The organism is Chryseobacterium oleae (assembly GCF_900115055.1).
Taxonomy (GTDB): domain Bacteria; phylum Bacteroidota; class Bacteroidia; order Flavobacteriales; family Weeksellaceae; genus Chryseobacterium; species Chryseobacterium oleae.
In genome coordinates this window covers 1-115,343 of sequence record NZ_FOVD01000001.1, presented here as the reverse complement: position 1 = coordinate 115,343, position 115,343 = coordinate 1, and the positions used below count along the sequence as shown (strand labels likewise).

Annotated in this window: 114 protein-coding genes and 1 other RNA gene (1 of these 115 running past the window's edge); 93 read left to right on the top strand and 22 right to left on the bottom strand. The window is 37.6% G+C overall.

Translation table 11 applies throughout. The features are described from left to right. A protein-coding gene (locus BM143_RS00575; protein WP_090021818.1) for a chloride channel protein crosses the window boundary here: on the bottom strand, window positions 1–188 show its 5' end (the start). 1,165 nt of this gene lie to the left of the window's left edge; 188 of the gene's 1,353 nt are visible here — the first part of the coding sequence; it begins with the start codon at window positions 186–188; the stop codon falls past the left edge of the window. 193 nt (window positions 189–381) lie between these two features. On the opposite strand from BM143_RS00575, the gene BM143_RS00570 reads away from it, so the two are divergent. After that, complete coding sequence (locus tag BM143_RS00570) at window positions 382–1,212, top strand: NAD(P)H-binding protein (protein ID WP_090021816.1); 831 nt, start codon at window positions 382–384, stop codon at window positions 1,210–1,212. Between the two features lie 213 nt (window positions 1,213–1,425). Next, window positions 1,426–1,794, top strand: a complete 369-nt coding sequence (locus BM143_RS00565; protein WP_090021813.1) for a winged helix-turn-helix transcriptional regulator — start codon at window positions 1,426–1,428, stop codon at window positions 1,792–1,794. A 282-nt stretch (window positions 1,795–2,076) separates the two neighbouring features. Here BM143_RS00565 and BM143_RS00560 read toward each other — a convergent pair whose 3' ends face one another. The 4 genes from BM143_RS00560 to BM143_RS00545 all read right to left on the bottom strand — a co-directional run bounded on the left by BM143_RS00560 (window position 2,077) and on the right by BM143_RS00545 (window position 4,858). Further along, window positions 2,077–2,436 (bottom strand): hypothetical protein, encoded by a 360-nt coding sequence (locus BM143_RS00560; RefSeq protein WP_090021811.1) that lies wholly within the window; start codon window positions 2,434–2,436, stop codon window positions 2,077–2,079. Then, window positions 2,433–2,624, bottom strand: coding sequence for a hypothetical protein (locus tag BM143_RS00555; RefSeq protein ID WP_072923960.1), 192 nt, complete (start codon window positions 2,622–2,624; stop codon window positions 2,433–2,435). Before BM143_RS00555 ends, BM143_RS00560 begins: the two co-directional genes overlap by 4 nt. Before the next feature lie 26 nt (window positions 2,625–2,650). Further along, the gene (locus tag BM143_RS00550; RefSeq protein WP_090021806.1) at window positions 2,651–3,967 is read right to left on the bottom strand and encodes a dihydrolipoamide acetyltransferase family protein; all 1,317 of its coding nucleotides are present in this window, start codon (window positions 3,965–3,967) and stop codon (window positions 2,651–2,653) included. A 63-nt stretch (window positions 3,968–4,030) separates the two neighbouring features. Next, entirely contained in the window at window positions 4,031–4,858 is an 828-nt protein-coding gene (locus tag BM143_RS00545; protein WP_034725363.1) for an SAM hydrolase/SAM-dependent halogenase family protein, read from the bottom strand. Between the two features lie 137 nt (window positions 4,859–4,995). Here BM143_RS00545 and BM143_RS00540 point away from each other — a divergent pair, with 137 nt between their 5' ends. The 5 genes from BM143_RS00540 (at window position 4,996) to BM143_RS00520 (ending at window position 9,272) form a co-directional block, all read left to right on the top strand. Continuing rightward, window positions 4,996–5,952: a PhoH family protein gene (locus tag BM143_RS00540; protein WP_090021803.1), complete on the top strand. Its 957-nt coding sequence runs from the start codon at window positions 4,996–4,998 to the stop codon at window positions 5,950–5,952. A gap of 147 nt (window positions 5,953–6,099) precedes the next feature. Beyond that, entirely contained in the window at window positions 6,100–6,765 is a 666-nt protein-coding gene (locus BM143_RS00535) for a porin family protein (RefSeq protein WP_090021800.1), read from the top strand. A 145-nt stretch (window positions 6,766–6,910) separates the two neighbouring features. Further along, window positions 6,911–7,408, top strand: coding sequence for a hypothetical protein (locus tag BM143_RS00530; RefSeq protein ID WP_090021797.1), 498 nt, complete (start codon window positions 6,911–6,913; stop codon window positions 7,406–7,408). Window positions 7,409–7,865: 457 nt separating this feature from the next. Continuing rightward, window positions 7,866–8,528, top strand: a complete 663-nt coding sequence (locus BM143_RS00525; RefSeq protein ID WP_090021794.1) for an outer membrane beta-barrel protein — start codon at window positions 7,866–7,868, stop codon at window positions 8,526–8,528. Window positions 8,529–8,615: 87 nt separating this feature from the next. Next, a complete protein-coding gene (locus BM143_RS00520; RefSeq protein ID WP_090021791.1) occupies window positions 8,616–9,272 on the top strand; it encodes a porin family protein in 657 nt (218 codons plus the stop codon). A 71-nt stretch (window positions 9,273–9,343) separates the two neighbouring features. Here the strand turns inward: BM143_RS00520 and ffh are convergent, their stop codons facing one another. Continuing rightward, entirely contained in the window at window positions 9,344–10,705 is a 1,362-nt protein-coding gene (gene ffh / locus BM143_RS00515; RefSeq protein ID WP_090021789.1) for a signal recognition particle protein, read from the bottom strand. Between the two features lie 189 nt (window positions 10,706–10,894). Between ffh and BM143_RS00510 the strand changes: the two genes are divergently transcribed. The 23 genes from BM143_RS00510 to BM143_RS00400 all read left to right on the top strand — a co-directional run bounded on the left by BM143_RS00510 (window position 10,895) and on the right by BM143_RS00400 (window position 31,976). Further along, complete coding sequence (locus tag BM143_RS00510; protein WP_034725372.1) at window positions 10,895–11,266, top strand: hypothetical protein; 372 nt, start codon at window positions 10,895–10,897, stop codon at window positions 11,264–11,266. A gap of 59 nt (window positions 11,267–11,325) precedes the next feature. Beyond that, window positions 11,326–12,423, top strand: a complete 1,098-nt coding sequence (atpB, locus tag BM143_RS00505; protein ID WP_090021786.1) for a F0F1 ATP synthase subunit A — start codon at window positions 11,326–11,328, stop codon at window positions 12,421–12,423. Between the two features lie 47 nt (window positions 12,424–12,470). Then, on the top strand, window positions 12,471–12,665 hold the full coding sequence (gene atpE, locus BM143_RS00500) for an ATP synthase F0 subunit C (protein WP_002979108.1): 195 nt from the start codon (window positions 12,471–12,473) through the stop codon (window positions 12,663–12,665). A gap of 85 nt (window positions 12,666–12,750) precedes the next feature. Beyond that, the gene (locus tag BM143_RS00495; RefSeq protein ID WP_034725377.1) at window positions 12,751–13,248 is read left to right on the top strand and encodes a F0F1 ATP synthase subunit B; all 498 of its coding nucleotides are present in this window, start codon (window positions 12,751–12,753) and stop codon (window positions 13,246–13,248) included. Between the two features lie 2 nt (window positions 13,249–13,250). Continuing rightward, window positions 13,251–13,790: an ATP synthase F1 subunit delta gene (gene atpH / locus BM143_RS00490; RefSeq protein ID WP_034725379.1), complete on the top strand. Its 540-nt coding sequence runs from the start codon at window positions 13,251–13,253 to the stop codon at window positions 13,788–13,790. 18 nt (window positions 13,791–13,808) lie between these two features. Continuing rightward, window positions 13,809–15,386: a F0F1 ATP synthase subunit alpha gene (gene atpA, locus BM143_RS00485; RefSeq protein ID WP_034725380.1), complete on the top strand. Its 1,578-nt coding sequence runs from the start codon at window positions 13,809–13,811 to the stop codon at window positions 15,384–15,386. A 66-nt stretch (window positions 15,387–15,452) separates the two neighbouring features. Next, the gene (gene atpG / locus BM143_RS00480; RefSeq protein ID WP_047455479.1) at window positions 15,453–16,322 is read left to right on the top strand and encodes an ATP synthase F1 subunit gamma; all 870 of its coding nucleotides are present in this window, start codon (window positions 15,453–15,455) and stop codon (window positions 16,320–16,322) included. Window positions 16,323–16,649: 327 nt separating this feature from the next. Beyond that, window positions 16,650–18,008, top strand: a complete 1,359-nt coding sequence (locus tag BM143_RS00475; protein WP_090021783.1) for a hemolysin family protein — start codon at window positions 16,650–16,652, stop codon at window positions 18,006–18,008. Between the two features lie 14 nt (window positions 18,009–18,022). After that, window positions 18,023–18,328: an ATP-dependent Clp protease adaptor ClpS gene (locus BM143_RS00470; protein WP_090021781.1), complete on the top strand. Its 306-nt coding sequence runs from the start codon at window positions 18,023–18,025 to the stop codon at window positions 18,326–18,328. Window positions 18,329–18,463: 135 nt separating this feature from the next. Then, entirely contained in the window at window positions 18,464–20,299 is a 1,836-nt protein-coding gene (locus BM143_RS00465) for a T9SS type A sorting domain-containing protein (protein ID WP_090021780.1), read from the top strand. A 138-nt stretch (window positions 20,300–20,437) separates the two neighbouring features. Continuing rightward, window positions 20,438–21,052 (top strand): uridine kinase, encoded by a 615-nt coding sequence (gene udk, locus BM143_RS00460; protein ID WP_034725384.1) that lies wholly within the window; start codon window positions 20,438–20,440, stop codon window positions 21,050–21,052. A gap of 1 nt (window position 21,053) precedes the next feature. Then, the gene (locus BM143_RS00455; protein WP_034725385.1) at window positions 21,054–21,410 is read left to right on the top strand and encodes an FtsB family cell division protein; all 357 of its coding nucleotides are present in this window, start codon (window positions 21,054–21,056) and stop codon (window positions 21,408–21,410) included. 120 nt (window positions 21,411–21,530) lie between these two features. Further along, window positions 21,531–22,694, top strand: a complete 1,164-nt coding sequence (locus BM143_RS00450) for a methylmalonyl-CoA mutase family protein (protein ID WP_090021778.1) — start codon at window positions 21,531–21,533, stop codon at window positions 22,692–22,694. A gap of 103 nt (window positions 22,695–22,797) precedes the next feature. Then, window positions 22,798–23,238 carry a DinB family protein gene (locus BM143_RS00445; protein WP_090021770.1) on the top strand — a complete coding sequence of 147 codons (441 nt, stop codon included), beginning with the start codon at window positions 22,798–22,800 and terminating at the stop codon, window positions 23,236–23,238. Between the two features lie 97 nt (window positions 23,239–23,335). Beyond that, a complete protein-coding gene (locus BM143_RS00440) occupies window positions 23,336–23,722 on the top strand; it encodes a GxxExxY protein (protein ID WP_090021768.1) in 387 nt (128 codons plus the stop codon). 194 nt (window positions 23,723–23,916) lie between these two features. Then, window positions 23,917–25,065: a class I SAM-dependent methyltransferase gene (locus BM143_RS00435; RefSeq protein ID WP_090021767.1), complete on the top strand. Its 1,149-nt coding sequence runs from the start codon at window positions 23,917–23,919 to the stop codon at window positions 25,063–25,065. Between the two features lie 137 nt (window positions 25,066–25,202). After that, on the top strand, window positions 25,203–25,481 hold the full coding sequence (locus BM143_RS00430; protein WP_090021765.1) for a hypothetical protein: 279 nt from the start codon (window positions 25,203–25,205) through the stop codon (window positions 25,479–25,481). A gap of 158 nt (window positions 25,482–25,639) precedes the next feature. After that, window positions 25,640–27,019 (top strand): dipeptidase, encoded by a 1,380-nt coding sequence (locus BM143_RS00425; RefSeq protein WP_034725390.1) that lies wholly within the window; start codon window positions 25,640–25,642, stop codon window positions 27,017–27,019. A 138-nt stretch (window positions 27,020–27,157) separates the two neighbouring features. Continuing rightward, on the top strand, window positions 27,158–28,078 hold the full coding sequence (locus tag BM143_RS00420) for a T9SS type A sorting domain-containing protein (protein ID WP_167375213.1): 921 nt from the start codon (window positions 27,158–27,160) through the stop codon (window positions 28,076–28,078). 207 nt (window positions 28,079–28,285) lie between these two features. Then, window positions 28,286–29,302: a T9SS type A sorting domain-containing protein gene (locus BM143_RS00415; protein ID WP_090021762.1), complete on the top strand. Its 1,017-nt coding sequence runs from the start codon at window positions 28,286–28,288 to the stop codon at window positions 29,300–29,302. Between the two features lie 78 nt (window positions 29,303–29,380). Further along, a complete protein-coding gene (locus tag BM143_RS00410) occupies window positions 29,381–30,085 on the top strand; it encodes an SDR family oxidoreductase (RefSeq protein ID WP_090021760.1) in 705 nt (234 codons plus the stop codon). Window positions 30,086–30,239: 154 nt separating this feature from the next. Then, the gene (locus BM143_RS00405; protein WP_034725666.1) at window positions 30,240–30,986 is read left to right on the top strand and encodes an electron transfer flavoprotein subunit beta/FixA family protein; all 747 of its coding nucleotides are present in this window, start codon (window positions 30,240–30,242) and stop codon (window positions 30,984–30,986) included. A 42-nt stretch (window positions 30,987–31,028) separates the two neighbouring features. Next, the gene (locus BM143_RS00400) at window positions 31,029–31,976 is read left to right on the top strand and encodes an electron transfer flavoprotein subunit alpha/FixB family protein (RefSeq protein WP_090021759.1); all 948 of its coding nucleotides are present in this window, start codon (window positions 31,029–31,031) and stop codon (window positions 31,974–31,976) included. A 142-nt stretch (window positions 31,977–32,118) separates the two neighbouring features. Here the strand turns inward: BM143_RS00400 and BM143_RS00395 are convergent, their stop codons facing one another. Continuing rightward, window positions 32,119–32,667, bottom strand: coding sequence for a hypothetical protein (locus BM143_RS00395; RefSeq protein ID WP_139221955.1), 549 nt, complete (start codon window positions 32,665–32,667; stop codon window positions 32,119–32,121). Window positions 32,668–33,061: 394 nt separating this feature from the next. Here BM143_RS00395 and BM143_RS00390 point away from each other — a divergent pair, with 394 nt between their 5' ends. The 14 genes from BM143_RS00390 (at window position 33,062) to BM143_RS00325 (ending at window position 48,425) form a co-directional block, all read left to right on the top strand. Next, entirely contained in the window at window positions 33,062–33,661 is a 600-nt protein-coding gene (locus tag BM143_RS00390; protein ID WP_034725399.1) for a bifunctional nuclease family protein, read from the top strand. A 22-nt stretch (window positions 33,662–33,683) separates the two neighbouring features. Next, window positions 33,684–35,066, top strand: a complete 1,383-nt coding sequence (locus BM143_RS00385; protein ID WP_090021753.1) for a nucleoside permease — start codon at window positions 33,684–33,686, stop codon at window positions 35,064–35,066. Between the two features lie 117 nt (window positions 35,067–35,183). Further along, on the top strand, window positions 35,184–35,738 hold the full coding sequence (locus BM143_RS00380) for an RNA polymerase sigma factor (protein WP_090021752.1): 555 nt from the start codon (window positions 35,184–35,186) through the stop codon (window positions 35,736–35,738). Further along, window positions 35,704–36,423, top strand: a complete 720-nt coding sequence (locus BM143_RS00375; protein WP_090021749.1) for a hypothetical protein — start codon at window positions 35,704–35,706, stop codon at window positions 36,421–36,423. Before BM143_RS00380 ends, BM143_RS00375 begins: the two co-directional genes overlap by 35 nt. 82 nt (window positions 36,424–36,505) lie before the next feature. Next, on the top strand, window positions 36,506–37,597 hold the full coding sequence (locus tag BM143_RS00370) for an OmpH/Skp family outer membrane protein (RefSeq protein WP_090021746.1): 1,092 nt from the start codon (window positions 36,506–36,508) through the stop codon (window positions 37,595–37,597). Window positions 37,598–37,746: 149 nt separating this feature from the next. Continuing rightward, window positions 37,747–38,151: a hypothetical protein gene (locus BM143_RS00365; RefSeq protein ID WP_090021744.1), complete on the top strand. Its 405-nt coding sequence runs from the start codon at window positions 37,747–37,749 to the stop codon at window positions 38,149–38,151. A gap of 11 nt (window positions 38,152–38,162) precedes the next feature. After that, entirely contained in the window at window positions 38,163–38,579 is a 417-nt protein-coding gene (locus BM143_RS00360; RefSeq protein WP_139221954.1) for a carbohydrate kinase family protein, read from the top strand. A gap of 58 nt (window positions 38,580–38,637) precedes the next feature. Further along, the gene (locus BM143_RS00355; protein ID WP_090021739.1) at window positions 38,638–39,816 is read left to right on the top strand and encodes an acetyl-CoA C-acyltransferase; all 1,179 of its coding nucleotides are present in this window, start codon (window positions 38,638–38,640) and stop codon (window positions 39,814–39,816) included. Between the two features lie 106 nt (window positions 39,817–39,922). Beyond that, window positions 39,923–41,413, top strand: a complete 1,491-nt coding sequence (locus BM143_RS00350; RefSeq protein ID WP_090021737.1) for an MFS transporter — start codon at window positions 39,923–39,925, stop codon at window positions 41,411–41,413. A gap of 204 nt (window positions 41,414–41,617) precedes the next feature. After that, complete coding sequence (locus BM143_RS00345; protein ID WP_090023845.1) at window positions 41,618–43,783, top strand: M12 family metallo-peptidase; 2,166 nt, start codon at window positions 41,618–41,620, stop codon at window positions 43,781–43,783. Between the two features lie 299 nt (window positions 43,784–44,082). Beyond that, window positions 44,083–45,009 (top strand): mevalonate kinase family protein, encoded by a 927-nt coding sequence (locus tag BM143_RS00340; RefSeq protein ID WP_090023844.1) that lies wholly within the window; start codon window positions 44,083–44,085, stop codon window positions 45,007–45,009. 10 nt (window positions 45,010–45,019) lie between these two features. After that, window positions 45,020–45,949: a UbiA family prenyltransferase gene (locus BM143_RS00335; protein WP_090021734.1), complete on the top strand. Its 930-nt coding sequence runs from the start codon at window positions 45,020–45,022 to the stop codon at window positions 45,947–45,949. A gap of 64 nt (window positions 45,950–46,013) precedes the next feature. Next, complete coding sequence (locus BM143_RS00330; protein ID WP_090021732.1) at window positions 46,014–47,180, top strand: proline dehydrogenase family protein; 1,167 nt, start codon at window positions 46,014–46,016, stop codon at window positions 47,178–47,180. 225 nt (window positions 47,181–47,405) lie between these two features. Then, window positions 47,406–48,425 carry a T9SS type A sorting domain-containing protein gene (locus BM143_RS00325; RefSeq protein WP_090021729.1) on the top strand — a complete coding sequence of 340 codons (1,020 nt, stop codon included), beginning with the start codon at window positions 47,406–47,408 and terminating at the stop codon, window positions 48,423–48,425. 59 nt (window positions 48,426–48,484) lie between these two features. Here BM143_RS00325 and BM143_RS00320 read toward each other — a convergent pair whose 3' ends face one another. Then, window positions 48,485–49,021: a helix-turn-helix transcriptional regulator gene (locus BM143_RS00320; RefSeq protein WP_090021726.1), complete on the bottom strand. Its 537-nt coding sequence runs from the start codon at window positions 49,019–49,021 to the stop codon at window positions 48,485–48,487. 842 nt (window positions 49,022–49,863) lie between these two features. Between BM143_RS00320 and BM143_RS00315 the strand changes: the two genes are divergently transcribed. Continuing rightward, window positions 49,864–50,973 carry a M14 family zinc carboxypeptidase gene (locus BM143_RS00315; protein WP_090021722.1) on the top strand — a complete coding sequence of 370 codons (1,110 nt, stop codon included), beginning with the start codon at window positions 49,864–49,866 and terminating at the stop codon, window positions 50,971–50,973. 76 nt (window positions 50,974–51,049) lie between these two features. On the opposite strand, the gene BM143_RS00310 is transcribed toward BM143_RS00315, so the two are convergent. After that, window positions 51,050–51,565, bottom strand: coding sequence for a DUF4920 domain-containing protein (locus BM143_RS00310; RefSeq protein ID WP_090021721.1), 516 nt, complete (start codon window positions 51,563–51,565; stop codon window positions 51,050–51,052). Window positions 51,566–51,708: 143 nt separating this feature from the next. Between BM143_RS00310 and BM143_RS00305 the strand changes: the two genes are divergently transcribed. The 4 genes from BM143_RS00305 (at window position 51,709) to BM143_RS00290 (ending at window position 56,596) form a co-directional block, all read left to right on the top strand. Then, on the top strand, window positions 51,709–53,127 hold the full coding sequence (locus BM143_RS00305) for an APC family permease (RefSeq protein ID WP_090021719.1): 1,419 nt from the start codon (window positions 51,709–51,711) through the stop codon (window positions 53,125–53,127). A gap of 165 nt (window positions 53,128–53,292) precedes the next feature. Continuing rightward, on the top strand, window positions 53,293–53,733 hold the full coding sequence (locus BM143_RS00300) for a GPW/gp25 family protein (protein WP_034725422.1): 441 nt from the start codon (window positions 53,293–53,295) through the stop codon (window positions 53,731–53,733). Between the two features lie 25 nt (window positions 53,734–53,758). Further along, window positions 53,759–55,642 carry a type VI secretion system baseplate subunit TssF gene (locus BM143_RS00295; protein ID WP_090021716.1) on the top strand — a complete coding sequence of 628 codons (1,884 nt, stop codon included), beginning with the start codon at window positions 53,759–53,761 and terminating at the stop codon, window positions 55,640–55,642. A 21-nt stretch (window positions 55,643–55,663) separates the two neighbouring features. After that, a complete protein-coding gene (locus tag BM143_RS00290; RefSeq protein WP_090021714.1) occupies window positions 55,664–56,596 on the top strand; it encodes a YiiG family protein in 933 nt (310 codons plus the stop codon). Between the two features lie 68 nt (window positions 56,597–56,664). On the opposite strand, the gene BM143_RS00285 is transcribed toward BM143_RS00290, so the two are convergent. Further along, the gene (locus BM143_RS00285) at window positions 56,665–58,344 is read right to left on the bottom strand and encodes a helix-turn-helix transcriptional regulator (protein WP_090021711.1); all 1,680 of its coding nucleotides are present in this window, start codon (window positions 58,342–58,344) and stop codon (window positions 56,665–56,667) included. A gap of 507 nt (window positions 58,345–58,851) precedes the next feature. Here BM143_RS00285 and BM143_RS00280 point away from each other — a divergent pair. The 5 genes from BM143_RS00280 (at window position 58,852) to BM143_RS00260 (ending at window position 64,378) form a co-directional block, all read left to right on the top strand. Then, window positions 58,852–59,259, top strand: a complete 408-nt coding sequence (locus BM143_RS00280; protein ID WP_139221952.1) for a hypothetical protein — start codon at window positions 58,852–58,854, stop codon at window positions 59,257–59,259. 24 nt (window positions 59,260–59,283) lie between these two features. Beyond that, complete coding sequence (locus tag BM143_RS00275) at window positions 59,284–59,709, top strand: hypothetical protein (protein WP_139221951.1); 426 nt, start codon at window positions 59,284–59,286, stop codon at window positions 59,707–59,709. Between the two features lie 137 nt (window positions 59,710–59,846). After that, the gene (locus BM143_RS00270) at window positions 59,847–60,446 is read left to right on the top strand and encodes an SMI1/KNR4 family protein (protein ID WP_228430639.1); all 600 of its coding nucleotides are present in this window, start codon (window positions 59,847–59,849) and stop codon (window positions 60,444–60,446) included. Between the two features lie 162 nt (window positions 60,447–60,608). Beyond that, window positions 60,609–63,440 carry an excinuclease ABC subunit UvrA gene (gene uvrA / locus BM143_RS00265; RefSeq protein ID WP_090021701.1) on the top strand — a complete coding sequence of 944 codons (2,832 nt, stop codon included), beginning with the start codon at window positions 60,609–60,611 and terminating at the stop codon, window positions 63,438–63,440. Between the two features lie 185 nt (window positions 63,441–63,625). Further along, complete coding sequence (locus tag BM143_RS00260; protein WP_090021698.1) at window positions 63,626–64,378, top strand: hypothetical protein; 753 nt, start codon at window positions 63,626–63,628, stop codon at window positions 64,376–64,378. 40 nt (window positions 64,379–64,418) lie between these two features. Here BM143_RS00260 and BM143_RS00255 read toward each other — a convergent pair whose 3' ends face one another. Continuing rightward, window positions 64,419–64,799 (bottom strand): DUF7079 family protein, encoded by a 381-nt coding sequence (locus BM143_RS00255; RefSeq protein ID WP_090021696.1) that lies wholly within the window; start codon window positions 64,797–64,799, stop codon window positions 64,419–64,421. Between the two features lie 44 nt (window positions 64,800–64,843). Next, on the bottom strand, window positions 64,844–65,329 hold the full coding sequence (locus BM143_RS00250; protein WP_090021694.1) for a hypothetical protein: 486 nt from the start codon (window positions 65,327–65,329) through the stop codon (window positions 64,844–64,846). Window positions 65,330–65,518: 189 nt separating this feature from the next. Here BM143_RS00250 and BM143_RS00245 point away from each other — a divergent pair, with 189 nt between their 5' ends. Together BM143_RS00245 and BM143_RS00240 are read left to right on the top strand one after the other, a co-directional pair. Then, window positions 65,519–65,653: a bacteriocin-like protein gene (locus BM143_RS00245; protein WP_034725432.1), complete on the top strand. Its 135-nt coding sequence runs from the start codon at window positions 65,519–65,521 to the stop codon at window positions 65,651–65,653. Window positions 65,654–66,074: 421 nt separating this feature from the next. Next, window positions 66,075–66,209 (top strand): bacteriocin-like protein, encoded by a 135-nt coding sequence (locus BM143_RS00240; protein WP_034725432.1) that lies wholly within the window; start codon window positions 66,075–66,077, stop codon window positions 66,207–66,209. A gap of 45 nt (window positions 66,210–66,254) precedes the next feature. Here BM143_RS00240 and BM143_RS00235 read toward each other — a convergent pair whose 3' ends face one another. Further along, window positions 66,255–66,809, bottom strand: a complete 555-nt coding sequence (locus tag BM143_RS00235) for a DUF3828 domain-containing protein (RefSeq protein ID WP_090021691.1) — start codon at window positions 66,807–66,809, stop codon at window positions 66,255–66,257. A gap of 351 nt (window positions 66,810–67,160) precedes the next feature. Here BM143_RS00235 and BM143_RS00230 point away from each other — a divergent pair, with 351 nt between their 5' ends. The 3 genes from BM143_RS00230 to BM143_RS00220 all read left to right on the top strand — a co-directional run bounded on the left by BM143_RS00230 (window position 67,161) and on the right by BM143_RS00220 (window position 68,556). Then, on the top strand, window positions 67,161–67,673 hold the full coding sequence (locus BM143_RS00230) for a DUF421 domain-containing protein (protein WP_090021689.1): 513 nt from the start codon (window positions 67,161–67,163) through the stop codon (window positions 67,671–67,673). Between the two features lie 5 nt (window positions 67,674–67,678). Beyond that, a complete protein-coding gene (locus tag BM143_RS00225) occupies window positions 67,679–68,173 on the top strand; it encodes a GNAT family N-acetyltransferase (RefSeq protein ID WP_090021686.1) in 495 nt (164 codons plus the stop codon). A gap of 149 nt (window positions 68,174–68,322) precedes the next feature. Next, complete coding sequence (locus BM143_RS00220; protein WP_090021685.1) at window positions 68,323–68,556, top strand: hypothetical protein; 234 nt, start codon at window positions 68,323–68,325, stop codon at window positions 68,554–68,556. 45 nt (window positions 68,557–68,601) lie between these two features. Here BM143_RS00220 and BM143_RS00215 read toward each other — a convergent pair whose 3' ends face one another. Beyond that, entirely contained in the window at window positions 68,602–68,916 is a 315-nt protein-coding gene (locus BM143_RS00215) for a DUF4286 family protein (protein WP_034725437.1), read from the bottom strand. Between the two features lie 148 nt (window positions 68,917–69,064). On the opposite strand from BM143_RS00215, the gene gyrA reads away from it, so the two are divergent. From gyrA to BM143_RS00185, 6 genes are all read left to right on the top strand, one after another. After that, the gene (gyrA, locus tag BM143_RS00210) at window positions 69,065–71,647 is read left to right on the top strand and encodes a DNA gyrase subunit A (RefSeq protein ID WP_090021682.1); all 2,583 of its coding nucleotides are present in this window, start codon (window positions 69,065–69,067) and stop codon (window positions 71,645–71,647) included. 28 nt (window positions 71,648–71,675) lie between these two features. Next, window positions 71,676–72,701 carry a tetratricopeptide repeat protein gene (locus BM143_RS00205; protein ID WP_090021680.1) on the top strand — a complete coding sequence of 342 codons (1,026 nt, stop codon included), beginning with the start codon at window positions 71,676–71,678 and terminating at the stop codon, window positions 72,699–72,701. A gap of 160 nt (window positions 72,702–72,861) precedes the next feature. Next, window positions 72,862–73,698, top strand: coding sequence for a 1,4-dihydroxy-2-naphthoyl-CoA synthase (locus BM143_RS00200; protein WP_034725441.1), 837 nt, complete (start codon window positions 72,862–72,864; stop codon window positions 73,696–73,698). A gap of 92 nt (window positions 73,699–73,790) precedes the next feature. Next, on the top strand, window positions 73,791–74,720 hold the full coding sequence (gene menA / locus BM143_RS00195; protein WP_072923904.1) for a 1,4-dihydroxy-2-naphthoate octaprenyltransferase: 930 nt from the start codon (window positions 73,791–73,793) through the stop codon (window positions 74,718–74,720). Between the two features lie 12 nt (window positions 74,721–74,732). After that, a complete protein-coding gene (locus tag BM143_RS00190; protein ID WP_090021677.1) occupies window positions 74,733–75,179 on the top strand; it encodes an SRPBCC family protein in 447 nt (148 codons plus the stop codon). 335 nt (window positions 75,180–75,514) lie between these two features. Beyond that, window positions 75,515–76,201, top strand: a complete 687-nt coding sequence (locus BM143_RS00185) for a metal-dependent hydrolase (protein ID WP_090021674.1) — start codon at window positions 75,515–75,517, stop codon at window positions 76,199–76,201. A 105-nt stretch (window positions 76,202–76,306) separates the two neighbouring features. On the opposite strand, the gene ffs is transcribed toward BM143_RS00185, so the two are convergent. After that, window positions 76,307–76,404, bottom strand: an RNA gene (ffs, locus tag BM143_RS00180) — signal recognition particle sRNA small type. A gap of 130 nt (window positions 76,405–76,534) precedes the next feature. On the opposite strand from ffs, the gene BM143_RS00175 reads away from it, so the two are divergent. From BM143_RS00175 to BM143_RS00120, 12 genes are all read left to right on the top strand, one after another. Then, entirely contained in the window at window positions 76,535–77,134 is a 600-nt protein-coding gene (locus BM143_RS00175) for a DUF4199 domain-containing protein (RefSeq protein ID WP_072923900.1), read from the top strand. 16 nt (window positions 77,135–77,150) lie between these two features. Next, on the top strand, window positions 77,151–78,101 hold the full coding sequence (locus tag BM143_RS00170) for a glycosyltransferase family 2 protein (RefSeq protein WP_090021671.1): 951 nt from the start codon (window positions 77,151–77,153) through the stop codon (window positions 78,099–78,101). A gap of 599 nt (window positions 78,102–78,700) precedes the next feature. Then, window positions 78,701–78,952 (top strand): hypothetical protein, encoded by a 252-nt coding sequence (locus tag BM143_RS00165; RefSeq protein WP_167375212.1) that lies wholly within the window; start codon window positions 78,701–78,703, stop codon window positions 78,950–78,952. An 18-nt stretch (window positions 78,953–78,970) separates the two neighbouring features. Next, window positions 78,971–79,699 carry a DUF3667 domain-containing protein gene (locus tag BM143_RS00160; protein WP_090021664.1) on the top strand — a complete coding sequence of 243 codons (729 nt, stop codon included), beginning with the start codon at window positions 78,971–78,973 and terminating at the stop codon, window positions 79,697–79,699. 7 nt (window positions 79,700–79,706) lie between these two features. After that, window positions 79,707–80,408, top strand: coding sequence for a GIN domain-containing protein (locus BM143_RS00155; RefSeq protein WP_090021662.1), 702 nt, complete (start codon window positions 79,707–79,709; stop codon window positions 80,406–80,408). Window positions 80,409–80,514: 106 nt separating this feature from the next. After that, window positions 80,515–82,230: a phospho-sugar mutase gene (locus BM143_RS00150; RefSeq protein WP_090021659.1), complete on the top strand. Its 1,716-nt coding sequence runs from the start codon at window positions 80,515–80,517 to the stop codon at window positions 82,228–82,230. 16 nt (window positions 82,231–82,246) lie between these two features. Further along, a complete protein-coding gene (locus BM143_RS00145; RefSeq protein WP_090021655.1) occupies window positions 82,247–83,149 on the top strand; it encodes a hypothetical protein in 903 nt (300 codons plus the stop codon). 26 nt (window positions 83,150–83,175) lie between these two features. Then, the gene (locus tag BM143_RS00140) at window positions 83,176–84,429 is read left to right on the top strand and encodes a pyridoxal phosphate-dependent aminotransferase (protein ID WP_047455388.1); all 1,254 of its coding nucleotides are present in this window, start codon (window positions 83,176–83,178) and stop codon (window positions 84,427–84,429) included. Window positions 84,430–84,683: 254 nt separating this feature from the next. Further along, window positions 84,684–85,406: a 3-deoxy-manno-octulosonate cytidylyltransferase gene (gene kdsB, locus BM143_RS00135; RefSeq protein WP_090021654.1), complete on the top strand. Its 723-nt coding sequence runs from the start codon at window positions 84,684–84,686 to the stop codon at window positions 85,404–85,406. A 151-nt stretch (window positions 85,407–85,557) separates the two neighbouring features. Beyond that, window positions 85,558–85,896, top strand: a complete 339-nt coding sequence (locus tag BM143_RS00130; RefSeq protein WP_090021653.1) for a hypothetical protein — start codon at window positions 85,558–85,560, stop codon at window positions 85,894–85,896. Next, on the top strand, window positions 85,893–86,555 hold the full coding sequence (locus BM143_RS00125; protein ID WP_090021650.1) for a histidine kinase: 663 nt from the start codon (window positions 85,893–85,895) through the stop codon (window positions 86,553–86,555). Before BM143_RS00130 ends, BM143_RS00125 begins: the two co-directional genes overlap by 4 nt. An 85-nt stretch (window positions 86,556–86,640) precedes the next feature. Continuing rightward, on the top strand, window positions 86,641–87,216 hold the full coding sequence (locus BM143_RS00120) for a glutathione peroxidase (protein ID WP_090021647.1): 576 nt from the start codon (window positions 86,641–86,643) through the stop codon (window positions 87,214–87,216). A gap of 114 nt (window positions 87,217–87,330) precedes the next feature. On the opposite strand, the gene BM143_RS00115 is transcribed toward BM143_RS00120, so the two are convergent. After that, window positions 87,331–87,816, bottom strand: coding sequence for a hypothetical protein (locus tag BM143_RS00115; RefSeq protein ID WP_139221950.1), 486 nt, complete (start codon window positions 87,814–87,816; stop codon window positions 87,331–87,333). Between the two features lie 168 nt (window positions 87,817–87,984). Then, window positions 87,985–88,644 carry an NAD(P)H-binding protein gene (locus tag BM143_RS00110; RefSeq protein ID WP_090021642.1) on the bottom strand — a complete coding sequence of 220 codons (660 nt, stop codon included), beginning with the start codon at window positions 88,642–88,644 and terminating at the stop codon, window positions 87,985–87,987. Between the two features lie 177 nt (window positions 88,645–88,821). On the opposite strand from BM143_RS00110, the gene BM143_RS00105 reads away from it, so the two are divergent. Both BM143_RS00105 and BM143_RS00100 read left to right on the top strand, forming a co-directional pair. Then, window positions 88,822–89,175: an MmcQ/YjbR family DNA-binding protein gene (locus tag BM143_RS00105; protein ID WP_090021639.1), complete on the top strand. Its 354-nt coding sequence runs from the start codon at window positions 88,822–88,824 to the stop codon at window positions 89,173–89,175. Window positions 89,176–89,283: 108 nt separating this feature from the next. Further along, entirely contained in the window at window positions 89,284–89,748 is a 465-nt protein-coding gene (locus BM143_RS00100) for a hypothetical protein (RefSeq protein ID WP_090021635.1), read from the top strand. 48 nt (window positions 89,749–89,796) lie between these two features. On the opposite strand, the gene BM143_RS00095 is transcribed toward BM143_RS00100, so the two are convergent. After that, window positions 89,797–90,717: a bifunctional riboflavin kinase/FAD synthetase gene (locus BM143_RS00095; protein ID WP_090021633.1), complete on the bottom strand. Its 921-nt coding sequence runs from the start codon at window positions 90,715–90,717 to the stop codon at window positions 89,797–89,799. A gap of 321 nt (window positions 90,718–91,038) precedes the next feature. Between BM143_RS00095 and atpD the strand changes: the two genes are divergently transcribed. The 3 genes from atpD (at window position 91,039) to BM143_RS00080 (ending at window position 93,825) form a co-directional block, all read left to right on the top strand. Then, the gene (gene atpD, locus BM143_RS00090) at window positions 91,039–92,547 is read left to right on the top strand and encodes a F0F1 ATP synthase subunit beta (protein WP_034725477.1); all 1,509 of its coding nucleotides are present in this window, start codon (window positions 91,039–91,041) and stop codon (window positions 92,545–92,547) included. A gap of 96 nt (window positions 92,548–92,643) precedes the next feature. Then, window positions 92,644–92,925 carry a FoF1 ATP synthase subunit delta/epsilon gene (locus BM143_RS00085; RefSeq protein WP_090021631.1) on the top strand — a complete coding sequence of 94 codons (282 nt, stop codon included), beginning with the start codon at window positions 92,644–92,646 and terminating at the stop codon, window positions 92,923–92,925. 78 nt (window positions 92,926–93,003) lie between these two features. Continuing rightward, window positions 93,004–93,825, top strand: coding sequence for a hypothetical protein (locus BM143_RS00080; RefSeq protein WP_090021628.1), 822 nt, complete (start codon window positions 93,004–93,006; stop codon window positions 93,823–93,825). Window positions 93,826–94,018: 193 nt separating this feature from the next. Here the strand turns inward: BM143_RS00080 and BM143_RS00075 are convergent, their stop codons facing one another. Then, entirely contained in the window at window positions 94,019–96,208 is a 2,190-nt protein-coding gene (locus BM143_RS00075) for a B12-binding domain-containing radical SAM protein (RefSeq protein WP_090023843.1), read from the bottom strand. A gap of 238 nt (window positions 96,209–96,446) precedes the next feature. On the opposite strand from BM143_RS00075, the gene BM143_RS00070 reads away from it, so the two are divergent. The 3 genes from BM143_RS00070 to BM143_RS00060 all read left to right on the top strand — a co-directional run bounded on the left by BM143_RS00070 (window position 96,447) and on the right by BM143_RS00060 (window position 98,318). Next, window positions 96,447–97,034: a Crp/Fnr family transcriptional regulator gene (locus BM143_RS00070; protein ID WP_047455361.1), complete on the top strand. Its 588-nt coding sequence runs from the start codon at window positions 96,447–96,449 to the stop codon at window positions 97,032–97,034. Between the two features lie 130 nt (window positions 97,035–97,164). Next, window positions 97,165–97,815, top strand: coding sequence for an NADPH-dependent F420 reductase (locus BM143_RS00065; protein WP_090021626.1), 651 nt, complete (start codon window positions 97,165–97,167; stop codon window positions 97,813–97,815). Then, window positions 97,815–98,318: a YybH family protein gene (locus BM143_RS00060; RefSeq protein ID WP_090021624.1), complete on the top strand. Its 504-nt coding sequence runs from the start codon at window positions 97,815–97,817 to the stop codon at window positions 98,316–98,318. The genes BM143_RS00065 and BM143_RS00060 overlap by 1 nt, the downstream gene beginning before the upstream one ends. A gap of 19 nt (window positions 98,319–98,337) precedes the next feature. Here BM143_RS00060 and BM143_RS00055 read toward each other — a convergent pair whose 3' ends face one another. The 3 genes from BM143_RS00055 to BM143_RS00045 form a co-directional block, all read right to left on the bottom strand. Then, a complete protein-coding gene (locus BM143_RS00055) occupies window positions 98,338–99,240 on the bottom strand; it encodes a DMT family transporter (RefSeq protein WP_090021621.1) in 903 nt (300 codons plus the stop codon). Window positions 99,241–99,312: 72 nt separating this feature from the next. Further along, a complete protein-coding gene (locus BM143_RS00050) occupies window positions 99,313–100,575 on the bottom strand; it encodes an aminotransferase class I/II-fold pyridoxal phosphate-dependent enzyme (protein ID WP_034725487.1) in 1,263 nt (420 codons plus the stop codon). Between the two features lie 81 nt (window positions 100,576–100,656). Continuing rightward, window positions 100,657–101,694: a PLP-dependent cysteine synthase family protein gene (locus BM143_RS00045; RefSeq protein WP_034725489.1), complete on the bottom strand. Its 1,038-nt coding sequence runs from the start codon at window positions 101,692–101,694 to the stop codon at window positions 100,657–100,659. 222 nt (window positions 101,695–101,916) lie between these two features. Here BM143_RS00045 and BM143_RS00040 point away from each other — a divergent pair, with 222 nt between their 5' ends. The 8 genes from BM143_RS00040 (at window position 101,917) to BM143_RS00005 (ending at window position 115,006) form a co-directional block, all read left to right on the top strand. Beyond that, the gene (locus tag BM143_RS00040; protein ID WP_090021618.1) at window positions 101,917–105,402 is read left to right on the top strand and encodes a glycosyltransferase family 117 protein; all 3,486 of its coding nucleotides are present in this window, start codon (window positions 101,917–101,919) and stop codon (window positions 105,400–105,402) included. A gap of 91 nt (window positions 105,403–105,493) precedes the next feature. Further along, a complete protein-coding gene (locus tag BM143_RS00035; protein WP_090021615.1) occupies window positions 105,494–106,981 on the top strand; it encodes a hypothetical protein in 1,488 nt (495 codons plus the stop codon). A 92-nt stretch (window positions 106,982–107,073) separates the two neighbouring features. Beyond that, on the top strand, window positions 107,074–107,601 hold the full coding sequence (locus tag BM143_RS00030; protein WP_090021613.1) for a DUF1697 domain-containing protein: 528 nt from the start codon (window positions 107,074–107,076) through the stop codon (window positions 107,599–107,601). Window positions 107,602–107,933: 332 nt separating this feature from the next. After that, window positions 107,934–108,743, top strand: a complete 810-nt coding sequence (gene kdsA / locus BM143_RS00025; protein WP_034725494.1) for a 3-deoxy-8-phosphooctulonate synthase — start codon at window positions 107,934–107,936, stop codon at window positions 108,741–108,743. Between the two features lie 44 nt (window positions 108,744–108,787). Then, window positions 108,788–110,992 (top strand): TonB-dependent receptor plug domain-containing protein, encoded by a 2,205-nt coding sequence (locus BM143_RS00020; protein ID WP_090021610.1) that lies wholly within the window; start codon window positions 108,788–108,790, stop codon window positions 110,990–110,992. A 194-nt stretch (window positions 110,993–111,186) separates the two neighbouring features. After that, window positions 111,187–111,567, top strand: a complete 381-nt coding sequence (locus tag BM143_RS00015) for an HYC_CC_PP family protein (protein ID WP_228384014.1) — start codon at window positions 111,187–111,189, stop codon at window positions 111,565–111,567. Window positions 111,568–111,683: 116 nt separating this feature from the next. After that, the gene (locus tag BM143_RS00010) at window positions 111,684–112,157 is read left to right on the top strand and encodes a DUF3347 domain-containing protein (protein WP_090021608.1); all 474 of its coding nucleotides are present in this window, start codon (window positions 111,684–111,686) and stop codon (window positions 112,155–112,157) included. A gap of 89 nt (window positions 112,158–112,246) precedes the next feature. Then, entirely contained in the window at window positions 112,247–115,006 is a 2,760-nt protein-coding gene (locus BM143_RS00005) for a multicopper oxidase domain-containing protein (RefSeq protein ID WP_185116528.1), read from the top strand. Window positions 115,007–115,343: the final 337 nt, after the last annotated feature.

Below are 115,343 nucleotides of genomic sequence, written 5' to 3'. Positions count from 1 at the left end.
ATGATGAAATTCAGCAGATGCTCTCCCCATGCGAATATCTTAGCGTACATCACCGCAAAAAAACCGGTGATCACTGAACCGATCCAGAAAGGAATTGCCTGAAGCAGATTGTTCTTCAGTTGTTCGTTTCTTATGTTGTCAAAAGACTTTTTAAGGCCTTTCTGTAAGAGGGAGAAAATTTTCAGCATTTGTGGACCGGGACATTTTATTGAACTGAAAAATAGGAAAATTAGATGGTATCTGAAAATATCTGCTGTAAAAAATAAGCTGATTAATAAGGACTGATTGAAAAGAACAGAATTAAAAGAGCGCTATACTCTATGATAGTTAAGCATAAAGCAGCATTCAATAGACATAGATTTGTATTCTAAATTAAAGAATATGAAAACAATAAATGGAAATATCCTGGTGATTGGTGGCGGTGGAAAAAACGGCCGCCGTGTGGTAAAGAAATTGAAAGCTCTCGGATATACCGTCTTTTCTACAGTTCGTGTAAAGGATGAAGTGAATGAAGATACCCGTTTTTTCGACTGGAATGATACCGCCTCCTATGGTCAGGCTTTGAAAAATATTGAAAGCGTATACATTGTACATCCGGATACCTCTATTCCGGGTGCGAAGGAACAGATAACGGAACTGGTCAACAGCATGGTTGAAAATTCCGTATCGAAAGCAGTTTTACTTTCAGGGCGTGGCCAGGAATCGGTGGAAGATTGTGAACGTATTTTGATCAGTTCACCGTTGAAATGGGCTATTGTACGGTCGGCATGGTTTAATCAGAATTTTAGTGAAGGACATTTTTTGCATGGCGTACAGTCCGGAGAGGTTACTTTCATGGCTGGCTCTGTAAAAGAACCGTTTGTGGACCTGGAGGACCTGTCTGATGCTGTGGTTGAATGTCTGACGAATGACAAACACGATGGTCAGATCTATGAAATAACGGGAAGTGAGTTATTGACTTTTGAAGAAGCTGTTAAAATGATTGGTGCAAAATTGAACCATACCATTCAATACAATTTTCTGGAAAAAGATGAATACAGAGAACTACTCATACAGGTTGGCCTTCCTCCATTTGTAGCCGGACATATGGCTGTTGCATTTGATGAAATTTTAGACGGGCGTAATGAAAGCACAGGCGATGGAGTTCAAAAAATCTTAGGCCGGAATCCCAAAAAATTCAATGAGTTTGTTCAGGCAAACGAGTTTAAGTAAAAGGTTAGAAGATGGGAGAGGGAGGATGGATGTTACTATTGGCTTTTAATTTCGAAGTAGTCTGAAAATAGTAAAAAGGATTTCAATAGTTTCTTTCACGTATTTAAGTTCCTTCTTCCAGCTTCAAACTTCCTTACTCATTAACTTTTCTCAGTCGGTTAAGTTTCTTACTTTTACTGTACATTGTAAATCTAAAACTTAAAAGACAAGCTTATGAAGGAAGAAGAACCGGGAAACTCCCAATGTCCATTAAACTCATCAAAAGTATTACTTTCTATCGGTGATGCGCTGGAAGCGGTCAATGGGAAATGGAGAATGAAAATCATTGCCGTTCTTCTGGATGAGCCTAAAAGATTCAGGGAAATATCAGTATTGATCGGTCAGATCACAGATCGGATGCTTTCTATTGAGCTTAAAAAGTTAGAAACAAACCTGCTGATCAGAAGAACGTCAATCTATTCAGCTCAGGCAGAATACGAGCTTACAGAGCACGGAAAATCATTAAAACCGTTAATTATGGAGCTGATGAATTGGGGTGAAACGCATAGAGGAAAAGTGATTGGCAGTTTGAAAGGAGAATAATAAGGCGTTTATTTATTTAACGCAAAGTTTGATTCAGATACTGCATACTTTAAGAAATACAAAGAAGGGAATCAATTGCATTGATTCGACTAAGCGGATGTTATATCAGGCAGCTTCATCAACAGCTGTGCGGCCATCTTTGCTTTGCCCGAACACATCAATCTTTGTGTGAAACAAAACATTTTCACAAATGCTTTAAGATTTAAAATTGAAAGATAGCAACATGATCATTAAAATAAAAAAGCTTCCTGGAGGAAGCTTTTTACTTTGTATGTGTGAGTATCAGGCGAATCCGAAAAGGAAAATACCTCCGATACCATAAATTAATAATAGAATAAGAATAAAAATAAGATTAATATTCCTGAGCATAAACTTCTTTTTGCTCTGCAGAATCACTGCTTCAATAATGATATAAAGAAGCCAGATGGCGTGGAAAATGGCCATAAATATTAGCAAAGCCACTACTTCCCACCCCTGTGATTCATTGATATTGATTAGAAAAACAAAACCAAGTGTTCCGATGATAACAACAGCAAGACGTATTAAAATGTGATTTTTAACATTTTGATCAGTGGGTTGACTGACCTTTTTTTCTTTGTCTTCCTGTTTGATTTCAAACAGCTCTCTCAGTTCCGGACTCATTCCTTTTGCTTATTGTAAAGTTTCACAAAGAACTGCAATACCCCGACAAAAGCAATCAGGTTTAAGATTCCGAATAATCTAAATAAGCCCATGGAGTAGAACTCAAAAAAACTGGATATAATTTGAACAAGATCAATAAGGATAATGACTCCTACTGAAATCATGGCAATTAATGTTGCGTTTTTCATGCTCTTATTTAGATTATAGGTTTGTTTTATATTTCTGTGTTCAGATCCCAGTTCTGAAGGTAGTCATGAACATGCTTAAGCATCATTCCACCTAAAGATCCATCTACTACTCTGTGGTCATAAGAGTGAGACATGAACATCAACTGACGGATCGCAATCACGTCACCATCTTTGGTTTCAAGAACTGCAGGCTTTTTCACGATAGCACCAATAGCTAAAATCGCTACCTGAGGCTGAGGAATAATAGGCGTACCCATAAGGTTTCCGAAACTTCCTACATTAGAAATCGTGTAAGTAGCCCCTTGTGTATCTTCAGGTCTTAATTTCTTGTTTCTCGCTCTGTACGCTAAGTCGTTGATCGCTTTAGCCAAACCTGAAAGAGATAACTGATCAGCATTTTTAATAACCGGAACGATAAGGTTTCCGTCTGGTAAAGCAGTCGCCATACCGATGTTGATATTTTTCTTCTTAATGATGTTTTCACCACTGATAGAAACATTGATCATAGGGAAATCCTGAATAGCTTTTACAATAGCTTTCACGAAAATCGGCATGAACGTCAGTTTTTCACCTTCACGTTTCTCGAAAATATCTTTATGCTTGTTTCTCCATTTTACAACGTTGGTAACGTCTGTTTCAATGAAAGAAGTAACGTGCGGAGCAATTTGTTTTGCTTTTACCATGTTCTCAGCAATGATCTTTCTCATTCTGTCCATTGGAATGATTTCATCGCCTGCGGCTGTAGAGATCGTAGAAACCGGTGCTGAAGCAGGAGCTTTTGGTGCTGCAGGAGCAGAAGCCTGTTGTGCAGGAGCTGCTTGCTGAGCCGGCTGGTTTCCTCTGTTGGAAACGTATGCTAATATATCTTCTTTTGTAATTCTTCCCTCTAAACCGCTTCCTTTGATAGTTTTCAGTTCAGCTTCAGAGATATTTTCCTGCTGTGCGATAGATTTTACTAACGGCGACAGGTAAAGATCTCCTGAGAATTCTACATTGGCTGCAGCCTGTAACGGCTCTTCAATGGTTTTTAACGTTTCAGTATCCGGAGCAGCTGCAGGAGCTTCTGTTTTCACTTCTTCTGATGCTGTATTTCCTCCTTCTCCTTCAATTTCTAAAATGGCAATGGCCTCACCAACTTTAGCAACCTCGTCCTTCTGTTTCAGGATTTTTACAATTTTCCCCGAAACTGGTGTCGGAACGTCTGAATCTACCTTATCTGTTGCAATTTCAACTACGGAATCATCCTCTTTTACATTATCACCTTCATTGAATAACCAAGTGATAATCGTCGCTTCCATAACACCTTCTCCCATGGAAGGAAGCAATAATTTGTATTCTGCCATTTTTAATTTTTAGATTTTGACAAATATATAAAAAAAATCGGTTTTTTTATGAAATATATAATCTTAGACAAATTCAACATAAATATTCTCGCCTACATTGAGTCCAAACAGGCTTTTAGCCCCGTTTTTCTTACTGCCTTTATAGATCGTAAGCTCCAATAGCTGACTGTCATTGAAGATCGCTGCCGACTGTCCGTGGAATTCCGTTTCCCTTTCCCAGTCCGAAACCACTTCCGTGTGACTTGAAAAGACCCGCGAAAGTGTTAAATTTCTGAATTTTATAGTGAAACCTTCATTGCCTTTGCCGGTGCTTTCAAAAAAGTCTTTACTGATATTTGAGATTATATTTCCGAAATTATCAATATAGGTGACTTCCCCAATGATCATCTTTTCAGATTCATTGAAAACGGGTTTCGGGAAAAGAAGTTCTTTGGCTGAATCTATCTTCCGTCCGATCACTTCAGGAAGGCCACCATTGGCCAAATGGACTGCCACCGGGACAAAAACATCCGTTGAAGTGAAATTCACAATATCATCAAAACGGGTGTTCAGCGTGATTTCATAGATCGCTTCCGGTTTAATGTCGAAAAATATCAGACCTAAAAGTCCGTTATCTGCCGCCAGAAAATAGGAGCCATCTGCTTTATAGAGTATATTTTTTCTTGATTTATGGTAAAAACTGTCTACAGACAGGATATGAATAGTGCCTTTAGGAAAATATTTATAAGCATTGCGTACGATATACGACGTCTGTATAAGGTTGAATGCCTGGATATCGTGAGATATATCAATAATATTCACCTTAGGGTTTAGAGACAGAACCTTGCCTTTCACAGCGGCGACTCTGTAATCTAAATGTCCGAAATCCGAAGTAAGGGTAATAATTGACATGAATTGGTAGTAGAATAAATAGTGTTTACTGCAAAGTTATCTAAAATAAAAAGAAAGCCCGAAAGATTGTCGAAAAGAATTGACAGAAATTTGAAAAAAAGCTTTAATTTTAAAATCTAATAAAAATAAAATACTGCATGTTTGAATTAACATATGATTTGGAAGATGTCGATGTAAAGACCTTCTATGGCGTTAATAATCAATATTTCAATTTGTTAAAATCAAGCTTTCCGACGCTTAAGATCACTGGAAGAGATCATTTCATCTTCGCGATGGGGAACCAGGAGGCTTTAGACATACTTAAACTAAAACTGGATGATCTCATAAAATTTATTTCCAAAAACAATTCTATTGCTCTGAAAGACGTTGAAAATGTCCTGAATATCAAAGATGAGAACGAAAAGCATTTGGTTTTCGATCAGGATATCATTGTAAAGGGAGTCAACGGAAAGATTATTAAAGCTAAAACCACCAATCTTAAAAGGCTGGTTAAAGAAACCGAGAAAAAGGATATGGTTTTTGCCATTGGTCCTGCAGGAACGGGGAAAACATACACCAGTGTGGCATTGGCGGCGAGAGCTTTGAGAGATAAGGAAGTGAAAAGAATCGTTTTGACAAGACCAGCTGTGGAAGCAGGAGAGAGCCTTGGATTCCTTCCCGGAGACCTGAAAGAAAAGTTGGATCCGTATTTACAGCCTTTGTATGATGCGCTTAGAGATATGATCCCTCACGAAAAACTGGAAGGTTTTATGGAGAAAAAGGTGATTGAAGTAGCTCCGTTGGCGTTTATGAGAGGTCGTACGCTTGACGATGCCTTTGTGATTCTTGATGAAGCACAGAATACCACTCATGCCCAAATGAAAATGTTTCTGACCAGAATGGGGATGAATGCCAAGTTCATCATCACCGGAGATCCAACCCAGATCGACTTACCACCGAAACAACAATCGGGGCTGAAGGAAGCGATGAGAATTCTGAAAGACGTTAAAGAAATAGGCTTTGTACACCTTACGGAAGAGGATGTGGTAAGACATCCGGTCGTGAAGAAAATTATTTTAGCGTATAACGAGGAAGATAAAAGGCTTAAAGATTAAAGCAGAAGAGAATATAAGTGTGTTTTGGGATGTTTTTTTCCTGTGAATTTTATAATTAGAACTGTTTGTTTGTGAGAATATTTTTAGCCACTATTTGGTGTTTTGAAAAAAAAAGCTAGTTTTACAGCCGAATACTAAAAATAACTCATGAAAAAAATTCTACTTATTGCAGCTGTGGCTGTACTAGGCGCCAACTTAAGCGCTCAGGAATTAAGATTCGGTCCTAAAGCCGGCTATTCTTTATCTACCCTTAAATTTAAAAGCAGCGGAGAATCAGAAAGCACAGATCCATTACATACTTTCTATGTGGGAGGTATGGTTGAATATAAAATCAGTGATAAATTTGGTCTGCAAGGGGAAGTTTTATATTCTCAATTAGGAGGAAAAGTGTCTAAAAGTGTTGAGGATGAAGACAATGAATTGATCAAAGTTCAAAACAAAATGACTTTCGGTACTTTATTGGTTCCTGTTTCTGCCAAATATTTCATCACTGAAGGTTTATCAGTTTCTGCAGGTGCGAGTTTCGGATATATCCTTACTGCAAAATCCAAAACGGTTACCGACATAAATTTTGGAGGACTAATCCCAGGATTAGAGCTTGGTGCTGATGATGAAACGGATATCAAAGACCAGACGAATACGTTTAATATTGCTCCTTTCTTAGGTGCAGAGTATGCGTTGGAAAACGGATTATTCTTTGATGCCAGATATAATATGGGAGTATCCAACTTAGCTAAAAATCCTGTGAATGGTGAGAAAACCACTAACAGCTTTTTACAGGTGGGTATCGGTTTCAAATTCGGAGGGAACTAATTCTTCAGAAGCTTAACGAAAAGATACAGAGCGGGACAAATTTTTGTCCCGCTTTTTTATTATTACGATAAATGTAATTTGTTAATTTTATGTTAATGAAGAAAATAATTATTAATTTTGTGGTATCAATCAAACTATTTAAATAATGAAAAAACTATTTTTACTAGGTGCTTTTGCACTGTTAGGAACTGTTGCACACGCGCAGGAAGGTTTTAAACTGGGAGGGCATATTGGTATTCCTGTAGGAGATGCCGGCGATGTATCTTCATTTACATTAGGCGTGGATGCTGCCTATATGTGGAACATTACAAAAGGTCTTGACCTTGGGGTTACCACAGGATATTCTCATTTCTTCGGAAAGGATAATTTTGATGATTTCGGGTTTATTCCTGTAGCGGTTTCCGGAAAATACAAATTCTCGGGAGCACCTATCTTTGTAGGACTGGATCTTGGATATGGGATTTCTGTAAAAGATGGGGTAGACGGAGGTTTCTATGCACAGCCTAAATTTGGTTACCAGATGAAAAAAGGTGAACTGTATTTAGGTTATCAGACGATCAGCAACAGACGTGACTATGGTTGGTATACTGCCAGCTGGAACGTAGGTGCTATTAATCTTGGATACAATTTCTTCCTTAAATAAGAAATATTAAGAATAATACATCAAACTCCGGCTTTTTAGCTGGAGTTTTTTTATTTGAATACCAATGAATATCTGATATGATTGGGTATTCCGGATGAATTTATGTCTTTAGCAGATTTTGGGAATGAATTTATCTCAAATAATAAACAATTGTTTAATTTTAAGACTAATCTATTAAATATTAACGTTTTAGAGCATTATCATTTACGATAATCAAAAATAAACATGAATTTAAAAGAAAATGGAAAATCCAAAAAGTTAAGTATATTTCACTCCTGTTGATAAATTGTAGATTTTTTATTCTAAATATTGTGAAAAAAACAATGCCTTATAATTAGTACGTTTTATTTTCGGAAAACACCAATGTTCATCAATGATATTAATCACGTTAACAAATTTTAATATTAGCCGGACCCACTGTAAATTTGCCGTCAGAAAGTATTAAAATTATTATAAAATGAAAAAATTAGTATTAGCTGGTGCAATTGCACTTTTCGGTTTATCTAATGCACAGATTGCAAAAGGTACTGCATATATTTCAGGACAAGTAGGTTATTCTCAAGAAGAGAACAACAATACTGACAAGAAAATTGAAAGCTTCAAAGTTATCCCTACTGCAGGTTATTTCGTAGGAACTAACTTAGCTGTTGGTTTAGGAGTAGGTTACAAAAATGACAAAACTACAACTAGCGTAACTAACTCTTTTGGAAACACTACAGTAGTTACTGAAAACGAAGGTACAACTTCTGCATTTGTTGTAGCTCCTTTCGTAAGAAAATACTGGACTATTGCTGACAAATTATACATCTTCGGTCAATTAGAAGTTCCTATGGAATTCGGTACTGAGAAAAACGAAGTTAACGCAACTGCAACTACAGGGTCTACTACAACTAGTACATCTACATCTACTAAAGCTAACTACACTTCAATCGGAGTTAACATTAAGCCAGGTTTAGATTATTTCTTGAACAAAAACTGGAGCATTGAAGCTACTTTTGGTGAATTCGGATACAACACTTCTAAATTTGATGTTGATGGTGCTAAAAGCGTAAACAACTACAAGTTCGGATTGAATTTATCAGCTGTAACTTTCGGAGTTAAATATGTATTTGCTAAGTAATTAACAAAGCATTTATCAAAATAGAAAGCCCTAAGATTTATTTTAGGGCTTTTTTTACCACTAAAAATAAAATTTTTAATAATAATCATGAAAAAAATCTTATTGGCATCAGCACTTGCTTTCTTTGCAGGTATGAATGCGCAGACAAAATTTGGTGTAAAAGCAGGTTATGCTTCTTCTAAACTGAATTCTAACGAAAACAGTATTGAATTTGGAGGAATTTCAGGGGATTTGAAATCAAAATCCGGATTCTATGTAGGGGCTTTGGTTGAGCACAAACTGAATAGTAAATTTGCTCTTCAGGGAGAAGTGGAATATGCTAATTTAGGAGGAACAGCAAAAGTATCACTGCCAGGAGGAGTTTCTGTAACTGAAAAATTAAACTTCAACAGAATTGTAATTCCTGTATCCGCAAGGTATTATGCAACTCCGGAATTGGGTATTTATGCAGGTCCATATGTGAGTTTTAAAACCAATACAACGGCAAAAATCGAAGTGAGTGGGGTAATGTCTAATCCACAAGGGATCAGTGCAGGAGAGGAATATCTTGAAAAAGCGTTCAATGATAATTTAAAATCTACAGATTTCGGACTTTTCTTTGGAGCTGATTATAACGTATACAAAGGATTATTCGTAGATGCACGTTACAGTTTCGGACTGACGAACATGATCAAAGATCCTGTAAACGACGAAAAATTGAAAATGAATTTCTTCCAGATCGGATTGGGATACAAATTCAAATAAGATAAAATAAAACAAAAAACTCTCAGAATTTCTGAGAGTTTTTTTATGTCTTGTTGTGGCTGAAAGCTTTATTATTTGCCCATCATTCCGCCCATTCCAGGCATATTTGGCATCTTGCTCATCATCTGCATCATCTGTTTTCCCTGAGGTCCCTGCATCATCTTCATCATTTTCCCCATTTGCTCAAACTGCTTCATCAGCTGATTCACATCTTCGATTTTTCTTCCTGCTCCTTTTGCAATTCTCTGTTTTCTCTGGGTATTGATGATAGAAGGTCTTCTTCTTTCGTCAGGTGTCATAGAATAAATAATCGCTTCAATGTGTTTGAATGCATCATCGCTGATCTCAACATCTTTGATGGCTTTTCCAACCCCCGGAATCATTCCCATCAGGTCTTTCATATTACCCATCTTCTTGATCTGGTTGATCTGCTTAAGGAAATCATCAAAACCAAATTCGTTTTTAGCGATTTTCTTGTGTAGTTTCTTAGCTTCTTCTTCATCAAACTGCTCCTGAGCTCTTTCTACTAAGGAAACTACGTCTCCCATTCCTAAGATTCTGTCTGCCATTCTTTCCGGGTAGAAAAGATCTAAAGCTTCCATTTTCTCACCGGTAGAGATAAATTTGATCGGTTTTTCAACTACAGAACGAATCGTCAAAGCAGCACCCCCTCTTGTATCACCGTCTAATTTCGTCAGAACAACCCCGTCAAAGTTCAGCGCATCGTTGAATGCTTTCGCTGTGTTTACAGCATCCTGACCGGTCATGGAGTCTACTACGAATAAAGTTTCCTGAGGTTTGATGAAGTAATGTACAGATTTGATCTCGTTCATCATCTGCTCGTCAATTGCAAGACGCCCTGCGGTATCCACGATTACTACATCATGACCGTTTGCCTTTGCGAAAGCAATCGCGTTTTCAGCAATGGTAGAAGGATTGGTAGAACCTTCCTCTGTAAATACGGGAACTCCGATCTGGCCTCCCAATACTTTAAGCTGGTCAATAGCAGCCGGACGGTAAACGTCACAGGCAACCAACAAAGGCTTCTTGGTTCTTTTTGTCTTTAAATAATGAGCCAGTTTTCCGGAGAAAGTCGTCTTACCAGAACCCTGAAGACCGGCAATAAGGATTACGGATGGTTTTCCTGAAAGATTGATTCCTTCCTGAGAACCTCCCATCAGATCCACTAATTCGTCGTGAACGATTTTCGTCATCAGCTGTCCCGGTGTAAGGGAAGTAAGAACGTTTTGTCCTAAAGCTTTATCCTGAACTCTTTTGGTAAGATCTTTTGCAACTTTATAGTTAACGTCGGCATCTACCAGCGCTCTACGGATTTCCTTTACGGTTTCCGCTACGTTGATCTCTGTGATTTTTCCGCGTCCGGAAATATTATGTAGAGCCTTGTCTAATTTATCCTGTAAACTATTAAACATATTTATTGTAAATTATAGGTTTGCAAAAATAAGGAATTTTTAGCATATGCAAAGTGTTCGGACACGTAATATTATATATATAGAAAAAATGATAAAAATCAAATCGTATGAAAATACGATAGAAAAAGTCTATTTTTGCGATCAGTTAAAATAAACCTCATAGAAACCGAGGTTGAAAATAAGTTTATAATGAAATTAAATCCTAATATCTTAGTTACGGTATTATTCTTTTTAACATTTCTGATCCATTTTTCCCTCTGGAAATTTGTTTTTCACTTAGATGAGATTATTATTGTTAAATTTTATCTTTTTTTAAGTGTAATGTTTATGCTGATGATTACAATGATTGTTTTAATTAATAGAGTAGTGCCGGAATTTTTAGGGCTGTCTGTGATTGGTTTGATCCTTTTAAAATTCGGTTTAATGTACTTAATCAGGAAGAAATTGAACTTTGAAGTGATTCCAGGCTATAAATTTCATTTCATTATCCCTTATTTCGTCCTGACCACGCTGCTTACCTACTATGCGATTAAGCTGATTAATCATGACAAAAAACAGTAAAATTATTTATTGAAAATAGAAAAAATATTATATTTTTGCACAACGAAAAAAACCTATCAATGTTTAAGAAATTCGCAGTTTTATTCTACAGTATTTTTGTATTAAACTTAGTGTCTGCACAGCACGGTGAGGCTGCTGCCGGAACAGCTCCAGCACAAGAGCTTTCAGAAAAAGACAAAACAAGTAAAGAAAACAAAGAGTTCATCGATCATCACTTGTTGGATGCTCACGACTTTACATTGATGGTGGATAAAGATGGTCACCACATCGGATTCCCTCTTCCTGTTATTTTTTATGACAATGGTATTCACTCTTTCATGAGTAACAAAGAAGGTTTCATGCACGGTGAGCCAACAGAAGTAGATGGTTCTTTCTATACATTACACCACGAAAAAATTTATAAGACAGATGCAGCAGGAACTTTAACGCTTGGAGAAGATGGTCATCCAACCAACGAAAAGCCTTTAGATCTTTCTATCACGAAGAGTGTACTTATTCTTTTATTAGTATCTGTTTTCATGCTGGTATTATTTGCAGGAATGGCTAAGTCTTACAAGAAATCAGTAGTTCCTACAGGAGCAGCAAGATTCCTGGAGCCGTTAATCATTTTCGTAAGAGATGAAGTAGCGATCCCGAACATTGGACATAAGTATAAAAGATTTATGGGTTACCTGTTAACGGTATTCTTCTTTATCTTATTCCTTAACGTGTTAGGATTAATGCCTTTCGGAATCAATGTTACAGGTAATATTACCATGACATTCTTCCTTGCAATCCTTACGTATTTAATCACGACGTTCTCTGCTAACAAAGATTACTGGAAGCACATCTTCTGGATGCCGGGAGTACCTGTGCCAATGAAGCTGATCATGTTACCAATCGAATTGTTAGGAACGATTACTAAGCCTTTCGCTTTGATGATCCGTCTTTTTGCCAACATGACGGCAGGACACATCGTAGTAATGAGTTTGATCGGACTGATCTATGTGTTTAAGAACTTCGCAGCTGGTGTTGCATTCCCGTTCTTAACGTTAGTAATCTATTTATTGGAAGTACTGGTTGCATTCCTACAGGCTTATATCTTTACAATGTTATCAGCTTTGTTCATCGGAATGGCAGTACAGGAGCACGAGCACGAACATCATGCAGCTCACTAATTGAAAGTGTAAATTAAAGTAAAACAAATTTTTTAAAATTATATATTATGGAAATCCCTAAAATTGTAGGTGCTGGTATCGTAGTACTAGGTGTAGGTATCGGTCTTGGTAAAATCGGAGCTGCTGCTCTTGAAGCTATCGCTAGACAACCTGAGCAATCTGGAAAAATCCAAACAGCTATGCTTATCGCTGCTGCACTTGTTGAAGGTGTTGCGTTTGCTGCTCTATTCGCAGTAAACTAATTAAAATCAAACCATTACCCGTAACGGTTGGTTACAGGTAATGGTTTTTAAGAAAAAAAGTAATAATTATTTATACATTTATATAATGGAATTAATTCACCAGTTTTCATCAGGATTATTTATTATCCAGTCTGTTATTTTTCTAGCATTATTATTTTTGTTAGGCAAATTTGCCTGGAAACCTATTTTAAAATCGATCAATGACAGAGAAACTTCTATTGTTGATGCTCTTAATCAGGCTAAATTGGCAAGAAAAGAAATGGAGACTTTAAAAGAGGATAACGAAAGAATTATTCGTGAAGCTAAAATCGAAAGAGATGCTATCCTTAAAGAAGCGAGAGAAATTAAAGATAGAATCGTAGGTGAGGCTAAAGATGCAGCTAAAAATGAAGGCGACAAAATGATTGAAGCAGCTAAGCAAACGATCCAGACTGAGAAAAATGCTGCTATGGCAGACATCAAAACTCAAATCGGTGCTTTATCTGTAAACATCGCTGAATCTATCCTTAAGCAGAAGTTGGATAACAACGAAGCTCAAAACGAATTAGTTCAAAATTATTTAAACAAATCTAACCTTAACTAAGAATGCTTACATCTAAAGTAGCTAAAAGATACGCACAGGGACTGATTGATTTCACCAATGAATCAGGTCAGACAGCTGCTGTATTTTCTGAAATGAAAGATGTAGTGAAGATCATGTCTCAATCTGCGGATTTGAACAAGTTCTTCGGTACGCCTTACATTGATGCAAAAAAGAAAATAGAGGTAGCAGACCAGATCTTTAAGGATTTTTCAGTTTCTTCGCAGAACCTGATCAGACTAGTGATCAAGCACGGACGTGTGAACCAGTTGAAAAATATTGCTCAGGAGTTCATCAATAAGGTAGAAGATATCAACGGGGTACAGAGAATTACTCTTACTACAGCGACTCAGCTTTCTCAAGAGAACCTTGATCAGATCTTAAGATCTACCAATCTGGTAAAAGCAGATTCAAACTTTGATCTTAATGTAAATGTGAAGCCTGATATTTTAGGGGGTTACATTTTAAGAGTAGGTGATCAGCAGATCGATGCATCTGTGAAAACCAAATTGAATCAGATTAAAAAAGATTTTCATTTAAATTAAGAAAAAAACAACCATATAATGGCAGAAATAAATCCGGCAGAAGTATCTGCGATCTTAAAACAACAGTTGGCCAACTTCGACACTCAATCTAACGTTGAGGAAGTAGGTACAGTTTTAACCATCGGTGATGGTATTGCTCGTGTATACGGGTTAGAAAATGTACAGTACGGTGAGTTGGTTAAATTTGCTAGTGATGTAGAAGGTATTGTACTTAACCTTGAAGAAGACAACGTAGGTGTTGCTCTACTTGGGGAAAGTAAATTAGTAAAAGAAGGAGATACAGTAAGAAGAACAAACAGAATCTCTTCTATCAAAGTAGGAGAAGGAATGTTAGGAAGAGTAGTAGATACTCTTGGTAACCCTATCGATGGTAAAGGTCCTATTACTGGGGATTTATACGAAATGCCATTGGAAAGAAAAGCTCCTGGAGTTATCTTCAGACAGCCGGTAACTGAGCCTTTACAAACAGGTATCGTTGCGATCGACTCTATGATCCCTGTAGGAAGAGGTCAGAGAGAGCTTATCATTGGTGACAGACAGACAGGTAAAACTACTGTTGCGATTGATACGATCATCAACCAAAAAGAATTCTTTGATGCAGGTCAGCCTGTATATTGTATATATGTTGCGATCGGTCAGAAAGCTTCTACCGTAGCACAAATTGTTAAAACTCTTTCTGATAAAGGAGCTTTAGCATATACTGTAATCGTTGCGGCTAACGCATCAGACCCGGTTCCAATGCAGGTATATTCTGCAATGGCAGGTGCATCTATCGGTGAGTTCTTCAGAGACTCTGGTAGACCAGCATTGATCGTTTATGATGATTTATCCAAACAAGCGGTAGCTTACCGTGAGCTTTCTCTACTATTGAGAAGACCACCGGGACGTGAAGCTTATCCTGGAGACGTTTTCTATCTTCACTCAAGACTATTGGAAAGAGCAGCGAAAGTAATTGCTGATGACAATATCGCGAGCCAGATGAACGACTTACCTGAGTCTTTAAGACCAATCGTAAAAGGAGGAGGTTCATTAACTGCCCTTCCAATTATCGAAACTCAGGCTGGTGACGTTTCTGCGTATATTCCAACGAACGTAATCTCTATTACAGACGGACAGATCTTCCTGGAGTCTGATCTATTCAACTCAGGGGTTCGTCCTGCGATCAACGTAGGGATCTCTGTATCGAGAGTAGGAGGTAACGCTCAGATCAAATCAATGAAAAAAGTGTCTGGTACTCTTAAATTAGACCAGGCTCAATATAAAGAATTGGAAGCGTTCGCTAAGTTCGGTTCTGACCTTGATGCTTCTACTTTAGCAGTAATCTCTAAAGGAGAAAGAAACGTAGAGCTTCTTAAGCAGCCGGTAAACTCTCCGCTTCCTGTAGACAGTCAGGTAGCTATGATTTATGCGGGTACTGAGAACTTAATGAGAAACGTTCCTATCAAAAAAGTAAAAGAATTCCAATTAGAATATATTGAGTTCTTAAGATCTAAGCACCCTGATACAATGGCGGCTATTAAAGCGGGTAAAATCGACAACGATATTACAAGCGTTCTTAAGCAGGCGGCTAACGACTTAGCATCTAAATATAACTAAAAAATTCAATGTTTAAGGTTTGAAGCTGGCCTTTGAACCTTAAACTTTATACATTGAAAACATAAAATGGCAAACTTAAAAGAAATACGAGGAAGAATCAGTTCAATTTCATCTACGATGCAAATCACACGTGCTATGAAAATGGTTTCCGCTGCGAAACTTAAAAAAGCACAGGATGCAATCGTAATGTTAAGACCTTATTCTGAAAAGCTACAGGAGATCATCCAGAATGTAAATTCTAGTTCAGATCCTGATCAGGTTTCTATTTATGCTCAAAAAAGAGAGGTTAAAAGAGTACTTTTCATCGCTGTAACTTCAAACAGAGGTTTGGCTGGTGCTTTCAACTCTAATGTTGTAAAGGAGCTAAACATCCAGTTTCAGAATAAAGCTCAATATGAGGTTGAAGTTCTTACAATTGGTAAAAAAGCTTACGATGCTGTAAGAAAGACTCGTGCAGTGTACTCAAATGAAAGCGCCGTTTTTGATAATCTGAACTTTGAAGCAGTTTCTCACCTTACTGAAGCAGCTATGAGCAGTTTCAAAGAAGGTAAATTTGACGAAGTTTATGTCATCTACAATAAATTTATTAATGCTGCTACCCAGGAAGTTACTACAGAACAAGTTTTGCCTATTTCTATGGCAGAAGCTAATCCTGCAGAGCCTCAGGTAGAAACAGATTATATTTTTGAGCCGAATAGAGCTGAGATTTTGGATAATTTGATTCCAAAGTCTATTAAAACTCAGGTTTTCAAAGCTGTTTTAGATTCTGTAGCGTCTGAGCACGGTGCGAGAATGACAGCAATGCATAAAGCAACTGATAACGCACAGGAGCTTAAGAATGACCTTGTCATTTTCTACAACAAAGCAAGACAGGCTGCTATTACGAACGAAATCTTAGAGATCGTTTCAGGAGCAGAAGCTTTGAAAAATTCATAAAGAATTATTTTTATATCATACAAAAGCATCGACACGGTCGGTGCTTTTTTTGTGGAATTAAAATTCCAGTTACTTTTGGGTTTCTAATTATTTGTTGCAGAATGAACCACCCTTTTATCGTTCTTTAGCCTGTAAAACCTTCGGTATTCCCAAATATGTATTCCGTGTTCAAAAAAGATTTTAAATCGTTTTTTAATACTCTGGAGACTTCCATTTTTACGCTTCTATCTTCTGTCTTAGAAAATTACATTCCCAAAATATCTTAACCCCAATGCAGGTTATTTTTATTTTATCTATCTTTGTATCCTAAAAATATACAACTTCTAAATGGACTCGGACATAGTCAGGCTTTTGCTAGCTTTATTTCTTGTTTTACTCAATGGCTTTTTCGTAGCCGCAGAATTTTCAATTGTTAAAGTTCGTTATTCACAAATCCAGTTAAAAGCCGCCGAAGGTAACTCTATGGCCAAGCAGGCAGAACATATTATCAAGCATCTTGATGAATACCTGTCCGCTACACAGCTTGGTATTACCTTAGCATCTCTTGCTTTGGGTTGGGTAGGTGAAAGCGCTCTGCATCATGTAGTTGAAAGTATCTTCCACTCTTTGAATGTAGAACTTACTCAATCTACCATTACTACAATTTCAGTAGTAACCAGTTTTGTACTGATCACAGTGATGCATATTGTATTCGGGGAACTTATTCCTAAATCCATTGCCATCAGAAAATCTGAAGCGACTACAATGGCTACAGCAGTACCGTTGAGAGTTTTTTATACCATCTTCAAACCGTTTATCTGGTTGATGAACCTGATGTCGAATACCTTCTTAAGGCTGGTAAAAATACATCCGGCTTCCGAACAGGAAATCCACTCTACCGAAGAGCTTCAGCTTTTGGTAAAGCAAAGTGCTGACAGTGGGGAGATTGAAGAGGAGAACTATGAGATCATTAAAAATGCTTTTGATTTTACAGATCATTCTGCAAAACAGATCATGGTTCCCAGACAGAATATTACGTCAATTGACTTTGAAGAAGATATCAATGAAATTATCAATAAGATCATGGACAGCGGTTATTCGCGTATTCCGGTGTATCTTGATTCCATAGACAATGTGATTGGTATTTTCTATACGAAAGAAATTATCAGAGAATATGTGAAAAGAAAAGGGGATTTAAGCCATGAGGATCTTAAAGATCTGATGCGTGATGCCTTTTTCGTGGTGGGAAGTAAAAAGATTTCCGACCTGCTTAAGATATTTCAGCAGAAAAAACAGCACCTTGCCATCGTTATCGATGAATTTGGAGGAACTGAAGGTATTATTACCCTGGAAGATATTCTGGAAGAGCTGGTAGGAGAGATTCAGGATGAAGAGGATGATGAAGATAAGCTGGTAGATAAGATCGGAGATAATATTTATTGGGTTCAGGCTACACAGCCACTGGACGAGATCAATGAGCATCTTCCTAAAAAACTGCCTCTTTCTGAGGAAAGTGAATACAATTCCCTGGCAGGATTCATTCTGCATGAGCTGGAAGAGATTCCGGAAGAGAATGATGAATTTGATCTGGAAAACTATCATTTCAAGATTCTGAAAATGAATAACAAGAGCGTAGAGCTTGTAGAATTAGTGTATGAAGGCCCGAATGTACTCAGTGATCTGGCCGATAAATTAGGTGAAGTTTAAAGAGAGAAAAAGAAATGATTTTTTATAACAGCATAAAAGATTACGAAGATCCGAAACGTCAGTATGAAGAAGAAGTACTGGTACTGGATGATACGGATGAAGTGTATAAGCTGGTTCTTCACAATGATGACATTCACACGTTTGATTATGTGATCGACTGTCTTGTTGAGATCTGTAAGCACACCCTGGAGCAGGCAGAACAATGTACCATGCTGGTGCATTACAAAGGCAAATGCACCGTCAAAACAGGTTCCCTGGATCTTCTGAAACCGATGCATGAAAAACTGCTTTCAAGAGAATTGACAAGCGAAATAGTATAAATGAAACTCTGCCGAAAGGTGGGGTTTTTTGTTTAAAATGTAATTTTTTAAAACATTTACACACTTATTAGTGAAAAATAAGAATAAATTTATCTATATTAGCAATTAGGACACCTTAATTTAAAATATATATAAATGAAACAAAAAATTACTTCGCTGATTCTCTGTGGTATATTATGCTGTTCTGCATTAAACGCTCAGGAGTCATCTTTTGAAACACCGGCCAAAAGCTGGATCAAAGAAAACACAAGAAATTTAGGAATTCCAGGATTTAGCACACTCACATTAAGTTCAGTACGCAAAGGAAATACGGGTGAGACCCTGCGTTTTCAGCAAATGATCAAAGAGGTACCGGTTTTTGAATCGGTCATTGTCGTTCATTTCAACAAAGAGGGCAAAATAAGCTATACCGGTACAGAAAGTTTGAAAAAAAACCTGAAAGAAGTGGATACCGTTCCTTCTTTTCCTGTATCAGAAGCCGTTCAAAAAGCTCATATAGCTTCTAAAACAAAGGGCGCAGTGACCTTTGAAGAAAATAAACTGGTTGTTTATCTTACGGATTCCGGAGAGACAAAACTGGTTTACAGGGTGGTGACGAGTTCTTTCGACAACCCTGGTAGCTGGGAAACCATTGTAGACGCAAAAACAGGAAGTGTAATTAGTATGAAGGACATTTCTGTAAAGCATCACGATAAAAATGATCCAACTCCCAAGAAAAATAAAAAAGTAACACCAAAGAAAGCTCCAGTAACCGGTAGCGCCTATATTTTCGAACCGGATCCTTTGTCTAAAACAGGATCAGCTTATGCAGGCAATTTTGTAGATAATAACGATGCTACGAATGCCAGTCTGGATGCGGCAAGAACTTTAGTGACCATTCCTGAACTTGATCTTACAGCAGGAGTTTATACGCTAAAAGGAACGTATGCAGAGATTAAAGAAATAGAAGCCCCTGCAAAAGGGATTTTTACACAATCTACCAACCAGTTTTTATTTAACAGAAGTGATGATGGATTTGAAGCTGCTAATGCTTACTGGCACCTTGATAACAGCCTTAGATACATCAACGTAACGTTAGGGATTGTTTGCAAACCTGCACAAAACAACGGGGTATTAAGATTTGATCCTCATGGTTTTAACGGTACGGACAATTCACATTATTTAACAGGAAGCGAGTCACTTGGATTTGGAGAAGGTGGTGTAGATGATGCTGAAGATGCCGATGTAATATTACATGAACTGGGACACGGAATTCATCACTGGCTGGCTGGAGGAATCTCCAATGCAGACGGACTGAGTGAAGGATGCGGAGATTACTGGGCACATTCGTACAGCAGAAGCTTAAATCAATGGCCTTCCACGGCTCCTGAGTATCAGTGGATGTTTAACTGGGACGGGCATAATCCTTTCTGGCCAGGAAGAATAACCAATACAACCATGACTTATCCGGGATCAGGATCTTACTATGATAAAGCACAGATCTGGTCTGCTGCATTGATGAGAATCTGGAATAGAATAGGTAAAGAAAAAACAGACAGAGCCTTTTTAGAAGGACTGGACTTAACGACTTCAACTACCAACCAGCAAAATGCCGCTATTGCCGTAAGACAGGCAGGAATTGATATGCTGGGACAATTTGGATTCAATTGTAGTGATATTACGGCTATGACAGAGGAATTTACGGCAGCTGGATATGTACTTCCTGAATACAGTTGTGTACTGAGCACAAAAGAAACGACAAAAGAAAATCTGATTTCAGTATATCCAAACCCTGTTTCTGATCTGCTGATCGTTTCATGGAAAGGAAATAAAGAAGAAAAAGCTGAAATATTCAATATGGAAGGAAGAAAAGTAATGGAAACCACGATAGGAAGCAACAGAAATAAAATTGATGTTTCAAACCTACAGTCCGGAAACTATATCCTGACTGTAAAAGGCATTGAATTGTCTGCAAAATTCATCAAGAAATAAAAATCTTAAATAAAATTTTAAAATCCGGTGTTCAGACATCGGATTTTTTTTGTTTTAAACCAATTTGTAGAAGGATTGTTTTAGTTGCATTCATCTAAAATAGTATATTTGTACCAACTATAAAGAAACAAAAAAAGAATGCTTGTAATAGGAATTGCTGGAGGTACAGGATCCGGCAAAACTACAGTTGTTGACAAGATACTGCAACAGCTTGATATCGAAGGAATGAATATCCTTTCTCAGGATAATTATTATCACGATAACCCGAATCTGACACTGACCGAGAGAGAGGCGCTTAACTACGACCACCCAAAGTCTATAGATTTCGATTTAATGATAAAACACGTGAAAGCTTTAAAAAACAATGAGCCCATAGAACAGCCCATTTACAGCTTTGTAACGCATTCCAGAACGGGCGACCACGTCACTGTAGAACCTAAAAATGTATTGGTAGTAGAAGGTATTCTGGTCCTTACGAACAAAGAGCTGCTGAAAGAATTCGATTTAAAAGTATTCGTTCACGCAGATTCAGACGAAAGACTGATCAGGAGAATCAGGCGGGATACCCAGGAAAGGGGAAGAGACCTGAGTGAAGTCCTTCACCGTTATCAGACCACTTTGAAGCCGATGCATCAGGAATTCATTGAACCATCAAAGAATGACGCAGATTTGATCATTCCGAATATGAGACAGAATTCCGTAGCGATTGATTTTCTAACTACTGTTATTAAAAATTCGTTGAGAAAACATTAAAATGGAAGAAAACAAACTTATTAAAGACATCCAACCGAAGTCTGAAACATTGAAAGTTATTCAGAAATATGTCCTGAATAAATACACCATTACCATCTGTATGTTTCTGGTCTGGATGATATTCTTTGATAAAACCTCTTTCCTTGTTATTCATGAACTGAACGGCGAAATCAGCCGATATGAAGACCAGCTGGAATATTATAAAAAGGAATACGACAAAAACGATACTTTTTATAAAAAGCTGATGAACAATAAGTCGGAAAAAGAAAAATACGCCAGAGAAAACTATTTTATGAAAAAACCCGATGAAGAAATTTTTATCCTGGTTGTAGATAGTGCCAATGAGGCGAAAAAATAATTTGAAATGGGAATAGTCAATTAGCTTCGCAGCGAAGTGTCAATCGTCAATTTTGTAGATTTACCATTGACTTGCGAAGCAAAATTAACCATTCACATATTGACCATTAACCAATAGCCAATGTCCAATACAGATATACTTCCAAACTGGGAAGCCTTAGTAAAAAAACAGCTTAAAACTGATGATATTTATTCTATCCTGAAGAAAGAAAATCTGGAAGGAATAGAGGTAAAACCTTTTTACAGCGAAGTTCAGAAACCATTGGCCAACCTGCCAAAAGTGGAAGAAAACACCCATTTGGTAGCTAGATATCATGAAAGTCTGGAAGAGGATGTATTTGCATTTATTTTAGATCATAATGTAGAAACACTGGAGCAGAAAACGCTTTTTGTTAATAATAAAGAGCTTGCCGGTCATATCAGCCCGCAGGAAGAAGATCAGTATTTTTCTTTGATTGATGTTTTTAACGAAAATGTAGGGAGTATTGATGATCAATTGGCTAAAGAACTTTTGGCTAAAGATTTCAAAAGAAATATCTGCGTGGATATTTCACTTCATCAGAATGCAGGAGCCGCGATTTACCAGCAATTGGGAATTGCTTTGTCAAAAACAAAGGAACTTGTTGAAGTGTACGGTCCTGAAATTTTAAATAAACTGATTTTCAGAATAGCTGTCGGAGGAAATTATTTCTTTGAAATGGCGAAACTGAGAGCTTTCAAAATAGTCTTTAACCAGCTTTCCAAAGAATATGGTTTAAATGACATTCCTTATATTTTTGCTGAAACTTCTTTAAGAAATAAAGCAGTGGCAGACAATGAAAACAACCTGATCCGTTCAACACTGGAGCTTGCTGCTGCCATGATCGGAGGAGCGGATGCCGTTTTCAGCAGTAATTATCTTGTGAACAGAAGTACGGACATTTCAGAAGAAATCTCATTTAAACAGCAGATTGTTTTAGCTTACGAGAGTATCATTAACGTATTTGAAGATGCATCGAACGGGAGTTATTATGTAGAAGATATCACCAGCCAGATTGCAGAAAAAGCATGGGATCTGTTTGTTGAAATGGAAGAAGCAGGTGGTTATCTTGCGCTTTTAAATCAGGGAGTGGTTCAGAAAAAAATCTATGATCAGGCTGTTGAAGAACAGAAATGGGTGGAAGAAGGGAAAATAAAGCTGATCGGAGTTAATTTATACCCCAAATTAGACGTTAAAAGATCAGTTGAAGATCTATACAGCGAAAAAGAAATTAAGGCTGTACGTTGGGCTGAAATGTTTGAGTAATTTCACCTGTTCTTTTATTGTACACAAGTGCAGCTTTTTAATTTTTAAAAATTAAGCGCAAAATATCTGTGCAATCTATGGTTAAAAAAATAATATTCTAGCAATGCAAGAAAAGCTGATCGACCTATTTGAGTACACTCATCATTTCAACAGAGAAATGATTAAGGTTATTTCTGAAAACATCACAAAAGTGGATGAAAAAACAATCAGTCTGATCAACCATACCTTGAATGCCCAGCAGATCTGGAATTCACGGATACTGGGTGAAAAATCATTTGAAGTCTGGCAGATTAATCCCTTTGAAGATCTTGAAGAAATCAATCACCAGAATTTACAGAGAAGCATTGATATTATTCAAAAATCCGACCTCGATAAGAGGATAGAATATCACAATTCAAGAGGGGCAAAGTTTGAAAACAGTATTTTTGAAATGCTGTTCCATGCCATCAATCATTCCACCTATCACAGAGGACAAATCAATTCATTACTGAAACAGAATGCCATTGATCCATTGTTGACGGATTATATTTTTTATAAGAGGTAAGTAAAACCTTGATGTAATTTTGAATGTATTTTTAGTTTCCACAGATTTTACAAATATTACAGATTTTGTAGATTTAGCGTAAGTAAAAATACACATAATGACTGAAAATGAAATTAGCTTTTACATCAGGAAATCTATATTTTCGGTGTATAATGAACTTGGACCTGGTTTACTGGAAAAAGTTTATGAAAAAGTTCTGGCTTATGAACTTGAAAATAATGGTTTGAACATAAGAACTCAGGTTCCAATGAATCTCAAATTTAAAGACGTGATTATTGATTCTGGGTTTATTGCCGATATGATTGTTGAAGATAAAATAATTGTAGAAGTAAAAGCCGTTACGGAAATAGGGAATATACATCATCAGCAGTTATTGACATATCTAAAGCTGACCAACCTAAAATTAGGTATTCTGGTGAATTTCAATACAGATTATATCAGTAAAAGTATTTTCAGAAAAATAAACGGAAAATTAGAATATTAAAAAAAATAGATTATTGAACCACGGATTGCACAGATTTCCACAGATGTCTTTGCTTAATTTTCTTGCAAAATACATATTTCTAATATGTTGAAACTAAATCTAGATACTTTTATTAAAAAGGAGTCTCAACTTTATACATAATCATCTGTGAAAATCTGTGCAATCTGTGGTTAAACATAAAAAGCTGATTGACCTTGGAAAATAAATTAATCAACAAAGAAATTCAAGATTATATCAATGCAAATCTAAATACAGATCTGCATACACTCTTATTAAAAAAATCTCCATTTCCGGATGTCTCCATGCCCGAAATTGTCCAGCAGATCAAAGGAAAACAAACGGCCCAGAAGAAATTCCCGTTTCTTTTACAAGAAGGAATTGTTTTCCCGCCACAGCTAAACCTGGAACAGTCATCATCAGAGAAAACAGCAGAATACAAATCGCAAATTCTTAAAGGAAAGAAATTCATTGATCTGACCAGCGGCTTTGGAATTGATGCCTATTATCTGTCTCAAAATTTTGAGGAAATCACTTTGGTGGAACAGAATCAGGAGCTGTTGAACATTGTAGAGCATAACTGGGGCATTTTAGAACGAAAAGCAACATTCATCAATCATAATCTGGAAGACTTCCTGGATGATAATCAGGAACATTTCGATGTCATCTATCTGGATCCTGCGAGAAGAGACCAGAATAAAAATAAGGTGTTTCTTTTGGAAGATCTTTCACCGGATATTCTTCAGATCAGAGAAAAACTACTCGCTACGGCAGATCAGGTAGTGGTAAAACTGTCTCCGTTGATCGATCTGAAATATCTGATTTCAGTGGTTCCGGGCATTTTCAGGATCGAAATAATAGCGGTAAGAAATGATGTGAAAGAAGTTGTTATTTTCCTTTCCAGTGAACAAAAAGAAGGAATTAGAGTGAACTGCATCAATCTTGAAAGCGGAGAATCTGCCTTTAGTTTTACTTTTGGAGAGGAAGAAAATAGCCAGGCATTGTATTCTGAGCCTGAAAAATTCATCTATATTCCCAATAATGCTATTTTAAAAGCCGGAGTTTTTAATCTGATCTCAGAAAGGTTTGGGGTAAAAAAACTTCATCCCAATACCCATATTTACAATTCATCCGAAAAGATCAGTGATTTTCCGGGAAGAGAAATAGAGATGGAATTGATTGAATCTAAACAGGTTAAGAAGAAGGGGCAGTTCAATATCATATCAAAGAATTATCCTTTAAAACCGGAAGATATCAAAAAGAAATACGGGCTAAAAGATGGAGGAAAGGACTATCTTATTTTTACACAATCCAAAAAAGGGAAAATTATTTTAAAATCAGTGTAAAAATGTTGCCCCAAAAAGCAGGATTTCTTAATTTTGGGCAATTAAAAAATTAAGCATGAAATCGCTTGCTGTTAAAATAATGATAAACGGCTAAAATAATGCGATTCCATATGACCTTTAAAAAATAAATTTTACATATGAAAAAATTAATTATATGTTTAGCTGTTGCGACGGTAGCTGTAAGCTGTAAAAAAATCCAGGCAGGAGGAAACAAGAATACGCTGAAACTGGAAGAAGGGGTAGAAAGATATTCTGACGACGCTCAGGGTGGAGGTGAAGCACACGGTCATGAAGCTGCTGCAGGACACAAAGAAGAGGCTCCCGCTGAAAAGCATGAAGCTACTGCTCCTAAAACAGACAGTGCTGCTACTGTAAAGCCTGCTGAAGCTGCAAAAGCTCCTAAAGCTGAACACTAATTACTAGTACACGATATAAAAATGTCCTGCCGAAATGCAGGACATTTTTTGTACGGAATCTGCATACTCCTGAATAATGACAGTTCTTCGGAAAATTATCTGTTTTTGTTTGCTGCTGCAGACCAATTTTTTTACTTTTAACAAAACAAATTTTTAAAATGCAAGAGACATTAAATTACATTAACGAAAACAAACAACGTTTCGTGGATGAATTATTTGAGTTACTGAGAATTCCTTCTATTTCTGCAGATCCGGCTTATAAAAATGATGTATTGAAATGTGCGGACGTATGTGCAGAACATCTTAGAAATGCAGGAGCAGATCAGGTTGAAGTATGTGAGACAAAAGGCTATCCGATCGTTTTCGGAGAGAAAATATTAGATAAAAACCTTCCTACGGTATTGGTATACGGACATTATGACGTACAGCCTGCAGATCCGCTGGAATTATGGAAAAAACCACCTTTCGAACCTTATATTGAGAAAACAGAACTTCATCCTGAAGGAGCGATCTTCGCAAGAGGTTCTGCCGATGATAAAGGACAGTTTTTCATGCATGTGAAAGCTTTTGAAGCGATGATGAAGACCAACACACTTCCTTGCAACGTTAAATTTATCCTTGAGGGCGAAGAAGAAGTAGGTTCTGTGAGCCTTGGCGACTTCGTGAATGAGAATAAAGAAAAACTTTCTTGCGACTGTATCCTGATCTCTGATACGCATATCTACAGTAACGAACAGCCAACGGTAACTACAGGTTTAAGAGGATTGAGCTATGTAGAAGTTGAAATCGAAGGACCTAACAGAGATCTTCACTCAGGACTTTACGGAGGAGCGGTTCCAAACCCTATCCACGTACTTTCCAGAATGATTGCTAAGCTGATTGACGAAGACGGACATATTACCATCGACGGATTCTACGACAATGTAGAAACCGTATCAGATGCTGAAAGAGCGGATATGAATAAACTGAAGGATAATCCTGAAGAGTTCAAAAAATCTATCGGACTAAGCGGAGTGGAAGGCGAAAAAAGCTATACAACACTTGAAAGAACGTCTATTCGTCCTACTTTAGACTGTAATGGTATTTGGGGAGGATACACAGGAGAAGGGGCTAAAACAGTGATTCCTTCTAAAGCTTCAGCTAAAATTTCAATGCGTCTGGTTCCTTATCAGACTCCTGAAGAGATTACAGAAAAATTCACGAAATATTTCGAAAAGATTGCGCCGGATAATGTGAAAGTAAAAGTGACTCCTCACCACGGAGGAATGCCTTACGTATTGCCAAGTGATACAAAAGAATTCCTTGCAGCTAAAGAAGCTATGGAAACAGCGTTCGGTAAAGAAGTTCTTCCATACAGAAGCGGTGGAAGTATTCCAATCACAGCGATGTTTGAAAAAGTATTGGGAGCTAAGTCTGTATTGATGGGCTTTGGACTAGATTCAGATGCAATTCACTCTCCGAATGAACATTATGGGTTGTTTAATTTCTACAAAGGAATTGAAAGCATTCCATTGTTCTTCGAAAATTATTCTAAATAATTAATATTTTATAAAAATATTCTATAAAGCGTTCCAACATCGGAGCGCTTTATACTTTTTTATGATAATATCCCTATCAAATGATATTTTTTTAATTAATGGATGTATTTATTTTTAGTTCAACCTAAAAATAATGCTATGAAAAAAAATTACTCTATTGCACTCTGCTTGTTTTCAGCAGTTTCCTTCGCACAGCAGCAGATGATTTCCTTTGAAAATTCAGATGGATTCTATACAGGAGATATCCATGGGCAGGGAACCTGGATCAGTACACCAACGGGTGATGTACCTCCCAATGTGCTTAACCAGCTAATCTGCACAGATAATGCAACAGATGGGATGAATTCTCTGAAGATTGTAAAAGAAAATACATATGGCACGCAATCTATTCCTATTATCGGAGCATTTGATAATCTTCCGATCTTGCTTTCTCATGACAGTTTCACCGTTTCTTTTGATATCAATATGTCCCAGCTCAATGGTTCCATTTTCAGTTTCCAGGGATTAAGCAGTGCCGATGAGAAATACGTGGTCAGAGTAGATTTTGATCATACGGGAACGGTGAAAATACTAAAAATGTCTTTAGGGATTCCAGTCATGGAGTCTACTGCAGCAGTCTGGTCGCCCAATATGTGGTACAGACTTATGGTCGTAGGAACTCCAGGAGGGATCAATTATTTCCTGAATGGAATTTTAATATATTCCGGGACAGCCGCAGAGGCAATAGGAATCAACCAACTGCGTTTTGTCCATGATAATGCGCAAGGAACGGCTTATATCGATAATCTTAAGGTACACAATGTAGCCGTACTATCTATCGCCAATGTGACAACCAATAAAAATAGAGTATCAGTATATCCCAATCCTGCTACCGATTTTATTAAAATCAATTCTTCCGGTAAAATAAAAAGCATAGAACTGTATGATTCGGCAGGAAAGAAGATTCAGATAAAGATAGAAAATGACAAATTGGACGTGCGAAACCTCTCTGCCGGGCTGTATTTGATCAATATAAAAACCGAGAATGGCAATTTTTCCGAGAAATTCATCAAAAAATAATTCTGATCAATCTTAATATCAGTAAAACGCTCCGATGGGAGCGTTTTTTTGTTTTAAAAGTACCTGAAATTAGGTAGAAATAATTACTGTTTTTTAAGGATTGGTCATGTACTGTTATCAGAATAGCTTTGCATCTAGTTGATGAAAAAGAATTTTATACTTAAAAATGAATGATATATATAATAATATCAAATTAAAAAATATGTTATGAGAAAAGTTTTATCAATTAGTGCGCTTTTGTTGGTTTTAGTCCAAACATTCAATGCCCAAACTTTAGAAAGCGATCATTTTAATTCCTATACCATAGGGAATGTGGGTACAGATATCACCGCGACTGCTCCCGGGCAGGGCGGATTTTATACAGATTTTGCAAACGGATCTAATTCAGAAGCACAGATTGTAAGTATAGATGCCGCTCACGACAAATCTTTGCAGCTTACCGGAAGTGCAACAGCAGCCGGAACAAAGTATATGTGGAAGAAAGGATTGGGGGCAGCATGGGCCGCAAGAACGGCAGGAAATGATATCCTTAAACTGGAATTTAATTTATACACGGGAAGTGCTACCGGTGGTGCAGGTAGAGCGACGATTTTAGTTTACGATGGGACAACTCATAAAACCCTGCTTGGTGCTGGCTATGATTTTGCTTCACGAAGAACGGTAGGCATAGCAAACTATACCAATACGAACACAGGGATAACAGGAAACATACTTTTTTATCTGGAACCCGGTACCTATACTTATCCTGCCAATACATGGATTACATTAAAGTGTACATTTAATAAAACGACAGGAGCAGTGGTATGGACAGGTCCCGGAGGAATGCTTTACAGCCCTGCCGCAAACTATGTCCCGGCTGCAGCTGGGGTAGATCCTTTTGAAATGGATTTTGTTTCAGTGGTTAATCCGGGAAACACAGTGGCTCATATCACTTCTTTTGACAACTATATGCTAACCGCTACGAATAATACGGTATTAGGTACTAAAGAAGCTATTGTAGAAGAAAGTAGTCTTTCAATTTATCCTAATCCTGCAACTGATTTTATTACGGTAGAATCAAAATCACAGATTATCAAAGCTGAAATTGTTGATAGGGCAGGAAGAAAGATGAATGCGGAATTTGATCATAATAGAATTGATGTAAGAAATCTTAGTCCGGGAATCTATATTCTTAGTATTGAAACCAAAGGAAATACATTTTCTAAAAAATTCATTAAAAAATAAATACTGATAAATCTTAGTAGATATAAAACGCTTCAATTGGAGCGTTTTTGTTATTTTAGAGCATTAAAATTCAAGAATATGTCAGATCAAAAAGTGGCTTATATAACCGGAGGAACCAAAGGGATAGGTTTTGGAATAGCGAAAATATTATTGGAAAACGGTATTTCGGTGGCGTTTTCAGGGCGTAAAAGAGATGATGTAGAAAAAGCGGAAGAAGAGCTCAGACAGTATTCTGAGCATGTTCTTGGGGTAGTTTCGGATGTAAGAAGTCTCGAAAGTGAAGAAGAAGCTGTAAAATACGCGGTAGAAAAATTCGGAAGACTGGATTTTGTGATAGCGAATGCGGGGCTTGGGATATTTAAACCCGTAGACGAACTGACAGCTGAAGAATGGAATGATATGATAGAAACCAATCTGACCGGAGCTTTCTATACATTAAAGGCTTCCGTAGAAGCATTGAAAAAGACAGAAGGCTATTATATTACAGTATCAAGTCTTGCAGGTGCCAACTTTTTTGAAAACGGAACAGGTTATAATGCCTCAAAATTCGGAGTCGTAGGATTCACTCAGGCAGCGATGATTGATCTCAGAAAATACAATATCAAATCTACCGTTATTATGCCCGGATCTGTAGCCACCAATTTCAACGGCAACGTTCCTTCCGAAAAAGATAACTGGAAGATACAGCCCGAAGATATGGGGAATCTGGTGCTCGATATTTTAAGAATGAATCCGCGCGTATTGCCCAGCAAGATAGAGTTTAGGGCAACAAAACCAGCCTAGTAAAAGCATTTAATGTATTGAATAGTAAAAAAATAAGTATTATGCATGCATAATATATTTTTTAATTATATTAGCAAAAGTAAAATATAACAAAATCTCAGCATAAAACAGTAAGGTTTTTTATGCATTATTGGGAAAAAATAAAATAGTACACATGAAAATATTAGTTTGTATCAGTAGTGTTCCAGATACTACTTCCAAGATTAACTTTACGGCAGATAAGTCTGCTTTCGACAAAAATGGAATTCAGTGGGTTATCAATCCTTTAGATGAATTTGCATTGACAAAGGCGGTTAAACTTCAGGAATCTCAGGGTGCAACTGTAACAGTGATCAACGTAGGAGATGCTGCTACAGAACCGGTAATCAGAAAAGCATTAGCTATTGGTGCCAATGATGCAGTAAGAGTAAACCTTGATCCTAAAGACAGCTATTCTACAGCGAAAGAAATTGCTGCTGTAGCTCAAAACGGAGGATATGATCTTATCCTTTGCGGAAAAGAATCTATTGACTACAATGGAGGATCTGTTCCGGGAATGGTAGCTCAGTTATTGAACCAGCCTTTCGTAAATGCATCAGTAGGATTAGACGTAAACGGAAGCGAAGCGACTGCAGTGAGAGAAATTGAAGGCGGAAAAGAAACTATATCAGTAAAATTACCTGCAGTAATCGCAGGACAGAAAGGATTGGTAGACGAAAAAGACCTGATCATCCCGAACATGAGAGGAATTATGTCTGCAAGAACGAAGCCTTTACAGGTGACAGAGCCAACTTCTTCTGAAGTGAAAGTTCAGGGAGTATCTTATGACAGTGTTCCACCAAGAGCAGCTGTAAAAATGGTTTCCCCAGACAATCTTGATGAATTGGTAAGATTACTTCACGAAGAAGCGAAGGTAATTTAATCTTTTAATCCTTAAATTTTTTAATCTTTAAATTTTAAAAAAATGGCAGTATTCGTATACGCAGAAAATATAAACGGAGTTTACAAAAAAGCAGCTTTTGAAGCAGTTTCTTATGCTAAAGCGGTTGCAGACCAGGCAGGAGACACGGTGACGGCAATCTCTGTAAACCCTACAGATTCTTCAGATTTATTATACAAATATGGAGCATCAAATGTAATCAATATCAAAGATGAAGGTCTTAAAAGCTTTTCAGCTAAAGCATTTGCTCAGGCTGTAAGTGAAGTGGCAGACGGAAACACTATTGTTTTCCCTCATACTACAGATGCTTCTTCTATCGCTCCAATGCTTGCAGTAATGAAGAACTATTCTTTAATTACCAATGTTTTGGAAGCTCCTGAAAGCCTTTCTCCGTTCCAGGTGAAAAGAAGAGCTTTCTCAGGAAAAGGATTCATGCATGCAAAAGCAGAAGGAAACGGCGTGATCATCACGGTTTCTCAAAATGCTTTCGGAGTAAAAGAAAACGGAGTATCAGGTTCTGAAGAAGTTAAAAATCTTTCAGTAGCGAATGAAGATACTAAAGTGATTTCTCACGAGCAGAGTTCAGGTAAATTAGACCTTAAAGAAGCAGAAGTAGTAGTGTCTGCAGGTAGAGGGATGAAAGGTCCTGAAAACTGGGGAATGGTTGAAGAGCTGGCTAACGTTCTTGGAGCTGCTACAGCTTGTTCTAAGCCTGTTTCTGATATCGGTTGGAGACCTCACACAGAGCACGTAGGACAGACAGGTAAAGCGATTTCACCTAACCTTTATATCGCAATAGGTATTTCCGGAGCGATCCAGCATTTAGCGGGGGTAAACTCTTCTAAAACTATTGTAGTAATCAACAATGACGCTGAAGCACCATTCTTCAAGTCTGCAGATTACGGGGTAGTAGGAGATGCTTTCCAGATTATTCCTGCATTAACAGAGAAAATTAAAGCAATTAAAGGATAAAAAAGTCAATAGTGAATTTTGCTTCGCAAGTCAATAGTGAATTTTAAAATTGACACGAAGTAATTCACAACTTACAATTCACATAAAAAATAAAAGCTCGGGCTTTTCCGGGCTTTTATTTTTGCTTAAATAATGAAGAGGCTTATTTGTTATCCGGGCACCAACGTTCACCATTACATATAAAATCTATAAACTGAAATCTGTTATTGGCTCCGGTTATCGTTACTTGTGTCCCGCTGTAGGTCCATCCAGGGCTAGCTCCTGCGCTCAATCCTGGGACATCAGTTATTCCTTTTACAGTAAGATTAATACTTCCGCCATATACATAAAATCTGATAGTTTTTCCTGCAAATTTATAATTTGGCATTGTTGGTAGGGTTATAGTGTGACTAAAGTCTACAAAGTAAACGTCTCTCACTTGGCTGGGGGTTAAACTTGACATATTGGTAGTCCCATTAAGAGCGAGTTCAGGTCCGAATTTTAAATTGGGAGCATCTACCTTTCGTACATTTCCGTCCTGATCGGTTGTCAGAAAGCTGTCATCATTATTTCCGTTTGGTATTGTACGAATTCTGGTATTTCCATTTACATCCAGAGTAGATGTAGGAGTTGCGGTATTAATTCCTATATTTCCTGTCTGTGTCAAAAAGATCTGCGGTACAAATAGAAGTAAAATACATTGTTTTTTCATTTGTTTTGTTGTTTTTAGATTATAATTTTTTAATTCATTTGTTTGATTTTGAATACTTTAAATTTTATAAGTTTTATTTGTTGTTAAATTATTTTATCTCTACTTACTTATTAAGTAATTTGATGTCACAAATATAATATTTAAAAATATGATTTATTTAAAAATAATCAAGTAATGATATTTTTAAATTAAATATTAACACATTTTGTTATTAAATTGATAATATTTAAACTTATTTTGCATTAAAGTACTAATATTGTTAACTGTTGGTGATTATTCTTTAAATAGAGATATTTTAAACTAGGTGGTTTTTCATTATTTTATTGCTCTTCGGACTTTAATTTTTGCGCAAAAAACTGAAATCACAATAAAAAATTAATCTATCTTTGTAGCTATGGATTATAAGCAGCTAATTATTCGCGGAATATCGTACAGTCAGACCCAATCGGGGGCGTACGCTCTGTTACTGGAGCATGAAGAGACACATATAAAATTACCTGTTGTCATAGGAAATTTCGAGGCTCAGTCCATCTCTCTTGGACTGGAAAAAGACATCCATCCGCCTCGTCCGCTTACCCATGATTTATTCACAAAATTTATAGTTTCAGCCAATTATGAATTGGTTTCAGTGATCATTTACCAGATCGTAGACGGCGTATTTTTTTCCAATATTAATTTCAAAAATAAAGCTAACGAAGAAGAACTGATCCTGGATGCAAGAACCTCAGATGCGGTGGCCATGGCCGTAAGATTTGACGCACCTATTTTTACCACTCAGCAGGTTCTGAACGAAGCAGGAATTCTTCTGGAACTGGAAGATGTTTCAAAAGAAGAACAACCTTTCTCGGAAACGGTACAGTCAGAAGACAATCTGAAAGCCGTATCGATGGAAGAACTTCAAAAATTACTCGATGAAGCCGTAAAAGAAGAAGACTTTGACACCGCTTTGGAAATTCAGGAAGAAATTAAAAGGAGGAAAAAGAAAATTGACTAAAAGAGATACTTTATACTAAACTATGAATTTAAAATTACGACTGACCATCCTCAGTTTTCTCCAGTTTTTTGTCTGGGGAGCATGGCTGATTACGATGGCTAATTTTTGGTTCGGTACAAAACACTGGGACGGAACCCAGTTCGGAGCCGTTTTCGGAACAATGGGAATAGCTTCTATTTTTATGCCGACCATCACCGGAATTATTGCAGACCGCTGGGTGAATGCTGAACGCATGTTTTCGGTACTGCACATCCTTTATGGTGTTGTGCTTTTTATATTGCCTCATTCCGCTGATCCTAATTCTTTCTTCTGGCTGATGCTTCTGGCCATGTGTTTTTACATGCCGACTATCGCTCTTGCGAATTCCATTTCTTACACCATCCTGAAAAACAGTAACCTTGATGTAGTGAAAGATTTTCCGCCGATCCGTGTATGGGGAACCATCGGGTTCATCGTAGCAATGTGGATTACCAATCTTACAGGAAACAAGGCTACGGAAGGGCAATTCTATATTGGAGGAGCTATTGCTGTATGCTTAGGAATCTATGCGCTGACCTTACCAAAATGTCCGCCACAGAAACTTATTGATAAAAGTGCTCCTTTATCGGAACAGTTGGGACTGAACGCATTTAAGCTTTTCGGAAGCTATAAAATGGCTTTATTCTTTCTGTTTTCAATGCTTTTGGGAGCTGCACTTCAGTTAACGAATGCCTACGGAGATGTATTCTTAAGTGAATTTTCTCATTTTCCAAAATATGCAGATTCTTTTGTAGTTCAGAGATCTACGATTATCATGTCTATTTCTCAGGTTTCTGAGACTTTATTTATTTTGGCGATTCCTTTCTTTCTGAAGAAATTCGGAATTAAAAAGGTAATGCTGATGTCGATGCTGGCATGGGTACTTAGATTTGGGTTCTTTGCGTACGGAGTTCCGGACGGATTTGGACTTTCTCTGATTATCTTCTCATGTATCGTTTACGGAATGGCCTTTGATTTTTTCAATATTTCAGGTTCTCTTTTCGTGGAAACAACTACTGATAAAAAGATCCGTTCTTCTGCTCAGGGATTATTCATGATGATGACCAACGGTTTTGGGGCTCTTTTCGGGAGCTACATCGCAGGTTGGGCTATTGATAAGTTTTTTACCCACAGATTTACGAACGTTGCAGACCTGACCACTTATCTGGACACGACGCCCGACAATCCAACGTTTCTGCAGATTCTTAAAGACAGCTTCAATTCAGCGATCAATGCTGATGGAACGCTTTCTTCTGTGGTTATGGTAAAAGACTGGCAGAACATATGGTTATCTTTTGCGATCTATGCATTGGTTCTGGCTATATTCTTTGCCATCTTATTCAGACATAAACACAATCCGGAAGAAGTTTCTTCAGTGAAACATTAATCCTACCAAACTGATTTTTAAAATATTAAATTGCACTTTTGAAAAAAAGGTGCAATTTTTTTTTATTTTCAGGCAACCTTTTAAAATAAATTCCGTCTTATAGATAGAAACCGATACATGGAGCATCTCGAAAAGAATTTTTTAATGGCTAAAAAGCAGGACCGGAAGGCCCAGAAAGCTCTGTATGAGATGTTTTCAGCTAAAATGCTGGCCATATCAAATTCTTATACGAACAATATTCATGATGCAGAGGATATCCTGATCGGTGCATTTATGAAATGTTTTACCAGGCTGGATGACTGCAGAGACTGGAACAGCTTTCCGTTTTGGCTGAGGAAAATTGTGGTGAATGATTCCATAAGCTTTGTCAGGAAGAGCAGGAATATCCTGTATGCCGATATAGAAATCGCAGATGACTATTCTGATGAAGATACGGATGAACGACTGGAGGAAATTAATATTGAAGAAATATTTTCACAGATGCCAACGGGATACAGATTGATTTTCAATTTATATGTATTTGAAGAGAAAAAGCATCAGGAGATCGCAGAAATTCTGAATATTTCAGAAGGGACCAGCAAAAGCCAGCTGAGCAAGGCAAAAAAATGGCTTACAGAATTTTTAAAAGCAAAAGAAAATGAAAAAAGAGATACTGAAACAGTTAAAGTCTGATTACGAGAGCCTCGAAAGAAGCCCTTCTGAAGAACTTTGGGACAGACTGGATCAGAAGTTGGATGAAACCTCTGATGCGCCTTTAAAACAGTCTTTTCATTGGTGGAAATATGCTGCCGTGATATTGTTGTTCATTTCTGCAGGAACTTTTATTTATTTCAACAATTATAAAACGAAATTTAATTATAAGGAAACGGATTATGTGGTGAAAAAAGGTCTTGAAAAAACAGTCAATCCAATCCATACTGATTTTGAAAATCCTTCTGTTATTTCGAATGATCAGCCGGTTGAGAAGAATGAAGTGAAAATAGTCAATGAAGATCATAAAAAACACACCTCTGATCAAGTTTTGCCCCGAACAAAAGAAAAGAAAATAGCAGAGACTCAGGTTATACAGCATAAAGAACAGACTCATACTTTGAAGCAGCCGGAAAATATTTTTATTAATCCGGGAAAGGTTGAAAATGTTACTCCATCCAACACTCCTGTAATTGCAGAAGTTATTAAATCAAAACAAAATTATATCAATCCTGATGAACTTCTTCTGGGAAGAGATTTTGATAAAGCCAAGGAAAAAGCCAGTAAGGATGAACGGAAACTGGGAGCTTTCAAGTTCGATAAAGTTGTTCCGAATGTGGGGAATGTGACCGTTTTGGGAGTGACCGTTTATCTGGAATCTAAATAAATCTTAAACTTTTATAAACTCAAAATACTGTCCTGGAACATGGACAGCGCTAAAATATTGTCTAAAAATTAAAAAAATAAATATGAGAACAAAACTAATTTTAATGGCTGCTGTAATGGCTTTTACATATAGTACCGCCCAGGAAAAACAAAATGTGAATCCAAAGATTAAAATCTATTCAAAGAAAATTGACAGCATTGTGGTTTCGGAAAAATTCAAAATGAATGCAGAGCTGGATATCATCGATAAAGATTTTAAAGAAAAGAAAATCACATCGGAAGAAAAACAGAAACAACGCACCGAAATTGCTTCTAAATACCAGCAAACCATCAATGAAAAAGTGGATGCCCAGCAAAGTGAACTGCAGTCTGCTACAAAAGAAATGGTTAAAAATGCAGTCTTTATGGATCGGGACAGCATTCATAAAAATGAAATGTGGGTGGGGCTTAACGGACTTAACATGAAATTGGGGCAGAAGAGAAAGACCAATCCGATACATTCTTTAAAGACGGTGGAGCTCTCTGTCAGTATGATGGGAACTGGTCTAACTTCTAAAAATCAGCCTTTTAATTTTTATGATAAGAATTCTGATACGAGAAATACAATCATCAACTCTTCACAAATGGCATTGAGATATGAAGGTCAGGTAGGAGGCTTTAAAAGTCCGGTATTTTACCGTGTCGGTTTAGGAATGAGATTTGACCAGTATGTTCCTAAATATGGAAAGATTTTCAAACAGGATGACGATAAGTTGTTCGTAGATGATTTTGACCGTGGCAATTTGAAGAAAACACAGTTCAACAATACCTACCTTTATGTACCGGTAGATTTAAGATTTGTATTGAATCCAAAATATGTGGAATATAACGGGGTTGAATATCTTGATAACAAAAAAAGACAGCTGAGCATTGTAATGGGAGTGTATGGCGGGGTGAAGATAGGAAGTGTGAATTATATAAAATATTCCAATGAAAATTCAAGAAGAATTGTAGAAAGAGAAAGAATAATGCAGGGCGTGAACGATTTTGTCGTAGGCGGGAAATTCGGAATCAGCTATGGAAGTCTTAAAGTGTTTGTTCAGAAAGACTTTACACCTGTATTCAATGACAGTGCGCTTCTGAAGAATAAATACGGAGTGCAAATCGGCATAGAATTCGTTAATATCATTTTTTAATTAAACAATAAAAAACGGTATTTATTGAAAATAATATATTTTTAATTGGTTTTTATTGATGCTAACGAATGTTTGTACGCCAATCATCCGTTTTTAAAACACACTGTTTATAAGTGTGTTTTTTTTTGTATTTTGGCACTTTAGTAAATATGAAAAATATTCAGTTATTAGGATTGATTTTAGTGGTGGCAGGCAGTTTTCTGCCGCTTGTACATGTTCCCATTATCGGAAACTGGAACTACTGGAAACTAGATCATTATCTGGCCATTGCCTGCTGGATTTTTGCAGCATGTGCCGTTTTTGGGATTGTGAACAGCAATGCGAAAGTGGTAAGGTTTTTTGGTGTATTATTGATTCTGCTATTTGCTTTCACATTAGTAGCGGTGAAAATGCAGTCTCTGGAATATTTCAGTTTTCTGCCATTTAAATCCTGGAGAGAAGCCTTTGCAGGAGTTGTAAAACTGAAATGGGGCTGGGCTGTAGAATTTTTAGGAGCCTTCCTGATGGTCTTTGCTATAGGCAGTAAAAAAGTAAATAAACGGACACAGATATAATGTACATAGATATGAAGCATTTAAAAATAGGAGCAGCAGCTTTATGTATGGTGGTATTTTCACAGGCTAAATCTCAGAAAACAGCAGTAGTTGGAAAGTCAGATGAGCCAGCCAAATGTAAAAATATCAGAGAAGGAAAATTTTTACGCCAAAACTATCCTGAGGGGATTTGGTATATGACCATTAAAGATAATATTCAGACTGAATATTTCAACAATGGTAAAGATTTTATAAAATCCACTCTTGTTTTTGTAGACGACTGTAACTATAAGGCGATAGTTCTGGAGAAATCAGATAAAAACGACCCGGTGCAGGTTGGAGATGTTTTCAATAATCAAGTGATAGAAACCCAGGATAATTTACTGAAAATACAGTCCAGAATTGAAAAGAACAAGTTCGAGGTAATCTACGTAAAAGTTAAAAAATAGAATAGTATAATGAGGCCGAAAGGCAGCATTTTGTTAAAAAAAGTAAAATATAATACACATGAAAGAAGTATTCATCGTTTCCGCAGTAAGAACACCTATCGGGAGTTTTATGGGAAGCCTTTCAACGGTTCCTGCTACGAAGCTGGGATCTGCTGCTGTAAAAGGAGCATTAGATAAAATCAATCTTGATCCGAAAAATGTTCAGGAGATCTATATGGGAAATGTGCTGCAGGCAGGAGAAGGGCAGGCGCCGGCCCGTCAGGTGGCATTAGGTGCAGGTTTGTCTATTGAGACGCCTTCTACTACAGTCAATAAAGTATGTGCTTCAGGGATGAAAGCGGTAACTATGGCTGCACAGGCTATTAAAGCAGGTGATGCTGAAGTGATCGTTGCCGGAGGTATGGAAAATATGTCTTCAGTTCCTCATTACTACAATGCCAGAATCGCTACTAAATTAGGCGATATCAAAATGCAGGATGGAATGGTACTGGATGGCCTTACAGACGTTTACGGTAAAGTTCATATGGGCGTATGTGCTGAGAAATGTGCTGTAGATTACAGTATTTCAAGAGAAGATCAGGATAATTTTGCGATAGAGTCTTACAAAAGATCTGCAAAAGCTTGGAGCGAAGGAAAATTTACGGAAGAAGTAGTTCCTGTAGAAATTCCTCAGAGAAAAGGTGATCCTGTTATCTTTGCTGAAGATGAGGAGTACAAAGCAGTAAACTTTGACAGACTTCCTACACTTCCAACCGTATTCAAAAAAGAAAATGGGACAGTGACAGCAGCTAATGCATCTACTTTAAATGATGGTGCTTCTGCTTTGATCCTTGTATCTAAAGAAAAAATGGAAGAATTAGGGCTTAAGCCTTTAGCTAAAATCGTTTCTTATGCGGATGCAGCTCAGGAGCCTGAAAACTTCACAACTGCCCCTGCAAAGGCGCTTCCGATTGCGCTTAAAAAAGCAGGTTTAGAGATTTCAGATATCGATTTCTTTGAATTCAACGAAGCATTCTCAGTAGTAGGTCTTGCCAATAATAAGATCTTAGGTCTGGATGCATCAAAAGTTAACGTAAACGGAGGAGCAGTAGCCATTGGACATCCACTGGGAAGTTCAGGATCCAGAATCATCGTGACGCTGATCAATGTATTGAAGCAAAATAATGCTAAATACGGCGCTGCAGCGATCTGTAACGGTGGTGGAGGAGCTTCTGCTATCGTGATTGAAAATATGTAAAATTCTCTTACAGAATATTTTGCCATTAAGGAATCGATAATTTTTCTAAATTCTTATCGATTTCTTAATGGTTTTTCTATTTTTGTGCTACTAATATTTATTTGAAATGTCTGAAATTGAGAATCAACAACCTCAAAACATAAAAAATAATCCACGGATTATGAAAGCTTGGGCCGTATACGACTGGGCGAATTCTGTTTATTCACTGGTGATTACTTCCACTATTTTCCCAATTTATTATTCCATACTCACCACAGCTTACGAGAAAAAGGAGTATGTGGAGGAAACAAAATCATGGATTGATGTTCCTGTAAGGCATATGATCAAGATTTTTGGGAAAGAATATCAGCCGGATGCGGTGTACGGATATTCACTTACGATATCGTTTTTTATCGTGGTGTTGCTTTCTCCGTTCCTGTCTTCACTGGCAGATACTATCGGAAATAAGAAATCATTCCTGCAGTTTTTCTGTTATCTTGGGGCTACCTCATGTATGGGGCTGGCTATGTTTACAGGAATGCACAACGTATTTCTGGGCCTCCTTTTCAGTATTACGGCGAGTGTCGGGTTCTGGGGAAGTCTTGTGTTTTACAACTCTTTCCTGCCAGATATTGCAACCCGGGATAAGCAGGATGCACTTTCTGCGAAAGGATATGTGTATGGCTATTTAGGTTCTGTAGTTTTGGTAGTTATTTGTCTGGTCCTGATTCAGGTTTTTGCAAAAGGAGCGGCACAACAGCTTTTATTTACAAGAATCAGCTTCCTGTTGACCGGTGCATGGTGGTTTGGTTTCTCTCAATACACATTTAAGCATCTTCCACAGTTTGGAGACGTGAAGGAAAAACTTCCAAAAGATTTAGTGCTTTTAAACTATAAAAATATCTTCAAAAAGCACGAAGAGCAAGGAGGGTTCTTTGAAGTTCTGAAAGATAATATGAGCTTCTATAAAGACATCGCCAAGGAAAGTTTCCATGAACTGTTCAAGGTAGGAGGTGTATTGTTTAAAGATAAAAACCTGAAGTTCTTCCTTTCTAGTTTTTTCTTTTACAGTGTGGGGATGCAGACCATTTTCTTAATGGCGACCTTATTCGGGAAAAGTGAGATCAATCTGGCTCAGGATAAACTGATCGGAACACTATTGGTGATTCAGATTGAAGCAATCATCGGGGCGGTAATATTCTCCAGGTTATCAAGAAAAATCGGAAACAGGAATGTGATTTCAATTGCTATTGTATTGTGGATCGTTGCCTGTCTTTGGGCCTACTTCCTGAACAAGGAAAATCCTACGGTAGAATATCAGTTTTATGGCGTAGCAGCGGTAGTAGGATTAGTAATGGGTGGGCTTCAGGCAATGTCTAGATCTACCTATTCGAAACTTCTTCCGGAAGACTCTATGGAAAATACCACGTATTTCAGTTTCTATGATGTACTGGAAAAAATAGCGATCATTATCGGAACATTCATTTTTGCTACATTGATCGAACATTTCAATAATATGCGTATTGCAGCGCTTTCCATGACTTTATTTTTCGCGACGGGACTTATCCTGATCCGGTTTCTTAAGGTCAATATGTTGAAAGACAGAGATACTTTGTAAATAAAAGAATAAAATAATATATAATAAGGCGTTATCAGATAACGCCTTTTTTTATGCCTTAAATTGTCAGAGGTCTTGAAATAAATAAATTCAATGTAAATAGTGGATTTGTTATTAACAGACTAAAAAGTTGAGTTAAAATATTGGATATTTTTCACTGCAGTTTGATTTTTTTTGTTTATTTGTAAATCTAATTAAATGAAAATGACAAGAAAAATCCTACTGCTATGCTTGTTGCAATGCTTTGTTCTTAGTTTTTCCCAAAAACTGAGACCGGTTGCACAAAAAATAACCGAATACCACACAGAAAAAAATACTTTTCAAAAGTATGATCTGTTTGAGGTCAACAAGACTTCTCCCAAGTTCGCTGAATACAAAAGAGCAGCGACAGACATTACTGCTATCACTGTGAAATCTGCCGAACTGAAAAGGTTGGTTAAAGAAAAGCCCGAATACTTTGAAATTAGTTTTCCTTTTGATGGAGGTAAACAGATTACCGTAGAGCTTTATAAAAACCAGATTTTCACCAACGATTTTAAGGTCGTTACGAATAAAGGAGAGATCATCAACTATACGCCGGGTGCTTACTACATCGGAATTGTGAAAGGAGATAATACTTCGGTGGCTGCTTTCAGTTTCTTCGATAATGATATTGTAGGCGTGGCTTCTACTTCTGAACTGGGAAATGTTATTCTCGGAAAGGCAAAAAATTCCGAAGATTTTGTTAGTTATTCCGAATCTAAGCTGACAGGTGCTAATCCTTTCGTATGCGGTGTAGATGAACTGAAAGAAAATCAGGCAAAAAATATCTCATTTGATCCGGCTTCCAACAAAAAAGCAATGACAGAAAACTGTGTGAGAATTTATTATGAGGTATGTTTTAAACCTTATCAAAATAATAACTCTGACGTAGCCACTACGACCAATTGGCTTACCGCTGTTCATAATAATATTGCGGCGCTTTACAGCAATGATGAGATCAGAATAGCATTGAATGAAATCTATATCTGGACCACCCAGGATCCTTATACAGGAACACCCAATGCTAATCTTTCCAGCTTTAGAAATAACAGGCAGACATTTAACGGGGATCTGGCCCATTTGATCAATGCTCCGGCTACGACCAGTGTGGCGTATATCAATTCTCTATGCGGAACCTACAAACACGCGTATTCCGGAATTTCTCAGACTTACTCTGAGGTGCCTGTTTATTCATGGACTATTCAGGCGATGACACACGAAATGGGACACAGTTTAGGGTCTCCTCATACGCATGCCTGCGCGTGGAACGGAAATAATACAGCGATTGACGGGTGTGGTGCTCAGGCTGGTTACAGTGAAGGGTGTACAGGCCCGATTCCTTCTACGACAGTTAAAGGTACCATCATGAGCTACTGTCACCTGGTTTCAGGGGTAGGTATAAGCTTTAGTAATGGCTTCGGACCACAGCCGGCTGCTTTAATCAGAAGTACTATTGATTCAAAACCTTGTCTGGGAACCAATTGTACTACGGCATGTGGAACTACAATTACCCAGATGAATATTTCAAATATCACCCAGGTTTCAGCCAATGCAGCGTTTACTGATGCTGTTTCAACGACATGGAAATATAAGCTTACCAAAATGGACGGAACGCTTGTAGAATCAGGAAATACAAGTTCTCAGGCGCTCAATTTCAATAATCTTCAGCCTGCAACTTATTATAATTTGTCTATAGGGACCAATTGTTCCGCATCTAATGCCTTTCAGAGAACTCAGGTATTCCTTACGGATGCTGCATGGTGTGAAGGCGCCTTATTTACGGATACCGGTGGCCAGACTGCAGGCTACGGAAATAATGAAACGATTGTTAAAACATTTTATCCGGCTTCCGGAGCCCTTACAATGAATTTTACAGAGTTTGCTTTGGAACAGGATTATGATTTTATGTATGTATATAATGGCCCTTCCACGGCTTCTCCTTTGTTTTCCAACGGAAATAACCTGACAGGAAATACAGTGCCGGGACCATTCACTTCTACCCATTCTTCGGGAGCTATTACAGTAAGGTTTGTATCTGATCCGGGGGTTACAGGAAACGGCTGGAAGGCTGGTTTTTCATGTGCCGCCCTTGGGGTTGATGATGTAACTAAAAATGATAACGGCATAAGTATTTATCCAAATCCTGCTAAAAATATGATCGTTATTTCATCCAGAGAGGGTTTAAAATCATATACAATTTATGATGAATCAGGAAGACTGGTGATTTCAGCTTCTTCATTGAAAGGGAATAAGCAGGAAGTTAATATCTCCTCGATCCAGACAGGAAATTATATCGTAACCGTAGAAACGGATAAACAAACGGTGAATAAAAAATTGATTAAACATTAAGGGAAGCAAGAAAGCTTGATGCAGGAAGAGGGAAGTTATGAAGAACTAAAATAGAAAAAGTAGACAATATTTAGACTATTTTAAATAGTGTCAATGATCAGAAATGATCAGCACAATATAACTTCCAGCCTCATTCTCCCATCTTCCAATCCTACTCAAAAAAAGCCTGATTATTTCAGGCTTTTTTGCTGAATCGAAGTTAAAAATTGTTTTTATGCATAAATAAATTGGAATTCGGCGTGAGTTTTGCTTATATTCAGCGGAATAATTTTAACTTTGTAAAAAGATTTATTGTCAAAATGACGAACCCTCTATTTTATGCAAAAATAATTCTGTTCGGAGAATATGGGATGATTGAAGACTCCCAGGGGCTTGTAGTACCTTACAGTTTCTACAAGGGAACCCTTAAATTCTCAGATTTGAGTTCTGAATTTGAACTTAAATCCAACAGACATCTGCAGAAATACTCTGACTTCCTTGCAGCGCTTGATCTTTCTGATGATTTTCAGTTGGATATTGAACGCTTTAAAACCGATATTACATCCGGACTTTTCTTCGATTCCAATATTCCTCAGGGATATGGTGTAGGAAGTTCAGGAGCTTTGGTGGCTGCTATTTTCGAAAAGTATGCCCTGAATAAACTGGATCCTGAACAGATTTCAAAAGATAATCTGAAGAAATTAAAAACCGTTTTCGGGGAAATGGAAAGCTATTTCCATGGTAAAAGTTCTGGAATGGATCCATTGATATGTTATATGAACCTGCCAATCCTTATCGAAAATAAAGAAAACCTGGACCGGGTTTCCATTCCTGATGGTGAGGAAGGGAAAGGAGCTATCTTCTTAATTGATAGTGGTATCACAGGCGAAACCGGACCAATGATCCAGATCTTCTTTGAAAAAATGAAAACGGAAGGTTTCCGTAAGACATTGAAAGAAGAGTTCATCCGTTACAACAATGCGTGTATAGAATCATTCCTTAAAAAAGATATGAATCCTTTCTTCAGAAACCTGAAAAAGCTTTCTCACTGGGCGTATGAACATTTCCGTCCAATGATTCCTGAAAGTATTTTCAATATCTGGAAAAAAGGACTGGACTCTAATGCCTATTATCTGAAGCTCTGCGGAAGCGGCGGCGGCGGGTATATCCTGGGTTTCACCAAAGACTATGCGAAAGCTGAGAAAATGCTTGACGGCTTCCAGAAAGAAGTGATCTACAGATTTTAAATAGGTTGGAATGAATTCTGAAAAAGAAACTTTCCAATCTAAAAATTATGTCTCTAAATCTATATTTTACAGATTTTCACAATTCGTGGGCTTTCTGATCGGCGCAAGATTTTTTGTAGCAATATTGCTTACTTTTGCGCTGTATGTTTCTACTTTTTTCCTTTTTAATCAGGATGAAACCTTTAGAAAATTCGTCTTCGATTTTAAAGTTCACGGTATTATTTTCTGTACGGTTATAACCATTCTGGCGGGCGGAATTATCAATCAGTTTTACGATCTTGAAAAAGACCATGTGGTAAAACCTTTCCGTACCAGGATTCAAAGCTTTATCAAACAGAAATATTTCTTATACGCTTATCTTGTCCTGACAGCTATTTCTCTTGGCGTTGCCTGGATGATTTCCCATAAAGTTTTCGCTTTCTTTCTTGTTTATCAGTTTTTTATGTGGTTTTACAGCCATAAGCTGAGCAGGATTTTAATCATTAATAATCTCACTTTTGTAAGTCTCACACTGTATCCTTTTTTCGGAATGATGGTGTACTATGAAACCTTTTCCAAGAAGGTAGTGCTGATGGCTATTTTTCTGTTTCTGATTCTTCTGTGCATCGATATTGTCAAGGATATGCTGACGAAAAGCGTGGACAAAGCATTTGGCTATATTACCATTCCGAACTATTTTAAAACCAGAAATACTCAGATAATCATTATTTCGTTATTGATAGTTACGATGGCAGTTTCCATGAAACTTATTGCTAAAACAGGGATCTCAGGTTTTATGGCTTACTATTTTACGGGGGGACTGTTTGTGATGATCCTGTGTATTTACCTGTTGCTGGATTCATCCAGAAGAAGTAAATTCTTTACACTCAATATATTAAGGTTCTGGGTTTTTGTCGGAATTATTGCCATGCTGCTGAACGGAATTGAGAGCAAATTATAGAAAATTTTCTTTAAATAAACTGAGGTTATTATTACCTTTGCAAAACTAAATTTAATAAAAAGGAATGCCCATTTTTAACGATACTAAAGTTGCATTTGCAGACAAGTCTGATGCACAATTGAGAAAGGCGTACTGGATGTTTAAGATGATTGAACAGCCGGCTCTTACCAGCCTTGGAACTTCTGTCCTTAATTTTACGGTACACAACAATTTTCCTTTCGTGACCGGAATTGTAAAAAGCACTTTGTTTGAGCAGTTCTGCGGAGGGGAAACCCGTGAAGAAAGTATGAAGGTGGTGAAACAGCTTTTCAAAAGAGGAGTGGGAAGTATTTTCGATTATTCTATTGAAGGTAAGGAGGATGAAGAAACTTTCGATGCGGTATGCAAAGAGATTAAAGATATCATCAGATTTTCTGTAGGAAATCCTGCGATCCCTTTTATTGTATTTAAACCAACAGCTTTTGGAAGAATTGATCTGTATGAAGCAGTAGGAAACGGTTCAGAATTGACGTCAAGTCAGAAAGAAGAATGGGCGAGAGTGGTAAAAAGATTTGATGAAATATGCAGTCTTTGCCATGAACATGACAAGAAAGTAATGGTAGATGCTGAAGAAACCTGGATGCAGGATGCGGCGGATCATCTTTGTGAAGAGATGATGGAAAAATACAACCAGGAAAAGCCCATCGTTTGGAATACCATCCAGATGTACAGAACCGGAAGACTGGAATATATGGAGGAAAACCTTCAGAGAGCCAGAGAAAAAAATTACTTTATCGGGTATAAGATTGTACGTGGTGCTTATATGGAAAAGGAAAGAGCAAGAGCTGCTGAAAAAGGCTATGCAGACCCAATCCAGCCGACTAAGGAAGCTTCAGATAAAAACTATAATGCGGGAATTGATTTCGTGATGAATCATCTGGATAAAGTATCGGCATTTTTCGGCACCCATAATGAGATTTCCTCAGAACTGATTATGGATAAGATGAAGGCTAAATCTATTGAAAACGGCAATCCGCATATCTATTTTGGACAGCTTTACGGGATGAGTGATAATATTTCCTTCTATCTGTCGGATAAAGGTTATAATGTGGCTAAATATCTGCCGTATGGACCTGTTAAGGATGTTGTTCCTTATCTTACCAGAAGAGCAAGAGAGAACACGTCTGTAGCCGGACAAACGGGAAGAGAACTTGGGCTGATTAAAAAAGAGCTTGAAAGAAGAAGAAAATAAGAATACTTTATTATAATATACGAGACCTGCAGCAATGCAGGTCTTTTTTTGTTGGATGAATTTATAGGAAAAAGTGCTGTTCGTTATTCATTTCAATAGTCTTATTCTATTATTGATAATTTTATAAAATTAACGTTATGTTATGTATGTTTTAAAATTATTAACTTATTGTTGTTTATTTGATTACAATTTACTATATTTGATTAAACCATAAAAAACTAATACATGAAAAAAACATTACTCGTTGCTGCCTTAATGGCGGTTAACTTTATCCTCTCCCAAACCTACAATAATGGCGGTTTAAGTACGGGCGCAACTTCTAAAGGAGGTACTGCAGCACCTGCCGGATATACATGGTCTGAACTTCAGAATAATACCGGAAATACAACAGAATCCAATACCAGCTTGGGATTGGGCGGAACTTTCAGCTCGGCAACAGCAAGTTTTTTTATTGCTGATGACTTTACGGTTCCTGCCGGATCTTCATGGCAAATCACTACCATTGATTTTTTTGCCTATCAAACCAATTATGCAGGAGCAACTGCTCCTTTTAATACGGTGAGGGTAAATATGTTCAGCTCAGATCCTTCTGTAGCGGGTGCTGTAAGTGTATATGGAGATGATACCACCAACAGATTCAGTGCTGCAGTAGATGCTAATATGTACAGAACAGGAAATACTTCGGTGCCGGTTGCTGCAGTACCTACTACTGTAAGAAAGATATGGAAAGTTACAGCAAGTACTCCTAAGACTTTAAGCCCGGGAACCTATTGGATAAAATATCAGTTGCAAAATGTAGTGACTGCAAGCGCGGGCTTTTTACCGCCTGTTACGATTGTAGGAAGCAGAGGGCTTCCCACATTTAATGCTAAACAATTTGATGCAATTTTGAGCACCTGGGCGCCTATTACAGATACCGGAAACCCTGTAGCAGCTCCGGATGTTCCTTTGGACATGCCATTCGTTATTACATTTACCGCAACCACGCTGGGTACACAGGAGACGATGCAGTATGACAACAGGATTCAGGTGTATCCTAATCCGGCAAAAGACAATTTCAGAATTAATAATCCTGAAAAGCTTAAGATAAGCAGTGTAGAAATTATAGATGCTTCCGGAAAGCTGGTAAGAACATTGCAGGGGTCGGAAGAATACAGTGTTTCAGATCTGCCTAAAGGAAATTACATTCTGAAAATAAAGAATGAAGGTGGACTTACTAAAATAACAAAACTATTAAAGCAATAGCTTTAGTTTTCTTCTTCAAATATTTTTTATCCTGGCCAATTTCTTTGGCCAGGTTTTTTTTAGGGCTCAAAACTCTCAAATTTTCCGTTTTCATAGAACAGAACGATGCGTTTTATTTTATTTGATTGATTTCCAATGACTTGACTGATAATTTGTTCATTCGAATTGTCTAATCGCTGAGAATCTGATATATTTTCCCGAGTCTTATATGGGGGCGGTATAAACGATTCTCGCGGGCCCTCTTTTACAGCCTCAATTTCCTCTTCTGCTCCGAAATCTTCATCATCTTTCATCATGGTAAACAGATCGGGGAGCGGAGTAGGCTTTCCTTTCCCATCTTCAGCTTTTTCTTCAGTTGACGATTCTACTTCCGGCAATTCTGACTTCAGCATTTCACCTTCTCCATTAACCAGCCAATCCCAAAGAATCTCCGGGAAACTGGATTTGATCTTAATGATGAATTCAAGAGACGGCTTGTTTCTTCCGGAAGTAATATGGGAAATGGAAGAGCGCTGCACATCAATTGCATCTGCAAACTCGGAAGGGCTGAGATTGGAATACTCAATAACTTTGGAAATTCTTTCGTTTAAACTCATAAAAATAAGTTGTCAATTGTTTTACAAATGTAAATATTAAAATTTACATAAGCAAATTACATAAGTAAACTATGTTTGTTTTTTTGAATATACAGATGTAAATAGTTGTAATTAGCTTGAAGACAGTTAATTGAACTGTTTGTATTTCCTTTAAACCTCTATTTAACAAAGTAAACACCATTTTTAAGCTGATCAATTTTTAGAACTAATTACTTTTAAACATTCTATTTTGGTATGGCTAAGTAATGCTGATTTACGCATTAAGTAGTAGGTAAATAGCTGGTTATTAATGTTTTTAAATGTAAACTCATAATTATTGCCTATTACTACGAAATAAAGGCTTTTTGAGCCATAAAACCTCTTTATTTGCTGTATACAAACGTAAACTATACATACAAACACTTAATTATGAGTATTTTACGGTTAATTGTCTTAGATTGTATCTATTAATAAGTTCTTATTTTCTGATTGTCAATAGAAAGAGTATACATCAAAGCTAAACTTAGATTGAATTTCACAGATAATGGCGAAAAAACAGTGATTTACATTTGTATACATATATAACTTCCTAAGTTTTCCACATTAATCTTGTTTAGTTATATTATGCCTATTTACTGATTAACAGGCTTTTCTGCACTTAAAGCAATATTGTAAATATGATTGATGTAAACTTTGTAAGGTATTGAATTTAAGTTAGTTAATATATGGTGTTTAGATTATATTCAATTAACAATTTTATCCACAGACAAAATGGCAGTTGGTGCTGTTTGGTAAGGTTACAAATGTTAACTAATATTTTTTGACTAAAAATCATTAAATTTGACTCTTGTAAATTATTGATAATGAATTTTGAGCAGATCTATTTTCCAAACCCTAATTTCTTAAACCGCTATATTTCCCCTGAAAAATTATTTTCTTATCTACAGAACAATCTCAGCGGTTATATTCAGGAGATTGGAAGATCATATTTAGATAAACCTATTTACCAGTTAAGCATCGGAACAGGAACCATTAAAGTTCTTGCCTGGTCTCAAATGCACGGAAATGAATCCAACGCCACTCACGCGATGCTGGATCTCCTGGAAACTTTGGATAAGGCTCCGGAAATGAAGGAAGATCTTTTTAGTAAGATAAGGCTTGATTTTATTTTTATGCTAAACCCTGACGGATCTGAAAAATGGACAAGGCTGAATGCTGCAGATATTGATCTCAACCGTGACTTTCACAACGAGTCAAGTACAGAGATTAAATACCTTAAAAAAGCTGCTGCTTCCAATACCTACGATTATGCCTTAAATCTTCACGAGCAGAGAACGATTTTTACCACAGACGGAATACATCCTGCTACACTTTCGTTTCTGGCACCTTCGGAAAATATAGAGCGTACGGTGACGGAGAACAGGAAAAAATGCATGGCGGTTATAGGACAGATTTATGATCATTTAAAAGAATTGATCCCGAATCAGATCGGAAGATATTCTGATGAGTTTTATCCGACTTCTACCGGAGACAATTTTATCAAAGCAGGGATGCCTACGATTTTGTTTGAAGGAGGACATTTCGCAGGTGATTATCCAAGGAAGGGAACCAGAAAATATTATACAGTAGCTTTATATTATGCATTAAAAGCAATCAGTGAACTAAACTCTGATATTGAAGGCTGGGAAAAATACCTTGAGATCCCCGAGAATCAGGAAACCCATTACGACATTATTTACAGGAATGTAAGACTGAATACGGATCATGAATGTATTCTGGATGTTGCGGTTCAGTACCGTGAAGTGATAGAGGAAGGAAAGGATGAGATATCTTTTGTTCCTTTTGTCATGGAAGTGGGCGACGTGAAGAAAAGAAGAGGCTGGATAGAAATAGACTGTACAGGAAAGAAATTCGTGGCACCGACTAAATATCCGAAACTGGATGCTGTGGCAGAATTTACGATAGAAGACTAGATTATTATTAAACTTAAAATAAAACGTCCTCAGAAATACTATTTTCTGAGGACGTTATTGTATGGTAAAACGAAATTTAGTTGACTACTTTAATTCCATTGGCTACAAATCTGATCTCTTCTTTAGGAGTCGTGATGGCGTCAATTTCAGCCTGAGGTTTTTTAGCATCCTCAGCGTAGTGTTTCTGTTCGTCTATAGAAGTTACTTTTCTTTCTGCAGTTCCTTCAAGCACTACAGTTTTCCCTTTTAAAGCAGTAGGTACGAAGAATGCATAATCTTTCATTTTCACGAAAAACTGAGAATTATCTTCAGTCTGGATCGTAAGCCAGCATCCTTTTTTCTCGCATACATCAGTTACTTTTCCTTTCACTGCTACACCTTCCACTTTTTTGTTATCTTTTTTAAGCTTCTTGCTTAATTTATCTACGGTAATGGCTTTAGACTCGGACGTCGAAACAACTCCAGCTCCATACGTATCACCTACAATGGCATTACCTTCCGGTGGTCCGAATTTTTTCTGTGATGTCTCCTGTGCAAAAGCTAAAGTGGAAACACTCACTGCTGCTGCAAATAATATAGCCTTGAATTTCATTTTTAATATTTTTTTCAAAAGTACTAATTAAAATTGAATATTAAATTGAGAAATGGTTGATAAAAAACAGGTGGTGCAGTAAATTTTAAACAAATTTCAAAACGAAAGACAGATTTGATTATATTTGACGCCTATACTTGACTATGCAAAAAAAACTGAAACTTTGGGACGCCATTATGTTGGTAATGGGCTCTATGATCGGAAGTGGGATCTTTATTGTAAGTGCTGATATGATGCGGAACCTGGGATCAGGGTACTGGCTGATTGTAGTGTGGGTGATCACCGGAGTGATGACGGTAGCTGCAGCTATCAGCTACGGAGAACTTTCGGCTCTGTTTCCAAAGGCAGGCGGACAATACACTTATCTTAAAGAGATTTTCGGCAAAAAGATGGGATTTCTTTATGGTTGGGGCTTATTTACGGTGATTCAGACAGGAACTATTGCCGCTGTGGCGATGGCTTTCGGTAAATTTACAGCCTATCTCGTTCCTTCATTGAATGATGCGGCACCTCTTTTTCAGAGTGGAGAATTTAAAATCACCTGGATACAGATTCTGGCAATAGCCGTTATTCTTTTGCTGACATATATTAATACACGCGGCGTTGAGAGTGGAAAACTGCTTCAGAACGTGTTTACCGGTTCAAAAATCATAGCCTTAGTAGGCTTGATTGCCGCAGGATTCATTTTGGTTGATTTTTCGCATCTGGCTGAGAATTTCAGTTTAGGTTCGGATTCATTTAATAATCTTAAAAAAGACATCAGCGGTAATTTCCTTAAAGAAGGCTGGGAGCCTATCGGGGGAATGACTCTGCTTGGAGGAATCGCAGCAGCAATGGTAGGTTCTGTGTTCAGTTCTGTAGCCTGGGAAAGCGTAACTTTCGTTTCCGGAGAAGTAGAAAACCCGAAAAAGAATATTGTGAAATCAATGATCTACGGAACTTCTGCCGTGATGATTCTTTATATTGCGGTTAACTACGTTTACTTAAACGCTTTGGATAGAGACGGTATTGCCTTTGCTACGAACGACAGGGTAGCGGTAGCCGCATCTCAGAATATTTTCGGAAGTGCGGGGACCATAATTATCGCCGTTCTTGTGATGGTATCTACATTCGGATGTAACAACGGACTGATTCTGGCGGGTGCAAGAGTATTTCAAACCATGGCCAAAGACAGAATGTTCTTTAATTCCGCAGAAAAAAATAATAAAAATGAAGTTCCTGAAAATGCTTTATGGATGCAGGGAATATGGGCTTCCATATTATGCCTGAGCGGACAGTACGGAAATCTTTTGGACATGATCTCTTTTGTGATAGTTTTATTCTACATGATTACCGTTTTCGGGGTTATTTATTTAAGATTTAAAAAACCGGACCTTGAAAGACCTTATAAAACATGGCTGTACCCGGTAACGCCTATTATCTATCTTCTGATAGGAACAGGCTTTTGTGTACTACTTCTGATCTACAAACAGCAATACACCTGGCCTGGATTTGTAATGGTCCTGCTGGGACTTCCGGTCTATTATTTCATTAACAGAAAAAAGACGGCAGATCAATCATAATTTTTTTACCGTATTAACCCTATTTAAGGCTTCCGTAAAATCCCGGAAGCCTTTATTGTATCTGATATTTTTTGAGGTATTTTCCTATTTATTTCATGAAAATGTGTATTTTGGTAGCTCTTTTTAAGTCAACTAGACCATGAAGTAAAAAATAAGAAGCTGACTATGGATACACCAAATTACAGAATGCCTTTTGTACCTTCAACACTCATGACTGAAGGCGGAAGCATTGATATCTGCGACATGGGCGAAAGCATTGCGCATAATATCATGCTGCTGATCACCACCAAAAAAGGCGAGAATAGATATGATGACAACTATGGAAACGACGTCTGGAACCTGGAATTCGACAATGGGGTTACCAGTGCCGTATGGGAAAGCGTTTTCATTAAAAGCCTGAGAAGGCAGATTCAGGAGTATGAACCCCGGATCGTACAGGCGCAGGTTGATGCCCACATTCAATTTGTAGAACACAGCTACGATACCAAAGAACACACAGAAATCAAAAAGAAAGTAAGAATTGCCATCAATGCAAAAATGGAGGCAACGGGAGAGCGTTTCAGCTTTTCTACAGAATTATTTTTAAGTCCGATGTCTATTGACTAAATGTTTTTAACTGCAAGAAAAATTTATGAACTTAGATCAAAATATATACTCCAAAGAATCTGTAAAGGCAAGAATGCTTCAGAACGCCACCAAAGTGTGGGGACTGAAAAGCCCGCAATCTCTGGACCCTTTTGTAAAACTACTGATAGACGCATTCAGTACGGAAGTCTTTAAAGCCAATAACGAGATTCAGACCGTAAACGCCCGTATCCTGGAGAAACTGGCCAAACTTCTGACACCATCCATTTATACCCATCCGATTCCGGCTCATGCGGTGGCTTTTACGCTGCCTTATGATTCTTCGGAAGTATTACTGGAACACACGGAATTCTTTTTCCGTAAACAGATGACCTCTACGGTGAAATCAGAATCAGACAAACAGCTGAATATTCCTTTTACACCTGTAGGAAATGTACGGATCAATAAAGTACAGACAGCTGTCATGTTTGTAGGAAATACCTGCTATAGCGTAGACGACAGGCTTAATAAAATTCCGGTAGCCAGATTTCAGGGGAAACCTGAAGATTACAGAAAGATTACCATCGGAGTGGATGTAAGCAGATATGCGAGCGAGAATTTTCCTAAATATGTAAGCGTATTTTGCTCAAACCCGGCTTTTGAGCATATGGATTTTGTGTACAAACTTCTTCCTTATATTACGGTGACGAGCAATGGAAACCCCTTATTTGTGAGGGAAGGGCTTAGCTATCTGAGCAATAATCAGCCTGAAGGATATGAGCAGATGTTCAAAGAGCAGTCTATCCGAAACAAGGCCATTGAAGATATTAAAAGTATTTACCGACATAAATTCATAGAAATCACAGGACTTTCAAGCAGTCTTTTCTCAGAACCTGGAAAACTTCCACAGAATCTGGATTTTCTGGATGGAAAAGAGGAAATCAAAAAACAGATTGGAGACAAGCGTTATTTGTGGCTTACTTTCGAATTCCCACCGCAGTTTTCTGCTGAGATCCTGGATAATTTCTCATTTGTGATGAATGCTTTCCCGGTTTACAACAGAGGCTGGAAAAAAACAGAATACAGTCTGGACATTATGGGGAACAATATTCCTCTGGTTACAGACGAAGGTGAGCATTTCCTTTATGTAGATGAGGTTCAGGATGGCGATGGAAGAAAATACACCGAAATTCCTTTTACCCCTGCGGATGATCTTAAAAAAGGTCTGTACACGGTAAGAAAGGGAGGAATGGAGCGTTTTACCAACAGAAATGCGGTAGACATGATCGCGAATGTGCTGGAACTTACCAGAGATGAGATCGCTGCATTTTCACTTTTAAACAGGGATAATGTTAAAGGAGTCCTCAGCGAAATGTCGGACAAAATGAAGACGATGGTGCAAAAGGTGAACAACGCCAAAAGGAATATCAGACAGGAACTGAATTACGTCATCATGGAGCCTGTAGAAAAAACAGACCATACGTATGCTTCTTTCTGGGTGACACATTGTACTCTGGCCAATCATATGCGTCCGGGAACTGAGCTTTCCAATCAGTTGAAATCACAGACGGTGGTACTTCTTACTGAGACGATTGGAGGTGCAGAAGAGCAAAAAGGAACAGACAGTATTCAGGCTTACAAATATGCGTTAACGACAAGGGATAAAATCATTTCTCTGGAAGACGTTAAAAACTACTGCAGAATGATCCTTAAAGATGAGGTGAAGGAAGTGAGGGTAAGAAGAGGAACCATGATCAGCAATCGCCCTAAGGAAGGTTTTGTAAGAACCGTTGAGGTGGAAATTATTCCGCAGAACTATTCTTTTTACGGAAGAGCCTACTGGGAAAATATGGCTAATATCCTGAGAAACCAGATTATTTCAAAAGCAATTGACGGAATCGAGTATGTAGTAAAAATCAACAATGAAGACATCGATCTTGACGAAATATAACCAAAATTAAAATTATAACATATGAAAAAGATTATCATACTTGCGATGGCCCTGACCTTTACATCGGTGAGTGTCATCAGCTGTAAAAAAGACGTCAGTAAACTGGGTAAATCTGTTTTGAATCTTGGAGGGGCGGATGACGCCAATGCCATCATTGATTTTAACAACAACTTTTTAGATTCATATAAAAGCACATCGAGACATATCGAAAGTATCCTTAAATATGCTGATGCCGCCGCTGCAAAAGCAAAAGGGGAGAACGTAATGATCATGCCTATTGTGATCAGCTCGATGGATTATTCATTCGGAAAAATCAAAGAAGTACCATCAGGATTTGGAAAAGACAAGGCAGCCATAGAAGCAGACTTTAATGCCTATAAAGCTAAAAAGGAAAATATAGAGAAAAAGTTTGAAGAGCTTAAATCTTATATGACTTCTGAAGACTATAAAGATGATAAGGGGGCAAAAGCAGATGCCATAACAAAGGATATTGAAACCGAGGCGCAGGCTCTATTTATTTCAGGAGAAAATGTGGTTGCCAAGATTAAACCAGGTACAGATGCTGCAGAAGAAGTGGTTCTGAAAGATCATCCAATGAAAGAGTACATCATTTCTTCAAAGAGTGTAATGAATTCTCTGGATTCCAATATTGATCTTCTGGACAAACAGTATACCGGAAAATTCAACGAAGCGGAGGCTCAGAAAAAGTATGATGAGCTTGCCAAGACAGTAGAAGCGAATTCCAAATTAGACTTCAATGTCAAAGATGCACAGTATTCTTACAAAAAATCACAGTTTGAAAGTTTCAATAAAACGGCTTCAGGCTTTTTGGATACCTACAGAAAGTTGATCCGTGATGCTAAAGGAACAGGGAAGATTTCCGACAGCGATATCCAGCAGATTGATTCTTCTTATGAATCTGTATTGAATTCATACAATTCATTTGTAAAATAAGGCGTAGGACATAATTGATAAAAAAAGACTGATACATGGTGTCAGTCTTTTTTGTTTGTAAAATGTATTCAACTCAGTTGCTGTATCAAAAGATCGAGGCTGTCTTCTTTTTCTAAATTGAGTTTTTGTTTTATCCTGTATCTTGCCATGATAATGCTTTTAGGGTCCACACCCAAACGGGAAGCGATTTCTTTATTGGAAAATCCCATTAATATATAGGTGCAATGCTTCAAGTCAAGCCGGGTCAGTTTATTATTTGCCTGTTGCTGCAGCCTGTTAAAAAATTCCGGGTGTATATTTGTCAGGCTGGTTTTTGCATGCTCAAAATCTTCATCCATCCGTTGGTCTTCTTTTAATATGCGTTCCATCTGGTTTTTGAACATTCCGTTTTCAGGATCTGCCAGTTTATCCCGCATCGTTTGTAAGAGTTCATTTTTTTGCTCTACCTGTAAGTTGCCGGCCAGCAGTTCTTTTTGTAATTTATCCTGTCTTTCTTCCAGCAATTCCTGTTCAGCCTTTAGACGGGCAGCTTCTTCTGTTCGCAGTTTCTCTTGTTGCATAGAGGATTTTAGCCGGAAATGATAGGAACGGAAAAGAAATATAAGTGCCAGCAGACCTGCTATGATCAGCCCGATAGAAATAAAATTAAGTTTTCTGTTAAAAGTGGCCCGTTCCTGTAAGGTTTCAAGTTCTTTTTCCTTCTTTTCTGCTTCATACTGCACTTCAAGCTTTTGGGCTATAGACAGTTTGGCAGCATTATAGGCTTCATGTTCATATTGCATATACTGTTTATAATATTCCAATGCTTTTATTGTATTACCGCTTTTCTCTGCTACGGTCGCCAGTCCTTTCATCATGGAAGCTTTCACTGCGATACTGCCTCCCGCACTGCTTTCTACTTCAGCAAAGCCCGACAGGAAGAGTCTTTCTGCTTCTGCATAATTACCGTCCACTATAGCATATTCGCTTAATATTCCATAACAGTTGGCGATCACTTCTTCATGCCTGAATTTCCGGGCAATGGTCAAAGCCTGATTAATGTAACTCTTGGCTCTGTCTTTATACTCTTTTGGAAAGAACTCCCAGTAAATATTGGCTATGTTTAAAGCCGCTGCCGCTATATTGATATGGTTGACTATCCGTTTTGGCTGTGATTGCGAAAGCTGAAGCACCTGCTGATTGTAATAAAGAGCAGAGTCCAGCAGCTTTTTTTGCGACGGATCTTTTCTGAAGCTCTGTAAAAATGATGAGCCGGTAGCAAGGTAAGCATTGCAGATAATATCCGGCTCCCTTGATTGCTTAGCCCGGTTCAGACTCAGGCGGGTATATTTTTTTAAGTTTTCAGGGTCTTTTAAATCGGCATAAATACTCGCTAAATAATGATACACGAGACTTTCGTAAGCATACGCTTTCTGACCCTCCAGCAGCTGCAACGCTTTAAACAAGCTGGCTGTTGCTTTAGCCGTATTATTTACAGTGTATTCAAGCCATCCTTTTCTCAGCCACACGTAGCCGTTCACCACTTTGTTGGTAGATTTTTCGGTATAAATTAAAGCATTGTCAATATTTTTTTGAGCCAGCACCAGACTGTCCCGCTGCACATTCAGATACGTTAAGGTAGCTAAAGCAAAAGCACTGTACTGACCGTCAGAAAACTGATGGCTTAGTTTCAGTGCCTCGTTGGCCGCATTCAAAGCTGCGGGCATATCTGTTTCGTAGAGGTTTCTGCCAAGATGTGAGAGAGTCATTGCTCTTTGTTGAGGTTTCAGCCCTGGGCTACGAAGCAGACTTTTCAAAGAATCAACGATAATGGACTGTGAACAGACCTTACCAGTCCCCGTGAAAAGCAGGAACAAAATAATTATGAGCTTTATAGTATACTTCATCATATGTTATTTGGTGTAATGGTGTCAGAGAGCATGAAGTTCGAAGAGGAAGGTTTTGATAGGTAAACGATAGGGCTTCATTTTCTTTATTAATTTCTTTAACAAAATCTCAGGTTATCGATGAATTTTATAATCCTGAATATAACAAAAATACAATTTGTTCATCAAATTAGTGGCAGGTTTTCCGGTTTGAAATACCTGATTCATAAGGGTGAATAGTGATGTATATGCTTTATAAACCGTTTTTCGGACATTGTAGATGTTTTGTAGATGTCGTTGTGTTGGAAAATTTGCACTTTGGACTGCATCTTTGTAGTGCTCATGTTTTCTTTATACTCCGGAGCAATACCCATTCTAAATTTTAACGATATGAAAAAAATAATAGTAATTCTCCTTACAATACTTTCGGTTGTTATTGTAACAAGCTGCACAAAAGATGATGATTCAGAAATGCCTGCGAAGGAAAGAATACTGGGGAAATGGAAATTTATTTCGGTAGTCACTGAAACCATCAGACCTTCAAAACCTGTTGAAGTCACCACGGAATATGGAACAGAGGGCGCCTATTTTGATTTTCGTAATGACGGAAATATATACTATGCTTTAGACGGAAATGAGGAGCAGATTGAACCTTACAGCATTGAAAACGAGACCACCCTTAAAATTAATAACGATGCCTGTCCTATAAAAGAACTTACCCGGGAGAAACTGGTTTTTGAATATGTAAAAGTAAATGCCAACTATACTAGGAAGCAAACCTATAACCTGGCCCGATAATATGAATACATAAAATAAACACTTATGAAAACGCATAAATTTTTACCCATACTGATATTGTTAATAGCAGTTTTAATAGGTACGGTGGGATGCCAGAAAAGCAGTCCCGAGGATGAGGAAAATGATGCCATCACCGTGATGCAGCAAAAAATTCTGGGTCGCTGGAATCTAGTGGAGTTTATAGAAGAGACAAGAGTAGGCAACCAACCTCCTGAAATCATCAACAATGATCCGAAAAATGTTTATTTTGATTTTTTTTCCAACGGAAAGGTTAAGACAAATGCTGAGGGAGAAGAAGAATATTCTTATGAAGTGAAAGCCAACAACACCATGATTTTATGGCAAAAGGAACAGAAAATTCTGGAACTGACCCAAAACAAATTTACATTCAGGAATACCGCTACAGAAGGAAATACAACTTATACGCAAACCTATTTCTTAACCCGCTAGTGGACAACAAACTTTTGGTTAATTATTGAAGAGAGCTTGAAGAATATCAAAAATAATAATGAAATTTACAGGCTATTATAGGTAATCTAAGAAAAATGTGGTACCATCAGTTTACTTTTTTTGATAAACAAGCAGGGTTGTCAGCCCTTCCGGAAGAGAATTACTTTATTGGACCTTTAACGGAAGAAGAAATGAAGCTCTGTCCGGAATTTTCAATGGCTAATGATGAAACGATTCCACCTGTCTTGCATTGGCCCGCAGAATTTCTGCAGCTGTTACAATACTCAAACGGTGGCGGTATTATCAATGGCCAGCGGGAATTTGGCTTTTTCTCACTGCAGGAAATCCGATACTATTATCTGGCTTATGGCTTTGTACAATGGGCCCCTTGCTTTTTACCTATTGCATTCAATGGCGGTGGTAAATTTTACGCTTATGATTTTAGAGATTGGGAAAATCTCCGGCTCGTTGCGGTAAGCAGTGGAGATTTATCTGATGAAAGTGCTGTTTATCTCGGGAAAAGCCTGGAGGAAGTATTAGGTAAGACCGGAAATATTGAGGATGAATTAGATCTACTTTATCCAATAGCAGAACCTTCGGAAAAAGCAAAAAGAAATGTAGAGATTAATCAGGAATTACGGGCACTTAAAGAGCGTAAAAATAAAGGAGAAATTGAATTAAAACTTTATCTTCAAATAAAGCGGAAACTGGAGGAAGAAATAAAACAATTACAATAATCAGCTCTACATATCCCTTACAGACGTCATTCAGTGAGATAGACATTCCAACTTAGAAATTTAACTAAAATTAAACTCTAATAAAAACTTTCCGGTTCATACAATTCCATAAAATTCCGTAATTTTGCACATCGTGATTTTCAGGCAGAGTCACTTCAAATTATGAGCAAATCGACAGAATATATAGAAGTTTACGGAGCACGTGAACACAACCTTAAAAATATTAATGTTAAGATCCCGCGAAACGAGCTGGTAGTCATTACCGGGCTTTCCGGAAGCGGAAAATCTTCTTTGGCTTTTGATACGATCTTTGCCGAAGGACAGCGCCGTTATATCGAAACATTCTCAGCGTATGCCCGTCAGTTTTTAGGCGGTCTGGAGCGTCCTGACGTAGACAAGATCGAAGGACTTTCTCCGGTGATTGCCATTGAGCAGAAAACGACGAACAAAAATCCACGTTCTACGGTAGGAACCGTTACTGAGCTTTACGATTACCTGCGTCTTTTATATGCAAGGGTTTCCGATGCCTACTCTCTGTCTACAGGGAAAAGACTGGTAAGCTATACGGAAGATCAGATCCTGGATACCATTAAAGAAAATTATAAAGGCGAAAAAATAATGTTGATGGCTCCTGTGGTACGTTCCAGAAAAGGACATTACCATGAGCTTTTCGTGCAGATGGCGAAGAAAGGCTACGGCCAGGCAAGAATCGACGGTGAACTTCAGGACATTGAATACGATCTGAAACTTGACCGTTATAAAACCCACGATATCGACATTGTCATTGACCGTTGGATCATCGGGGAAAATGCCTCTGAAACCAGAATGGAGAAATCCCTGCGCACCGCTATGGAAATGGGCGAGGGGATCATCGGAATTCAGAAACTGGGAAGCACAGACATCGAATACTTCTCGAAAAACCTGATGGATGCCGAAACCGGTCATTCACTGGCGCTTCCGGAACCGAATACATTCTCTTTCAACTCTCCGAAAGGGAGCTGTCCTGATTGTAAAGGATTAGGAACCATAAAAAAGATCAATACAGATTATTTTATTGAGAATCCTAAGCTTTCCATTAATCAGGGAGGATTATTGCCGCTGGAAGATATTAAATCCAACAAATGGATACTGTCTCAGATTAAAAACATTCTTGAGATCTTCGGATTGGGAATGGCAACACCCATGCAGGATATTCCTGAAGAAGCTTTGGATTACATTTATAACGGATGTCACAAAGAATTTAACAAAGACCTGAAATACGCAGGGATTACCAAAAAAATAAAAATAAGTTTCGATGGTCTGATCACTTTTATGGAAGAGATCATCGACGAAAGAGAATCTTACGAAGCGGTACTGCTGGAAAGACACTTCACCACTGAAGAAATCTGCCCGTCATGTGGCGGAACCCGTCTTCAGCCGGCAAGTTTAAGTTTCAAGATAGACGGAATGAATATCGCTGAGGTGAATGCCTTAAGCTTATCCGATTTAAAAGAATGGTTATCGGATGTTAAAGATAAATTCTCAGAGAAAAATAAAATCATCGCCTTCGAGATCTTAAAAGAAATTGAAACAAGACTTCAGTTCCTTCTGGATGTAGGTCTGGATTATCTGAGTTTAAGCAGAAGCTCGAAAACACTTTCCGGAGGGGAATCTCAAAGGATCCGTCTTGCAACGCAGATCGGTTCACAGCTTGTGAATGTTCTGTATATTCTGGATGAACCGAGTATCGGACTTCACCAGAGAGATAATGAAAGACTGATCAGCTCATTAAAGAATCTTAGAGACATCGGAAACTCTGTGATTGTTGTAGAGCACGACAAAGATATGATCCTGGAAGCCGATGAGGTTTTGGATATCGGTCCGAGAGCCGGAAAATTCGGAGGAGAAATATTGTGGCAGGGAAAACCAAAAGATCTGTTGAAGGCAGATACCATTACGGCACAATACATCAACGGAAAAAGAAAGATTGAAGTTCCGGCAGAAAGAAGAGCCGGAAACGGAAAAAACATTCTGTTAAAGGGAGCCACAGGAAATAACCTTAAAAATGTCACGCTTGATATTCCATTAGGAAAACTGGTGGTGGTAACGGGAATTTCAGGAAGCGGGAAATCTTCTCTGATTAACGGAACTTTGTACCCGATTCTTAATAAACATTTCTACAGAGCAGTTCAGGAACCTCTTCCATATAAGAAGATAGAAGGACTGGATAATATTGATAAAATTGTAGATGTAGACCAGACGCCGATCGGAAGAACACCGCGTTCAAATCCTGCGACCTATACCGGAATGTTTACAGATATCAGAAATCTTTTTGCTGAACTTCCGGAGAGTAAGATCCGTGGGTATAAACCGGGAAGATTCTCATTCAACGTAAAAGGCGGAAGATGTGAAACCTGTCAGGGCGGAGGATTGAAAGTGATTGAAATGAATTTCCTTCCGGACGTTTATGTTCACTGCGAAACCTGTAACGGAAAACGTTTCAACAGAGAAACGCTGGAGGTGCGTTATAAGGGAAAATCGATCTCCGATGTACTGGATATGACCATCGATGAAGCCGTAGACTTCTTTCAGCCGATTCCTAAGATTTTTGCTAAGGTGAAAACCCTTCAGGACGTGGGATTGGGGTATATTACCCTTGGACAGCAGTCGACAACCCTATCAGGAGGTGAAGCACAGCGTATCAAGCTTGCCACGGAACTATCAAAAAGACAGACCGGAAATACGCTTTATATCTTAGATGAACCTACTACCGGACTTCACTTTGAAGATGTAAAGATCCTGATGGAAGCTATTAATCAGCTGGTAGAATTAGGAAACTCATTCATTATCATTGAACATAATATGGATGTGATCAAATTAGCTGACCATATTATTGATGTAGGACCGGAAGGCGGAAAGCACGGAGGACAGATCGTAGCTCAGGGAACTCCTGAAGAGATTGTGAAGTCTAAGAAGAGTTTAACCGGAAAGTTTTTGAAAAGAGAATTAGAATAAATAATAGCATACATACTATTTTAGAAAGCCACAATACAAATTGTGGCTTTTTTGTTTATAACAGGGAAGATGTAAGCTGATTAGTGTCGATGATTTCATTCTTAAAATTTTCTTTATCTTAGAAATATATTTTATTTCAACAAACTGGGATATAATTAATAACCACCTAAAAACAAATAACCATTATGAACGAACATGAGAAAAATGTATTAGTCAGTTCCGGTGGACTGGCCAATGAATCAAAAGATGTAATCTGGGAGAATCCTCATCCAATCTCGCTGAATTTTAAAACAGCATCAGAAAAAGCACTGGCAAGTGTAGTTACAGGAATTGTATCCAACAGTGATAATACCCAAATTTTATGGTTCAGAGATCTTCCTTTTGATGCGATACTGCCGGTTAAACCATTTAAGAAGGATTTTACGCCGGAAAAATCATTTATTTTAGGAAAAGTCTATTTTTTTCCTTACAAAACACCCCCAAGGTCTGATGATTTTAGGGGCTCAATAGGAAACGTTGATATGCAGGTTAGTCCTTTATCTACAGATCCTGAGTATGTGCTTACAGGAGAAATGAACGGATGCTCTATTATTATAACGAAAGAAACGGCGGACAGCAAAAGTTTTACCGCATGGCATTTTCCCAGCCCTGATAGTTATAAAAAGGTATACGAGCAGTTTTTGGAAAAATATAAGGGTAAAATTTATGGAGAAATCAAGTACTCAGATTATGGAGGGACCAAAGATGGAGAAACAGACGGAGTTAATTATTTATTCTACAACCGGAGCAGAAGCCTATGGGAACTTTCATGTATCCCGGTAAAGAGAGTCGTGAAATTGGATCCCGCAGATCTGAAAAAATGGAACGGAAACTGGGTTGAAAAATCTAGTGTTCCGAGAAAAAAAAGGGATCTTAATTTTTCAAAACCGATAAAATAATTTAAAAATCCAGCCAGAACTTAAATGTATGGCTGGTTTTTTATTTCCCACTCATTTCATTATAAATAGTTTCAAGCCTTACCCAATAATCCTCCTGCATCCATCCATATTTTTTATAACCGATCCTGATCATCAAATTTTTAAATCTGTTTTGAGTTTCAAGGTGAGTTGTAATAGCCTCGACCAGCCATTTTTCATTAAAGCCGGCCCATTCACCTGCAGGCTGAAGCAGATTGGCCTGAAGAACCGGGAAGATTTCATAGGTATTAATGGTTTTCACTTCTTCAAAAGTATACGGACTTTCCAGAATTGTTTTTGCAATATATCGGAAATCGGAATCCTGAAGTTCCGTATCCAGATAAAAATCAGAAAGAGCGATCCATACAGGTTTTCGCTCTTTTATGTTCAAAGGTTTTAACATTATACTTTTTTTGAATAATGAAAATCTTGTGGGAGTCCGGGAGCCTACAAAGGAGAGATGTAAACCTCTATTTTGGTTCCGTCGTAATTAAAAGTTCCGTCAGAATTTCGTTTGCCAAGGACCCATTTCATATCAACAGGTACCGACCACGCTGTTCCTAACGAGAACCCGTTCACAGATCTGATCTCCGTACCGCTTCCGGTAGTAACCGCTGAGTGAAACCAGGTCTTATCTCTTACTCTGTAAAAACCAATGGCCTTTCCCTTGGGAATAACCGAATATCCATCCCATTTCTCTCCTCCGGAATAATCGAACTTATTAAGCCATCCCTGAGCATGATACTGTACAAGTTCAGATGGAGATATCGCGGCACCTCTCATGTATAAAGCATAAGCGACCACATCGTGACATATTCCCTTGTTGTAACTACCCATATCATCCTGCCCGGAAAGAAGACCGTTAGAGATCAGGGTCTTTTTTATGGGGTCCAGTTGGCCTGCATGAGCTCCTTTTGCTGTTATAATTTCCATATTTTTAATTGTTTTGGTGTATGTTTTTGGCTTAGTGAAAGATACGCATTAAATATTAAACCGTATTTCTCTGTTAATAGATTTATTTTTTCTATGATAATCTATAAATAATGAAAGCTTTAAAGATTAAATTGTAATAATTTGATACGGAATTCGTTATAAATTTGTCAAACATAAAATTAAAACGATATGAAAAATTTAAAGAAACTGACGAAAACCGATCTGAAATCTGTGTATGGCGGAGAACCAAAGAAATACTGCGTATTCTGCGAATGGATGAATAAAGTAGTGTGCAGCGAGGTTCCAATCGCCCAATGTCCTTAAAAAATGTAAAGCTGCTCTGAGAGCAGCTTTTTTTATGATGAGGTTTTACTGAGTGGCATTTTGAGTGAATTCTTTCAGACTTGTTTTCAAATCTTTCGCATTACCGATAGTGTCAAAACGGATGTTATCAATTTTCCATCCCTGCCCGGAATTAATCAGTTGTACATGATCTGTCCACTTAATTTTCGGTGGAGAAAGGGTGTACTCAAGTTCAACAGCTGCATCTGCTGAGGTTCCGGAAGGATCTATTGTAACCGACTGGCTTAGTGAAAGATACGCATTAAATATTAAACCGTATTTCTCTGTTAATAGATTTATTTTTTCTATGATAATCTATAAATAATGAAAGCTTTAAAGATTAAATTGTAATAATTTGATACGGAATTCGTTATAAATTTGTCAAACATAAAATTAAAACGATATGAAAAATTTAAAGAAACTGACGAAAACCGATCTGAAATCTGTGTATGGCGGAGAACCAAAGAAATACTGCGTATTCTGCGAATGGATGAATAAAGTAGTGTGCAGCGAGGTTCCAATCGCCCAATGTCCTTAAAAAATGTAAAGCTGCTCTGAGAGCAGCTTTTTTTATGATGAGGTTTTACTGAGTGGCATTTTGAGTGAATTCTTTCAGACTTGTTTTCAAATCTTTCGCATTACCGATAGTGTCAAAACGGATGTTATCAATTTTCCATCCCTGCCCGGAATTAATCAGTTGTACATGATCTGTCCACTTAATTTTCGGTGGAGAAAGGGTGTACTCAAGTTCAACAGCTGCATCTGCTGAGGTTCCGGAAGGATCTATTGTAACCGACTTTATTTTATATCCGGTATATCCTTCATAGAGACTGGAGAAAACAGCGCCCTCGAACAATAACGGTTTTTCATCCGGGTGATCACTTTTTTTCACTCTTTCAATATCAGCTTCCGATGCGTGGATAGCGTTTTCCAGCGTCTTTTTCAGTTCCGGAGAAAACAGACTGTCAGAAAAAGATTGATTGTAAATTGATTTTTTTGAACCGTCGTATTCCGTATACAGCTGATTGACTTTTTTGGTAATTTCCGTATCAGCAGATGCAGACGGGCGGGTTTCATTGTTTTTGCAGCTTGCCAGAAACAGAATGCCACTTAAGCATAGAAATAATTGCTTGATCATAATGAGTGTGATTTTTTTTATTAAAGGCTCAAACCGTATGCCGATTTACTGACTTCCTTAATTAAAAAAATCCGGACCTGGAATTAAATTAAGATTGAGGTAGTGAAAGGTATGAGTTATAAATTATGAATTATGAGTTATGAATTTTAAATTTCAGGACAAGCGGTAAACGATTTTGGGACTGAATTATATAGACGTAAAAGGTTAATTCCTGGTTAACATCACAAAACCTCCGATTTCATATCTGACATCTGATGTCTGAAATCTGAAATCTAAATCCCTAAATACGTTAAAAATAAATTGAGCAGCCAATCACAAAAAATGTATACATTTGAGTATAAAACATGATTTGTGAATCCTATTCTTGATGTTGTCGTACGTTCTCTGTGCGTTTACCTTTTTATGGTAATCGCAATCCGTCTTTTTGGTAAAAACCAGCTTTCCCAGCTCAATGCAGGGGATGTGGTATTACTGCTGCTTATTTCCAATGCCGTTCAGAATGCAATGGTAGGACCGGATACCTCGCTGCAGGGCGGTCTTATTGCGGCGCTTGTTCTTTTCGCAGCCAACTTTATTTTAAAAAGGCTCATGTTTGCCAACCGGAAATTCGAAACCTTTATGGAAGAAGATCCAGTAGTCCTGATCAGAGATGGAGTGATAGATCAGCCTGCTTTGAACAGGGTAAAGATCACCCGTGATGAGCTGGAAGAAGCGATAAGGGAACATGGCGTAGAAAAAATAAATGATGTGAAACTCTCTATTCTCGAAGTAGACGGAAATATCAGCGTGATTTCTCAGGACGAAACACAGAAGCAAACGCATTATTCAAGAATAAAAAGAAGAAATAAAAGAAAATACCATTAAATAGTATGAACTACGAATTACGTGAAATGCTTCCCAGCGATGAAAAAAGAGTACTGGAAATATTCAGACAGGGACTGGAAGGCGGTATATCTACTTTTGAAACCGAAGTTCCTACGGCCGAAGCCTGGAATATGGAATATTTCAACGACTGCCGTTGGGTTCTGGAAAATGAAACCAATGAAATAGTAGGGTGGTGTGCTTTGAAGCCGGTAAGCAAAAGAGAATGTTATAAAGGAGTAGCTGAAGTAAGCATTTATTTTGAGAATTCTTACCAGGGGAAAGGTTTAGGGTCGGTTCTGTTGAAAAAGATGATTCTCGACAGCGAAAGCCACGGATTCTGGACATTACAGGCCAGTATCTTTCCTGAAAATGAAGCATCCATAAGATTCCACCAGAAAAACGGCTTCAGAACGGTAGGTGTCCGCAAGAAAATCGGAAAGCTGAACGGACAGTGGAAAGATGTTATCCTGATGGAAAAGAGAAGCGAATTAATACAATAAATCATGGGTAATGAACAATGAGCAATTTTTAATCTTTAAATAATTAAATCTTTCAATTTTTAAATTGTAAATACCCTCACTCTGAAACACTCCAATTCATTTTGGCATCAACCTTGTTATGTCCCTATTGAAATTTGAAAAAGTAGAAAATGAAAAGTTTAATTAAAATTACGGGAGTTGTAACGGTCCTGTTCATGTTGTCATCATGTGTAGTGCATGATCACCACGTGAGAAGGGTTCCACCGGGACAAGCCAAGAAGATGTATGGGGGAAGCGCAAGGTATTATGCTCCGGGACACGTGAAAAAAAGAGTGTATTACTACGACAATGACGACAGAGGCCGCGGCCACAGACACAAAGGAAAGAAACATCACAGAGATTGAGAAAAATAAAAAAGCCCTGATTTTTTCAGGGCTTTTGATTTATATTTAAAATCTGGATTTTTTAGGATTCAGGAATGTATTGAAGATCATTACTTCGGTTCCGAATTTTTTCTCGACCCTTTCTGCAATGTTCAGCATTTCACTTTTAATGAAGTCTTCTCTGAGGTCTTCATTGTCAAAAATCAAAAGAAGATTATAATTCTTACCTTCGTCTATATAATCCGTGTGTACTTCAGAAAGAATATATTTGTTGACGTCCATCAGGTTTTCCGCCATCTGGACCAATGTTTCGTCAATATAATTTTCCCATTCTTCTATATTGTTTTTCGTGCAGTGGAAAGTTATACTCAATAAGCTCATATTTTATGAATTTTTAAGATTTTGTGGATAAATTCTAGCACAAAAATCGGTAAAAATTTCGTAAATTAGCCCGTTAATAAAAATTGGAAATAAATAATTTTCAGACGCACAGCTAAAGGTCTGACTGTCATTATAATAAAATTTGTTTATGCAAAAAGAAGGAGAAAGACTGATTCCTATCAACATTGTTGATGAAATGAAATCGTCTTATATCGATTATTCGATGTCGGTTATCGTTTCAAGAGCGTTGCCGGACGTAAGAGACGGCCTTAAACCCGTTCATAGAAGAGTACTGTATGGTATGTATGGATTAGGGGTTTTTTCTAATAGAAAATATTTAAAATCTGCCAGAATTGTTGGGGATGTTTTAGGTAAGTACCACCCGCATGGTGACTCTTCTGTTTACGATGCGATGGTAAGAATGGCGCAGCCTTGGAGCTTGCGTTATCCTCAGGTGGACGGACAGGGTAACTTCGGTTCAATGGACGGTGACCCGCCTGCAGCAATGCGTTATACGGAAGCGAGATTGAAAAAAATATCGGATGATATTCTTTCTGATTTAGATAAAGAAACCGTTGATTTTCAGAATAACTTTGATGATAGTTTGACGGAACCTACCGTTATGCCTACAAAAATTCCAACACTATTAGTGAATGGAACATCAGGTATCGCTGTAGGTATGGCAACCAATATGGCGCCACACAACTTATCAGAATCTGTAGATGCCATCACTGCGTATATCGATAATAAAGATATTACGATCGATGAATTAATGCACCACATTACAGCACCAGATTTCCCTACAGGAGGTATTATCTACGGTTACGATGGGGTAAGAGACGCTTTCCATACAGGAAGAGGAAGAGTAGTGCTGAGAGCAAAAGTGAATTTCGAGGAAATCGGAAACAGAAATGCGATTATCGTTACAGAAGTTCCTTACCAGGTCAATAAGGCGGACATGATCGCCAGAACGGCTGAATTGGTTAAAGATGATAAAATTGTAGGAATTCATGAGATCAGAGACGAATCGGACAGAAATGGTCTGCGTGTCGTTTATGAACTGAAAAATGATGCGATTCCTAATGTTGTCTTAAACCTTTTATATAAGTATACAGCGCTTCAGACTTCTTTCAGTGTGAATAATATTGCATTGGTTAAAGGAAGACCGGAACAGCTGAATTTAAAAGATATCATTCATCACTTTGTAGAGCACAGGCATGAGGTAATCGTAAGAAGAACTCATTTTGAGCTTAAGAAAGCGAGAGAAAGAGCGCATATCTTAGAAGGTTTCATGAAGGTGATTGGTGCTCAGGATTCATTAGACAGAGCTATCGCTATCATCCGTCACAGTGCTAACCCTCAGGGGGCAAAAGAAGGTTTGATCGAAGCATTTGATCTTTCTGACATCCAGGCTCAGGCTATTCTTGATCTGAGATTGGCCCGTCTTACAGGAATGGAGCTTGATAAGATCCGTGACGAGTATGATGCCATCATGAAAGAAATCATGAACTTGGAAGATATCTTAGCGAATGAGCCGAGAAGATTCGAGATCATCAAGGAAGAATTGGCTGAAATCAAAGAAAGATATGGTGACGAAAGAAGAACTGCCATCGACTTCTCAGGAGGTGAAATGTCTATCGAAGATATCATCCCGAACGAAGCAGTAGTTCTTACGATTTCACACGCAGGATATGTTAAGAGAACGTCTCTTTCTGAATATAAAATTCAGAGCAGAGGTGGGGTAGGAAACAGAGCGGCAACTACAAGGGATGAAGATTTCCTTGAGTATATCGTTTCTGCGACCAATCACCAGTATATGTTGTTCTTCACAGAAAAAGGAAGATGTTACTGGTTAAGAGTATTTGAAATTCCTGAAGGATCTAAAACTTCAAAAGGAAGAGCGGTACAAAACCTGATCAACATCGAACAGGATGACAAAATCAAGGCGTATATCAGAACCAATAACCTGAAGGATGCTGAATATGTAAATCAAATGAGCGTGGTAATGGTAACCAAAAACGGTACTATTAAGAAAACGTCTCTTGAGGCTTATTCAAGACCAAGGGTGAATGGTGTAAATGCTATTGAGATCAGAGATAATGACCAGTTGTTAGGTGCTTACTTAACCAACGGTACTTCTCAGATCATGATCGCTACTAAAAACGGTAAATGTATCCGTTTCCCTGAAGAAAAAGTAAGAGAAGTAGGTAGAGGATCTATCGGGGTTCGTGGGATCAGCATGGAAGATGATGATGAAGCAATTGGTATGATTGTTGTGAATGATCTTGAAAATGAAACGGTACTTGTGGTATCTGAAAAAGGATACGGAAAGAGAACAGCTGTTTTAGACTACAGAGAAACCAACAGAGGAGGAAAAGGAGTTATCACCCTGAACATTACCGAAAAAACAGGACATCTGATTGCTATTCAGAATGTGACAGACGAAGACGGATTGATGATCATCAATAAGTCGGGGGTTGCCATCAGAATGAATATGGATGAAATGAGAGTAATGGGTAGAAATACTCAGGGCGTAAGAATGATCAACCTTAAGAAAAATGACGAAATTGCAGCCATTGCAAAAGTAGAAATGGATAAAGATGTTGAAGATGATTCTGAAGAAATTACAGAAGGAACAGAAATTGTAGCTGATAACCAGGAAAAAAATACACCTCAGGCTGAAAACGAAAGTCCGGCTGAGGAAAATGGGAATTCTGATTCTGAAGAGTAAAATGTACAATTAATATAATATAGTTATTATGAAGAAACTCATTTTAGGTATAGCCATCGTAGCTTCTGCATTCGTTTTCGGTCAGAAGGGTGATGTGAATGCCAAGTTACAGGAAACGAATAAAGCGGCAATGGATGCATATACTGCAAAGAATTACACCGTTGCTGCGCCAAAGTTTTTAGAAGTGTATAACTTATTAAAAACAAATGGCCAGGATGATAAGCTTTACATGTATTATGCAGGGTTGAGTTATGCGTTAGCTAATAACAGCGACGAAGCCATCAAAATCTATACAGAACTTATCAATTCCGGTTTTACGGGTGTTCAGACTACGTATACTGCAAAAGAGAAAAAGTCCGGTCAGGTGGTTCCTTTGGATAAAACGACCTGGGACCTTATGAAGAAGAACAGTGACTATTCAGATTTCAAAACTGAACAGACTCCAAGTGTTGAACCGGATCTGTATGAAACATTAACTACATTGCTTCTGAATGCAAAAAAACCTAATGAAGCATTAGCGATCATTGAAAAAGGATTGGCAAAATATCCTAACAATGCTAAGCTTAAAGATGCTCAGGGTACTGCATATTATGAGTCCGGAAATACAGAGAAGTTTATCGGAACTCTTAAAGAGCAGTTGGCTAAAAATCCTAATGATGCGACCAACTGGTACAATCTTGGGGTAATGCAGTCTAAAAATCCTGCTTCTTTGGAAGATGCCATCGCGTCATTCAAAAAAGCAATCGAGATCAAGCCTGACTTTGATAACGCTTATCAGAACCTTGTATACACCGTAATCGGGGACGATTCTAAAATTGTAGACCAGATCAACGCGACAAGAAAAGAAAAGCCGGAAGAAGCTACCAAGCTGATCGATGCAAGAAGAGAGCGATTTGCGAAAGCACTTCCTTATGCTGAAGGATGGTACAAAGCTGCACCAAAGAACATCGATGCGGTTACTGCCTTGAAAGAGATCTATGTAGTCACCAAAAACATGGACAAAGTTAAAGAAATGAAAGCTAAAGAAACTGAGCTTAAAGCACAGACGAAATAGTCATTCTTTAATTGAATAATAAATAAAGCCGGAACAGAAATGTTTCGGCTTTTGTTTTTCCTGATCCGAAAAAGACCTCTGTTTTTTCCTGTTATTATCGTTAAATTTCACCTTAAAAATTCTCTGCAATTCCGTATCTTTGAGAAAAATTTTTTACAAGATGATAGAGTGGAAAACCGTCAAAGAATACGAAGATATTACCTATAAAAAATGTAATGGTGTAGCAAGAATTGCTTTTAACAGACCAGAGCTTCGAAATGCTTTTCGTCCCAAAACGACTTCCGAACTGTATGATGCTTTTTATGACGCCTCTGAGGATTCCTCAATAGGTGTTGTTTTGCTTACCGGAGAAGGGCCAAGCCCTAAAGACGGAGGCTGGGCTTTTTGCAGCGGAGGAGATCAGAAAGCAAGAGGACATCAGGGATATGTAGGAGAAGATGGAAGACATCGTCTGAATATTCTTGAAGTTCAGCGTCTGATCCGTTTCATGCCAAAAGTGGTGATCGCGGTTGTTCCGGGATGGGCTGTGGGTGGCGGACATTCACTTCATGTGGTGTGCGATCTTACTTTAGCGAGTAAAGAACATGCTATTTTCAAACAGACTGATGCGGATGTAACAAGTTTTGACGGTGGTTACGGATCTGCTTACCTGGCTAAAATGGTAGGTCAGAAAAAAGCCCGTGAAATATTCTTTTTAGGAAGAAATTATTCTGCTCAGGAAGCGATGGATATGGGAATGGTGAATGCTGTGATTCCACATGCTGAATTAGAAGATACAGCGTACGAATGGGCACAGGAAATTTTAGCTAAATCTCCATTGTCTATCAGAATGCTGAAATTCGCCATGAACCTTACAGACGACGGAATGGTTGGCCAGCAGGTATTTGCCGGTGAAGCCACCCGTTTAGCGTACATGACGGAAGAAGCGCAGGAAGGAAGAAATGCATTCCTTGAAAAAAGAAAACCGGACTTCGGAGAAAATCAGTGGATCTCTTAAAATAAGAAGTTAGAGGTTAGAAATTAGATACTAGACCTATACGTTTTTTTTGATCTAATTTCTAGCTTCTAATATCTAACATCTAAATATTTATGTCGGATTGGATAAAAGCCGCAAGGCTAAGAACTTTACCGCTGTCATTAAGCGGAATTATTATGGGGGCTTTCATTGCAAAATGGAGGCTTTACCGTGAAGGCGGAATATGGGACTGGAGAATTTTTGCTCTGGCTCTTTTAGTAACGCTGCTGTATCAGATTTTATCAAACTATGCCAATGACTACGGTGACGGCGTAAAAGGAACTGATGCCAAAAGGATCAATGAGGCGGAAGCGAGAGCGGTAGCCTCAGGAAGAATTTCGGCGAAGCAGATGAAAAATGCAGTCATTCTTTTTTCTGTACTGTCTTTTGTAGCAACCATCGGGCTTTTATATGTGGCATTTTTTCCTGATTTCATGAAAGAGTTTTACACTTTCATCGGGTTGGGTGTTGCCTGTATTTTAGCGGCAATTGGTTATACGGTAGGAAAGAAACCTTACGGATACATGGGATTGGGAGATCTTTTTGTATTTGTATTTTTCGGATTGGTTTCGGTATGCGGAAGTTATTTTCTGTTTACAAAAACCTTCAGCTGGGATATGTTGTTACCGGGAACAGCTATCGGGATGATGAGTATGGCGGTTTTAAACCTGAATAACATGAGGGATATTGAAAGCGACAGACTTTCCGGGAAAAACAGTTTAGCCTTAAGAATAGGCTTTAAAAATGCAATGATCTATGAAATGATCCTGTTGCAGCTCCCGTTGATCTTAATCCTTGTCTTTTTAGGGGTGAATGGCTTTATCCAGGCTCAGAACTATTACGTTTTTATCGTAATGATCCTGCTGTTGCCGCTGATGAAGTTGAGAAGAAATATCATGACTGTAAAAGAACCAAAAGAACTGGATCAGTACCTGAAACAGGTGGGGATCATGACTTTTATGATGGCAGTTCTTACAGCATTTGGACTTAACTTTTTTAACTAAAATAATACCACTATGAGTACTGATGTTTTTGTTGAAGCTCAAATGCTGATCAGAAAGCCGGTTGCGGATGTTTTTGAAGCATTTATCAATCCTGAAAAGACCACACAGTTCTGGTTTACAAAGTCTACCGGAAAACTGGAAGAAGGGAAGTCTGTGACGTGGGAATGGGAAATGTATGGCGTGAAATCAAATGTAAAGGTTCACAATATCGTTTCTGATCAACTGATCAAAACAGAGTGGGGCGATCCGGCAGTACAGGTGGATTACGAATTTAAAGAAATGGAGAAAGGAACGCTGGTGGTTATTAAAAGCTATGGATTTGCCCAGTCAGGTGAAGACCTGCTGAAAACGGTTAATGACAATACTGGTGGTTTTACGACAGTTTTAGACGGTTGTAAAGCCTATCTTGAGCATGGGATTAAACTAAATCTCATCGAAGATAAATTTCCCCAGAAATAATACATGAAGAATACTTTAGCCAGCAAAATAACTTCCTGCTTATCCCTTTTGTTGGCGATGGTGTATCTGTATGAACTGATGAGTTATTTTGGAGGAGTTAAAAAGTTATTTCGGGAAATTAATTTAGCGGCCTTAATTTTTACCATTTTCGTCATCTTTAATTTTTTACTTTCAATCTTACTCTTGACGAAAAAGATAAAATCAAAATTACTTCTTATCATTTTCCAAATTTTGATAATCATAGTAACATCTTGGGTGTTATTTGAAATTTATTCTTGAAAAATAAGTAATTATCAATTCGAAAATGATCTCTTAATTAATAAAATCAATTAAAAATGAAAATACAATTTTTAGGACAAAACTGTTTTTTGTTTACGTACAAAGACAAAACAATTTTAAGTGATCCTTTTTACAATTACCAAAAAGCAGAATCAGGCTTTGATATTTCGGCGCAGAAGATCGATTATATCCTGCTGACTCATGCTCATGGTGATCATATTGCTGATGTAGCGGAAGTATTGCAGTTTCACCCGGATGCTACCGTAATTGGGGTACCTGAAGTATGTGCCTATTTTGAAACAGCGAAAAATAAAGATGATGTGAACTTAGGAGGATCGGCAAAAATCGACGATCTTAAAATTTCCATGGTACCGGCTCATCATACGAGTTCGTTCCCGGATGGGAGCTATGGAGGCGTTCCTGTAGGTTATATTTTCAGACTTCCTGAAGGAAAGAACATCTATTTAGCCGGAGATACCGGAGTAATGGCTGATATGGAGCTTTTTCCTAGACTTTACGGAAATATTGACCTTTCTATCCTGCCCATCGGAAGCCACTACACCATGTGTCCTAGAAAAGCTTCTTTTGCAGCAGCCGAATTATTGAAAACTCCGAAAGTGATCGGTTGCCACTTTGATACTTTTCCTGCTATTAAGATTGATCATGAAAGTGCACTGAAGCATTTTGCAGATAAAAATGTTGAACTGGTTCTTCCTAAATTGGGAGAGGAGTTTGAATTTTAAATAATAAATGAAAGGTAATCCGGAAATTAGAATGGAAATGTTGAAAAGTATAGAAACAAAAAAAGATAATCTTCCAATTACCTTACTTCAACTTCAATTAAAAAAAAATGGCAAGCTACCTAAATCACACCGCTACGACCAATTACCTTTGCTGTGTTCCCACCCTGGAGGGTTCTCAGGAGCTGGTTGTTTAGGACTTGCCGTTGCAAAGGTAGGAATAATTTATAAACTTCAAAATATTATTAAAGAAAATTAGTGAAAAAAATGCCGTGATAGCGCTAAACAGCTGGAATTAAGGGCAATAATTTTTCAACTTTTTTTAAAAAATCTAACATGACGAAAAGTCCATCAACATTAGGAATTATACTTTTTATCGCTACAATGATCATCTTTTTTGTAGCTTATTTCTTTTTCTCAGGAATCAATTATTTTGAAACCTCGCTGAAAATCAACGCGTTCGTACTGCCGATCATTTATGCGGGAGCCGCGTTCTGGTCCGTAAAATCGTTCTGGAACAAAAATAGAGTGGTCAGTTTTAAAGATGCGTTCTCAAGAGCGTTTGTTCCGATGTTCATCGGAGGAATTCTTTCCATATTCAGTATCTATGCTTTCCTGAATTTCGTGGATAAGGATGCGAAAAAGCTTTTGAATTACCAGTATGTGCAGAGACAGAAAAATGAATTGGATACTGAGTATCAGTCTGCAAGGAAAATTATGAAGCATCAGAAAGATATTGATGAATTAGACAAAAAGTACAAAGAAAGGCTTCCAAGCTTCTCTCCCGAGGCCGTTAAAGGAAAAGATATGCTTACGGCAAGTCATTTTTCAGGATATTTTGCGGCAATTCTTATATTTTACGTAGTTTTGTCAGTGTTTTTTGGAGCGTTTTTCAGAACGAGATCCGTTTATCAGGAAACAGAAAATCAAGAATAATTTTTATTAGAATTAAATGAATTTATCTATAGTTATTCCGTTATTAAACGAAGAAGACTCTCTGGAAGAGCTTTTTTCAAGGATTGATAATGTTTGTTATACCAACAACTTATCATATGAAATCTGGTTTGTAGATGACGGAAGTACAGATCTATCGTGGAGTATTATCGAAAATATGAAGGTTCAGTACCCTCAGATCCACGCTATCAAATTTTCCAGAAATTATGGTAAATCACAAGCCCTTCATGCCGCTTTTGAAAGAGCGAACGGAGATGTGGTGATTACCATGGATGCTGATTTACAGGATTTTCCTGAAGAAATTCCGGAACTTTACAAAATGGTTATTGAAGACAACTACGACATTGTTTCGGGTTGGAAAAAGAAACGTTTTGACAATGTAATGACGAAAAATGTTCCGTCAAAACTATTCAATGCGGCGGCCAGAAAAGTTTCAGGCGTTTATCTTCACGACTTCAACTGTGGTTTGAAAGCATACAAAAAACAGGTGGTGAAATCAATTGATGTGTACGGAGATATGCACCGTTACATTCCAGTACTGGCTGCTAACGCTGGTTTCAGAAGAATTACGGAAAAAGAAGTACAGCACCAGGCAAGACCTTACGGAACTTCAAAATTCGGAACCGAAAGATTTATCAGAGGATTTTTGGATCTTGTAACGCTTTGGTTTGTAAGTCGTTTTGGAGGAAGGCCAATGCATTTCTTCGGTGCGGTGGGAACTGTAATGTTCATCGTAGGTTTCCTTTCAGCACTTTGGCTGGGCGTTTCAAAACTGATTGATGTAGCAAGAGGAATTTACGGTCACTTGATCACCAACAACCCTTGGTTTTTTATCGCTCTGACGATGATGCTTATGGGAACATTGCTTTTCATAGCCGGATTTTTAGGTGAAATGATCATCAGAACGAACAGAGAACATAAGAATTATAATATTGATGAAGTGATTTAATACGTTAAACACATCATCATTAAACGATAAAATCCCCAAAGAGTTCTCAACTTTTTGGGGATTTTTTATGCAATTTTCTTTGTTGGAATAGCGTTTTAAATGGCTTTTGTTGGTAATCGCGAAGGCTCAAGAAAATCAAAGATTTGTAGCAAGGTTTACTTAATTGATATTTTTATAGTCATAAACCTTATAGGTTTCGAAAACCTATAAGGTTTTATTTCAAGGTTAAAAATAACAGAATTTCAGCGTGGTTTACAGTATAAATATTTGAGCAGTAATCAATTTTATCGCAGATAAAATCCTAGCGCCTTAACAACGCAAAATAGGTAAGAATCTTCGCGCCTTTGCGAAAAACCAACACATTAAACCAACTTCATCCAACAAATTAAAAAATACAGAATATTAGCAGAAAACGCAATTACAGAACCATTTTCGAAGCTATTTTTCTTTATATTTGTGTGTAATTTATAAAATTGGTAACACAACAATACAAGCCAGCGAAATTTATTTTAATCATTTTTTCCTTTCTTTTTCTGTCTTCCTGCACTTCTTCCAGACTTGTGGGATCCTGGGAATTCATAGATTTATATGATGGAATAGTGACTGAGATTGACACCTTGAAGTCCAAAGAAAATAATTCTAAATACGGTACAGGAACTTTGACTTTCAATAAAGATAATTCCTTTACATCCATGGAAGAATCGGGGAGTTATCAAAGAAAAAGTAAAACGCTGAAGATGAAATATCCTGCTGTAGATACTGTTGTGATGAATATTTCCTATGTAAGCAAAGATTATTTATTACTGTCGGCGGGAAAAGATCCGAAAACCTGGTTTTACAGAAAAAAATAGAATGTAAAATTTTTTACAATGAAGGAAAAAAGCTGTTTGAATTGCGGTTATAAGATCTCCGGTGAGTTTTGTTCTCACTGCGGGCAAAAAGCAGACACAGCAAGAATTACTCCCCATTCATTGATTAAAAGTGATATATTAGGATCAATCTGGCATATAGAAGAAAGGTTTTTCAGAACTCTGAAACACGTTTTGTTCGGGCCTGGAAGAATGGCAATGGATTATATTTCCGGGAAAAGAATTAAATATTACAATCTGTTTTCATTATTGCTTATTCTATTCGGATTCAATGTGTTAACAATGCATTTTTATTTGGATCTGAATCCAGCGGAAATTCCAAAAGACAGTGCTAAAATCCTGCAATTTTTTTCTAAATATTCCAAAATAATCCTTTTTGTAATCATCCCGATGCTTGGGGTCAATGCTTTTTTCATTTTCAGAAGGATAAAATTGAATATTGCCGAGCATTTTATCATCGGAACAGTAAGCCTGTTAGGAATTTTAATCCTATTTTTGTTTAATGATATGGTAAGTCTTATCGGTCTGTGGCAACCTGCAGCGAAGATTTTTGCTATTCTGGATAAGGCTTCTGTTGTACTTCTCGTTCTCTTTCCGGCAGTTACGTATTGGAATGCATTTAAAAACTCATACTCAAAACCGGGCCTGCTTTGGAGAGTATCGGTACTGTATGTCCTGATGGGAATAGAAAGTCTTACCATAATTACGATTTTATATAGAATATTTTAAATTGAATATGAAAAAAATACTATACACATCCCTGCTTGTAGCGGCGGTTTCCTGCGGAAAAGTTTCTCCAAAAGGAACGATTGAAAGGAAAGACGTGGATGTTTCAGAATTTGTGAATCTGGATCTGGAAGGTAAATTCCGTGTATTTTATGCCAGAGGGGATAAGAATTTTGTAGAAATTGAAACCTATCCCAATGTAGCCGGCAATCTGGACGTAGATGTAAAAGACAAGACCCTTTTTATTAAAGAAAAACGGGGTACAAAAGGAGTAGATTTCTATAATGTGACGATTTATTCAAAATATAACCTTGAAAAAGTAGCCGTTGCAGACTCTGTGGAAATGAACATTTCAAGCGAAATTAAGACCGACAATTTTAGGCTTAATTTAAAAAATAATGCTACATTTATGGGTTCAGTGAACACGAGAAGAGCAGAAGTAGACATGCAGAATAAAAGCCGGGCCAACTTTTTGGGACTGACGAAAAATGCAGTGATAAAGATCTCAGACACAGCAAGTCTTATTGCTCCTTACTGGAAAATAGAAAACCTGAATATCGACTCAAAAAACGGAAATTACGCAGAAGTGAATGTGAAAGATTCTCTAAAAGGAAATATTCAGAACACTGCAAAATTCATCTATTATAACAACCCGATCCGTGCCTTTAAAATTGATAAGCAGGCTCGTGTGGAGAATAAGAAATTGGATTAATTAAAATAGAAAGGAAGATGGAAGCTGGAGGAGGGAAGTTATCGTAGGAATAGCTGCCAAACTTAGAATCAGAACTTTACAAATTATAAAAGAACGAAATACACATATGACAACATTAGAAAAAGCGCAACTTTGGTTAAGTGATACATTCGATAAAGAAACAAGAGATGCTGTACAGACATTGATCGACAGCAATTCCCCGGATCTGGAAGATTCTTTCTACAGAGAACTTGAATTCGGAACAGGAGGAATGAGAGGTATCATGGGAGTAGGAACCAACCGCTTGAATAAATATACATTGGGACAGGCTACACAGGGACTGGCCAATTATATGCTTCAGCAGTTTAAAGGAGAGGAAATTAAAGTAGCGATTGCTTATGACGTTCGCCATAATTCAAAGGAATTCGGGAAACTTGTGGCTGATGTTTTAACAGCTAATGGAATTAAAGTGCTTCTTTTCAAGGATCACAGACCGACTCCTGAATTATCTTTTACGGTAAGAGACAAAAAATGTAATGGAGGAATTGTATTGACCGCGTCCCACAATCCACCTGAATACAACGGTTATAAAGTGTACTGGAATGACGGTGCACAGATTGTTCCGCCACATGATGAAGCCATTATCAATGAAGTATATTCTGTGAAATTTGACGAAATTAAATTTGATGGAAATGATGATCTGATCGAATGGATCGGGGAAGAGCAGGACGACGTTTACATCGATGCCTGTCTTGAAAACTCTACCTATCAGAATGTTGGGAAAGAGAATTTAAATATTGTTTTCACGTCTATTCACGGAACAACATACACAACGATTCCGAAAGCTTTGGAAAAAGCAGGATTTAAAAAAGTGGATCTGGTGAAAGAACAGATGATCCCAAGCGGGAATTTTACTACGGTAGAATCTCCGAATCCGGAAGAACCTGCCGCACTGGAAATGGCTATGGATCTGGCAAGAATTACCAATGCTGATATCGTCATCGGAACAGATCCGGATGGTGACAGATTAGGAATTGCCGTAAGAAACCTGGATGGAGACATGCAGCTTCTGAATGGTAATCAGACGAATACCATCCTTACCTACTATATTTTAAATGAGTGGAGAAAACAAGGACGAATCACCGGAAAGGAGTTCATCGGTTCTACGATTGTAACCTCTGATATTTTCTTTGATATTGCTCAGAAATTTGGTATTGAATGTAAGTCCGGGCTTACAGGATTCAAATGGATCGGAAAAATGATCCGTGAAGCAGAAGGAACACAAAAATTTGTTTGTGGTGGGGAAGAGAGTTTCGGTTTTATGACCGGAGATTTTGTCCGCGATAAAGACTCATGCGGAAGTATTCTTGTTGCCTGTGAGATCGCTGCGTGGTGTAAAGCCAACGGTAGAACAATGTACCAGTACATGATTGAGATCTATGAAGATCTGGGAATGTACTACGAAGGACTGGTGAATATTGTCAGAAAAGGAAAAGAAGGTGCTGAAGAAATTCAGAATATGATGAAAAACTTCCGTGAGAATCCACCGAAAGAACTGGCCGGATCACTGGTAGAAGAAGTGAAAGACTTTAAAGAACAGACTAATTTCACGGTTTCAAAGAATGAAACAAAAGCAATGAACGACATTCCAAAATCGAATGTACTGATTTATTATACCCAGGACGGAACCAAAGTTTGTGTAAGACCTTCAGGAACTGAACCGAAAATTAAATTTTATATCTCTGTAAAAGACACGATTACGTCTGAAGCAGATTTTAAAGATAAACTGAAATCATTAGAAGCTAAAATCGAGGACGTAAGAAAAGATTTGAAATTAGATTAATTCCAATCTGCAGAAGATGATAAAAAAGATTGTAGCAGTCTGTATGCTCTCTGTACTTGTTTTTTCCTGTAAAAAAGAAGTACAGAAAGTAGCGGAAACCAAAACAGCGAATGATTCAATCACTCAAACAGAAATAAAAGAAGATCTGTTTAAGCCTATTGATACAGCCTGTTCAACAGCTAACAAAACGGAGGATTATATTGCCGCTCTTCAATGGTATAAGGCTAAGACTGATAAAGAAATTGCAGTAAACAGCCCGGAACAAAACGATAGGTTATACGAAGATTATGTAAAAATAAGAACAAAGTATACAGACTGTCTGAATGGTTTACATCAGGATATATTAGATCAATATACTGATTATCATACCAATGAACCGGACACTTATCGTTTGCCGGACAACGTAAAAAAAATTGCCGCTGAACTGAATAAGGCAGGTCTTGAATTTCGCGTTATGGGAGAGGGACTGACAGAAATTCATTCAGTGTACGGATATGATTATGCTGTATTTAAGAATAAGGTGACTCCAGATTATGACAGCTATATTCTGCAGTTGGCCAATGACAGTAAAGAGAATTATGCTATCAATGGAGGTCTGATGATTACCTGGCAAGAATTAGGGGACAGACTGATCGCCTGGGAGAATTTTATGAATAAATTTCCTAAAAGTCCGTTGATAAAGAAAGCGAAAAGAGAATATGATGATTATTTATTAGATTATATTCTTGGAATGGACAGTTCCCCGACCTATGACAGAACAGAAGGGAGATTGATGGATGACCCCAAAGAAGAATACAGCCGGATCATAAAAAAATATCCGAATTCAAGGACAGCAAAAAAAGCAAAAGAACTGATAGCAGCTTTTGACGCACATATACCTGTGGATCAAATAGAAGACAGGATTAATTTGAGGAGATAATATTAGTAAATTTAAATAAAAATAAAGTGAAAGTTTCAAAATTAGCGGCGAACCTGATTGGTTCCGAAATCGTAAAAATTGGTAATGAAGTAAATGATTTAAAAGCAAAAGGAGCGGAGATAGCCAATCTTACTATTGGTGACCTGAATTCTAATCTATATCCTATTCCGGCATTGCTGAAGGAAGAGATTCAGAAGGCATATCAGAATAATCTGACGAATTATCCGCCAGCCAACGGACTTTTATCTTTAAGAAAAGAAGTTTCCAAAGACCTGAAAAACAGATGGAATCTGGATTATTCACCCAACGATATTTTAATTACTGCCGGATCAAGACCTTTGATCTATGCGGTGTATAAAACCATTGTAGATGAAGGTGATAAAGTAGTATATCCTACACCGTCATGGAACAACAACCATTACGCTTACCTTACTTCCGCAGAGGCTGTTGAAGTGAAAACCACCCCTGAAAATAATTTCCTTCCGACAGCAGATGATTTGAGACCTCATTTAGGAGGAGCAGTTCTGTTAGCGCTTTGTTCACCATTGAATCCAACAGGAACTATGTTTACAAGAGAACAGCTTTCAGATATCTGCGAACTGGTTCTTGAAGAAAACAAAAAAAGAGGCGCAGACGAAAAACCATTGTACCTGATGTATGACCAGATCTATTCTAACCTTACTTTCGGCGCAGAACACGTAGATCCGGTTTCTCTTTTCCCTGAACTTAAGGAATACACCATTTATATCGACGGAATCTCTAAATGCCTTGCTGCAACAGGTGTACGTGTAGGATGGGGATTCGGTCCTGCTCACATTCTGGATAAAATGAAAGCGCTTCTGACACACGTTGGAGCATGGGCACCAAAACCTGAACAGGAAGCTACCGCTAAATTCTATGAAAACCCTGAAAATGTAAATGTTTTCGTGGAAGATTTCAAGGGAAAATTAGAGGAAAGCTTAAAAGTTCTTCACGGTGGAATCCAGGATCTGAAAGGAAAAGGATTGTCAGTGGAAAGCATCGAACCAATGGGCGCTTTATACCTTACCATCAGACTTGATTATATCGGGAAAACAAAGCCGGATGGCTCTGTGATTGAAAATTCTTCTGACCTGGTTTTCTATCTGATTAACGATGCTGGTGTTGCTCTTGTACCATTCTCAGCTTTCGGAGAAGCAAAATCTGAACCTTGGTTCCGTGCTTCTGTAGGAGGTTTAGCTGTGGATGAGATCAAAGTAATGCTTCCGAAGCTTGAAAATGCTCTTAATAATCTTAAATAGTTTTTAATATAACAGTATAGCAATGTATCAATGTAACAATTCCAGTACTTACAATATTGGTAAACTGTTAAATTGATACATTGTTACATTTAAAATAAAATAGATGCTTCGACTTCGCTCAGCATGACACCGTTATAGTCAATTGTTAGCATTAGCAGTGTCACGCTGAGCGAAGTCGAAGCGTTTTTGAAAATAAATGATTATTTCTGGAAACAAAACAGTAACTAGTCATTCATAACATTAATTTATAATCAATGAAAATCATAGCTGTCATTCCTGCCCGTTACGAAGCAAGCCGTTTTCCGGCAAAGCTGATGCAGATGTTGGGAGATAAAACCGTTATTACAACAACGTATAAAAATGTTGTGGAGACGGAACTGTTCGATGAAGTATTCGTAGCTACGGATTCAGAAATTATTTTCGATGAAATCGTGAAAAACGGTGGAAAAGCCGTGATGACCGGACAGCATGAAACGGGAAGCGACCGTATTGCAGAGGCCGTGCAGAACATCGATTGTGATATTGTGATCAATGTTCAGGGCGATGAGCCTTTCCTTAAATTAGAGCCTCTGAGACAGCTTATCGACGTATTTAAAGACGATGATAACCAGGAAATTTCTCTGGCTTCATTAAAAATAAAACTTACGGAAAAAGCAGAAATTGAAAATCCGAATAACGTCAAAGTGATTACAGACAACAATGGATTTGCGCTTTATTTCAGCCGCTCCGTGATTCCTTTCCACAGGGAAGTTTCTTACGATGTGAGTTATTTTAAGCATATCGGAGTTTACGCTTTCAGAAAACATGCATTGCTTCAGTTCTCCAAATTGGAAATGAAACCGCTGGAAATATCAGAAAAGATAGAATGTATCCGTTATCTTGAATATGGTATGAAAATCAAACTGATAGAAACCAATTTCATCGGAGTAGGAATCGATACGCCCGAAGATCTTGAAAAAGCACGGAAATTAATTTAAAAATAGATTGGGAAAAGATTAACATTACCTGCACTGAGTGCTTTTGTTTTTTCGCCCAATTCCTCTTATATTTGGATGAATATACAAGCTATACATGAGGATTTTATTTTTAATAATATTATTTTGCTGTTCAAATCTGAAATGTCAGAACTTGAATAATAAAAAATTCTATGCCCAAATGAGCCATGGCTGTAATGCAACAACGAAGGGAGCCATCGATACCTACAGATTTCTTGTGCTGGAATTTAAAAACAATAAAATATATCCATCGTATTTGGTCATACCATCTCAACAGCAAAGTGTAAAAGACCCTGTTAATTATAAATTTGAAAATAAAATAGTATATCTTGCCAAACCATTAGAGTTTGAAGAAGATCTGGGATCCGTTTTCACCTATATCAATGGAAATCTGATCTCCAAAAAGAAACAGAATGAATCAAAATTTATTTTCAGACCTTCTTTAGACCATTATTTTAAAAGAAATAAATGAAAAAAATATTATACTTAGTCCTTTTAACATTGACCACTTCACTGTATTCTCAGACGGCAAAAGAAATTATAGATAAGAATATAGAACTGTCCGGAGGGCTGACGAATTGGAAACTTTTGAATTCAGTACTCTTACAGGGAAAAGTGATCTTAGGAATCAAAGACGAATATCCTATTAAAATTTACCAGCAACGTCCTAATCTGACCAAAACTGTGATCAGCATCAGCGGAAAAGAAACGGCTATTGAAGGTTTTGACGGAACTAAAGGATATGCCATGAACTATGCGACCAATAAACTTCAGGAATACCCTGAATATGTTTCAGAAAGTTTTGATAACGATTTCATCGACTGGGAAAGCAAAGGATTTGATGCCAAATATCTTGGAAAAGAGAAAGTAGGAGAGATTTACTGCCATAAAGTTGAACTGACGAAAAATGTCAATAAGAACATCTACTATTTTGATGTAAAAACGTATATGCTTTTAAAAGAGGTTAAAAAAGATGATACGCTGATCTACTCGGATTATAAAAAAGTAGGAAATCTGGTCATGTCTTTCAGAATAGAATCTTCAAGCACCAAAAAAGACGGTGATTATATGATGATCTTAAATAGAATCGACGTCAATAAAGTATTTCCAGCCAATATTTTTAAGTTTTAATTAAATATATTTGCTTAGCGAAACGGTTGATGTTTCATTAAAGGTTCAATAACTCCGGCAAAACTGCCAACTAAATTGTAAAGAAATGAAAAATGTTTTCTTATGGCTGCTTTCCACTGTAGCATTTTTACAAAGCTGTATCAATCAGAAAAGTGAAATTTCTCAAGCTAAAACCAATGAACTTATGGGAAAAACAATATATGACTTCAAAGTTGAAAGCCTTGACGGTAATGAGATCAACTTTGCCGATTTTAAAGGAAAGAAAATCCTTATTGTAAACACAGCGTCAGAATGCGGATTTACACCACAGTACGCAGATCTGGAGAAAGTGTATGAAGAATATAAAGATAAACTGGTCATTGTAGGATTTCCAGCCAATAATTTTGGAGGACAGGAACCGGGAACCAATACCGAAATCGGAGCATTCTGCCAGAAAAATTATGGAGTCACATTTCCATTGGCTGCAAAAGTTTCTGTAAAAGGAGATGATACCGCTCCGATTTTCAAGTATCTGACTGAGAAAGAGTTAAACGGAGTAAAAAATACAACGATCTTATGGAACTTTACAAAGTTTCTGATTGATGAAAACGGAAAACTGGTGGACACATTCATCAGCACAACAAAACCTACTGACGACGCGATTACAAAGTATCTGAAGTAAGATAAAAGCTATCCAACAACGCTTCGACTCCGCTCAGCATGACAAAATCTAATACCGGATGTATTTTTACTGTCACGCTGAGCGGAGTCGAAGCGTTTATTTGTAACAATACAGCTATTTCAGGTGGTCTTCTTTTTTGACCTTCTCATCCTGCTGTAAGATCAGATGATGTTTAGTTTCCAGCTTTTTATGTTCAGCCAGGATCAGCAGATCTTTTTTAGTCATCTTATCATGATCGATCATTAATTGATCTAAAGCCATTTGATCTTCTTTGTGATTCTGTTCGAGTCTATCATGCTGTGCTATAATTTCTGAATGGCTGGCAATCAGTGTTGCATGATTTTTTAAAATAGTTTGATGAGCAGCTTCTGTTTTGTTGTGTTCACTTGTTTCAGGTTCCTTTAATATACTGTGTTTCTTATTAAATTCTTCATGCTGTTTTTCCATTCTGGAGTGTGAATTTTCCAGTAGTGTATGCTCAGATTCCAGCTTTTTGTGCGCGGCAGATAATTCTTTTTCTAAAAAGGTATGGTCATTTTTACAGGACGACAGACTTAGCACCAGAACTGCGCTGGCGGCTAAAAATATCTTTCTCATCATTTTGTTTTTAATCGAACAAATATACAGTATATTGATAAAATATATTTATTTCGTAATAAAATGATGTATTTGGTAGTATATTATCTTTATTTTAAATTAAAAATGAAATATTAGAGAAAAAATACTGTAATTTAATTAGTATAAAGCATTTTTGTTAACCCATAATTTCTAACTCTCAAACTTCTTATCCGCAAAACAGAAAATATTCCCCAATTTAATACTGGAATAACCATTGCTTTTTATTTTAGAAGAATTGATCATGGCTTTGGCTAAAACATCTGTAGGCAATGGTTTTTGACTTTCCAGAAGACCAAGTTTATTCGCGAATTTTATAATTCTGCTGCCCAGAACTTCTCCGGTTCTTCCCGAATCTTTTCTTTCGAGCATTCCGGGTTTAAAAATAGTAATCTTCGTAAAATGCAGTTGTTTAACGGCTTCCTCCAGTTCTCCTTTCATTTTGGAATAGAAGATCTTAGAAGTTGGATTGGCTCCATAGGCGGATACGAGGACATAATCATCCACATCATTTTCTTTGGCTGCCTTGGCAAATTCATACTGATAACCGAAATCTACTTTCCTTTGTGCTTCCTTGCTGCCGGCAGCTTTAAGCGTAGTTCCCAGACATGAAAATACAACATCGCCTTTTACTTTATCCTTCCATTCTTCAGGATGTTCAAAGTTAACTACATGCACTTTAAGCTTATCATTTTGAACATCTACAGGTTTTCTGACAAAAATATCAACTTCTTCAAACTCCTTGTCATTAAGCAGTTGTTTCACCAGATCTTTTCCTGTAGCGCCTGTAGCACCGATTACCAAAGCTTTCATAATAGTTGTGATTTTGTATGGATAGTATTTTCTTTCTTAAATTTACTACATTTGAAATTAATATCAACGATCATTACTCACTTATCATACATATAAAACAAAAGACGCTCAACATAACCATTACTTATTACCCATTACTCATTACTTATTACCCATTACTCATTACTTATAAAAACCATGGATGCCAACGAAATTCTAGACTATTGTCTTGCCAAAAAAGGAGTTACAGAAACCTTTCCTTTTGATAATGAAACCCTTGTCATGAAAGTAGGGACGAAAATGTTTTTACTGATGGGACTGGAAAGACAGCCATTAGGAATTAATGTAAAAACCGATCCCGAATGGAGCGCCGAACTCCGCGAGCAGCATCCGCAGATCACCGGTGCCTTTCACATGAATAAAACCCACTGGAATTCAGTGCTGTTAGATGGTTTGAAAAGGGATTTGATCTTTAGAATGATTGATCAGTCTTATGATCTTGTATTTAAATCTCTGACTAAGAAGGCTCAGGAATCGATCAGTAATTCATAAGGTAGGTTAGAAAGAAATGAAAAGTTTTTTTTTCTCATAGGAGTGAGGTATGAAGTTTGTTGTTAATACTCTTAATCAAAATTAGGATTAACTAAAAATAAAAATACTATGAGAAACTATTTTTCATTGCTTGCTATAGCAGGTACATTGATGTTATTAAGCTGTAATACAGTGGATAAAAAAAATAACACAGCCAGTGCAGATTCCAATACTGTAAAAATAGAATTCTCAGGAGCAGAGAATTTTACGATTAAAAATCCAAAACTTAAAGTAAGTTTATACGGAGCGGATCCCAATTTAGCTGATGCTCCTGCCACATTAATTACAGAAAAAGAATTTGAGCAAAAATCAATTCCTTTCACAATTGATTTACCTGTACCCAAAGATGCAGAAAGCCGTATTACTCCAAAACCTGTCGGGGCTGTTAAATACTACATAAGCCTTGACTGGGATTCTGATGGAAATGGAAAGTCTAATGAAAAAGGAGATATATTTATAGATCACGATAAACAATTCCCTACAGTGACATTAAATAACGAACCGCAGAAGGTTTACTTAAAAATATTAAAATAAACCTGATAAAAAGCCGGCTTATATGATAAGCCGGCTTTTTTATGTTTCTTAGAAATTAAATTCTTCAGTTAATTTTTTATCCTCATCCAATCTCTCAATCAGCTTTTCAAGACCTTCAAATTTGATTTCGTCATGAAGGAAATCTCTGAATCTTACCGTGATTCTTTCATCATAAATATCTCCGTCAAAATCTAGGATGTACACTTCAACGGTTAGTTTTTCACCGTTTACTGTAGGATTGGTTCCAATGCTCAGCATTCCTTTGTATTGCTGGCCTTTTACCTCCGTTTCTACAATGTAGGCACCCTTTTTAGGAAGAAGTTTAATAGATTCAGTATCAATATTAGCCGTAGGATAACCGATGGTTCTTCCGATCTTTTTCCCATGAACTACAGTTCCGGAGACAGAGTAGGAGTAACCCAGCATTTCATTGGCTGCTTTAATATTGCCCGTCAGAAGAGCATTACGTACTTTGGTTGAGCTGATATTGTTTTCGTGGATATTGATGGCTTCCATCTGTTCCACATCGAAGTCCAGTTCTTTGGATAGTTTTTGAAGAAGTTCGAAATTCCCGCTTTTATTTTTTCCGAATGAATGGTCATATCCTATAATAAGGTATTTCACATTCAGTTTGTCTATCAGGATCTGGCGTACAAATTCTTCTCCGGTAAGGTTTCTGAATTCATCATCAAATTCTTTCAGGAATAAATGATCGATGTTGTATTTTTCGATCAGTTCTTTCTTTTCATCTACCGTATTGAGAAGTTTCAGATCTTCATTTGGGTTAAAAACAAATCGCGGATGCGGCCAAAAAGTAAGGATGGCTGTCTCCAGATTATTCTCTGAACCTACTTTTATCAGTTCGTCGATGATACTTTTATGCCCGAGATGTACTCCGTCAAACATTCCTAAAGACAGTGCTAAAGGCTTTTGAGAGGAATAATCTTTAAAATTCTTGAAAACTTTCAAAACGGAAAAATTTGACTGCAAATATAAAACCTTTATTTTGAATAGGACGAGTTTTGAGGTGCCGATTCGTTGATGTGTTGATTTGTCAATGTGCTAATTGGATGACGGGATAATTTGAAAATGCAGATCACATCAATAAATCAGGGAATTTGCAGATAATTTGTTATTTTTTATCATTCCAGACCCTGAAACTCGAACCCCAAAAACTCCGAATCTTGCATTTCGTACCGAAATCTCTCAAAAAGTATGATAAAAATCTTTTTTTTACCAATTGTGGGTTTATCAAGAATCATTATATTTGCACCAAGAAAAAATTTAGCAATGGCAAACCAAATTAAAGGTAAAATTTCTCAAATTATTGGTCCGGTAATCGACGTAGTATTTACAGACGTGGAAGCAATTCCAAGTATCTATGATGCGTTGGAAATTACGAAAGGGAACGGTGAAAAAGTAGTCTTAGAAGTAGAGCAGCATATTGGTGAAGATACAGTAAGATGTATCGCAATGGATGCTACAGATGGTCTTCAAAGAGGGCAGGAAGTAATTGGATACGGAAATCCTATTACAATGCCAATCGGTGATGCTGTAAACGGAAGACTATTCAACGTTGTTGGGGATGCTATCGACGGACTTCAAAATATATCTAAAGAAGGTGGTCTGCCTATTCACAGACCAGCTCCAAAATTTGATCAACTTTCAACTTCTGCAGAAGTTTTATTCACAGGTATTAAAGTAATCGACTTAGTTGAGCCTTACGCAAAAGGGGGTAAAATTGGTTTGTTCGGTGGTGCCGGTGTAGGTAAAACAGTATTGATCCAGGAGTTGATTAACAATATTGCAAAAGGACACGGAGGTCTTTCAGTTTTCGCCGGAGTAGGTGAAAGAACGAGAGAAGGAAATGACCTTTTGAGAGAGATGTTAGAATCAGGTATTATTAAATACGGTGATGATTTCATGCACTCTATGGAAAACGGAGGTTGGGATCTTTCAAAAGTAGACATGGAAGCTATGAAAGAATCTAAAGCTGCATTCGTTTTCGGACAGATGAACGAGCCACCAGGAGCAAGAGCTAGAGTAGCACTTTCTGGTCTTACATTAGCTGAGTACTACAGAGACGGTGGTGAAAGCGGACAAGGTAGAGACGTACTTTTCTTCGTAGACAACATCTTCCGTTTTACACAGGCTGGTTCTGAGGTATCTGCACTTCTTGGTCGTATGCCATCTGCGGTAGGTTACCAACCAACGCTTGCTTCTGAGATGGGAGCGATGCAGGAAAGAATTACTTCAACTAAAAACGGTTCAATTACTTCAGTACAGGCGGTTTACGTACCTGCGGATGACTTAACTGACCCGGCTCCTGCAACAACGTTTGCTCACTTGGATGCAACTACGGTACTAGACAGAAAAATTGCTTCATTAGGTATTTATCCAGCTGTGGATCCATTGGCTTCTACGTCAAGAATCCTTGCTCCGGAAATTATCGGTGCAGAGCATTATGACTGTGCTCAGAGAGTAAAAGAAATTCTTCAGAGATATAAAGCCCTTCAGGATATCATCGCGATTCTTGGTATGGAAGAACTTTCAGAAGAAGATAAATCTGTAGTTTACCGTGCTAGAAAAGTTCAGAGATTCTTATCTCAGCCTTTCCACGTAGCTGAACAGTTTACAGGTATTCCGGGATCATTGGTAGATATCAAAGATACGATCAAAGGTTTCAACATGATTATGGATGGTGAATTAGACCACTTACCGGAAGCTGCTTTCAACTTGAAAGGAACTATCGAAGAAGCTATCGAAGCGGGACAAAAAATGTTAGCTGAAAACGCGTAATAAATTAGACATAAGATTTTTAGACCTGAGACGAGAGACATTATTTGTCAAAAATCTTTTAATCTTCAATCTTTTAATCTTTTAATCTAAATTAAAATGAATATAAAAATTTTAACACCAGAGTACGTAGTTTTTGAAGGAGAAGTAGAATCAGTATTATTGCCTGGGAAGAATGGTGAATTTCACATCATGAAAAACCACGCAGGAATTGTTTCTTCTTTAATCGGGGGGAAGGTGAAGCTTTTTACCAATTCTGTTGGAGAAGCTTTCGCTAAAAACCTTACTAAGGAAAATGATAAAGAGTCAGTTTTCTCTTATCCTATCAAAAGCGGTGTTGTAGAATTTAATCATAATAAAGGAATCATCCTTTGTGAATAATTAAATGAAAAGCTAAATATATTTTCAAGAAAGTGTAACTTTGGTTACACTTTTTTTTATGTGTAAAAGTCTGATTTTATGAAGAAAAGTACAATCATATTCTTTACCATTCTGGGGATTTTATCTAACGCCCAGAATTTCAAAACCAAAAGAGGTATCGTAAGCCTGGACGGAATTCATGTCGCTAAGATTGTCAATAAGTCCAACACCTATACTTTCCTGGATCTCAATGAAACCCCGATGTATACCATCGAGTTTGTTGATAAAAGTATAGTGGATTCTGTAAGAGACAGTTATATCAAACTGAATCGGGTTTACAACAGGGATAAAGTCATAGAGATGGACTATATTTCTCCGTCTGCATTTTCGGGTGAAGAAAAATCAGCGGTTTATACTTCGATCAAAGGCTTGAAAATCATCGATAATAAAGGGATCAACATTAAAAATTTAGACGAAATCTTTAAAAATGTTCCCAAAAGAAAGCTGGATTCCAAGACAAAAGATGCTTATACCACCAGAAGCAAAATCGATAAAATGAATATCGAAGTGAATAAAGTGGGAGAGATCCTGTCCAATGGTGTTCCGGTAGGATATTTTACGAATCTTCCCGTAAGTTTTGGATCAGAAGACACCATTTCTGATAAGACATTTGTGGATATTGAGATTTATGATGCTAAAAGCAAATTAATCGGAAGATATATCACCACGACCAAACAGCTGAAAACAGCAGGAGGAAAGAGTTTTACGCTTTACAGGGAAATGTCCGGAAGAGCATCCATTTTAAAATATCCGACATATAAGGCTATTGCAGAGCGGATGGCGATTATGGATCCGACTTTCATTAAGGTTCAGGAAAAAGTGACGGTAGGTCCTGTTCAGAAAGAAAGTGCTGAGAAATAAAATTTTGAACCATTAAGAAAAATATAGTTTTTAAGAAATATTAAGGTGAGCTTTGCTTAAGGGTAGATGCTTTTTTAAATCTTCGATTTTATCTTAATTATTCTTACCTCCTTTGAAGATATTAATGGTTCAAATCTGATAATTCATAAAAAACCCGGAAAATTGATTTTCCGGGTTTTATTTTGTTCAAAAATTAAAGACTCAAAATGACCCCATTTTCCTTAAGTTGCTGCATCGGTTTTGAAAACCAAAACAGTTCAAAATCTTCGAAATTTTCTTCAAACTGATTCTTAAGTTGCTGAGCTGTAACTTTTTTCGGGTTTTCTATAGAATTTTCTTCCAGAACTTTCATCAGCCATTCCGCCTTATCCTGCTCCAGATCGATCTTTACAATATTGGTTTTTAAGTGGAATGTAAGAAGCGTATATGGCCCGGAGTACTTCTTTTTATTTTTTATGCGATTCTCAGCGATTACGTTTTTGGTTAAAAACACCACTTTTGAGTTGCCTTTAAAGCCAAATTGGTTTTCGTCCAAAAGACAGTCGTGAATATGATCGGGATGAACCTGCGTTCTTGGAATTTTAAAATCAAACCAATCCTGAAGCGGAAATTCAAAATTGATTCCGTGCATATAATTAAAAAGAGATTTTTTCAGTCCGAAGCTGAACTTGCTGTGATCGATTCCGGTTTTGTCTTTAAAATCAATATCGTTGTTCGCAAACAGAATTTCTTCCTTCACGGGAGTCACTCCAAATTCCTCAGGATTAATTCCTACAGGCGAATGAGCAGTCATGGCAAACTGATGCCAGAATCCACTTTGCAGAATTCCCATTTCAAACATCTGTCTTACCATTTCCAAAGAATCCACAGTTTCCTGAATGGTCTGAGTTGGGTAGCCATACATCAGATAAGCATGAACCATGATTCCGGCTTCCGTGAAATTTCTTGTCACTCTGGCAACCTGTTCCACCGAAACTCCTTTGTCGATTAACTGCAACAATCTATCACTGGCTACTTCAAGTCCACCGGAAACCGCAACGCATCCTGAAATTTTCAACAGGTAACATAAATCGCGGGTAAAGCTTTTTTCAAAACGGATATTCGTCCACCAGGTAACGACCAGATTTCTTCTCAGAATTTCCAAAGCGACTTCACGCATCAATGCCGGTGGTGCCGCTTCATCTACAAAATGGAATCCGGTTTCACCCGTTGTTTGGATGAGCTCTTCCATTCTGTCAACCAGAATTTTGGCAGAAATAGGTTCATAAATTTTAATGTAGTCTAAAGAAATATCACAGAATGTACACTTCCCCCAGTAGCAGCCATGAGCCATTGTCAGCTTGTTCCAGCGTCCGTCGCTCCATAAACTGTGCATCGGATTGGCAATTTCTATCACCGAAACATATTGATCCAACTTTAAATCAGTATAGTCCGGAGTTCCGATATCTGCCTGTTTGTAATCGTGTCTTTTGGAATTGTTTTTATAGGTAACCTTTTGGTTTTCAATTAAAAATGTTCTTTTGTACTCAGCTTCTTCTGAAGGATGTAAGACATTACTGCACAGAAGTTCAAGAGGAAGTTCACCATCATCAAGGGTAATAAAATCAAAAAACTCGAAAACCCTCTGATCTTTTACTTCTCTTAATTCCGTATTGGGAAAACCTCCGCCCATCGCAGTTTTAATGTGAGGATAATGTTTTTTAATGAACTGTGCACACCTGAAACCTGCGTATAAATTTCCCGGAAAAGGAATTGAAAAACACACCAGTTTTGGCTGAACTAATTCTAATTTTTCCTGAAGAATCTTTAAGGTAAAATAATCAATAAAAGTCTGATCTCCTGATAGTTTTAAATATAATTCGTCAAACGAATTGGCACTTTTTCCAAGACGTTCTGCATACCTGCTGAATCCGAAATCCGCATCAATATTTTCAATAATATAATCCGAAATATCCTCAAGATATAGCGTGGCAAGGTGCTTGGCTTTATCCTGAAGTCCCATATTTCCAAAGGCAAAATCCATATCGTCCAACTGATTGAAACGGGAAGCCTCAGGAAGGAAATTCATGCTGCAAATCTGTCTGGCCAGCGTAGGATTTTTGCCCTGTAGAAAATGAATAACCTGATCTATTGTTTTCAGATACTCTTCCCGGAGCGCAAAGATTCTCTGTGAATTTTCTGAGATCTCCTGAAGATGAACCTCTGTGTTGAAAATTTTCTCAATTCCGTTTCTTGAAAATAATTCCAAAATAACATCCAGTCCCAGATCGGTCTGATAGCTGGAAATATCTTTGGTATTCAGAAAGCCTTTTATATAAGCTGTTGCAGGATAAGGTGTATTGAGCTGGGTAAAAGGCGGAGTGATGAGAAGCAGATCTTTCAACAGGAAATTTTTCAAATTTATTTACATTCAATCGGAGTTTAAATAATTGTATAACAGTATTTTAATGATATTGTTACCGTCCGGATCTTCCCTCAGATTGCGAATGCAAAGATAGGCAATTTGTAAGGTATACTGCAAGTGGCTTATTGATGAATTGAGGATGAAGCGTTTCTAATTCAGTTTTTTTTGATATATTGTCATAGAGATTGATTTTATTAATCAAACACACGTATTCACAATGTCGAAAGAAACCGCTCCGCTTATCAGTTATTTTAAAACCTATATTCCTCTGTCAAAGGAAGAAATTGACGTATTGGAAGAGAGGATAACCGAGAGGAGAATTAAAAGAAAACAGTTTATCCTGCAGGAAAATGAAGTGTGCCAGTATTATACCTTTGTGGTTTCCGGATGTTTTAAAATGTTCAGTATAGATAAAGACGGAGTAGAGCATAATCTGCAGTTTGCTTCTGAAAATGACTGGATTGTAGACATCGACAGTTTCCACAACAAAAAGCCCAGTAAATTACACATTGTAGCCCTTGAAAATTCTGTAGTGCTGCAGATTGAAAAACATGATCTGTGGTTTCTGTATACCTACTATCCAAAGTTTGACCGAAACTTCAGAGTGATCATTGAACACAAATTTATCGAACTTCAGAACCGTATGCTGCAAAATATCAGTGCTACAGGAGATGAAAAGTATGAGTTCTTTCTTAAACAATACCCACAGCTGGCCAACCGTCTTTCCAATACACAAATCGCTTCATACCTGGGTATTACGCCTCAGTTTCTCAGTAAAATCCGTGCGAAAAGGATAAAGGATTAATCTGTTTTATGAAACTATGTTAAGAATTTATCTTACCAATTGTTAAGATGTTTTCTTAAACTTGTTTGCCGGTTTTTCATCGTTATCTGTGCTAATTTTGACCCATACAAAAACATTAAAATTTACAAAAATGGAAACACAGAAAAAAGTAGCGGTTATCGGATTGGGAAATATCGGTAAAGCAGTAGCCAATAATTTAGTAAACAATAAGCATAACGTTATCGTTGCCACAAGAAATGCAGATGAAGCGAATGATTTCGCTGCGCAGTCAGGTGGATTTGCAAAAAGCACAACGATTGGAGAGGCGATCAATACAGCGGATATTATTATACCAGCAATATGGTTTGGTGCTTTTAAGGATTTCTTTAATGACAACGGAAACAGTTTACAGGGTAAAATCATTGTTGATGTTTCCAATCCAATTGCTCCGGACGGAAATGGCGGATTTAAAAAAATCATTGGAGAAATGGAATCAGCAGGAGAGTTGAACAAAGCAATTCTTCCTAAAGGGGCTAAACTGGTTAAAGCCTTCGGAACACTGGGTGCAGGAACACTGGCGTCATCTTCCAATCATGAACCTGAAAAAGACGTATTATTTTATGCATCTGATGATATGGAAATCAATAATGATATTGAAGAAGTGATCAGAGAAACAGGTTTTGAACCTTTGAGAGTAGGAGGTATTGATCAGTCTATCCGTATTGAAGTTTTCGGAGATCTTCATGAATTGGGGAAACTGGGAAAAGCCGTGAACATCGAGGAAGCTAAATCCAAACTGTAATGATGAAAAAAATATTCATCGCCGCTCAGGTTATATTCCTATTATCGGCCTGTACCGAAAAAAAAGAAAATAGCAATCTTGCAATTAACCCATCAACAGAAAAAAATACAACAATGGAAAACGATATCAAAAAGAATATAGAAGAAACTCTTCACGCCTACGAAAATGCCCTTAATGCTTCATCTACTGAACAAGTGTTGCCACTGTATACCAAAAACGGGATATTCATGCCTCAGGGAGCGCCAAGTGCTGAAGGTCAGGAACAATTAAAAGGAGGTTACGATTTTGTTTTCAAAATGTTACAACTTAATGTAAAGTTTAGAATTGATGAAATTACCGTCATCAATGAAAACTATGCGGTTGCCCGTACTATGTCTAAAGGAACACAGCTGATCCGCGCGGAAAATAAAACAACGCCGGAAGAAAACCGTGAACTGTTTGTCCTGGAAAAGGAAGACGGGAAATGGAAGATCGCCCGATATATGTTTAACAAAGCAAAATAAAAAAAATGCCTGACGTTGGTCAGGCATTTTTTAAGGTTTTATGTGAATTGCGTTTTGACTTTCGGTTGTCTGAGATTACGTTGAGCGTAACACCTAAAAGAATCAGTGTGATGCCGATGAGTAAATTGGTTGTGAACCGTTCATGAAACATAAGAACACTGACCAATACGGCAACTACAGGTTCCAGCGCTCCGAGAATAGCGGTAGGCGTAGATCCGATATATTTGATCGCGTATACCAAACACAGGCTGGAAATAACCGTGGTCAGGAAGGCAAAAACAATGAAATTTAAAAAGACAGAGACCGAAGGAATCGCAAAAGATTCACCTTCGGCCGATGCCTTTATCATAAAAAATGCTGAAGTGAAAAGCATGGAGTAGAAGGAAAGTTTAAAACCTGAAACCTTCAGATCGGATTTATTCACGATCACCATATAGAGTGCATAAAACAGTGAACTCAGCATGACAATCCCGAGGCCGGCGAAATTGATCTCGAAACCTTTTCCTTTTAAACATAAAACGATGACTCCCGCAAATGCAAAAAAGAGAGATAGTACAGATAGTTTGGTCAGTTTTTCCTTATAAAAAAAGAACATGATCAAAGCGACAATGACCGGATAAATGAACAGGACCGTGGAAGCGATTCCCGGCGTCAGAAAATCATAGCCTATGAACAGAAATTCTGAAGACAGGGCATAGCAGACTCCCAACACAGACAGAATGAGCGCTTCTTTTTTATTGATCTTCAGACTTTCTTTGGAATACAGCAGATATCCTCCGACCATCAAAGCCGAAAATAAAAACCGGTAGAACAAAGTAATGTCCATTGAAAAATGCGCCTTCTTCAGCGGCAGGATAAAGATCGGGATCAGTCCAAATGAAACCGACGACAAAACTCCCAACAGGTAACCCTTAAATTTCATTTGCTATTTATTTTATAAAAAACCACTGAAAATAATTCAGTGGTTTTATTAATTTATATGATGATATCGGGATTACATTTGTTTGTACTCGATATTCATCTGTTTTTCCATTTCTCTGTAATGTCCGGAAGTTAGTTTTTCACGGATACCATCGAAAGCAGCTAATGTTTCATTAATTTCTGAATCTGTGTGCGATGCAGTAGGGATCAGTCTTAGTAAGATCATTCCCTTAGGAATTACAGGATATACTACTACTGATGTGAAAACGCCATAGTTCTCTCTAAGGTCTTTCGCAAGAAGGGTAGCTTCAATTGTAGTTCCTTCAATGAAAACCGGTGTTACACAAGTATTGGTGTTTCCAAGGTTGTATCCTCTTTCTTTCAGACCGTTTTGAAGTTTATATACATTCTCCCACAATTTAGCTTTGATTTCCGGACGTGTTCTTAAAAGCTCCAGTCTTTTTAAACCTCCTACTACCATTGGCATGGTAAGAGATTTAGCAAAAATCTGAGAACGAAGATTGTATTTTAAAAATCTGATGATTGTTTCATCTCCGGAAAGAAAAGCTCCGAAACCGGCCATAGATTTAGCAAAAGTAGAGAAATAAACATCAATCTGATCCTGACATCCCTGCTCTTCACCAGCTCCCGCTCCGGTTTTACCCAAAGTTCCGAAACCGTGTGCGTCGTCTACCAATAATCTGAAATTGAATTTAGATTTTAAATCGCAGATTTCTTTCAGTTTCCCCTGCATTCCTCTCATTCCGAAAACACCTTCAGTGATCACTAAAATTCCTCCTCCGTTTTCTTCTGCTACTTTAGTGGCTCTGGCCAGGTTTTTTTCTAAACTTTCTATATCATTATGCTTGAACGTAAAGCTTTTCCCCATATGAAGACGAACCCCGTCTACGATACATGCGTGAGAATCGGCGTCATATACAATAACGTCATGTCTTGTCACCAATGCATCGATAGCTGAAACCATTCCCTGGTAACCGAAATTCAATAAATAAGCAGCTTCTTTCTGAGTGAATTCTGCCAATTCTTTTTCCAATTGCTGATGTTGCTGAGTTTCTCCTGACATCGCTCTGGCGCCCATCGGATAAAACATTCCGAATTCTGCAGCCGCTTTCGCATCAGCTTCTAAAACTTCCGGGTGGTTACAAAGTCCTAAATAATCGTTTGCACTCCAGAAAATTACATCCTTACCTTGAAATTTCATTCTTGGACCAATTGGACCTTCCAGTTTTGGGAAAACAAAATACCCTTCAGCATAATCTGCAAATTGTCCCAATGGACCTGGATTTTGTTTAATACGTTCAAAAATATCTAACATTTTGTATAGTAATTTTTAAGTGAAAAAGTCTTTCCTGTAAAACACAAAAGACTTTATTGGTATCGTGGTTTATATATATTTCTATTTGATGAATTCTGTTTTGAAAACTTCATCGTAGTTGTGTACGCAGTTATTCACAAAACCCTGTTCAGCCATCCATTTGTCGCTGTATACCTTCGTGATATACCTCGAACCGTGATCCGGGAATATCAGGACAATGATATCGTCTTTGGTAAGTTCGTGAGACTGTGCATACTGGATCAGGGCCTGTGTAACGGCTCCTGTGGTATATCCTCCCATGATGGCTTCTTTAAGCGCTATTTCACGGGTTCTGTAAGCGGACATCTCGTCATTTACTCTTACAAACTCATCCACCTTGTCAAAAAGAAGGGCAGCAGGAATCAAATTTTTTCCCATTCCTTCAATCTGATAAGGATGTACATCTTCTTTATGGATCTCTCCGGTTTCGTGGTAGCTTTTCAGGATAGACCCGTCTGCATCCACACCGATGATCTTGATACCGGGATTTTTCTCTTTTAGAAATTTCCCCGAACCGGACAATGTTCCACCCGTTCCAGTGCAGGCAAAAAGGTGTGTGATTTTACCCTCTGTCTGCTCCCAAATTTCAGGACCTGTAGTCTGGTAGTGTGCATCAATATTCAACTCATTAAAATATTGATTGATGTAAACTGAATTTGGTGTCTCTGAAGCTATTCTTTTAGCTACTTCATAGTATGATCTGGGATCGTCTGCCGCTACATTGGCGGGACAAATGTATACAGTAGCCCCTAATGCTTTTAAATAAGCAATTTTCTCAGGCTTCGTTTTGTCGCTTACCGCCAGAATACATTTATATCCCTTGATAATACAGACCATCGCAATAGAAAAACCGGTATTTCCGGAAGTAGTTTCTACAACTACTGAATCTTCCTTTAATAAACCTTTTTGTTCAGCGTTTTCTATAATATGAAGTGCTATTCTATCTTTTGTGGAATGTCCAGGATTATATGATTCTAACTTGGCATAAACGGTTGCAGGAATATCTTTTGTAACAGTATTAAGCTTCACCATAGGAGTATGTCCTATTAGGCCAAGAATATTATCGTAAACATTACTCATTATTTGTTATTTTCAATAAAAATCTGACCGCAAAAATACAAAAAAATAAATAATTACTAAACTTTTGTTTGATTTCAAGCCAGCGATTCAGTAAAATTTATTTTCTGATTTGCAATCTTACGCGAAGTACGATCACAAATACTACGCCAAATTTTTTAAATTTTGTTAAAAACACCATAGAATGCTATAAAAGCCTTATTTTCGCGTAATTGATTTAATACTATGAAAAATTGGACTTTTAAGCAATGGAACACCGTTTTAGGATGGGTGATTTTTGTCATTGCATTTTTCACGTACTTGTCGACCATAGAACCCAATTTCAGTTTCTGGGACTGCGGCGAGTACATTTCCTCAGCTGTAAAACTTGAAGTAACGCATGCTCCCGGAGCGGCTTTATTCCAGATCGTGGGTGCCGTGGCAGCCATTTTTGCTTTAGGAAAAGGAGAAAACTATTCTATCGTCATCAATGCGATGTCTGCATTATTCAGTGCACTGACGATTTTATTCCTATTCTGGACGATTACACATTTTGTAAGAAGACTTTTAAACAAGGATTTTGATGAAGTAACGAAGCACCAGGAAATTTCTATTCTTTTTGCAGGAGCGGTAGGCGCATTGTGCTTCACGTTCTCAGATACCTTCTGGTTTTCTGCAGTAGAAGGAGAAGTATATTCCATGGCTTCCATGTTTATCGCTTTGCTGGTTTGGCTGATTACGAAATGGGAAAACGAGTACCTGGCGAAAGACAGCGAAAGATGGATCATCCTTATTTTCTTTGTATTAGGACTTTCTGTAGGAGTACACATGATGGGGATGCTTGCAGTACCAGCCGTATGTCTGGTTTATTACGCAAGAAATTACAAATTTACCTGGAAAAACTTTATCTGGGCTAATGCGATCACGCTGGGAATTTTGATCATTGTTTTCAAAATTATCTTCCCGCTGATCATGACGATGTTCGGAAGACTTGAAATATTCTTCGTGAACGGACTTGGACTTCCTTTCCACTCAGGAACGATCGTCGCGTTTATTTTAATGACAGTAGCATGTTTCTTCATCATTAAATATGCAAGAAAAGCTAAGAAAAATATTTATCAGACTGCTGCATTGTCGGTGGTGTTTATGATCATTGGTTTCTCATGCTGGATGGTCATTCCTATTAGAGCGAATGCCAATCCTCCTATGAACCTTAACGATCCGGATACGGCTATTGGTATGTTGGATTATTATAACAGAGAACAGTATGGTGACTGGCCAACAATTTACGGACAGAACTATACCGCTTTCCTTGATGCGAACGGAATTGAGAAAAATGAAGACGGAAGTTTCAAGACTCAGAAAACAGGTGAGATCTACGAAAAAGATGAGAAAACCGGAACGTACAGAAAAACCGGAGACCGTTTCAATTATGTTTTCAGTAAATCTCAGGTAAGCTTAATGCCGAGAATGTTTAATGAAGATAAGGATGTGATGGCGAACTACATTTCAATGTACGGAGCTCCTGATTTCACCTTCAATTATGCTAATGAAGATGTGGCTGACAATCCTCAGGCGAAGCAGATCTTTGACGAGCTTAGAGGAAAATATGAAGATAAATCTATCACAGCGGCAGATTATCTGAAAGTAAAGCCTTACAACCTGATCAATGTTCAGAAGCCTTCACTGGCTCAGAATATGGACTATTTCATTACATTCCAGAACGGTTACTATTTTGTAAGATACCTCATGTGGAACTTCGTGGGGAGACAGAATGACCTTGAAGGAAACATGGAAAATACCAAAGGAAACTGGATCTCAGGAATTTCTTTTATAGACAATGCTTTATTAGGAAACCAGGATAAGATGCCTGCAAAATTCCAGAATGAAAGTACCGTGAAATTCTTCTTTTTACCTTTAATTTTAGGACTGATCGGATTCTTCTTCCAATTAAACAGAGACTTCGGAAGATTCTATGCACTTCTTTCCTTATTTGTTTTAACCAGTGTCGGAATTGTATTCTATACAGGAGTTAAACCTTTTGAACCAAGAGAAAGAGATTATGCGATGGTAGGCTCGTTCTATGCATTTGCGATCTGGATCGGAATGGGAGCTGGCGCTATTTTATGGTTTATCCAGTCCAAAGTAAAATCTAATGGTGCGAACATTGCGCTAGGTGTAGTTTTATTGGGTGTCCCTTTCATGATGGGCTTCCAGAATTATAATGTACATGATAGAAGTAACAGATATACGGCTTATGATTATGCTTATTCCGTACTGAAATCACTTCCGAAAAACGATATCTTATTTGTTTACGGAGATAATGACACGTATCCGGTATGGGCAATCCAGGAAACGGAAAGGTTCAGAGATGATGTAAAAGTGGTGAATTTCACGCTTGCTTCTACGCCATGGAACTTAGATCAGATCAAGAGAAAAACATATAACGCGGCAGGAATTCCAAGCCAGTTGACTCACGATGATTACAGAGATGGGGTGAATGACCAGATCTATATGATGAAAAAAGAGGATTGGGAAGGCGTTTTCTCTATGTTAAAAGAACAGGGGGTTCCGGATACCCAATTCGCGGCCTTCAGAAAATATCTTACTCAGGATTCATTAACGCTGAAAGAGGCGGTTAATTTTATCAAGTTCAAATCTCCTGAAAAAGACGAACTTTTAAAAATGTATTTCGGGGAAGAGAAATTTGAGAAATACAATATTCTTCCGGTGAACAAATTCATTCTTCCTGTAAATAAGGAAAATGCATTAAAAGCAGGAATCATTAATCAGGCAGATCTTCCAAACGTAGTGAACCAGATCATGATTACTTATAAAGGAAACACACTTTATAAAAATAACCTGATCATGCTGGATATGCTGGCTAATTTCGACTGGAAACGTCCAATCAACTTCTCATCAGGAGGAATCTACGATAACGAAAATATTTTCTATCTGAACGAATACCTTCAGTTTGACGGATTCAGCTACAGATTGGTTCCTATCCATACCGTTCAGAACGTAGATGGAGACATGGGAAGAGTAGATCCAAATTCTTTATATAACGTAGTAAAAAACTTCAGATGGGGTAATTTCAAACATTTAAAGAGCCATTTTGATGAAACCGCTACCTCCAATATCATGAGCTACAGAATGTCAGCAAGCAGAGCAGCTTCAGCACTGGCATTAAACGGACAGAAAGCTAAAGCAGTAGAATTACTTGATCTTGCATCAAAAGAAATTCCTGCTGAAAAATTCAATGATCCACGTTCACTGAGTGCTATGGTAACCGGATATATCATTGCAGGACAGGAGAAAAAAGGTCTTGAGCTGGCAGAAATCCTTAAGAAAGGAATTTTTGAAGAGTATGATTATTATTTAAGTCTTGCTCCGGCAGATCAGAACTTTGCAAGAAGACAGATGAGAACGAAACCTATGGAATATTCTCTGGTTGTTGCAGCCGTTACAGACGCTTATAAGAAGCTTGGACAGGATGATAAAGCATACGCATACCTGGTGAAATCCATAGAGCCGATTGATAAAAAGTTCAATGTTTTCATCAAGGATCTCCAGCAGATGGGCAAAGAAAAAGCAAGGAAAGAATCTGAAAATGTACAAAAGATTACACCTTTCTACCAGTATCTGTTCGATGTGATGCAACCTTTTGATTCTACGTATTCAAAAGAAAAAGAGGATCAGATCACCACAGCGATTATCAAAGTAACACAATAAAATACTTCACAAAAACGGAACTTCGGTTCCGTTTTTTTGTTATTGGGATTCCTGAATTTTAAGATTATATTTGTCAAACTAAAAATGCGTGATGGCAAAAAATAAAATTAATAGGATCCCCATCTATGCCGTAATTTTTACGGTTGTTTTAAAACTACTTTTTTTACTGACTCATTATATTCAGGAAGATGCATTCATCACCTGGAGAGTTGCCCAGAATTTATTGGACTATGGAGTGATAGGCTTTAACGGCGAAACTAAAATTTCAGCTTCTACCACCCATCTGTATGTTTTTGTTTCCTACCTGTTCAATCTGATTTTCGGCAAAGAATATTTTATTGAACCTCTTTTAGTTTTCAATTCTATCCTTTTTACGATAGGAACCTTATTTCTTGCCAATCTCACCCTTAAAAACCCGTGGCATAAAGCTATTTTTATATTTTTAATCGGAATATTACCTCCAGGTGTAAAAATTTCTATTCTTGGAATGGAATATGGAATCCTTTTCTTTTTGGAAATGGCGCTTCTCTATTACGGCTTCAGTAAAGGCAAAAGATGGGCACTTATTTTTCTGCCGGTTCTGATCATGTTTACCAGAATTGATACGGTGATTTTCCTTGGAATTGTATTCATGGTAGATGTTTTCTGGAACAGAAAGATGAAATGGAATTACGTTTTCGGAGGAATTCTGGGGCTTTTATCTGTATTGTCTTTCAACTGGCTGTATTTCGGAGAGTTGGTGAACAATACGATTGTAGCCAAAAAGCTTTTGTACGAGCATAATTTTACTTTTGAGCAAAATCTTAATTATTTCCTTGTGAGCTTTGGGAATTTCTGGGGAATGCTGAAACTTCCCGGAAACTTCAATCCGGTGACGGTCATTGTATTGATTTTTGAACTGCTTTGCTTTATTTATCTTGTCAGACAAAGAGAAAAGAGAAATTATTTTTTATGGATGATTTTTATTTTCGGCTGGGCAAAACAGATTATTTTTCTTTCTCAAAAAAGCTTATTCGACTGGTATTACTGGGTTCCACAGCTACTGCTTTTTGTTCCTGTTCTTATTTTTGTCCTGGAGCAGAAGGAGAGGAGAAATCTATGGCTGTCCTTGTTAGTTGTATTTTATATCGTTCCGATGTTGGCTTTTCAAACGGTACATGCCATTGCAACAGGAAACGGGGAGTGGAATTATCGCAGAGGAATCGGACTGTTTTTGGATGCGTTTGAAAAAGATAAGAAGCAGTGGATTCTTTTGGAACCTGCAGGATATATTCCTTATTTTTCAGGATTAAAAACCATTGATGAAGTAGGGCTTGTTGACAAACAGATCCAGACGGAGGTGAAGAAAGATAAGGCTCATTACTGGATCAATACCGTAAAAAACAGAAGACCAAAATATCTTCTTTCCTATAAAAATTTATTTCAAGGCAATGATGCTCTGTATTATCAGACGCATTACAAGCTGATGAAAGAATTCAGGATAAAAGACAACCTGAAAAGTGATCATCCAATTCTGGAAAAGATCTATCATCTTAAACCATCGGGAACGGATTATAACTTGTATATTAAGATTGATTAAAAGATTAAAAGATTAAAAGATTTAAAAATTAAGAGATTGAGATCAGATCACTCTCAAATTCCCTAACCCCTTTCACCTAATCCCTAAAAAAAATGAAATACTGTGCTTTTCTCCGCGGCGTGAATGTAAAAGGAACCAATATGAAAATGGCTGATGTCTGCCAGGTCTTTAAAGAGGCCGGAATGCTGGATGTAGGTTCGGTATTGGCTTCCGGAAATATTGTGTTCTCTTCTGATAAAAAAGCTGAAGATTTAAAGGAAATTCTAGAAAAAGCGATGTCGAATCATTTTTCTTATGAAGCTTTTTTATTTATCAAGTCTCAGGAAGAAACGGAAATATTCTGGAACAGTATTCCTTTTGAAAAAAATGATGATCTGCATATCTACGGATTTGTAGGAAATCCCGGGGTGGAAAGTGTTTTGATGGGAGCGTTTGAAGCTGCTTCCAAAACTGAAAATGAAAAGGCTGATATCGTTAATGACCTATTTTACTGGCAGGTTCCGAAGGGAAATACGCTGGATTCTTCTTTTGGAAAAGTCTTAGGCAAGAAAAGTCTTAAAGACCAGTTCACGAGCAGGAATATCAATACTTTTGAGAAGATTTTAAAGAAAATGAATTGATCAACGTTTAAGTTCAAGTATCAGAATAATTTTTTTAAAAACGGATATTAAAATCTACATAATCTGTAAGATCTTCATGAGATTATAATTTTAACCACTGATTTCAAGGATGGGCACAGATGATTGCGTATATTTTTTATTGAATATTTTAAAGAATACTTTTTATCTTCCCTAATCCCTAATCCCTAATCCCTAATCCCTAATCCCTAATCCCTAATCCCTAATCCCTAATCCCTAATCCCTAAAACCCTTCCTCCAATCAAACCCCTCAAATAATTTCCGATTCTGAAACTTTATAAGTATTTTTACTGAACTTTTTAATTCAAATAAAAATGATTCAGTACTTAGATAATATCCAACACAAAGATTCAAAGAACTTTTTCCTTATTGCCGGTCCATGCATCATTGAAGGTGAAGACATGGCGTTAAGAATTGCAGAAAAAGTAATTCAGATCACAGATAAATATAATATTCCTTATATATTCAAAGGGAGCTTTAAAAAGGCGAACAGAAGCCGTGTAGATTCTTTTACATCAATTGGTGAGGAGAAATCTCTTGAGATCCTGAGAAAAGTGGGCGAGACTTTTAATATTCCTACCACAACGGATATTCACGAAAATGAGCACGCGGCACTGGCTGCACAATATGTTGATGTATTACAGATTCCTGCATTTTTAGTGCGCCAGACCGATCTTTTGGTGGCTGCAGCTGAAACAGGAAAATGTGTAACGTTGAAAAAAGGACAGTTCCTTTCTCCGGAATCGATGAAATTTGCGGTTCAGAAAATTACAGATTCCAACAACCAGAAGGTAGCTATCATTGAAAGAGGAAATTCTTTTGGATATACAGACCTGATCGTAGATTACAGAGGTATTCCTACGATGAGAGCATATGCGCCGGTGATTTTGGATGTTACCCATTCATTACAGCAGCCTAACCAGAGCTCCGGGGTTACTGGTGGAAGACCGGACCTTATAGAAACAGTGGCCAAAGCAGGAATTGCGGTAGGAGCAGATGGACTTTTCATCGAAACGCACCCAACACCGGAAACCGCTTTGTCAGACGGAGCCAACATGTTAAGATTAGATTTATTGGAAGATTTGTTACAAAAATTAACAAGAATCAGAGAATCGATTTTGTAATTGTTAAAAAATCCCTATTTTTAGAAATTCTTAAAACATTTCTTTTGAAAAAACTAGTTTTACCGTTGAGCCTTGTGGTTCCTATGCTTATTTTCTCTCAAAATAGAAAAAGAGATACAGCAAATAAAGTAACCGATATTGAGGAAGTCGTTTTCCAGAAAAAAGTAGTCGGAAGAACGAGCGACATCACCAATGTCAAGATTTCAGCAAAAGATGCTAAAAATGTAGCCTCTATAAGTGGCGGAATAGAAGGAATTATTAAAACACTACCTTCTGTAAACTCCAACACCGAGCTGTCTTCCCAATATATGGTGCGTGGTGGAAACTATGACGAAAACCTTATCTACATCAATGATATTGAGATCTACAGACCTTTTCTGATCCGAAATTCACAGCAGGAAGGGATGAGTATTATCAATCCTGATATGGTTTCTACTGTCAATTTTTCAGCCGGAGGTTTTGAACCCAAGTATGGCGACAAAATGTCTTCAGCTCTGAATATTTACTACCGTGAACCGGAAAAATTTGAACTTTCCGGGGAAGCAAGTTTAATCGGGGGAAGATTAACAGCAGGTCTGGCTTCAAAAAATAAAAAACTGACCGCTTTGTTTTCAGGAAGATACAGAAATACCAATCTTGTTCTGAATACCCTGAATGAGGATACGGATTTTAACCCGACCTATTGGGATTTCCAGTCATACATCAACTACCATTTCAGTGATAAATTCTCCATGTCATTCATCGGATATTATTCCAAGAACGACTATGAGATGATTCCTAAAGCGAAGGAAGTGACTTTCGGTAGCTTGCAGCAACCTATTACCGTAAATATTGGGTATGGTGGCCAGGAGCAGGATATGTATAAAAACATGATGGGAACTATCTCCATGAACTATAAGCCTTCTGATCAATGGAAATTTACATTGGACAGTTTTGCTTATCAGAACAGAGAAAAAGAATATTACTCTATCGCTTCAAATTATCAGATCCAGACTTTTGATCCTATAACTCAATCGCCTAATCCGTCTTTTGATGGAGGTGGGCAAATAGAACATGCAAGAAACGACCTGTACGTAAAAACGTATGGAACACAGTTCAGAGCAAAATTTTCTCCGAATGTCAATACGGATATAGAAGTCGGGGTTAAATATGAAAAAGAAAATCTGAATGATAATACCAACGAATGGAAATTGGTAGACGCTGCTGGTTACAGCATTCCACGTCCTATTGATGATCCGAGAACCGGAGATTCAGGAGATTTGAAGCTGTTTTATCATATTGCAGGAGTCAATCAGATTGAACCTACAAGGCTTTCTGCATATGCCCAGTATTCTCAGAAGTTTTACTGGGGAGCAAGCAAGGTATTTGTGAATGCCGGAGCCAGAGTTTCCAACTGGAGCTTTAATAAAGAAACCATTTTTTCCCCAAGAGTTCAGTTTGCGATCAAACCTGACTGGGATACGGATATGCTCTTTAAACTTTCGGGAGGGGTTTATTACCAGGCACCTTTCTATAAAGAAATCAAGGATCTGGATGGAAACTTTAATACAAATATAAAATCTCAGCGTTCTATGCAGGTTATTCTTGCCAACGACTACGAGTTTTATATGTACGACAGACCGTTTAAGCTGACTACAGAAGCTTATTACAAGAAAATGGACGATCTGATTCCTTATTATATGGATAATGTGAGAATCCGTTATTCCGGTAAAAATAATGCATCTGGTTACGCGTATGGAATTGATACCCGATTGTTCGGGGAATTTGTTCCTGGAGTAGATTCCTGGTTGTCTGCGAGTTATGCAAGAGTGTTTGAAAATATCGATGGGAAAGGAGATATCCCAAGACCTACGGATCAGAGATTCAGATTTGCGATGTTCTATCAGGATTATATGCCAAAATTCCCGTCTATGCGTGTGAACCTTACCTTGGTATACGCCATGGGACTTCCGAACGGAGCACCTGTTTTCACGGATCCTTATCAGTATCAGAGAACACTTCCTTCTTATAAAAGGGTAGATTTAGGTCTTTCAAAGGTATTTATAGATTCCAAAAACAAGAAAAACCGTTCCGGGTTCTGGGGTAACTTCGACGAGCTTACTTTGGGAGTTCAGGTTTTCAATGCATTTAACATCAACAATACAGTGGCTAACCAATGGATCACAGATTACAACTCAAGTTCGATGTATGCTGTGCCTGTACGTCTTACGGGGCGTTTCTTCAATGTGAAGCTGGAATTCAAATTGTAAAATAGAAGTTAGAAGCCAGACATTAGAAGTTAGTAGGGATTTCCTATAGCTTTGAAAACTGCTCAAACTAAAAATAAAAAATAAAGAAAAGCTCCTGGATATTTCAGGAGCTTTTTCGTTGGGCAGAATTTTATAACAAGTATACACAATTTTATAACAGCAGTTTCAGGGATATTTTTACCTTTGTCTTACCAATGAAAAAGATTCTCGCCATATTTTTCTCTGTTTTCTACTTCGGATTTTCTTCCGGAGCCGCATTCAGCGTCCATTTCTGTATGGAGGAATTTGTTTCCGTAAGCCAGAAAACCACGGATATCTGTGGCAAGTGCGGGGTCAAAGAAAAAAAAGGATGTTGTAAGACGGAGGTTAAAGTGGTAAAAGTAGATGATTCTCAGAAATCTGATCTGCTGATGATCGATTTTTTAAGCCAGATCGCTCCAACACTTACACAACAGCATTTTTTCCTTGCCGACAAATCTTTTTCCGCTACAAAATTTACTCAGATAAGAATCAATGGGCCACCCGAATACAAACCGGTTCCCATCTATCTCAATCATTGTCATTTTAGAATTTAAGATCCGTCTGTTGTCTGGTATTGTTCAGATGAGCACTCCTTCGTAGACAACACGGCTCAACGTATCATGCGTTTCAGTTATTCTTTACTAAAAAATTAATTCTAAAATTTAAAACAATGAAAAAATATATCATTACAGCAGCATTCTCTTTATTCTCAATCGTTTCACTTTCTGCACAGTCTAAAAAAGACGCTCAGGTTTCAAAATTGTATCAGAACTATATCGCTATCAAATCAGCCTTAGCTTCAGATGATGCCGATAAAACCTCAAAAGCTGCCGCAGAATTCATTAAAACAGCTTCAACTGTTGATTATAAACTGGTGTCAGAAGGTAATCTTAATATTCTGAGAAAAGACGCCACTGTTATCTCCGATGCCAGAAATATTTCGGCTCAAAGAGAAACTTTTTCCAACCTTTCTGAAAATATGATCGCTTTGACCAAGGAGTTCAAATTATCTGAAAAACCGGTGTATGTACAGCATTGCCCAATGGCTGATTCAAACTGGTTAAGCGATGAAAAACAGATCGCTAATCCTTACTACGGAAAATCCATGCTTACTTGTGGAAGTGTAAAGTCAGAAATAAAATAATTATTGTAATTAATTTTAAAACAATAAGTTGCATAGCTTAACTTGTCATTGACTTTAAGTTGTGCAGCTTTAAAAAAGTTCGGAATAGTATGAAAAAATTCATCTTGTTTCTGATGCTTTTGTTCTCTGTTTTTACATTCGCACAAACAACGAAAACCTATTATACCTGCCCGATGCATGCCGAAGTGGTATCTTCAAAACCTGGAGACTGCCCGAAATGCCATATGACGCTGGTAAAGAAAACCGTTGTTGTAAAACCAAAAGTTACCACGCAACCGGTACAGAAAGCAATACAAAAGCCAACAGAAACTAAAAATAAAGTTCAGGTCGAGAAAAAGGCTAAGGTAAAGGGTAATACAATCCCAAAAGTTAAAACCTTGGTAAAATCTGATTCTCAGCCTAAATCTCAACCTCAGTCTATCTACAACTGTCCCATGGATCCTGAAGTCACTTCAGACAAGCCCGGGAAATGCCCGAAATGCGGAATGGAGTTGGTAGAAAAAGAAAAGCATCAACAGGTTGCTACAGAAGAGCCGAAAACGGAATCCTCTTTATTCAAAAGAAATTCGGAAAACGGGAAAGTGACGTTTGGCGGAAAGACGGTGAGATATGATCTGTATGTAAAAGATACGATTGTCAATTTCACCGGGAAAAACCGAAGAGCGATTGCCATTAACGGAAAACTGCAGGCTCCGACCTTATATTTTACAGAAGGAGATACCGCAGAAATCTATCTTCACAATATGCTGAAAGAAAATACAGGGCTTCACTGGCACGGTGTAATTCTTCCCAACGAACAGGATGGTGTTCCTTATCTTACCACAAAGCCTGTAACACCCGGTGAGACGCATTTATATAAGTTTAAAGTATCTCAAAACGGAACGTATTGGTATCACTCACATGAAGCATTACAGGAACAGATCGGGATGAATGGAATCCTGGTATTCAATAAAAGAGAAGGCGAGCCTAAAGTATCTTACACAAAAGAAATTCCGGTATTACTTGGAGACTGGAGTGATGAAGATCCGATGCAGATTGCAAGAAGGCTTCACATGGCCAACACGGATTGGTATGCCATTAAGAAGAATGCGGTACAGAGTTATTGGGAAGCTATTAAATCCGGGAATTTCGGGACAAAAGCCCTGAATGAATGGAAAAGAATGGAAGCCATGGATGTAAGTGACGTTTATTACGATAAATTCCTGATCAACGGACTTCCAAGCACTGAGTATTCTAATCTGAAAGCCGGGGATAAGGTAAGACTAAGAGTTGCCAACGGAGGTTCATCCACCTATTTCTGGCTGAATTACGGAGGCGGAAAAATAAAAGTGATAGGAAATGACGGAAATGATGTGGTTCCGGTGGAAGTAGACCGCCTGATTGTCGGGGTTTCCGAGACCTATGATATTGAAGTTACGATTCCTGAGAACAAAAGTTTTGAATTCCGTTCCACATCAGAGGACAGGGTAGGACACGCTTCTCTTTGGCTCGGATCCGGTGAAAAAGTGGAGGCTCCGAATTTACCGAGACTATTGCTGTTTGAAGGAATGAAAATGATGAATGGCATGATGGAAATGAGCGGTAATATGAAGCCAATGAATATGACGATGGGTAACCAGATGATGGATATGAACGAAGTGATGTATCCTGAGCTTCCGGAAAGTCAGCGAAAAATGACGATGAAACACATGAATGAAATGATGGGGATTAAAACTAAAGAAGAAGATCATTCAAAGATGGCTTTGGGAGCACTAGCCACTGGTCATGAAAATCATTCGGGCATGGATATGAAGGAAGAGAAAACGATCAAAAGGCTGTCCTATAATATTTTAAAATCTCCTGAAAAGACGATTCTTCCGGACGAAAACGTAAGAGAGATGAAATTTACGCTGGAAGGAAATATGAATCAATACCTGTGGACGCTGGATAACAAAACAGTTACAGAAACAGATAAGATTTTGGTGAAAAAAGGGGAGATCCTGAGAATTACGATGTACAATAATTCAATGATGCGCCACCCAATGCATCTTCACGGCCATGATTTCAGACTGATCAATTCAAAGGGAGAATATTCCCCGCTGAAAAACGTAGTCGATATTATGCCGATGGAAACGAATACTATCGAATTTGCCGCTAACCAGGATGGCGACTGGTTTTTCCACTGTCATATTTTATACCATATGATGGCAGGAATGGGAAGAATATTCAGCTATGAAAATTCTAAACCGAATCCACAGCTGCCAAACAGAAAACTGGCCTGGAAAAACTTCCTGAAGGATAATAAAATGATCAGCTCCATGGGAATGCTGGATATCGCAAGCAATAAAATACATGCGGAAAGTATGACGATGTTCGGACCAAGATGGGCGAATTTGAATCAGTTTCATTCTAACTGGGATTTTGATCATTTTGAAGGAAATGTAAAAGTTGGAAGATTCTTAGGGAAATTCCAGTGGGCACTTCCTTACGCCGGTTTTAGAATTCAGAAAAACCATGAGATTATGGAACGGCAGATGGCGGAAGATATGGGAATGAAATTCCGGGGCAAAAAGACCTGGTTCGGGCAGGAGAAGGCTTCAAAAAATCAGTATGCCTTCATGGTCGGTGTACAGTACCTTTTACCGATGCTGGTCACTGCCGATGCCAGTGTGGATCAGAACGGAAAAGTGTTGCTGGAATTGAGCAGAGAAGATATTCCGATTTCCAGAAGAGTCAGAGGAAACTTCAGTCTGAATTCGGATGGAGAATTTTCAACAGGACTGAGATATATTCTACAGAAATGGGTATCCGTATCCGGAAATTATGATAATGAAATGGGCTGGGGAGCCGGACTTACGTTAACCTACTAAAGAGAAGGCTGTCTGATAAAGGCAGCCTTTTTTAGTTTTAAACACAAATAACACAAATGCTTTACACGAAAGGCACAAATAAATTCTATCTACCCGGAGTTTGGGATAAGCTATTGATAGGCAGTAAGTAGATGAACGAACGGCTATCCTTGACATTCTATGTTAATTGCCAACTTTTAAAAGTTAAAATATTTATATTTTATTAATAATTTTGTTGATATTGTATTCTATTCTTTAAAATCCCGAAAGCTTGTCTTAAAAGTTTATTGCATACAGCAATTAATGCTACTTTTTTACATTTCTTTTTTTCCAGAATTCTTTCATAAAGAGCTTTGCA

Coding starts and splice junctions, on each gene's coding strand:
- BM143_RS00570 (WP_090021816.1), top strand. CDS start 382: ATGAAAACAATAAATGGAAATATCCTGGTGATTGGTGGCGGTGGAAAA.
- BM143_RS00565 (WP_090021813.1), top strand. CDS start 1,426: ATGAAGGAAGAAGAACCGGGAAACTCCCAATGTCCATTAAACTCATCA.
- BM143_RS00560 (WP_090021811.1), bottom strand. CDS start 2,436: ATGAGTCCGGAACTGAGAGAGCTGTTTGAAATCAAACAGGAAGACAAA.
- BM143_RS00555 (WP_072923960.1), bottom strand. CDS start 2,624: ATGAAAAACGCAACATTAATTGCCATGATTTCAGTAGGAGTCATTATC.
- BM143_RS00550 (WP_090021806.1), bottom strand. CDS start 3,967: ATGGCAGAATACAAATTATTGCTTCCTTCCATGGGAGAAGGTGTTATG.
- BM143_RS00545 (WP_034725363.1), bottom strand. CDS start 4,858: ATGTCAATTATTACCCTTACTTCGGATTTCGGACATTTAGATTACAGA.
- BM143_RS00540 (WP_090021803.1), top strand. CDS start 4,996: ATGTTTGAATTAACATATGATTTGGAAGATGTCGATGTAAAGACCTTC.
- BM143_RS00535 (WP_090021800.1), top strand. CDS start 6,100: ATGAAAAAAATTCTACTTATTGCAGCTGTGGCTGTACTAGGCGCCAAC.
- BM143_RS00530 (WP_090021797.1), top strand. CDS start 6,911: ATGAAAAAACTATTTTTACTAGGTGCTTTTGCACTGTTAGGAACTGTT.
- BM143_RS00525 (WP_090021794.1), top strand. CDS start 7,866: ATGAAAAAATTAGTATTAGCTGGTGCAATTGCACTTTTCGGTTTATCT.
- BM143_RS00520 (WP_090021791.1), top strand. CDS start 8,616: ATGAAAAAAATCTTATTGGCATCAGCACTTGCTTTCTTTGCAGGTATG.
- ffh (WP_090021789.1), bottom strand. CDS start 10,705: ATGTTTAATAGTTTACAGGATAAATTAGACAAGGCTCTACATAATATT.
- BM143_RS00510 (WP_034725372.1), top strand. CDS start 10,895: ATGAAATTAAATCCTAATATCTTAGTTACGGTATTATTCTTTTTAACA.
- atpB (WP_090021786.1), top strand. CDS start 11,326: ATGTTTAAGAAATTCGCAGTTTTATTCTACAGTATTTTTGTATTAAAC.
- atpE (WP_002979108.1), top strand. CDS start 12,471: ATGGAAATCCCTAAAATTGTAGGTGCTGGTATCGTAGTACTAGGTGTA.
- BM143_RS00495 (WP_034725377.1), top strand. CDS start 12,751: ATGGAATTAATTCACCAGTTTTCATCAGGATTATTTATTATCCAGTCT.
- atpH (WP_034725379.1), top strand. CDS start 13,251: ATGCTTACATCTAAAGTAGCTAAAAGATACGCACAGGGACTGATTGAT.
- atpA (WP_034725380.1), top strand. CDS start 13,809: ATGGCAGAAATAAATCCGGCAGAAGTATCTGCGATCTTAAAACAACAG.
- atpG (WP_047455479.1), top strand. CDS start 15,453: ATGGCAAACTTAAAAGAAATACGAGGAAGAATCAGTTCAATTTCATCT.
- BM143_RS00475 (WP_090021783.1), top strand. CDS start 16,650: ATGGACTCGGACATAGTCAGGCTTTTGCTAGCTTTATTTCTTGTTTTA.
- BM143_RS00470 (WP_090021781.1), top strand. CDS start 18,023: ATGATTTTTTATAACAGCATAAAAGATTACGAAGATCCGAAACGTCAG.
- BM143_RS00465 (WP_090021780.1), top strand. CDS start 18,464: ATGAAACAAAAAATTACTTCGCTGATTCTCTGTGGTATATTATGCTGT.
- udk (WP_034725384.1), top strand. CDS start 20,438: ATGCTTGTAATAGGAATTGCTGGAGGTACAGGATCCGGCAAAACTACA.
- BM143_RS00455 (WP_034725385.1), top strand. CDS start 21,054: ATGGAAGAAAACAAACTTATTAAAGACATCCAACCGAAGTCTGAAACA.
- BM143_RS00450 (WP_090021778.1), top strand. CDS start 21,531: ATGTCCAATACAGATATACTTCCAAACTGGGAAGCCTTAGTAAAAAAA.
- BM143_RS00445 (WP_090021770.1), top strand. CDS start 22,798: ATGCAAGAAAAGCTGATCGACCTATTTGAGTACACTCATCATTTCAAC.
- BM143_RS00440 (WP_090021768.1), top strand. CDS start 23,336: ATGACTGAAAATGAAATTAGCTTTTACATCAGGAAATCTATATTTTCG.
- BM143_RS00430 (WP_090021765.1), top strand. CDS start 25,203: ATGAAAAAATTAATTATATGTTTAGCTGTTGCGACGGTAGCTGTAAGC.
- BM143_RS00425 (WP_034725390.1), top strand. CDS start 25,640: ATGCAAGAGACATTAAATTACATTAACGAAAACAAACAACGTTTCGTG.
- BM143_RS00420 (WP_167375213.1), top strand. CDS start 27,158: ATGAAAAAAAATTACTCTATTGCACTCTGCTTGTTTTCAGCAGTTTCC.
- BM143_RS00415 (WP_090021762.1), top strand. CDS start 28,286: ATGAGAAAAGTTTTATCAATTAGTGCGCTTTTGTTGGTTTTAGTCCAA.
- BM143_RS00410 (WP_090021760.1), top strand. CDS start 29,381: ATGTCAGATCAAAAAGTGGCTTATATAACCGGAGGAACCAAAGGGATA.
- BM143_RS00405 (WP_034725666.1), top strand. CDS start 30,240: ATGAAAATATTAGTTTGTATCAGTAGTGTTCCAGATACTACTTCCAAG.
- BM143_RS00400 (WP_090021759.1), top strand. CDS start 31,029: ATGGCAGTATTCGTATACGCAGAAAATATAAACGGAGTTTACAAAAAA.
- BM143_RS00395 (WP_139221955.1), bottom strand. CDS start 32,667: ATGAAAAAACAATGTATTTTACTTCTATTTGTACCGCAGATCTTTTTG.
- BM143_RS00390 (WP_034725399.1), top strand. CDS start 33,062: ATGGATTATAAGCAGCTAATTATTCGCGGAATATCGTACAGTCAGACC.
- BM143_RS00385 (WP_090021753.1), top strand. CDS start 33,684: ATGAATTTAAAATTACGACTGACCATCCTCAGTTTTCTCCAGTTTTTT.
- BM143_RS00380 (WP_090021752.1), top strand. CDS start 35,184: ATGGAGCATCTCGAAAAGAATTTTTTAATGGCTAAAAAGCAGGACCGG.
- BM143_RS00375 (WP_090021749.1), top strand. CDS start 35,704: ATGAAAAAAGAGATACTGAAACAGTTAAAGTCTGATTACGAGAGCCTC.
- BM143_RS00370 (WP_090021746.1), top strand. CDS start 36,506: ATGAGAACAAAACTAATTTTAATGGCTGCTGTAATGGCTTTTACATAT.
- BM143_RS00365 (WP_090021744.1), top strand. CDS start 37,747: ATGAAAAATATTCAGTTATTAGGATTGATTTTAGTGGTGGCAGGCAGT.
- BM143_RS00360 (WP_139221954.1), top strand. CDS start 38,163: ATGAAGCATTTAAAAATAGGAGCAGCAGCTTTATGTATGGTGGTATTT.
- BM143_RS00355 (WP_090021739.1), top strand. CDS start 38,638: ATGAAAGAAGTATTCATCGTTTCCGCAGTAAGAACACCTATCGGGAGT.
- BM143_RS00350 (WP_090021737.1), top strand. CDS start 39,923: ATGTCTGAAATTGAGAATCAACAACCTCAAAACATAAAAAATAATCCA.
- BM143_RS00345 (WP_090023845.1), top strand. CDS start 41,618: ATGACAAGAAAAATCCTACTGCTATGCTTGTTGCAATGCTTTGTTCTT.
- BM143_RS00340 (WP_090023844.1), top strand. CDS start 44,083: ATGACGAACCCTCTATTTTATGCAAAAATAATTCTGTTCGGAGAATAT.
- BM143_RS00335 (WP_090021734.1), top strand. CDS start 45,020: ATGAATTCTGAAAAAGAAACTTTCCAATCTAAAAATTATGTCTCTAAA.
- BM143_RS00330 (WP_090021732.1), top strand. CDS start 46,014: ATGCCCATTTTTAACGATACTAAAGTTGCATTTGCAGACAAGTCTGAT.
- BM143_RS00325 (WP_090021729.1), top strand. CDS start 47,406: ATGAAAAAAACATTACTCGTTGCTGCCTTAATGGCGGTTAACTTTATC.
- BM143_RS00320 (WP_090021726.1), bottom strand. CDS start 49,021: ATGAGTTTAAACGAAAGAATTTCCAAAGTTATTGAGTATTCCAATCTC.
- BM143_RS00315 (WP_090021722.1), top strand. CDS start 49,864: ATGAATTTTGAGCAGATCTATTTTCCAAACCCTAATTTCTTAAACCGC.
- BM143_RS00310 (WP_090021721.1), bottom strand. CDS start 51,565: ATGAAATTCAAGGCTATATTATTTGCAGCAGCAGTGAGTGTTTCCACT.
- BM143_RS00305 (WP_090021719.1), top strand. CDS start 51,709: ATGCAAAAAAAACTGAAACTTTGGGACGCCATTATGTTGGTAATGGGC.
- BM143_RS00300 (WP_034725422.1), top strand. CDS start 53,293: ATGGATACACCAAATTACAGAATGCCTTTTGTACCTTCAACACTCATG.
- BM143_RS00295 (WP_090021716.1), top strand. CDS start 53,759: ATGAACTTAGATCAAAATATATACTCCAAAGAATCTGTAAAGGCAAGA.
- BM143_RS00290 (WP_090021714.1), top strand. CDS start 55,664: ATGAAAAAGATTATCATACTTGCGATGGCCCTGACCTTTACATCGGTG.
- BM143_RS00285 (WP_090021711.1), bottom strand. CDS start 58,344: ATGACTCTCTCACATCTTGGCAGAAACCTCTACGAAACAGATATGCCC.
- BM143_RS00280 (WP_139221952.1), top strand. CDS start 58,852: ATGAAAAAAATAATAGTAATTCTCCTTACAATACTTTCGGTTGTTATT.
- BM143_RS00275 (WP_139221951.1), top strand. CDS start 59,284: ATGAAAACGCATAAATTTTTACCCATACTGATATTGTTAATAGCAGTT.
- uvrA (WP_090021701.1), top strand. CDS start 60,609: ATGAGCAAATCGACAGAATATATAGAAGTTTACGGAGCACGTGAACAC.
- BM143_RS00260 (WP_090021698.1), top strand. CDS start 63,626: ATGAACGAACATGAGAAAAATGTATTAGTCAGTTCCGGTGGACTGGCC.
- BM143_RS00255 (WP_090021696.1), bottom strand. CDS start 64,799: ATGTTAAAACCTTTGAACATAAAAGAGCGAAAACCTGTATGGATCGCT.
- BM143_RS00250 (WP_090021694.1), bottom strand. CDS start 65,329: ATGGAAATTATAACAGCAAAAGGAGCTCATGCAGGCCAACTGGACCCC.
- BM143_RS00245 (WP_034725432.1), top strand. CDS start 65,519: ATGAAAAATTTAAAGAAACTGACGAAAACCGATCTGAAATCTGTGTAT.
- BM143_RS00240 (WP_034725432.1), top strand. CDS start 66,075: ATGAAAAATTTAAAGAAACTGACGAAAACCGATCTGAAATCTGTGTAT.
- BM143_RS00235 (WP_090021691.1), bottom strand. CDS start 66,809: ATGATCAAGCAATTATTTCTATGCTTAAGTGGCATTCTGTTTCTGGCA.
- BM143_RS00225 (WP_090021686.1), top strand. CDS start 67,679: ATGAACTACGAATTACGTGAAATGCTTCCCAGCGATGAAAAAAGAGTA.
- BM143_RS00220 (WP_090021685.1), top strand. CDS start 68,323: ATGAAAAGTTTAATTAAAATTACGGGAGTTGTAACGGTCCTGTTCATG.
- BM143_RS00215 (WP_034725437.1), bottom strand. CDS start 68,916: ATGAGCTTATTGAGTATAACTTTCCACTGCACGAAAAACAATATAGAA.
- gyrA (WP_090021682.1), top strand. CDS start 69,065: ATGCAAAAAGAAGGAGAAAGACTGATTCCTATCAACATTGTTGATGAA.
- BM143_RS00205 (WP_090021680.1), top strand. CDS start 71,676: ATGAAGAAACTCATTTTAGGTATAGCCATCGTAGCTTCTGCATTCGTT.
- BM143_RS00200 (WP_034725441.1), top strand. CDS start 72,862: ATGATAGAGTGGAAAACCGTCAAAGAATACGAAGATATTACCTATAAA.
- menA (WP_072923904.1), top strand. CDS start 73,791: ATGTCGGATTGGATAAAAGCCGCAAGGCTAAGAACTTTACCGCTGTCA.
- BM143_RS00190 (WP_090021677.1), top strand. CDS start 74,733: ATGAGTACTGATGTTTTTGTTGAAGCTCAAATGCTGATCAGAAAGCCG.
- BM143_RS00185 (WP_090021674.1), top strand. CDS start 75,515: ATGAAAATACAATTTTTAGGACAAAACTGTTTTTTGTTTACGTACAAA.
- BM143_RS00175 (WP_072923900.1), top strand. CDS start 76,535: ATGACGAAAAGTCCATCAACATTAGGAATTATACTTTTTATCGCTACA.
- BM143_RS00170 (WP_090021671.1), top strand. CDS start 77,151: ATGAATTTATCTATAGTTATTCCGTTATTAAACGAAGAAGACTCTCTG.
- BM143_RS00160 (WP_090021664.1), top strand. CDS start 78,971: ATGAAGGAAAAAAGCTGTTTGAATTGCGGTTATAAGATCTCCGGTGAG.
- BM143_RS00155 (WP_090021662.1), top strand. CDS start 79,707: ATGAAAAAAATACTATACACATCCCTGCTTGTAGCGGCGGTTTCCTGC.
- BM143_RS00150 (WP_090021659.1), top strand. CDS start 80,515: ATGACAACATTAGAAAAAGCGCAACTTTGGTTAAGTGATACATTCGAT.
- BM143_RS00145 (WP_090021655.1), top strand. CDS start 82,247: ATGATAAAAAAGATTGTAGCAGTCTGTATGCTCTCTGTACTTGTTTTT.
- kdsB (WP_090021654.1), top strand. CDS start 84,684: ATGAAAATCATAGCTGTCATTCCTGCCCGTTACGAAGCAAGCCGTTTT.
- BM143_RS00125 (WP_090021650.1), top strand. CDS start 85,893: ATGAAAAAAATATTATACTTAGTCCTTTTAACATTGACCACTTCACTG.
- BM143_RS00120 (WP_090021647.1), top strand. CDS start 86,641: ATGAAAAATGTTTTCTTATGGCTGCTTTCCACTGTAGCATTTTTACAA.
- BM143_RS00115 (WP_139221950.1), bottom strand. CDS start 87,816: ATGATGAGAAAGATATTTTTAGCCGCCAGCGCAGTTCTGGTGCTAAGT.
- BM143_RS00110 (WP_090021642.1), bottom strand. CDS start 88,644: ATGAAAGCTTTGGTAATCGGTGCTACAGGCGCTACAGGAAAAGATCTG.
- BM143_RS00105 (WP_090021639.1), top strand. CDS start 88,822: ATGGATGCCAACGAAATTCTAGACTATTGTCTTGCCAAAAAAGGAGTT.
- BM143_RS00100 (WP_090021635.1), top strand. CDS start 89,284: ATGAGAAACTATTTTTCATTGCTTGCTATAGCAGGTACATTGATGTTA.
- atpD (WP_034725477.1), top strand. CDS start 91,039: ATGGCAAACCAAATTAAAGGTAAAATTTCTCAAATTATTGGTCCGGTA.
- BM143_RS00085 (WP_090021631.1), top strand. CDS start 92,644: ATGAATATAAAAATTTTAACACCAGAGTACGTAGTTTTTGAAGGAGAA.
- BM143_RS00080 (WP_090021628.1), top strand. CDS start 93,004: ATGAAGAAAAGTACAATCATATTCTTTACCATTCTGGGGATTTTATCT.
- BM143_RS00070 (WP_047455361.1), top strand. CDS start 96,447: ATGTCGAAAGAAACCGCTCCGCTTATCAGTTATTTTAAAACCTATATT.
- BM143_RS00065 (WP_090021626.1), top strand. CDS start 97,165: ATGGAAACACAGAAAAAAGTAGCGGTTATCGGATTGGGAAATATCGGT.
- BM143_RS00060 (WP_090021624.1), top strand. CDS start 97,815: ATGATGAAAAAAATATTCATCGCCGCTCAGGTTATATTCCTATTATCG.
- BM143_RS00055 (WP_090021621.1), bottom strand. CDS start 99,240: ATGAAATTTAAGGGTTACCTGTTGGGAGTTTTGTCGTCGGTTTCATTT.
- BM143_RS00050 (WP_034725487.1), bottom strand. CDS start 100,575: ATGTTAGATATTTTTGAACGTATTAAACAAAATCCAGGTCCATTGGGA.
- BM143_RS00045 (WP_034725489.1), bottom strand. CDS start 101,694: ATGAGTAATGTTTACGATAATATTCTTGGCCTAATAGGACATACTCCT.
- BM143_RS00040 (WP_090021618.1), top strand. CDS start 101,917: ATGAAAAATTGGACTTTTAAGCAATGGAACACCGTTTTAGGATGGGTG.
- BM143_RS00035 (WP_090021615.1), top strand. CDS start 105,494: ATGGCAAAAAATAAAATTAATAGGATCCCCATCTATGCCGTAATTTTT.
- BM143_RS00030 (WP_090021613.1), top strand. CDS start 107,074: ATGAAATACTGTGCTTTTCTCCGCGGCGTGAATGTAAAAGGAACCAAT.
- kdsA (WP_034725494.1), top strand. CDS start 107,934: ATGATTCAGTACTTAGATAATATCCAACACAAAGATTCAAAGAACTTT.
- BM143_RS00015 (WP_228384014.1), top strand. CDS start 111,187: ATGAAAAAGATTCTCGCCATATTTTTCTCTGTTTTCTACTTCGGATTT.
- BM143_RS00010 (WP_090021608.1), top strand. CDS start 111,684: ATGAAAAAATATATCATTACAGCAGCATTCTCTTTATTCTCAATCGTT.
- BM143_RS00005 (WP_185116528.1), top strand. CDS start 112,247: ATGAAAAAATTCATCTTGTTTCTGATGCTTTTGTTCTCTGTTTTTACA.